This window comes from Staphylococcus piscifermentans (assembly GCF_900186985.1).
GTDB classification, from domain to species: domain Bacteria; phylum Bacillota; class Bacilli; order Staphylococcales; family Staphylococcaceae; genus Staphylococcus; species Staphylococcus piscifermentans.
This window is the reverse complement of sequence record NZ_LT906447.1, coordinates 173,014-288,356: the sequence shown is the minus strand read 5'-3', so window position 1 is coordinate 288,356 and position 115,343 is coordinate 173,014. Positions and strand designations below refer to the sequence as shown.

Here is a 115,343-nt window from a genome sequence, read left to right as displayed (position 1 = left end):
AAAAAAATACTCGGATAAATATCCTCAATATATGAAATATAGAGGTTGATTTTATCTTGATTTTCAACAAATTTTCCTATTTCATAAAAAAATCTCATCCAAACCTCTAAGTTCTCCCAAGTTATATTTTCAGAAAGTCTATATTTTTCTGTAACTCCGTCCATAAAAGCTTCCCCCTTTAATTAAAAAAACGTATAATTCATCGAATTAGCTACGATACAACTTTTATTTTCCTTTCCTTAATTTTATCAAATCAAAATGTTTATTACCTCAAAAATCAAAATTTATTTTTTGTTTAAATTTCCATAGCGCAATACTAAAACGCACTTAATAATTATTTAACACCTAACTTTAGTATATTTTTAAAATTAGCAATTTACCGACATTTATTGAAATTTTAGAAATGGTCATAGATAATAAATCTAAAACTATAATACTTTGCTGGGGGTAAATACTTATGTCAGAAAGTTACTTTGATAGTGATTTATTGGATGAAAAAGAAATCGGAAGATTTTTAGATGTATATTTATATAAACGATTACCTAAACATTTTAAAGCTATACATTCTTTGCAAAGAAATCATTGTGATAAGAATAATCAATTTAAAGGCGTCGATTTAACAGTTCAATATAAAAACGGTAATGCAGTAAATATAGATGAAAAAGCTGCCAATAAATATTTCGATAAAAACTTGCCGACATTTGTTTTAGAAGTATCATTTATTAACAACAGTAATGTCACTAAAGATGGTTGGTTATTTGGTAATCAATATTCAAAAACAGATACTTATTTATTTTGCTGGGGTAAAACCCATAAATCAAACAGCCAAATATATTTTAATAATATTAAGGAAATTGAAGCTTTTTCGATTAACAAACAAAATTTAAAATCTTTTCTTAATAAATACTATAAACTCAATAATACGAGCTATATTCAAAAGTCTGTTGAAGCTTTAGAAGCTTTAACTAATAATAAGTTTGGCGATAAAGTATATCTTAAAGGTAATAAAGGCCCTTATTGGAAGGTATCTTCTCAATTAAATGAGCGTCCTCTTAATATAGTTTGTCCTAAATATATATTAGAAGAAGTTACAGATTACAAATTTATCATTAAAGAAGACTGTTTAGATATTTATACTAAAGCTTTAAATAACAAGTGGGTGAAGTGTATATGAACAATAGCTATAATACAAAAGAAAAAGTTAACAAGCGTGCACATGAAATAGTTGGCAAAACTTTAAAAGATTTAAGTAAAGATGGAATAGTAACAAATACTAAAAGTTCATTTGGCGATGCTTTTGAAAATTGGTTTGGTAAGGAAAAAGATTCCTTAAGCCAGCCTGATATGGCTGAAGCAGGAGTGGAATTAAAGGCCACTCCTATTAAAAAAATGAAAAACGGACAATATAGTGCTGCAGAGCGTTTAGTTTTAAATATTATAAATTATGAAGATATTTTACGTGAAGATTTTAAAAATAGTAAGTTTTTGTTTAAAAATAAGAGAATCCAATTAGGTTTTTACGAGAAAGAACTAGAATTACCCAAAAGCGACTGGAGTTTTAAAGAAACCGCACTATTCGAACTTGAAAAAAATGAGAAAGATTTAGAAATTATTAAACAAGACTGGGAACTTGTTCACAAGTTTGTTGAAGAAGGTAGAGCACATGAACTTAGCGAAAGATATTTTCAGTATTTATCTCCATGTACAAAAGGTAAGAATAATAAATCTATGCGTACTCAACCTAATTCCGTTGAACTAGCAAAACAACGAGCTTTTTCTTTTAAAACTGGTTACATTACTTCTATTCTGAGAAAATATATCTTTGGTAATGAAGAAACAGAATCAATTATTCGTGAATCAGATATCTCAGAAAACAAATCAATAGAAGATGTTGTTATTGAAAAATTCAAGCCATATATCGGACAAACTGTCAGCAAATTAAGTGAGAAATTCGACATCAAGCCTGGCTCAAAAGGTCAAAATTATCAAATTGCCGCAAGCATATTAAATTTAAAAGGTAATGCTAAAGATAGTGATGCCTTTGATAAAGTGGATGAATTTGAAAAAGCTATGATTAAAGTAAAAACTATTCAATTTAACGAGAAGAATGTTAATAAAGAAAGTATGTCATTCCCTGCTTTCAAATTTAAAGCTTTAGCTCGAGAACAATGGGAAGATGAAGACGGGACTCCAACAGCTTCATGGAATAACTTCTTGAGAGAATCAAGATTTCTATTCATTGTTTTTAAAAAAGAAGGAAGTTCCAATATATTCAAGGGTGTAAAATTCTTTAGTATTCCTGAATCAGATATTGATGGACTTATTAAGGATGTGTGGGAAGATACAGTTAAAAAGCTTAACGAAGGCGTAAAATTGTTAGCACGAGAAGATAAAGGCACCAAAGATGGATGGGCGATAAAAAATAATTTTATTGCGAAAAGCGACAAAATGATTTGTCATGTACGTCCACACGCTTCTCAAAGAGACTACACTATAAATGGAAAATATGCAGATCAATTGCCCACTCCAGCCCAATGGAAAAATAAGCCGACGAATGGTAATTATTCCGACAGTTGGATGACTAAACAGTGCTTTTGGCTCAATAATGATTACATAGCTAAACAGTTAAAAGAATTGTTATAGAAGTGGATTAATTTATATAATTTCTATACTAGAACGATCGTTCGCTATGTGATATAATAATTTCATTAATCATTTAGAAGGAGCGCTTATAATGACACAAATTAAAGTTGCAGAATTATTTGCTGGTGTCGGTGGTTTTCGCATTGGATTAGAAAATACAAAAGAGAACATGTTTGATATTGTATGGGCAAACCAATGGGAACCTTCAAAAAAAGTTCAACATGCTTTTGATTGTTATGTGAGCCACTTTTCTTCAGGCACACATAGTAATGAAGATATTGCAGAGGTAACTGACAGAGAAATGGAAGAAACTGAAGTTGATATGATTGTTGGCGGTTTCCCCTGTCAAGATTATTCAGTTGCCCGCAGTTTGAACGGCGAGCTTGGTATACAAGGTAAAAAAGGTGTTTTATTTTGGCAAATTGTTCGTTTCATTCAAAATACAATGCCTAAGTATTTACTATTAGAAAATGTAGATCGCTTACTAAAATCTCCTTCTAAACAACGCGGGCGTGATTTTGGTGTCATGCTCTCTACATTAAATGAATTAGGTTATGATATTGAATGGCGTGTTATTAATGCAGCTGATTATGGTAATGCACAAAGACGTCGAAGAGTTTTTATTTTCGGCTATAAACGAGACTTAACTTACGGACAAAATATTTCTCGTTATTCTTTAGAAGACATTATTTATTATCAAGGATTATTTGCTAAAGCCTTCCCTGTTGAGAATGAACCTAACAAAAAACGTGTATCTGAGACTAATATTTCAAAAGATATAGTGGATGTTTCTGAACAGTTCAGCTTCCAATTTCATAATTCTGGTATTATGCGAAATGGTGAAGTTCTTACAATAGATACCATTCCTAAATATGAAAAATCAATTACACTAGGTGAAATTCTAGAAGAAAATGTAACTGACTATAGCATACCTGAAGAAAAAATCGAAAAATTCCAGTACCTTCGTGGTCCAAAAAAGATTCTTAGAACTTCAAAAACAGGTCATGAATATTACTTTAGCGAAGGTGGTATGTCTGAAACAGATGCACTTGATTTACCAGCTCGTACAATGCTCACAAGCGAAGGATCTGTTAACAGAAGTACTCATTTCTTAAAAGTTAATGATGCTTATAGAACTTTAACTCCTATTGAAGCTGAAAGATTAAATGGCTTTCCAGATAATTGGACGAACACAATGCCAGACAGAATGAGATTCTTCTGTATGGGAAATGCACTTGTCGTACCTCTTATCACGCGTATTGGTAACCAAATAGAACAAATCGAAAAAGAAAATGAAGATACGTTCTCACAATTGAAATTATTTTAATCATTAAAAAAGCACATAAGAATTACAAAAAGTTAGTTATTATGTGCTTTTCAAAACTTTTTATTTAATGAAGTGATTAATAAAGTCTGATCCAAGTTTAGAAATCTTAATAGTATTTTTCGTCTTACTATTAACCTTCTTATTGCCACTTACTTTTAATTTTTTACTCTTATTCTTTAAAAAATTACTGATTTCATTAATATCTTTTTGAGCATCTAATAAAGATTTTAAGATATTATCTATATCATGCTGTATATAGTTTTCTGTTCTGCTCTCTAATAAACCAACTTTTATCAAGTTATATTTAGCAGCTGTATAACCTTCTTCAGTTATATTGAATTTTTTAATTATTTCACTTTTGTAATTTTCTTTTCTTTCATAATAAGGGATTTTTAAATTGTTCAATATTTCGATTTCTAATATAGTTATTTTATCTAGAATTGAAAAATATAATATTGACATATCAAATGAATAATCATTATCTATTGAATTCAAAACACCATTTGCAATGTATTTTATTTTATCTTCTTGCATACACCTATTAGTTGCATCAGAACCAATTAAAAATATATTATCAATTTTTTGTTGATATTCTTCTCCACCTTCTTCTACAGCCTTCTCCAAAATATTCAGTCTTTTTTTTATTTCTTCCATGAAAATCTTCTGATTGGTGATTGCTTGTCTGGCTTTAAAATTCAAGATTTGTGGTCCAATGTAAGGAATTAATCCAGTAATAGAATCCACTGTGACATCAGTAATTAGCTGTGCCCCTTTTTCCATAGTCTCTGTTCCTAAATATTCTTTTGTTTCTTCAGAAGCTTTCGCACTGAATGCTTCTAGTATACTTTGAATTATTTTCACTATTCTACCCCCTACTATTTAAATTACTATATATTCGCCTTAAATAATAGAGTCACTAGAGACCCCCCTTCACTTCTCCTCTCTTCCATGCTATACTCGTTTCATTCATTAATTTTCAGTTTATTCTGAATTATAAGTTAAATATTATAAATAGGAGGAGATAGCTATGGAACAAGAACATCGTCTATGGAAAGATTGGCGTTTACATGGATTAGTATTAGCCATTGTTGTGATTTGTGAATTGATCGGCCCATTTAAAATTCCGCTTGGGGTGACGTCAATCTTATTATTACCTGTGGTTTATGGAGTTGTTCTAGGTTTAGCAGCTTATTTCACTCCTATGGTTAAACAGAAGCAAGCGAAGAATTCGGAGCCTATGGTCTTTATTTCAGTTGCGGTTTTAATTGCGAAGTTTGGTACGGAAGCAGGTCCTGCGTTGCCTAAAATTATCGCGGCCGGTCCTGCGTTGATTCTGCAAGAGTTTGGTAATCTCGGTACGATTCTATTGTCTCTACCACTTGCCATTATGTTGGGTTTGAAACGTGAATCGATTGGAATGACGCACTCTATTGGTCGTGAATCTAGTATGGCTTTAATAACTGAGAAATATGGTATTGAGTCGCCTGAATGGCGCGGTGTGATGTCTATGTATATTTTCGGTACAATTTTCGGAGCGATTTTCTTTAGTATTTTTTCCGGAATTATCGCATCTATCTTACCGCTTCACCCCCTCTCTTACGCTATGGCCACGGGTGTCGGCAGCGGTGTCATGTCTGCAGCAGCAGTTGGTCCGTTGATTGAGATGTTTCCGAACTACGCAAGTGACATTAAAGCTTTCTCAGGCGTCAGCAATCTCTTAACTTCCGTCACGGGTCTCTATATGAGCATGCTTATCGCCTTGCCACTCACAGTCCGCTATTACACCGGTATGATGCGTATGAAAGAAAAAGCCAGAATGAGAAAGGGTGAGCACAATGCAAGCGAAACTAACATCTAATATTGTGAATTGGTCACTAACATTGGTTATCGTCGGTATTATTGCACTTGTCAGTAATTGGATTGGTCAGGAAATTATGCCGCAGAAGGCAGTACCAGGCATCTTAGCTTTAATGGGTATCGCGCTTGTGGGCATGATTATACAAAAGCTCGTTCCCTTGAATATTCCGAGCATTGCTTACATTGGTATCTTGGGACTCATCCTTACCATTCCTGGCGTACCGGGTTCAGCACAACTGGTACATTGGACACATAATGTGGAATTGATGGCTTTATGTACGCCTGTTGTAGCGTATGCAGGTATTTCTATTGGTAATTCTTGGGCAGACTTTGCGAAGCTGGGTTGGAGAACAGTGGTAGTCGGCCTAGTTGTATTGATGGGTACTTATGTCGGTTCCGCTGTAGTCGCTCAAATCGTTTTGAAACTTCAAGGAATTATATAGAAATTATGAGGGAGTGGGACCCTATTTTGTCCCGCTCCCAAGTGTTATATATTGTGCATAGGTTTATTTATAATTTATTATAAAAGTAATACTTATCAATATGAGGGTGGCTAAGTTGTGAAATGGTTTAAGAACATCAATGTATATAATCAAACTTTAATTATCGGGCTCGCCGTAAGTCTTTTGACTTTATTAATCAATTCAACCATCAGTTTATGGTGCGCATCTATTACTTCAATCATCATCATTTATTTCTATTTTAAAAAGAAAGATTATCGTAAAGATTGGCACAGCTATCAATTATATAAGCAAGATAAAGCGGATTATCTGTATTGGTTGATTACAGATAAAGACAAAGCTTATTTCACAAAGTTGACGACATTGCGTAATAAAAAGATTTTAAAATTGATAAGCTACACCTTAATACTTTTTTCCGTTGCGACTGCACCCTTTGCTTGGCTCATTAATCCGGGTCTGCTGACATCAATCGTCGATATCTTATCAACCTTTATCTTTATTGTCCTGATTATCGCTTTCTTCATCTATATCTTGAATCGTTACCAGTTATTACTCGTAATAACGAATCAACTATTTACAGTGATTGCGATATTGATGATTCATAGCACTTTGTTTGCCTTTGCATGGAAGCCATATATTCTCGTCCCATCCTTTATTCTCGTCAGTATTACTTTTACTGTAATTTTAGCAGGCTTTGTTTTAAATCCTTATTCACTCAGAAAGAGCAATCAAGTTTCTGCGTTATTCGAATACTTGCCCAACCTCTTAGTGATTGTATTGATTTTAGCAATAGAACAGTTGATTGATAAATTTGATTTCTTTCAAATCGCTGGTTTTTCATCTGATAGTCTCTTTAAAGCACCGCAATGGCTGGAAGAACTTTTCACCAATGATCATGAATTGAATCAAACTAATAAAGCTATCAAGACTTTAGTGACTGATCATTATATTGGTCTCATTACGTTCTATGGACTGGTTTCTATTATCGCTGTGAACTTCTCTAATGCCATTATGAAGAAAAAATCTGATTCCAACGCGCATAAAGCTGAAACGCTTTATAGAAATGTTATCGCTCAAGTGCACCATCATCAAACAGTGCGTTATAAAGATTTATGTCGTATCAGCTATTATGGCGGCAATCAATATGACTTGTTGATGATTACCAATCCGACGCTCTATTCTATTATTGAAGAGAATGAAAAGCTTAAACGTCAAGAACTGCAACAGCACCTTTCTAACATCTAATTTCCTGAGACATTTCCTTTGTCTCAGGCTTTTTTATATCCTCTGTAATATTGCCCCCTACTTTTATTGCTTCTACTTTGACTATATCTGTAAGTAAAATAAGTGCGTTAATGGTTTTAATCCGATATTTATGTGTAATTTTTCAGAAACATAAGAGGCTTCAGCACTACTTTCCAAACATAGTTGATACCCTGTAATCTCTTGCGGCGCAAAGGATGTTACGAATGTTACAAATATTACAGACTAACGGTAGTTTGAAAAGATTCTATAAATTTTAAAATGAATGACACTTCATTCGACGGTTAGCTTAGATAACTTTTTTAAAAATGTAAATCCATTCAAAAAACTGTCAAAAAGGCATTTATTCCATTTATATATACTGTCAAGTAAAATTAATTACCTTTAATTTAACTTAGATAACAAATAATACAGAGTTTTACAATTAGGTAAAACTGAATTATTTTTATTTTCGCTGTGATAACATGTGCAAGTAAAAAATTTTGACGAGGTGAAAAACGTTGTTGTTGGTTGTGATATTTACTGCTTTGATCTTAATTCTTGGCATAAGAGAAATATATATTCATAAGAAACGCATCAATAAAATCCCCATACGGATTAACATTAATGGCATTCGCGGCAAGTCCACCATCACGCGTCTGATTTACGGCATACTGCGTGAAGATAACTACAAAGTCATCGGTAAAACCACCGGAACAGACGCAAGAATGTTGTATTGGTTTGACGAAGAAGAATATCCGGTTGTTCGGAAACCTCAAGGTCCGAATATCGGTGAACAAAAAGACATACTGCAAAATGTAAATGATAACGGCGGTGAAGCCATTGTTAATGAATGCATGGCTGTAAACCCCGATTACCAAATCATTTTCCAGAACCAATTATTGAAAGCCAATATTGGTGTCATCGTCAACGTCATGGAAGACCACATGGAAACTTTAGGTCCTACCTTGGATGAAGTGGCCGAAGCATTCACAGCCACGATTCCCTATAACGGCAAGTTGATTGTCATGAAAGATGATTACACAGATTTTTTCAAGAAAGAAGCCGACAAGAGAAACACCGAAACAATTGTCGTAGATAGAGATGAAGTTGAAGAATCCTTGTTACGTGAATTTGATTACATTGTCTTCCCTGATAATGTGGCCATCGCCATGGGTGTTGCGGAAGCTGTCGGAGCTAACACAGACACAGCACTCAAAGGGATGTTGAATGCGCCACCAGATAGCGGTGCCGTACATATACACTATTATCATAAGAATGATACGAAGAATATTTTCGTCAATGCCTTTGCGGCGAATGAACCGCAATCTACTAAAGCCATCTTGCAAAAAGTCATTGATTATAAATATCCGTTCGAGAAGAAAGTCATTATTTTAAACTGTCGTGGCGACAGATTAGATAGAACCAAACTCTTCGCTGAAAACTTTATTACTGAAGTCGATTACGACACTTTGATTTGTGTCGGTAAAAGTACGCAGCTGGTGACTGAAGTCATGAAATCACAACCAGACAAGAAGTACTTGAATTTCGAAGGTAAGCCTTTTGAAGAAGTTGAGAAAGCTATTTATGCAGAATCTGAAAATGCCTTAGTATTCTGCGTCGGAAATATACACGGAAACGGCAAGAAAGTCGTTAATTTATTGGAAGGGTTGGATTAAGTTGGTAGGTTCCGAGTTATATTTTTCATTATTTGTAGGTATTGTACTGAGTTTGATCTTTGCTGAGAAATTCGGTATTAACCCTGCAGGACTAGTGGTTCCTGGTTATTTAGCTTTAATCTTTGATCAGCCGATTATGTTGTTATCTGTGCTGGTTATCAGTTGTTTAACTTATTTTATCGTGGCACACGGTATCAGTCGTGTCGCCATTCTTTATGGACGCAGAAAGTTCGCAGCGATGATTCTGACGGGAATGATTCTGAAATTCCTGTTCGATTTAATTTATCCGTTGACCCCATTTGAAGTCGTCCAGATATCTGGTATCGGTATTGTCATCCCTGGTATCATTGCGAATACGATTCAGAAACAAGGTACCATCACGACATTAGCTTCATGTATGCTGCTGACATGTATCACGTACGTTATTTTATTTGCTTATAGCTTTATCAAATAATAAGGAGATTCATTATGTCGAATAAACAACCGTTTAACATAGAGAATTGGATTCTGAAGAAATCTAAGAACCAGAAGAAGCATAATTCTAAATTGATGTTAGTCGTGCTGGCTGTCGCTTTAATTCTTCTTATTATTCTGATGGCAACCTTTAAAACGAATAAGTTAGACGTCTTTGCGAAGAATAAAGATGACATTCATTTCTCTTATTTTGGAAATGTGACATTGAACAAGCAAATCAGACAGAATGACTTGAGCGATATGTTCAGTGCGATTCATCATACGATTCAACAAAGTGATTATGCCTCTGCAAGCTTGAACATCAACAAAGTTTCAGATGATCCTAAGAAGAACATTCAACGTAACTTGAAAAATATTGATTTCTTGAAAGACACCGGCTTTAACAGTCTCAACTTGACCAATAATTCAGTCGACCTTGAAGAAATCAAACAAATTGAGAAACAAGCCAATTCTAAATATGGCTACAACTTTATTACAGGTAATGGTTCCAACCCATTAAATAGTAAAGTCACACATAAGACAGTCAAAGGTAAGAAAGTTGCTACGGTTTCTTTCACTGACATTAGTTCTAAATATGCGAACCCTAAGAAATCGACAACCTCTATTGCTTTAGATCCTAAAATCTTTATTCCATTGGTGAAAAAGCTGAAACAAGACAATGACATGGTTATCGTCAATGTCGATTGGGGCATTCCAGATGAACCTAATGTGACAGATCGTCAGAAAGAATATGGCCATGCATTAGCTGATGCAGGCGCAGATGTGGTACTCGGCCATAATACTGTAGTACAGAAGATTGAGAAACATAAAGGCACTAATATTTTCTACAGTCTCGGTAATGTTACTTCTGATGATTTCTTATCAGAGAACAAGAAAAGCATTGCCGTGCAGCAATCCTGGAACGGTAAGAAGAGTGATTTCTTAATCACCCCTATCCGCACCTCTGGAGATAAGGTCACAAGAGATAAGATGAATCCAGTTGAAAAGAAAAAACTAGAAAATCGTATTGCTGATCCATCTATCAAAATGAAAGAAACTAAAGGAGGTTACACATATGAAAGTTAAGAATTACATTCTCTACGGTGTGATTGTTTTGGTCATGGTGGCAATTTTCCTGCTCATCGTCATGAGTAATGCGAACGAGCCTTTAGATAAATATGAAAAGCACGACCTTAAAACAGAGAAACACGTTTCCTTAACGGGAGGTCACTCTCATGAAAAGCATCTACAATAAGAAAGTGCTTGGGGTCATTCTCATTCTGACCCTGCTTGTCTCGATTGGTTTTTACTTTTTAAACAAAGAAGACCAAGTCGATAAAGATAAATTATATGAAAATAAACTGGCGCAACATAATAAGAAGAATGCGGACAAGAATTACGGCGTCTCTACCAATAATAAAATTGCCCGTGAAGTCGGCAATAAAATTATTCAAGACGGCGGTAATTCTGCCGATGCTGCTTACGGTGTCGCTTATACACTTGCTGTAACTGAGCCTTATGCGGCAGGACTCGGCGGTGAAGGTACGTCACTGACTTACGACGGGAAGAAGAATTCTCAACCGAAAGTTTATGATTATAGCGCTATGTCTTCTTACAACTATAAGAATGGACAAGAAATCGGTGTTCCAGGCTTTGTTAAAGGGATGCATGACATGCATCAAAAGGAAGGCAGTATGAGTGAGAAGAAAATCTTGAATTACGTCATTCCCCTTGCGGAAGACGGCTTCCAGGTCAACAATGATTTAGCCAAATTGCTATCTAAATACAGCGGCAACATTGATAAGAACTCTCCATTCTTTAAAGACGGACAGGTTCTGAAAACGGGAGATGTCGTGAAGCAAGAACATCTTGCCAACACTTTAAAAGACATTCGAGATAAAGGCGATGATTATTTTTACAAAGAGATGGGAGAGAACATCGCGAAACAATCTAAAGACAGCTTAACGGCCCGAGACTTTAAAGATTATAAAACGAAAGAGAAGAAACCGATTTCTACTAATTACCTGGGAAATACGGTTTATACATCACCTAATCCGACAAGCGGTATGCTGACATTGCAAGCCTTGAAAATTGATCAATCTATCAATGGTAATTTAGGTGAAGACAATCGTAAAGACTTTATCGAAAGTGTTGTGGAAGCACGTAACGTGAACTTCAAGAACCGCTATCTCGTCAATGGCAAAGAAGACAACAACGATAAACATATGGATGACAGTTATCTTACCAAGCGTGCTGAGCAATACAAGAAACTGAAGAATAAATTCGGACTGCAAGGTCAAGTTAATACAGCAGGTTCTCACTTCGTAGTAGTCGATAAGCAAGGTAAAATGACAAGCTCTACCAATACCTTGAATAACTTCTTCGGTTCAGGAGATTATACGAAGCAAGGCTTCTTTATGAATAATGCCTTGAAACGTTTCTCTAAAGCACCTGCTAGTGCTAACCACGGCGGGGCACATAAAGCACCACGTTCCTTTATCTCACCTACTATTACAGTCGGCGATAATTATTACGTAGGTGCAGGCACACCGGGCGGCAATAAAGTGCCGACGATGATGCACGAAGTCTTGTCTACTTACTTAAGAGGCAATGATTCTTTACAAGCAACTATTAATAAACCGCGTTTCTATAATGATGGGAAAAATCTTTACTATGAAGATGGTATGTCTGATAAAGACATCAAGACATTTAAAGACTTAGGATTCAAGCCGCAGAACAGCTTTGATAATCCTAACTTCGGCAGTGTCCAAGGTGCCACTTACTTCAAGAAAGATAAGAAAACAGAAACCGGTCATGACGTAGAAGTACGTTAGGGAGCGGGACAGAAATAATTTTTGAACAAAATTATTTCGTCTTCCCGCCCCGCAAAATTCTTACAAAGGGGTAGCGCCTCAGAAACAATCTGTTGTTTCTGGGGCGTAATTTTTATATGTTCTGAGGATGTGACGTCGACTCCGCAACTTATTAGTCGTTGTATAATTTTAAATATATAACATATTTACACATATTTTGTTGAATTGTAGCAACTATTATCTTATGATAATTAATATATAAAAGATTGTCTAAAACCCAAATAGAAAGGCCGATTATAAATATGGAGTTTGTTACATTAACAGCAAATGAGTTTGACGATTTTACTAAAAGCAATTTTTCGCATTATACGCAAAGTAAAACACATTACGATTATAGAAACGAGAATCAGCATGATGTTCACTTAGTGGGTGTTAAAGAGAATGGAGCAGTTGTTGCTGCTTGTTTACTCACTGAAGCCAGAAGTTTAAAGTTCTTTAAATATTTCTACACGCATAGAGGTCCAATTCTCGACTTTAACAATCTGAACTTGGTAGATTTTTTCTTTAAAAATTTAACTACTTATTTAAAGCAGCAGAATTGTTTATATGTACTCGCTGATCCGTATCTTCTTGAAAACATCAGAACCGCTACTGGAGAAATCATTGAATCTAAAGATAACCGTGCAGTCGTCCAATTATTAGAAGATTTAGGTTATCAGTATCAAGGATTAACTGTGGGTTATTCGCAAACCAGTCAAATCCGTTGGTTGTCAGTGCTCAACTTAAAAGGAAAATCAGAAGATACATTGTTAAAAGAAATGGATTATCAAACACGCAGAAATATTAAAAAGACTTACGAGATGAATGTCCAAGTCCGCACATTACCTATTGAAGACACAGATCAGTTTTTCGAATTGTTTAAAATGGCTGAAGAAAAACACGGCTTTACATTCAGAGACCAAGATTATTTCGAAAAAATGCAAAAAACCTATGGCGACCAAGCCTTCTTGAAACTTGCGTATATCGATTTGAATGAGCTCTTAACGATTCAACAGCGTAAAATTGATGAGCTGACACAGAACTTGAATGAGGTATTAGGCGATTTGGAAGAAAATCCTAATTCTAAAAAGTCTAAATCAAAACGACAGCAGCTGGAACAACAACTTAATAGCAAACAAAAGAAACAGAAAGAAACAGCTGCTTTAATTGAGTCAGACGGTCCGGTGTTGAATCTTGCTGCTGCACTCTATATTTATAATAATCATGAAGTCTATTATTTATCGAGCGGTTCCAACCCTAAATATAATGCCTATATGGGTGCTTACCGCTTACAATGGGAAATGATTAAATTTGCCAAAGAACATGGGATTGACCGTTATAATTTCTATGGAGTTACTGGAGATTTCAGCGAAGACGCGGAAGACTTCGGTGTTCAAAGATTCAAAGAGGGCTTTAATGCAAATATTGAAGAATATATTGGAGATTTCGTCAAACCGATTAAGCCTTTCTTTTATAAGATTTATCAATTTTTGAATAAGGATCGTTAAACGTTGCTATGTTATCAGGGGCTGTGACATTAATTTGTCATAGCCCCTCTACTTATACAGTTTGAGGCGAAAGTGTTGAGGCGCGTCTTCCTCGCCTATACAGTTTGAGGCGAAAGTGTTGAGGCGCGATTCTCCCGCCTATACAGTTTGAGGCAAAAGTGTTGAGGCGCGTCTTCCTCGCCTATACAGTTTGAGGCGAAAGTGTTGAGGCGCGACTCTCTTGCCTATACAGTTTGAGGCGAAAGTGTTGAGGCGCGACTCTCTCGCCTATACAGTTTGAGGCAAAAGTGTTGAGGCGCGTCTTCCTCGCCTATACAGTTTCACAATCTTCCTTATGTAAAAAAAGGGATGCGGCAAAGTAATGCCCCATCCCTACTTCTGCAGTGCCTATCTCAATAAAAAATGCACATATCCCAAATATTATTCTATCCTGCTCCCTTCAATTTTTCCTTTTCCGCAAATAACGTGTGAAGATGAATGCGCCAATGATACCGACGATTGTTACAACACTCAACAAGAGCATGTGTGGTTTCGCATACCAGAGTTCAATATGTTCTTGGCCTTTCTTGACTGGAATGACGGTTTGGATACCGTTGCCTTTCTGTACTGCTGTCTTATGACCATCTACGGTTGCTTGCATGCCGTCTACGTAAGGGACTGGCAAGACGAGGTAGCCATGGTCATCTTTATGTTTGGTAATGCGGTAACCGTGACGTGTTTCTTGCACTTTCACTTTGTCGACGTTCTTGGCTGCGGTTCTGAGTGCTTGATAATCTTCACCGTAGATACCTTTGAGTTTGTAGCTATACATTCCTTTCGATAAATTGAGATGGACATTGTCGTTGGATTTCATGCGCATGGTAATCGGCGAAACGGGTCGTCTATAAGAATACTCGAGTGAATTTCGATTTTGTTTATATTCGTTGAGTGCTACGTGATGCGGTTTGTTCGGCGCTTGCAACTCGAGGTCGAATTCAAAGTAGAGGTCTTTATATTTGTCCGCAATTTTATGCGGTACTTTGAAGTCGATGCCGCCGTTCTTGCCATTGACCTTTAAAGTATGTTTGGCTTTGTTCCAATGTGCATCGTCCGCTTCTGCCTCCACATCATCTTTATAGTTAATATTATGTTCCACGTCTTTGTTAGTCGTCGTTATATCATTCAGCACCACGCCTTTCAACATGGCATGTTCGCGTTCTATCGGTGTCTTCAAGGATTTATTATCATATACTTTCTGTGTGATGTGCGCACTTGGGTAGTGGATGGTATCTTCGGAGTGTTGGTACTCATTGTGCGTCCCCCTCACCAAGTCTTTCTTTTCAAACCCGTAAGGAATATTGTCATCGGGCGGATTCTTGAAGCGATCTTTCACATCCCACAGGGCCATTAAGTTCGCGCGGTTCCCGAGTAGACGGTAGGTGCTGTTCTTATCTATCGGCTGTGCAATCTGCATGGTGTGGTCGTAATATTTCAGGATGTCTCCGTTGAACAGGCTGGAGTAGAGCGAGATGCCGCGATAGCCGTAAATCAAGGGCGAGTTCAGGGCTGAGAATGACAGGTATTCGATACGGTTGAATGGGTCGTGTTGATCTTGGTGCTGTATGTGATTAAATTTCTTCTGCAAGGCGGCGCTATGGTAATTATCTTTATCCATTGAGGCAATGGGCCGTTCGTAGATGTACATGTGTGTGTCGTGATAGTTCTTAATCATGAGTGCCTGTTGGATGAAGATTAGGGCGATAAATATAGCGATGGTGTACCTGTGATTCAGCCATTCTTTGTGCCATAAAAGGATTCCTATGAAAATCATGATGACCAGTGTGGCCCCCATCCAAGACATGTGGCCGTCATAGGCGAGATACATGATGCCCATAATCGCTGCGCAGGGAATGGCTGTGATTAGATAGCGGCGCATCGATATTTCGGCAAGTCGCTGGATGAAGAGTGCAATCAGAACGCTGGAGGTCAGGTTCAGAATGTACACCCATCTTCTCGCGGGCAATGAGAAGCCGTTGAAGAAACTGTCGAAATATGGCGTTAATGAGCCGATGAGCAGTATCCAAGTCAGCACTGCGAACAAGCGGTAGAAATAATGTTTGTATAGATTGAACGCTAAGAGCGCCACGAAGGTCACAATGGAAATCGTAATATAGAATCCATTAGAGAAGATATGATATTTTTCTTGGAAATCGATGAGGAATGACAGTTTCAAATTCGGGTTGATTTGGCGGTCATTCTCCATCACGGCAGAGACACCATTATAGAAGCCGATACTGCCGATCATCAGGCTGAGCACTGCTGCTATAATGAGCAGGTAGATTTTCTGGGCGCGACTGACAATGTCTTTTTCATATGGAAAAAGAATGCGATAGACAAAGTAGATGCCGAGAATAATGAACTCGTAATAGCCGAAATAAAAGTTCGAAAAGAGCGTGATGGCTATGGCGATGATGAATAAGCCGATTTTACGTTCTCTGAAGAAGCGTTCCATGGCGTATAGCGAGAGCGGTAAGAGTATCACGACATCTCCGAAGAAGGAAAATGTGAAATTATAATAAATCGTGACGACAGAAATGGTGTACATTAAGGTCGCTAATATCACAAATTGGCGCTTCGGATTAAGATATTTGAATAAATAGTAGCTCGTGATAAAGGTGCATACTGCTCTTATGTAGGCGATAATTACTTGATTGGCTGCCCAGAATTTAATGCTGTCTGTCGGTAACTGGAACAATATTTCTCCGAGCTTGATGATGAAGAAATAAATGATTAACAAGGGCGAAGTCGCATAATAATAGGACAACCCTTTGGTATAATCGCCGCCTAAACCAAAGCCGATATCGTAGAAGCTCTTAAAATCGGTGTATTGGTGGTATAAATATTTTTGAAATGGAATCAGCTGGGTAAAGCCGTCCCCTTTTCCGCTAAAGGCAATGCCTTTGTGAAAGGTTTGAATGAAAAAAGGGATAAAAATAAGTGTGGTCACTCCGATACTGAGTAGGAGTATCCATAAAAATTGTTTGAATCCTGGCTTTAAATGTTTAATAACAGGGGTGCCTCCTTCGATTCGTTACTAATTTAGGGTAGGTTTTTCACCACCGCCACGATACTACAAATTCTAGTGCGATGCAGTAAAATTCATGATTCTTAATCGTCTTTTTATGTTTGTAATCGTGATATAACAAAAGACATATTTATGTGCGTAAAACGTTTAAAATCTTGAAATATTTTACATAGAAAAAACGCTGGAAATAGGCGGTATCCAGCGTTTTGGTGTGCTATTGAGTTGAGTTCTGTATATCGTTATTGGGTGTTAGGCGTTTGTGATGTTTAAGTGTGGCGTGGTTTAGATTTCGAGTGTTGCGGGTGAGTCGGCCGAGTTATTGTTGTTGTGTGGGTGTGGTTGCGATTGTTGTGATTGTTGCTGCAACCCATTACTTACGCCAGTCGTAAAGGCATGCATGCGCGATGTATAGTTATTGGTATTCTCACGTGCCGGTCTCGACACGTTGCCATCTTTATAAAAGCTTCTGACCGCCTTATTAGATACTTCGATTTGGACACCTGCACCATTTCGATTACGATTAACGATGTTTCGCGGATTCTGTCCGGCAATATTCCCCGTTGCTTCCCCTACATTAAAGCCTTCTTTAGTAAGTGATTGAGAAATGCTATTGCGCAATGCTTGGTCACGCCCGCCGATATAAGCATCTCGACCTTCGCGTGCTGTTTTATGAATTGATACGGTGCGGTCTGATTGGCCGACCATCTGCTCTGCTTTCGGTTCATTATAATTAGCAGATGTTACATGAAGGTGTTGATTATTGACTGGTCTGATTGCTGAAAAAGAATAATATCCTGATTTACTTTTATCTGCAATTTCTCGTGCAACTTCAGAAGTTCCAGGTTCAATACCGCCCCCATGCGGAGCCATCACTACTGTTTTATTCTTTTCATCACTGGTATGAATCTGCCAATCTTTACCTTCTGTAGTATGTTGTTGCAGATCCGTCATTGACTTGTATTTATCAACCGCGTGGCATTTGGGTGAAGTGGCGAAAAAAGTTAAAATTCCGATGGTAAACACCCCTAACGTTAAGACTAATGGATTTTTTATAATATTCATCATATCAAGTTCCCCGCTTTGTTTAAAGATTAATTGCTTATAGTAATTTGCACCCCTTCGTAATAAATTAGTAAGCTATACAACAAAGCTTATAAAACAGTAGTTTTTTTATATTAACGTTCTCTCTATTTATTATCTTTGTTAGTAATGCTATTCCTTATTTAAAATGAATTAATCATAATTCGCGGAAGTAATTCTACATTTTTATGTTTGTGTATATTTTCTATCAAGCTTGATAGAATTGCGGAGCAGTGGATTTAAAGATGAATTATATAAAAAGGCACTGCCTCTCCTATCAAAGGAGGTGCAGTGCCTTTTCTTCTATATGAAAGGAAAGTTGCTTTCCCAGTCTTTCTTTTATCCCCAGATTTCTAACAAGACTTTCGCGAAGCCTTCTGGTTTTTGGACGTAGCCTAGGTGGCCGCCTGGAATTTCCACAATTTTAATGCCGAGTTCTTTCGCAAGGTATTCGTTGACTTCTTGTGGGAAGGAATTGCGTGAATCGGTACCGTTCAAGAGTGTAATGCGGTCTGTGTAGGGTTTCAAGTCTTTGATAGCAATGTCTGATGATGTGTATTGGCGAATTTCGTACATGAACCAGTTCTGCATTTCTTGAACGCGTTGTGCTGAGACTTCTTCGTCATCGTTTGATGAATTGCCCATCATTTCGCGGTCGATCGGTGCCACATTTAAGTCATCGAAGAATACTTTCATTGCGGCTGGCATGCCGTCTTTTTCTTCGACTTCTACAAGTTCTGCATTTTTATCTTGCCAGTATTTTGCATCTGGTAAGAAAGTATTAATCGGCGGTTCGTGGAAAGCAATTTTCTTCACGACGTCTGGATGTTCTTTCAAAACGTGCATGGCCACAATTGAACCTGAACTTGAACCTAAGACGTAAACAGGTGTGTCGCCGCTTTCGTGTTTGGCAATTTCTGCGATGTCTTGTGCATCACGTTTCACACGGTATTGGCTGTCCGGGCTTGAAACTTCTGCTGGCAGCGGTGCTGTTAAAGTGCTTTGGCCGAAACCGCGACGGTCTACGGCAATAACTGTGAAATGGTCTGCAAGTTGTTGTGCAAGTGGCATGAAGATATCTCCTGTGCCATTTGCGCCAGGAATCAAAATTAAGACCGGTCCTTTGCCGACTTTATGATAACGGACGTCTGCGCCCGATAATTGTAATGTTTCCATGATTTTTGTGCCTCACTTTACTGGGTGTTTATTCGTTAATGCTTGCTTTACGGTTAGTAGTAAGATGTATTGTCTCATTTATCATACGCCTTTTCCTGTATATTGCTCATGCAAGTATGTTGTTTAATCTTGTTCTGTATCAATGTTGAACAGTTTTTCAGCATTCTTGTATGCAATTTTAGTTTTTTCTTCTTCTGTTAGACCTAATATGTCTAGGAACGTCGAAACATTGTCTGGCTTAATATAGGGATAGTCTACGGCATATAAAATCTTATCGATGCCGAAATAATGGCGGACCATATCAAATTGCGGTTTCGTATACATACCGCTTGGTGTGATGTAGAAGTGCTGTTTGAAATACTCGCTGATTGACTGTTCTAACTTATTAGTTAAGAGCGCTTGGTCTATACGTTCTAAGAAGAAGGGTACAAATTCGCCCCAATGTCCGATAATCATTTCTAAGTTCGGATAACGGTCGAAAAGTCCTGAGAGCACGAGTCTCACTGCATGGATACCTACATCTGTATGCCACCCGTAGCCGAAACAAGCAAAGGTTGCGGACGTCACATCGTCATAAGCAGGACTGTCATAATAAGCTTGATAAATTTCAGGTGTCACTGGCGCTGGATGCAAGTAAATCGGTGCGTTTAATTCTGAAGCCGCTTTAAAGATAGGTTCGTATTGCGGATGGTCGAGGAAAGTACCGTCTTGTCCGCGTCCTGCAATTAATGCGCCTTTCATGCCGAGTTCATTCACACAACGGCGGAATTCTTCTGCTGCCGCTTCTGGATCATTTATCGGCAACACCGCAAATCCTTGGAAACGTGTCGGACGTAATTCTACATATTCATGTAATACATCATTACACAAGCGACATAATTCAATGGCCTCCTCACCTTTTAAATTAGAAGGCGCATTGTTTCCATATGATAAAATTTGCATACGGATATCATTATCATCCATGAATTTCATGCGTTTTTTATGTTCATCTAAATCGTCTTCATGCGCAAATCCAGTTTTTTCTTCTAAGGCTGCCAACATGGTCTTCAACGGTACGCCGTCTGGATCTGGATGAGTAAGTTGCATCATTTTTTCTTGTACATCTTTCAGTATAAAGTGTTCTTCTGTAGTAATACTTTGCATTTCTACATCCTCCCTTCAATTAAATTATCAATAATGCTTTCCCTTTATTGAGTGTTTGAATCTTTTATTTTTCTACCCATTTAGGTTTAATTTTAGATGAAATTTCGAACCTATTTAGCTACTATTTAAAAATTTATATTGCAATATCTAATAGAATCTTATATCTTTAGTGTAAGCGTACTCTCGATAACTGAACACAGTTTAATATGATTAAGTTCGAAATATAGATGATATAGCAGTTGAATACAACCTGGAGGTAAACGGATGGAGACACAACACAGTCGTGCCCAGGCCCCCGCTTATTTAAGGATTGCATATATTTTAATTTGGGTCAGTTTGGGTCTATTAGTGAGTTTAACGCTCTTAAATCGTTTAGATTTATTTGAAGCAGCACAGCACATGCTATTATTCAAAGGTGTCCGCCTCTTATTAATCGGCAGTATTGTCGTAACAATCTGGAAGCGTCACAAAGCTTTATCGCTGATCGGTATATTAATGATGATAGTGGTCACAATTCAATAATAGTGTTTCACGTAGAACAGTTACAGGCTTGCTAGGGATTTCCTGGTGAGTCTTTTTTGTTTGGAGCAACTCTTTGCTTCTCCCTCTTTCCAAGTTTTTCTTTTCCTGAAAAATATTTCTGGGTAATTCGGGAATGTAGTAGAGAAATGACTTTGAAGGTGAGGATATCGGAATGGAAAATCATGTGTTGGTAACTGGCGGTTCGGGTTTCTTAGGATTGCGTATTGTGGCGGAGTTGTTGAAGCAGGGTTATGTGGTGCGTACGACGTTGCGTTCGTTGAAGAAGCAACCCCAAGTGTTGGATGCGTTGAATGATAACGGAGTCCCTACGGAAAATTTAAGTTTCGTGGTGGCTGATTTGTCGAGTGATGAGAATTGGGAGGCTGCGATGGAGGATATTGATGTGGTGATGAGTGTGGCTTCGCCGATGTTCTTCGGCAAGGTTAAGGATGAAAATGAGGTCATCCGCCCTGCTTTGGAAGGGATTCAGCGAGTGTTGAAGTTTGCGGATGATGCGGAGGTCAAACGTGTGGTGATGACGTCTAATTTCGGAGCAGTCGGTTTCAGTAATTTGGATCAGTCCAGTGTGACAACGGAAGCTGATTGGACGCAGGAGAATCAACCTGGTTTATCGGTATATGAAAAGTCTAAGTTGCTGGCGGAAAAAGCGGCTTGGCAATTTATGGAAAATTCTGAGACGGATATGGAGCTGGTGACGATTAATCCTGTGGCTATCTTCGGTCCGTCGCTGGATGAGCATATGTCCGGGAGTTTCGAAACGATTAAGTATATGACGAATGGTGCGGGCAGATTGCCGAATATTGCTTTAAATGTGGTGGATGTGCGTGATGTGGCGGCGATTCATATTTTGGCGATGAAGGTAGAGGAAGCTGCAGGCAAGCGTTTTATTGTGAGTGCAGATGGCAAGATTACGATGCCGGAAATTGCGCAGTTATTGAAAGCGCAACTTCCAGAGGTGTCTGAAAGTGTGAGTACACATGTGATGCCTGATTTCGTACTGAAAATGAGTGCGCTGTTCAGTAAACGTGCGAAGGAAGCCAAATTATTGTTGGAAATCAATCGTAATATTAGTAATCAACAAGCGAAAGAGGTACTGGGCTGGACGCCGATTGCTGATCAAGAAACTGCGATTTTAAATGCGACGGATAGTTTGAAAAAGTATAATCTTATCTAAGTTGATATGGGTATACTAATTTTCGAGCGGATATGTTACAGTAATATAGATATTTTAAGCAGAACAGAGAGGAGGCGTTTTAAATGATTAATGGTGATAGATTGCTTTTTTCTATCAATGGTCATGAAGTCCCTGTTGAAGAAGTCAATGAGTGGGAGTTCAAACGCTTGAAGAAGAACTTTAAATTTTTCCAAAAACATACGGATGCTGATGTGAGTCCGCAAGTCTCTAAATGGATTGCGAATAAAGATATTCAATCTTTAAATGCTGAGTTGGTCCGTATTAAGATGGATATGGGCTTTGACCGCTTGCGTCGTGTACTGGAGCGCAGATGCCAGATTGGTGATACGGTTTCGGGATTTGCGGCGAAATTTGCGCGTGGCAAGAGAAAGTTCAGTATTACGGAAATTTATGTACCTCATAGTAAATTGAGTCCTGAAGAAGTTATGGACAAAATTACGGAGGTAATGATGGTCCGCAGTGATGCACATGACGCAATTAATGTGGGCTCGAACCCGGATCATTATGTATTGCTTGGTTTAACGCCGACGATTCAAGAGGTCTTGGAAACGACTGGCGGTTCACCGCTTCCTACGCATTTCTATGCGCATTATGGCGACTTGACTGGTTTGCAATCCCGTAAATCTACGGATTATCCTGTGGAATTGGCTGGCGCCGCAAAAGATAAGAAAGGTCATGTGATTGGCGGTATGCGTCATCAGGCGAAGAAAGAAAATGACGGCTTTCGCTTCAAAGCTTTAGTTGAATTTCCAAGCATGGTACCAGATTCTATGATTAAAGCGCATCAATGGCATCTAGCTTGTGAGTTCGGTCACTGGATTACGGCTATTTTAGATGATGTGGAGTAGTTGGTGTGTGGTAGGTTCGGGATGGTCGAGTTGCTTTGTACTGCGAGGTTGATGGCATGATGGGTTGAGGGGCGCGGCGAGCGTGGAAGTGTATAGGCAACATGAGCTCGCCTAGACACTTTGGCCTGAAACTGTATAGGCAACATGAGCTCGCCTAGACACTTTGGCTTAAAACTGTATAGGCGGCATGAGCTCGCCTTAACACTTTGGACCGTAACTGTATAGGCAACATGAACGCGCCTAGACACTTTGACCTCTAACTGTATAGGCAACATGAACGCGCCTATACAGTTTTGCCCGAACCTATAAATATTTCCATAAAATAAACTCCAAAAGCGAGGTCCAGGACAAATTAATGTTCCGGTCCTCGCTTTTTCCCCTACTCATTCTCCAATTGTTCGATATATTTATCTAATTCTGCTTTTTCTTCTGCGGTAAATTCAGGAAATTGCGGATTAATTTTTTCTAGGGCTTCTATCATGACTTTGGTAATGACTGCGCGTGCATACCACGGATTATCTGCAGGCAAGACGTACCACGGCGCCCATGAGGTAGAAGTTTCGTTAATCATATCTTGAAAGATTTCTTGGTAATCGTCCCAATGTTGGCGTTCTTTGACATCATTAAATGAGAATTCCCAATTCTTCTTCGGATCTTTCATGCGTTCGAGCAATCTGTCTCTTTGTGCGTCTTTTGACATATTGAAGAAGAATTTAATAGTATGAAACCCGTTTTCTTCTAAATAGCGCTCATGGTCGTTAATTTGGCGATAGCGTAACTTCCACAAATCCGTGTCGTCTTTAATTTGATCTTTATGTTCTTCTCCTAATAAATCGTGTACACGTGTGACAATCACATCTTCATAATAAGAACGGTTGAGCAGAGAGATTTCTCCGCGTTCAGGTTTGCCACGATGCAACCGCCATAGGTAGTCGTGTTTCTCCTCTTCTTCGCTCGGCTGTCCGAATGAAGTTGTTTTCAGACCTTGTGCATTCAAATTTGAAAAAATATAGCTGATTGCCTCATCTTTGCCGGCTGCGTCCATAGCTTGCAATACCACCATGATGCCGTCTTTCTCTTCTGCAAATAATTTCAAATGTAAGTCTTGTAATAAATCGACCAGTTCCGGAATAACTTCATCGCGAAGTTCTGTCTCATTCTCTTGTGTGCTGACTTGGTGCGGGTAATCTTTAAATTTGAATTCTTTTTGTACGGGAACTTTATAATCATTGATATTAATATCCAAGATGTATCTTCCTCTCTTATCTCGTGCTAAGTATTTTATGATTAAGTTCCACTCCGGCGACTTTTTAAACATTCCAGTTTCTTCCTATTAGCGTACTAAAGCGTTTTGCACCTCATTCTGATAGCACGTTAAAGTGAAGGTGTGCGCAATCTCTTCTGAATTTTTCTTCTCTCAAAATTTTTTTAATTTTTTTTGGGAGTGAAAAAGGTGTCAAAATAGATTTAAAAATAATTTTTCAGAATAATCAAAAGACTTGATGCTATGGGGTTTGTAGCCTTTTCAGTGTTGACACTGTTCTTTCTGAAAATACATTTCCTAGTAATTAGATAGGCAATTTAGCTTGGGAAAAGTGTTGAAAGCGGTTTCTTTATTATGTATGATTACACTAAACAAACATAAGGGGTGTGGTTTATGTTATGCAAAATCAGGAAGAGAAGAATGCAAATGTAGAGAATAAGGAAGCTGTTGAAAAGCAGCACAAGCCATTAGGGGTTGGCGCATCGGTATTGACATTGGGGATTATGATCGCGGCAATGTTATTTACGGTGGCGGTCTTGAAGAAGGAACCGCATATTCCGTTGATGATTGGGACTGCTGTAGCGATTGGTGTCACGATGTTGCATGGTTATAAGTTCGATGAGGTTGAGGAGATGATGTATAAAGGGATCAGGCATGCTTTGCCGGCGATTGTGATTATCATCTTGGTCGGCTTGATTATTGGTTCTTGGATTGGCAGCGGCGTTGTTGCGACGATGATTTATTATGGTCTGCAATTGATTGATCCGCGTTATTTCTTGGCAGTAGTCGTAATTTTATGTGGTATCGTTGCTCTGGCAATCGGAAGTTCTTGGTCGACGATGGCTACTGTGGGGGTAGCTTCCATGGGTATCGGTATTAGTATGGGGATTTCTCCTGGTATGATTGCAGGTGCAGTAATCTGCGGTTCGTACTTCGGTGATAAAATGAGTCCTCTATCTGATACAACGAACTTGGCTTCTGGTTTAACGAATGTAGATTTGTTCGATCATATTAAACATATGATGTATACAACGATTCCAGCGCTTGTCATTACTGTTATTACGTTCTTCTTCTTAGGTCAGCGCTTTGGTAATAAGCACTTTGACCCTAAAAATATTGAGAAAATTTTGACAACTATACAAGACAACTTTGTCATCTCACCTTGGTTGTTATTGATTCCGTTGGCAGTTATTGTGTTAGTTATCTTTAAAGTTCCGGCGATTCCAGCGATTTGTGTCGGTATTGTATTAGGTTTCTTTGCGCAAATCTTTGTGCAAGGCGGTTCATTAACTGATGCAATGACTGCATTGCAAACTGGTTATACAATGGAATCTGGTAATAAAATGGTTGATGAATTATTCAACCGTGGTGGTTTGGAATCGATGTTCTACACGATTTCCTTGACCCTTGTCGCTATGACTTTCGGTGGTGTACTTGAATATTCAGGTATGTTATCAGCATTAATCAATGTAATCTTGAAGTTTGCGAGAAACACTGGTTCATTGATTGCTTCTGTTATCGTATCTTGTATCGGTACAAACTTCACTTGTTCTGAACAATACATTTCAATTATTGTACCAGGACGTATGTATGCAGATGCTTTCAAAGAGAAAGGCTTGCATGCGAAGAACTTATCTCGTGCTTTAGAAGATGGGGGCACACTGACGTCCGTCTTCGTTCCTTGGAACACATGTGGCGTATTCATTGCTTCAACGCTTGGTGTGACAGTCTTTGAATATGCACCGTTCGCTATCTTGAACTTCTTAGTACCGATTATCTCAATCATCTTTGCTTATACCGGCTTCAAGATTATTAAACTGCCAAAAGAAGATAAAAAAGGTGCGGATGTCGGAAAAAAGGCAGCCCTGCCTAAAGACGCAGATTTAGTGTAAGGTGCAAAAAAGGTGCGGAAAAGTGCGGTTAGGTTCTGAGCAATAAGAAGTAATGAGCGAAAATCGTTCTGTGATTTTCAGCGATTTACGCCTTATTGCCGAAGAACCTGCACTTTGAAGCCCGTATATTAAAAAAGGTGCTTGAGAAAGCGTTTAGGTTGCGAGCAATAAGGAGAAATGAACAGAAGACGTTCTTCAGTCTTCAGTGAATTTCGCACTTATTGCCGAGAAACCTGCTTTCGAAAGCCCGTCTATTACCAACCTGCTTTCGAAAGCCCGTCTATTAAATCCTCTTCAACATACCAGAGTCTCTTGCACGTCAGTGCAGAGGCTCTTCTTTATTTGGCCGTCGCTTTCTAGGCGCCTTCGAAGAGCGCCTCCACGTCTTGATGCACATCGGGATATGGATGAACGTTTTGTGAAGCTACAATGGCTCGGCCGAAGCTTTCTTCTGCACTTATCTGGCGCTGTTTGGCTACTTGTCATATAAATGTGTAGAAGAAAGCGTTTTCCCGCAAGGGGCAAAGAGTCTTTACTTATAATATGGTTTTAAGATTGCTAAAATGAAGGGGTATTCTTTTTTCGTGAATTGGAAATTTGTGTTTTTGATAGGAGGATTTGTAAGATGAACAAACCGGATTTGGTCGCACCTCGTAGTTTCAATATTGTTTCTGAGATTGAAAAGTATGCGCAGGATGAGTCGAAGGTTGCGATTATATTTGAAGATAATGCGGGTAATGAGACGAAGGTAACGTATGCGGATTTAATTCGCAAGTCTAACCGTATGGGGAATTTGTTTAAGCAGCATGGTTTGAAGAAGGGTGACACGTTGCTCATCAAGATGGAGCGCAGTATTGAGACGTATGAGGTCTATATTGCGGCGTTGAAGTTAGGTGTAGCGTTGATTCCGGCTTCTGAAATGTTGCGTACGAAGGATTTGCAGTATCGTATTACGCACGGCGAAGTGGATGCGGTGTTATCTATTGCTGCTGGTGCGGATGAGTTTGACGGTGTTGATGAGTATGATGATTTGATGAAATTTATTATCGGCGGTCAGAAGGATGGCTGGGTTGATGTAGATCAGGATGTCGAGTCGCAAAGTGATGTGCTTGAGATTGCTGATACGGATCGTGATGATGTCGCGTTCTTACCTTATACATCTGGGACAACTGGCAATCCTAAAGCTGTTGTGCATTCGCATGGCTGGGGATATGCGCATATGCAAATGGCGCCGAAACATTGGCTGAATATTCATGAGGATGATATTGTCTGGGCTACTGCTGCGCCTGGTTGGCAAAAATGGGTCTGGAGTCCTTTCTTGTCTACGATGACTTCTGGCGCTACTGCGTTTGTATATAACGGACGCTTTGACGGCACGAAATACCTTGAACTACTTCAAGATTATCAAATCAATGTGTTGTGCTGTACGCCGACTGAGTATCGTATTATGGCGAAATTGCAAGATTTAGGCCACTATGATTTATCGCATTTACATGATGCGGTGTCTGCTGGCGAACCGTTGAACCAAGAAGTGGTTGAGAAGTTCCAAGATACGTTTGATATTACGGTGCGCGATGGTTACGGCCAAACTGAAAGTACTTTATTGATTGGTTTGTTAAAAGACGTTCCTGGACGCCCTGGTTCAATGGGGAAAGCTATTCCTGGCAGCGGTGTGCTGATTGTCGATGATGAAGGTCAACCTGTTGAAAATGGTGTAGTCGGCAATATTGCAGTACCTGTCGATTTACCAGCGTTATTTAAAGGTTACTTTAAAGATCCTGAACGTACTCAAGAGCGTGTAGCCGGCGATTATTTCTTAACCGGCGACCGTGCTAAAGAGGACGAAGATGGTTACTTCTGGTTCGAAGGCCGTGCAGACGACATTATCATCAGTTCTGGTTATACGATTGGACCGTTCGAAGTTGAAGACTCATTAACGAAACATCCTGCTGTGAAGGAAACGGCAGTTGTCGCAAGTCCACATGAATTGCGCGGTAATATTGTAAAAGCGTTTGTCATCTTGCAAGATGGCTATGAAGCGAGCGACGAATTAGTACGCGAGCTTCAGCACTTCGTGAAATACGATGTTGCGCCGTATAAATATCCGCGTGCGATTGAGTTTGTCGAGGATTTGCCGAAGACAAACTCTGGCAAGATTCGTCGTGTTGAGTTGCGTGAAGCTGAAGTGGAAAAATATAATCGTGAGCATGAGTAATTGATAGACTGCTCGGATGTCATGAGATATAAATATTGGGAAGGTCCGGCATGTGTTGTCGAGCCTTCCCTTTTTGGTTTGGTCACTCGCTTTGTCCTATATATGTATAAAAATGCCCGGTTCATGGCTTTCCTTCAGGAACCTACCATGACCCGGGCTAACAATTATGAATGCATTTCCGTATTGATGGTTTCTTTTACCGTATCCATGTCTTTATCGACATCGATGTTTGGTTTCTTAGTCATCTTACTTACGATGATCGTCACGAGGACGCTCGCGATGATGCCTGGAATGATTTCGTATAGGTTGAAGAAGTCGTTGGTTTCGCCGAGTGGTTTGGCAAAGACGATCCACAGGATAACGACGATGGCACCAGCAAGCATACCGCTGATTGCGCCTGTTCGACTCAAACCTTTCCAGTATAATGACATAACGACTAACGGTCCGAATGCCGCACCGAAACCTGCCCATGCGTTGCCGACAAGATTCAAGATAGTGTCGTTCGGCGACCATGCAATAGCGATGGAAATACATGCAACGACTAGTACGGATAGACGTCCTACGAGCAAGAATTCTTTCTCGCGTTTCTTCGCAGCGTCTTCTCCGCGAATGAGTTTATAAAAATCTTCAGTTAGTGAGCTGGATGTCACGAGTAGTTGTGATGAAATGGTACTCATGATTGCAGCTAAGATAGCAGCTAGTAAGAAGCCACCGATGAGTGGATGGAATAGTATTTGCCCCATCAAGATGAAGAGTGTTTCTGGGTCTTTCAATTCTACGCCTTTATCTTTGACGAATGCGATACCGATTAAGCCTACGAATACTGCTCCGATCAAGCTGATAGCCATCCAGCCGATACCGAAGCGTCGTGCTGTACGTAGCTGTTTAACGGATTTGATACTCATAAAGCGCACGATAATATGTGGTTGGCCGAAGTAACCTAATCCCCATGCGAAGAAAGAGATGATCCCGATGACTGTTGTTCCTTTGAATAGGTCGAGGTTAGTCGGTTTCAAGTCTGTCACTTGGTCAAATGTGTCTAGTCCATTTAATTTCAGAAGTGCCACAATCGGTACCATAACCATTGCAATCAGCATAATGACACCTTGGAAGAAGTCTGTGAGTGAAACCGCAAGATAGCCTCCGAAGAAAGTATACGCGATAACGATCACTGAAATTAAGATTAAGCCCCAATGATAATCTAATCCGAAGGCACTATTGAAGAGTTTTCCGCCTGATACCATACCTGCATGTGTATACAGTGTGAAGAAGACGACGATTATTCCCCCGGAAATAATCTTGATAAGATTTGAATTGTCAGCTAAGCGGTTACGGAAAAAGTCTGGCAAAGTGATGGCATCGCCTGCTTGTTCTGTATACACGCGAAGCCTCGGTGCGACTACGATATAGTTGATGTAAGCACCGAGTGTCAGCCCTATCGCTAACCATGCTGCTGAAAGTCCAGTTGTATAAACTTCACCTGGCAAGCCCATAATCATCCAACCACTCATGTCAGATGCGCCTGCTGAGAGTGCTGTAACGTACGGCCCGATACTGCGGCCGCCGAGCATGTATTCACTCACGTTGCCTGTCGCCTTTTTATAGCCGTACCAGCCGATGACAAGCAAGATTAAGAAGTATGCCCCAATCATAATGTACGTTCGCCAGTCAGGATTCACCTGCTGGGATAGTGTTGCTCCTAAAGTAAACATGTCTAAAATAACATCCTTTCAAATTATTGTAATAAAATGTACGGATCGTTCTTAGGCATTACAAGGTGCTGAAGGAGTGCGCTAACGGCATGCATTACAGATAAACTGTCCCCACGGTTCATCGCATGTCTCAAGATAATATTTTGGATACTCACTGAAGCATTTAACTTGGGTGGTAGAAGTGTCGTGAGAGTATATTGCGAAAGCGGTTACTTCTTGTTAAATTCTAGACTCGAATCAATTATGTAATTTCAGTTCTCTCTTTTGTTGTGACAATACATAGTGAAATGTTTACCCCTATCATTCAATATGATTCAGAATCTTGTGACTAATCAAAATATTATTTTGAAATCCTTCATTTCCTTGCAACAAATAATTATTAACTTTTTAGCAAAGACGTTTATTAGCTTAACATAACCAATTTTTTTATCAAATTGCACATAACGAAATAAGCGTGATTTGCCCCATTTTTCTGAAAAATAAATATGCGCTCGTGACTAAAGCATCAGTGGTTACAGTGATTTCGAAAATTTTTTTGAAAAAATTTTATTAGACAAGAAAAATTGACAAATAAAATCAGATTTATTGGCTATTTATATTCAGTAACGGAGATAGAAGTTCAAGTCTTTTAATTTTTTAGAAAATTCTTTCTTTTTAAATTTTTTTGTATTATTCTGTTAAAAATTACACTAATACTGGAAAATTGAGAGGAGCACTTATGAAAGAAATTGGTTACAAAATTAAAGAATATCGAATTAATCAGCATCAAACTCTTAAACAATTAAGTGAAATAACAGGCTTATCAACAAGCTTTTTATCTCAAGTTGAACGCGGAGAATCTTCTATTGCTATAACTTCACTTAGTAAAATAGCTGATGCACTTAAAGTTGATATTACTTCATTTTTCTTACCAAATAAACAAAAAGATTTTCACATCATTCCATCAGACATCAAGCAATTCAAAATCAACCATTCTAATCAAGAATTTAAAAGAGTTTCAAGTGAATTTGAAAATCGAAAATTAGAAAATTTTATTATCACCATTCAGCCAAACGATCGTAGTGAATTATCCATGCATGAAGGAGAGGAATTATACTACGTAATTCAAGGAGAGCTAACATTTTTCATTGAAAATCAAAAATATGTAGTAAAAAAAGGAGAACTAATTCACTACCCTTCTAAACACAAACACTATTATGTTAATGAAACTGATTTTCCTGTCACAGTATTAAGTGTAGTTACACCTAAACTTTTTTAAAATGAAAGGGGTATGTTTATGCGTGTTGCAACAGATATAGGAGGAACATTTACTGATTTGGTAGCCTTGGATAACAATGGGGAATTAATCTTAGGTAAATCTGACACTACTCCAAAGAATTTTGAAGCTGGTATCTTTAATGTATTAGAGAAAGCTGATATTAATTTAAGAGATATAAGTATGTTTATTCATGGAACAACTATAGTAATAAATGCTTTAACAGAGAAAAAAGGTGTAAAAACTGGATTAATAACAACTAAAGGTTTTCGTGATGTCTTAGAAATAGGTCGCGGAAATCGCCCAGACCTTTTTAATGTTCGCTACAAGAAACCCGAACCTATAGTTGAGCGTCATTTACGCAAAGAGGTTTCAGAACGTTTGAATCATAAAGGGGATGAACTAAGCCCTGTAAATTTCGATGAAGTAGAAGAAATAATACAATATTTTAAGCAAGAAGGCGTAGAAGCTATAGCTATATCACTTTTGCATAGTTATCAAAATAATGAACATGAAGTAGCTATTGCTAATTATATTAATGACAATTATCCAGAGTTCTCAACTACCTATTCAACTGAATTAAACAATGAGTGGCGAGAATACGAAAGAACATATACTGCTGTACTGAATGCTTATGTTAAACCAATTGCAAATGAATATTTGACTAATCTCGAAAATAATATAACTGAGAAAAGTAGTAGTTCGAATAATTATGTAATGCAATCTAACGGAGGTACAAGTACATTTAAACATACTAAACAAGCTCCCATAAACATGGTAGAATCAGGCCCTGTTTCTGGAATTTTCGGTGCAGCAGTTCTAGGAGAAATACTTGGAGAAAATAATTTAATTGTATTAGATATTGGAGGTACTACTGCAAAATGCTCTTTAATAGAAAATAACAATGTAAAGGTATCTACAGATTACCACCTTGAAAGAACAAATAATTTTGCTGGTTATCCAATGAAAGTACCTGTAGTAGACATAGTAGAAATCGGTAATGGCGGAGGTTCTATTGCTTGGTTTGATGATAGTGGTTCTATAAAAGTCGGACCTAAATCTGCTGGAGCAGAACCCGGACCAATTGCTTATGGAAAAGGCGGTACTGAACCAACTACTACAGATGCAAATTTATTGTTAGGTCGTTTAAATATTGCAAATTTTGATACAAAAGTAACTATAAATGATTTAAAAAAGCAATTTGAAAAAACTTTTACTAAAAAGTTAAATGTTGATTTAGATGCTGCCGCAATGGGGATTATTAAAATTGCAAATTCCAATATGTTAAATGCTTTAAAACTAATTTCTGTACGTAAAGGCTACGATCCTAGAGATTTTACTATGGTTGCTATTGGAGGCGGAGGTCCCATGCATTCACAGGATTTAGCACGCGAATTAGGAGTTAAAAAAGTAATTGTCCCCTCTGCTTCTAGCGTTTTTGCTTCATGGGGTATGTTAATGTCTGATTTACGTCATGATTATTCACAAACTTTTTTAGCCAATACTAGTACGTTGAATTATAAGGATATCAACTTAAAATATAATCAGATGATTGAGGATGCAATTAATACTTTAAAACAAGAAGACGTTAATGAAGAAAAAATAGTTGTTACAAAAAAGATTGATTTACGTTATGAAGGCCAAGATCATCCTGTAGAAGTAACAGTTCCATATGAAGAAGTACAAGAAAATAATTTGAATGAAATAATAAAATCATTCCATAAAAAGCATGAACAGCTCTATACTTATACCTTACCTGAAAATGGTATTGAAATTGTAAATATTAAAATCAGTGTTTTAGGAAAAATCGATAAACCTATTATCAAAAAGATAACACCTCAAAAAGGTGATCCAGTCAAAGAAGAAAGAAATGTCTATTTTGAGAATCATGGTTGGGAAAAAGTAAAAATTTATAATCGTGATTTTCTGCCGATAGATGAAATTTTTGAAGGCCCGGCAGTAATTGAAGAAAAATCAACTACTATACCTATCAATCCGAAAGACAAAGTTAAAAAAGATGAATACGGAAACCTCATTATTTATATCGGAGGGGATAATTATGAATTATAAAACTGATCCATTTACTTACGAAGTGATAAAAGATTCTTTAATTTCCACAGGTGAAGAGATGTTTATTGCATTAGCAAAAACCTCTATGAGTCCAATCATTTATGAAGTACTTGATTATGCTTGCGGTCTCACTGATAAAAAAGGAGAGCTTGTAACATTAGGAAATGGTGTCACTGGGTTCATCGGGATGCTATCCTTTATGGTTAAAGAGACTTTAGAAACTTATGGCGATGACATTCATGAAGGAGATGTATTTTTAATAAATGATCCTTATAATGGCGGTGGTTCACATTTATGCGATGTAGGACTCGTACTTCCTATCTTTCAAGATCACGAGTTAGTAGCTTTTGTAGCTAATAAAGCCCATTGGACCGAAGTCGGTGGCAAAGATACTGGATCAATGTCTACGAATTCAACAGATGTTTATCAAGAAGGTTTACAATTCCCTTGCATCAAGCTCTTTGATAAAGGCATTGAAAATAAAGCTATTATCAAAATTATTGAATCTAATGTCCGATTCCCGAAACTTTCAATCGGCGATATGCGTGCACAAATAGCTTCTTTAAAAACAGGAGAAAAACGTATTCAAGGCCTATGCAAAAAATATTCAACTGAATCAATATTAGAAAGTATGGACCGTTTTTTAAATCAAGGAGAAGCATTAACTATTAAAGAAATAGAAAAGCTCCCAAACGGTACTTATAAGGTAGAATCACTTATCGACGATGATGGTATAACTGATAATCAAATACCTGTTCAATTAAAACTTACTATAACCGATAAAGAATTTATTTGTGATTTCCGAGGGTCTTCGCCTCAAGTTCAGGGACCGATAAATAGTTCATATACTGGTTTGGTATCTGCTGTAAGAACTATATTTTTAGCTATTACTAATCCATCTCAAGAAGTAAACGACGGATCATTCAGACCCTTAAAAATTATAACTGACGATGGATCTATTATTTCAGCAAAAAGACCCGCCCCTGTTTCCATGTATTGGGAATCTATGTTATATGGTACTGAATTAATCTGGCAAGCAATGGCTCCAGTTATTCCAGATCGATTAACCGCTGGTCATCTTTTATCCGTTTGTGTAGTTATTATGGGAGGAAAATTACCTGACAAAAATGAAAACTTTTTAATTGTAGAGCCATCTGTCGGAGGATGGGGAGCATCCAACAGCTTCGATGGAGATACTGGACAATTTTGTATATCTGATGGTGAGACTTTTAATGTTCCTATAGAAATAGCCGAAAATACTTACGGTGTACAAGTCGAGGAATATGCAATGCGAACAGACGGAAAAGGAGCCGGTCAATTCAGAGGAGGTTCTGGTGTAATAAGAACTTATAAAGCTATGACAGATGGTTAATTCTTTACAGGAAGCTTTGGTCATCATAAACATAATACCTGGGGGGCTAATGGAGGACATGAAGGCTCTAATAATGAATTCATATTCGAGAGAGCTGACGGTACTATAGACGGCCCATATGGTAAATACAACCAATATCCGTTAAATAAAGGTGATAAAGTTATTTTAAGAACAGCTACAGGCGGAGGCTATGGAAATCCAAAAAAACGTTTACGCAAAGCTATTGAGCGTGATATTAAAAATGGAATCATCACAAAAGAACAAGCAAAAGAAGATTATGGATATTAATATATAAAATATCTATTAGAAAGGGTTTTGCTTATGAAAGAAAATACTAGTAATGGTTTTTCAAAATCTGATAATCCCTTGGAAAGCGTACCTAATACAGAAAGACAACATTGGACCACTCCTGCCATTATATTTGGAGGATTAGAATTTACCATACCAGTCCTAATGGTTGGAGCTTCTTTAGCAGGATCATTTGGTTTAGTTCAAGTAGCATGGATTACAATTGTTGCTATGGTTGTATTCCAATGGCTAGGTAATACTATAAATGGATACATTGGATCCAAAACGGGACGCCCATCTTCAGTTATAGCTAAAAATAGCTTTGGAGACAGTCAAGCACGGTTTATAGCCGGCGGAACTATTTTTATAGTCTCTCTTGGCTGGTGGGCTCTTCAAACAGCAGTCGCTGGAAATGCTATATCAGCAATGTTTAAAGTAAATTATCATGAACATTGGATATTATGGGCTTTAATAACAACAATTGCTGGTTTATTATTTGCAATCCCTTCAATTATAGGCTATCAATCTATGAAATGGACAGATTATTTGGCTGTGCCTGCTGGTTTATTGCTAGTGATAGGTGGTATATATTTTGCTTTAAATAATACTGGTTTAGATAAATTGATGAGTTGGCATCCTAAACCTCAAATGTCTATACTTGCTGCAATCAGTTTAATTATCGGCGTTAATGTTTCACAATGGGTCATTGCAGCTGATTATACTCGTTATGCAAAACCAACTTGGAAAGACAACATTTTGATTCCTTTAGGTATTATTGCTGTTGGCATACCATTATTTATAGTAGGTGCAATAATGTCGGTAGGTGTTGGTGATGCAGATATAGTGGAAGTTATGATGGGACTTGGTTTTCCTGTATGGGGCTTTTTAATCTTGTGGTTTGCTACGTGGACTAGTCAACTAGTCAATAATTATAGTATGGGCCTAGCTTTTGCAAATTTACTGAATGTAAATTCACATAGAGGCAGACAATTTCTTACTTTAATAGGTACATTAATCGCTATTGGAATTGCTTTAGCAGGATTTCTAAAGTATTTCACAGATTTTTTAAATCTAACTGCCATCGTCTATCCAGCTATTGCTGGTATAATGTTTCTCGACTTTTTCCTTTTAAGAGATAGAAAATGGGAAAGTATCAAAGGATGGAATATCATTGCTACAGTTGCAATGATAATTGGTATGGCAGTGGGCTATTATACTCAATATACCAAGCCTATAGGTTTACCTGCTATCCAATCTTTATTTATTACAATGATTTCTTATTATATATTGATGAGGATCAAGGCTAAAGTTAAACCTGATGCTTTTACTCCAAACAAATGGCGAACTGATATTTTAAACAATGATGCTAATAAAATAGAATTGGAATGATAATTCTATTTCCAATCAATCCCCTGTAATATGGAATTTTACAAATTCCATATTACAGGGGGTTATAAGTTTTTAATACTTCTAGCATTACCTAATAACTTTCTATAAAATGAAATTATCTAACAGATACTTGATGGGTTTAAACTTTAACATTCAATTCACTCTCATGTCATCTTAAAAATAAAGCAAACTATATATTTTAGACCTCCTTCTCTCTTACTTCAGACAAACCGCAGTCTGACCTTTTTGAGTTTTGGTACCTCTTGGGAGTTCTGGATTAAGCATTCCCTTTACACTTCACTATACATAAACATAGCCCTCGAGCTAGTATACTAACTCAAGGACTTAATGTTAGTTTGCAACCTAATCACTTATTGTAGTTGTTTTCTTAAACTATTTTCTCACGTACTTTTCCTGAAATATAATCCACTATCGCTACCATTATTACTAGTCCGATTAAGATAATACCTACACGATCCCAAGAACGTGTTTGCAAGGCAAAGATTAATGGTGTTCCGATACCGCCTGCACCAATTAATCCCAAGATAGAAGCTGAACGTAAGTTAAGTTCGAAGCGATATAAGATTAACGATAGAAATGTCGGCAGTATTTGAGGAATGACCGCAAATGTTAAAGTTTTCATTTTATTCGCGCCACTGGCTTTTAATGATTCAGTTGCGCTTAAATCAACATTTTCAATATCTTCGGCAAATAATTTACCTAACATTCCGACTGAATGTATACCTAATGCAAGTACACCTGAGAATGAACCAGGTCCGACTGCTTTAATAAATATCAATGCCATAACGATTTCAGGAAATACACGGATGACACTGAGAATAAATTTGCTGAGGCCTGTCACCGGACGGAAACGTACAATATTTTTCGCACCGAGAAAAGCTAAGGGAATGCAGATAATAGCTGCAAGAATGGTTCCGACTACTGCTATCGCAAATGTTTCTAGCAATCCGCGTAACAAGTCTTCTCCTCCTGGTTGATAGACAAAGCCCCAATCTGGATGTGTGAGTCCATGTAAAATAGAACCGAGTATTTGTTGTGATTTCTGTTTCACTTCTAAAGCTGGCATTCCAGCAAATGCCCAAATTAATATTGCGACTACCGCTATAGCAATCGCTATATACTTTGCTTTACGTCGAGGATCTCCATATGCTTTCAATAATTCTTCTTTAGTATGTGTCATGTGAGTTGTTCCCTCACTTTCGAGCTGATGTAATCAATGATGACGACGATGACTAATGTAAACAGAATAATCATCGCTGTTCTGTCATATTGGAATAAACCGAGTGTCTGGTCGTAGAATAATCCGATACCACCCGCACCTACTAATCCTAAGACTGCAGCTGCCCGAATATTAATTTCAAAGGCAAACAGTACATAGGAGAAATAAGAAGCTAATGCTTGCGGCACTACTCCGAATACAATCCATTTTGTTTTATTAGCACCTACTGCAGTCATAGCTTCAAGCGGTCCCGGTTCAATCGCTTCTAACACTTCATACAATAACTTGGCGACGATACTGATTGTTAAAATGATAACTGCTAAGACCCCTGGTATTTGGCCAATACCAAAGACTGCCACAAAGATAGCGGCTAACAATAAATCTGGAATTGTTCGGACTATGTTTAATATAAAGCGTGCCGGCAATGCAATCCATTTAGAACGAGAAATATTTTTCGCACAAAGCAAGGCAATGGGCACTGCAATAATCGAGCCGATAAATGTACCTACGATAGCCATGCGAATCGTATCCAGCATAGGGTTCAGTATTTGCGAAATATAACTCCAGTCTGGTGGAAACATCTGACCAAAGAGTGAACCGATTTGTGGCAATCCATAGATTAAATCTCCAAAACTGAAGCCAGTATAGCTGATACTCCAGAACACTAAGAACAATAACAATACGATGGTCATTGTCGTTTTCAAAGACATCTTATGATTGAGCATCTCGGTATAATCTTTACGAGGTGTCACATTAATTCACCCCTAACTTCTCATCTTCGTTGATTGAGCGACCGTAAATTTGATTAAATGCATCATCGGTTGCTTCTTCTACTGGTCCATCAAAGACGAGTTTGCCGTCACGTAAACCGATAATACGCGTGCCATATTCACGTGCTAAATCTACAAAGTGCAAGTTGATGATAATGGTAATTCCTAACTCTTCGTTAATTCTTTTCAAGTCATCCATAACTTGTTTCGTAGTTAATGGATCTAAGGAAGCTACAGGTTCATCTGCCAAGATAATGGATGGTTCCTGACATAACGCACGTGCAATAGAAATACGTTGCTGCTGCCCTCCAGATAATTCATCAGAACGTGATTTATATTTGTCTAATATATTCACACGGTCTAAGGCTTCTAATGCTTTCAATTTATCCTCTTTCGGAAATAAACCGAGTACCATTTTCCATGTTGGATGATAACCGACACGCCCACTTAACACATTGCGCATCACTGAAGACCGCTTCACCAAATTAAAATTTTGAAAGATCATCCCGATATTACGTCGCATCTCCAACAACTTTTTCCCGCTCGCCTTTGCAATAGAAGCGCCATCAATTACAATATCTCCATCCGTAATATCATGCAGACGATTAATCGACCTTAACAGCGTCGACTTCCCAGCTCCAGAAAGCCCGACAATTACCGCAAAATCTCCCTTTTCAATATTTAAATTGATATGGTCTAATCCAACATGTCCGTTATCATACACTTTACTGACATCTCTAAATTCAATTTGACTCATTATTCTAATCCTTTCTTACTTAGACACTAAACGAAACATAAGCGCACTCACAGGGCGCATCACTGTCAACAATGGTCAACAGGAACGTTTGCCTATGAAATACGCTTTATGTCTATCATGTCTACTTAGCTTGAATTATTTCATTTCTTTAACTTTTTTATCGTATTCTCTTACAGTATCGAAGTTAGAGTCTTTACTGTCTGTGTAACCTTCATGTGAGTAAACATCACTGATAATTTTGTGTCCTTCTTTAGTTTTCGAAATATCTTTAAATGCTTTTTTCAATTTATCGCGCCATTTAGGATCCATATCACTGCGAACTGAAATAGTGTCATTCGGAATATCTTTTGTTAAAGCAAGTACTTTCGTATCTTTGTAAACATTCGGTTCATCTTTCTTCACGATTTTACGTGCATCTTGGAAGACTGCAGCTGCGTCCACATCACCGTTCATTAATGAAATAATCGCTTGGTCGTGACCTTTCATATTCACAACTTTCATGTCTTTTAATACATTGACGCCTTTTTTATCCATTTCAACTGCTGGGAATGTATAACCTGCTGTTGAAGTAACATCTTGCAAGGCAATTTTTTTACCTTTCAAATCTTTAATGTCTTTAATTCCTGAATCTTTCTTCACTAAAATTTCTGATTTATATTTGTCTGTTAACTTTTTAGAATCAGAACCGTCTTTATTCACACCAAAGCGTTGTGCTTGTAGTAATACATCTGCTGCATGTTGATCATGCGCTAACGTATAAGCAGTCGGAGGTAAGAATCCTACGTCTACTTTCTTAGATTTCATCGCTTCGACGATTGTATTGTAGTTTGTAGATACTGAAACTTTAACCGGAATACCAAGTTGTTTTGATAATAATTTTTCCAAAGGTTTCGCTTTGGCTTCTAACTTATCTGCATTTTGCGAAGGTACAAATTGAACTGTCAGCTCTTTAGGTTTATAGTCCCCACTACCCTTGCTGTCGCTGTCCTTCTTGTTATCTAATGAACTGCCCTTGCCACACGCTGAAACAAATACAATTACTGCCAACATCAAAATTAATAACGCCTTAAACGACGCACGTGCTTTCATAATTCTGTTAACCCCTTCCATATGTATAAAATGTCTTACAAACTCATTATATATACAACTTTAAATCCGATACAATATAATAATTGTGAAGATTTGGTAAAAGTTTTATCATTTATTTACGTACTTTGAAAACTTTTAATTCAAAGTTTAATTTTCGTAAAAAGCGAATTTATCTTATGTTATTCAACTCTCATAACCGATATACTGAAATCACTTTTAATATATGGAGGAAGTTTTAAAATGAAAAAATTACACAAAATTCTTGCGACCGTTGCTATCTCTGCTGTCGCACTTAATGCAGCACCTTTTCATACATATTCTTATGCAGCAACATCAACCCCCTCAATCGGAGAAAATCACAAAGGCGAAGTACTTTTCGATAATTCACATGGCCAAACAGCAGGCGCAGCTGATTGGACGATAGACGGCGGTTTTTCAGATTATGCAAACAGCATCGCTCAACAAGGTTACCGTGTTTCAGAATTACAAGACGAATCTCATATCACTCCCGAAACATTGAAGGGAAAGAAAATCTTAGTTATTCCGGAAGCTAATATTCCATTTAAAACTGCTGAACAGAAAGCTTTGGTGTCGTTCGCTAAACAAGGCGGCAGCATTCTCTTTATTTCTGACCACTATAACGCTGACCGCAACTTGAATCGTATCGACTCTTCTGAAGCAATGAACGGTTACCGCAGAGGTGCCTACAAAGATATGACTAAAGATATGGATGCAGGTGAGCGCAACTCTAAAGCCATGCAAGACGTTCAAAGTTCTGATTGGCTCGCACAAAACTTTGGTGTACGCTTTAGATATAATGCTTTAAATGATTTGAGCACTTCCAATATGTTGAAAGGTAAAGAAGGACTAGGCATTACAAATAAGGTCAATAAAGTGTCCATGCATGCAGGTTCGACGCTCGCAATTACTGATCCGAATAAAGCGAAAGGTATCATTTTCACTCCAGAAAATCTTTCAGCCAAACAAAAATGGAGTCACGCTGTTGATGAAGGGATTTATAATAGCGGTGGCAAAGCTGAAGGGCCTTATGTCGCTATCGCGAAAATAGGTAAAGGAAAAGCGGCATTTATTGGAGATTCCTCTTTAGTTGAAGATAGTTCGCCGAAATACAAACGTGAAGATAACGGGCAGACTAAGAAAACATATGACGGATTTAAAGAAGAAGATAATGCGCAATTCTTAACGAATCTGACACAATGGTTAGGTAAATCAGAAAGTGCAGATTCCATTACTGGTTTAGGCGTTTCTAAAGATAAGGTGACACAACTCAAGGATTTTGAGAAACCGGAAAGTTCTACTGAACCTGAAAAGGAACCCTGGAGCCAGCCGCCTAGCAATTATAAATGGTATGACCGTTCTACCTTCGCACCTGGAAGTTACGGTTCTGAAAAAGAAGGTAATTCTGATGCGCCTAGTAAGCCAGACAATCCCGCTCCGTCCGGGGATAATGTTAATGGAAATGGTGTAGATTTCTCTTTGCCTGAAACGATTAAAGCAGGGGAAACATTTACTATCAAAGTCAATTTAAAAGGACAATCTAAAAATCAAACGCTCTCTAACTTACGTGTAGGTATTTATGCAGATGGCGGTAAACAACTCGGCTTATTTGGCAACAGTACAACAGCCGGATATTCTGCACCTCAACAAGTTAAAACGAATGCATCAGGTAACGCAGTACTCACGATTAAAGCAAAAACGACATCTGACTACCAAGGTACTGCTCAAATCCGTCTCAAACAAAATGATAAAAATCTTAAAACACAGCCGCTTCACATCAATTAACATATATCAGGAGGATTTACAGTGACACAATTAGCTTTTTACGTCGTCAGTGACGTACATGGATATATTTTTCCTACCAATTATCAAGAAAGCCAGCAACAATTGCCGATGGGATTATTACATGCGAAACAATTAATTGAACAAGATCAAGTTCAATATCCACATCATATCTTGATTGATAACGGAGATTTCTTGCAAGGTTCCCCTCTTGGCCATTATTTAGCGAAAGAATTGGGTTCTGCACAGAAATTAGCCAATATTTACAATCATTTCGGATTTGATGTAGGAATCATCGGCAATCATGAATTCAATTTCGGATTATCTTATTTGTTAGAGACTTTAGATAAACTTCAATTCCCTATACTTTCTGCGAACATCTTAAAAGACGGCCGCCCTTTTACGGGTCACGGTGTAGATTATATCGAGCGCGCTGGTCTGAAAATCGGTATTATCGGTTTAACCACACAATATGTGCCGCATTGGGAACAAGCCGACCATATTGAAGGACTGACTTTTGAAAGTGCCGCTTCTACTTTGAAGAAATGGCTGCCAGAAATCAGAGCCAAAGCTGATATTGTGGCTGTTTGTTATCACGGAGGCTTTGAAAGAGCGCTTGGAAGCGGCGAACCGACAGAGGCACTGACAGGAGAAAATGAAGGTTACGCTTTGCTTGAACGTTTCCATTCAGACATCGACCTGTTGATTACGGGTCACCAACATCGCCAAATCGCTGAAACTGTACATGGCATTCCTGTTATACAACCCGGCACTAAAGGGGAAAAAGTCGGGAAAATCGTCTTGGATATTGAAGGGGACCAAATTCAGTGTACGGAAGTCAGTCTTCTTGCGAACGAAACTTTAACGCCGGTGCCTGATCCAAATCCAGAATTTCAACAAAAAATGGCGGCGTTTGATGCTGAAGTGGATGCGTGGCTCGATATCCCGATTGCACATCTGCAAGAGACTATGCAGATTGAAGACCCATTTCTTGCCCGTACTCAACCACATCCTTATATTAATTTCTTGAATTATATTTTGATGAAAGTCAGCGGTGCGCAAATCGCTGCTTCGGCCCTTTTCGACTTGTCACAAGGCTTCGGTCATGAGGTCACTATGCGGGACGTCTTAAATAACTATCCTTTTCCGAACACCTTCAACGTATTAGAAGTGTCAGGGCAAGATATTAAAAATGCGTTAGAACAAACGGCCGAATACTTTGCGGTAGAAAATGGAGAGGTTGTGGTCAATCCGCAATTTGTTGAGCCCAAACCTCAACACTATAATTACGATATTTACTCTGGCATCAGCTACACCATTAAAGTGAGCAATCCTGTCGGCCAGCGTATTATCCAATTGGAATTTCAAGGCGAGTCGCTGCAATTGTCTCAAACTTATACCCTCGCTTTAAACAATTACCGAGCAGTTGGCGGAGGCAATTATTCTATGTTTACAGCAGATAAAATTGTGAAAGATATTCAAATTGAAGGGGCACAATTAATTATCGACTATTTACAACAACATCCTGAACTGAAGATACCAAATATCACAAACTTTAAAGTGGAAGTTTAACGTAAAAAATCGACAATGCTGCAGATTCATACGCACATTGTCGATTTCTTTATATATATAAGTGTATTAGAAAAACGGAATCACTTTACTCGCTTCAATGATATCCTTCGTATAGAAGAATTGTTTCCCTTGTCCTGTATAGGCGGGTTCTAAAATCATATTTGTCTTCGCACTATACAACCAATCTGGGTGGAGGTTGCTACTTAAGATTTCTTGGAATTCTTGAAACTCCTTAGTCCAATCCAAATTGATTTCCACTTGGTTCACCTCAATTTGTTCAAATTCTACAATAAAATTTTGACTCAATTGTTTATTTTTTTCAAGTTTTAATTGTACGAATAAAAGGAAATTTTAATAGATGATTACTTTCAATTCATGTCATCCTCGCTTACAATGAGTCTAATCACTATTATTTCGCTTAACAAAGGGGGTTCTACATATGTTCTTAGCATGGAATGAAATGAAACGAAATAAATTGAAATTCGGTTTGATTATCGGTGTGTTAATTATGATCAGCTACTTGCTCTTTTTACTATCAGGCTTAGCGAACGGCTTGATTAATATGAACCGAGAAGGTATCGATAAGTGGCACGCTGATGCTATCGTCTTGAATAAAGATGCGAATCAGACCGTGGAACAATCTATTTTTGATAAAAAAGAAGCTGACCATACCTTTAAAAAGTCAACTTTATTAAAGCAGACGGGTGTGATTGTTTCGAATGGCAAGAAAGAAGAAAACGCCCTATTATTCGGTGTATCTAAGGATTCTTTTTTAATGCCGAAAATCATTCAAGGACATAAATTCACTAAAGATAATCAAGTGGTCGCTGATGAAACTTTAAAAGAAAAAGGATTTAAAGTTGGAGATCAATTATCTTTATCACAATCTGATGAGAAATTAAAAATTGTCGGTTTTAGTGAAAGCGCAAAATATAATGCTTCTCCTGTTTTATTTTCAAACTATCACACACTTCAAGAAATCAATCCTAAAATGACTGCGGATAAAACCAATGCAGTAGTAGTGCGCGATAAACATTGGAAAGATGAGAAATTAAATTCTGATTTAGAAGCAATCGGCATCGAAAATTTCGTGCAAAATTTGCCAGGCTATAAAGCACAGAATCTGACACTTAATTTCATGATTACATTCTTGTTTATCATCTCAGCAACGGTTATCGGCATTTTCCTCTATGTCATCACCTTGCAGAAAACAAACTTATTCGGTGTCTTGAAAGCCCAAGGATTTACGAACGGTTACCTGGCGAAAGTCGTATTGGCACAAACCTTCATTATCGCCTTAATCGGTACGTTGATTGGTTTAGGCTTAACCTTGTTGACTGGCTTATTCTTGCCAAGTGCAGTGCCTGTCGCATTCAACCCGGTTACCTTGGTCATTTACGGTATCGTCTTAATTGTCGTTTCCCTAGTCGGCAGCTTATTCTCAATTTTGACGATTCGCAAAGTAGATCCGCTGAAAGCAATAGGATAGAGAGGAGTGAACGCAATGTTAGAATTTAAAGATGTCACGAAATCATTTAAAGACGGTAATAGAACGATTGAAGCTGTTAAACCGACGACTTTGAAATTTGATAAGAGCGAACTTATTGGTATTATCGGTCCGTCAGGTTCAGGCAAGAGTACCTTTCTGACGATGGCCGGCGCCTTGCAAACACCGTCGTCCGGTGAAATTATTATTAACGATAAAGATATTACACACTTGTCGCAGAAACAATTGGCCCGCACACGTATGGAAGATATCGGCTTTATTCTGCAAGCCACAAACCTCGTTCCTTTTTTAACAGTCAAACAGCAATTCATTATGTTGAAAAAGCAAAAGAAAGATGTGCTCAGCGATGAAGAGTTGTCTCATCTGATGGAACAGCTGGGGCTGACGGAAGTTGAAAATAAGTTACCGAGTGAAATTTCCGGTGGGCAGAAACAGCGTGTCGCTATTGTTAAAGCGTTATATACCAAGCCTTCGATTATCTTGGCTGACGAACCAACCGCTTCTCTCGATACAGAGAATGCTATGGAAGTCATGAAGATTTTGAAAAAGGAAACCCAAAAAATGCATAAAACCTGCATAGTGGTCACACATGATGAGCGATTGATGAAATTCTGCGACAAAGTGTATCACATGCATGATGGCGTATTGCGCGAAACGGATGCGGAGCGGGATTGGACTTAAATATCCCGCTCCGGTTCACTATAATAGAGGGAGCAACTTGGAACAAGCGCGTTGTCTATTTAAACAGCGACTGCCAGTTCAAGAATATGGGCCAGGACATTGTGTTGTCCTGGCCCTTCCTTTGTTTATCGGTAGATACATCCATTTATATCGTGAAAGTGTCTAGATAACACCTTTTTCTAGACACTAGTTTTCGAGCAGTGTCTAGATAACACCTTTTTCTAGACACTAGTTTTTGAGAAGTGTCTAGATAACACACTTTTCTAGACACTACTTTTTGAGAAGTGTCTAAATAACACACTTTTCTAGACACTAATTTTTGAGAAGTGTCTAAATAACACACTTTTCTAGACACTAGTTTTCGAGCAGTGTCTAAATAACATCTTTTTCTAGACACTAGTTTTCGAGCAGTGTCTAGATAACACCTTTTTCTAGACACTAGTTTTTGAGAAGTGTCTAGATAAAACCCTTTTCTAGACACTACTTTTTGAGAAGTGTCTAAATAACACCTTTTTCTAGACACTACTTTTTGAGAAGTGTCTAAATAACACACTTTTCTAGACACTACTTTTTGAGTAGTGTCTAAATAACACACTTTTCTAAACACTAGTTTTCGAGCAGTGTCTAAATAACATCTTTTTCTAGACACTAGTTTTCGAGTAGTGTCTAGATAACACCTTTTTCTAGACACTAATTTTCGAGTAGTGTCTAAATAACACCCTTTTCTAGACACTACTTTTTGAGAAGTGTCTAAATAACACCTTTTTCTAGACACTAGTTTTCGAGTAGTGTCTAGATAACACCTTTTTCTAGACACTAATTTTCGAGTAGTGTCTAAATAACACCTTTCTCTAGACACTAGTTTTTAAGCAGTGTCTAAATAACACCTTTTTCTAGACACTTCTCCATCCAAAATGTCCAAAAACCTCAAACCTCCCCATCACTCTACTTGTAATGTTTCGCCACTTCTGTAAACATATCGAAAGCCATTTCAAATGACGCTTCGTTTAAAGCAAATCTTGGATGATGATGCGGTCTATCATATTCTCCTTCTGCTTGGCCCGCACCGATAAATGCATAAGTACTTGGCACAATATTTGAAAAGGCGCTGAAATCTTCTCCGCCCATCATCGGATCTCTAGTTACTACTTTTCCCGGGAAATAAGTTTCGGCCAACTGTTTTACCCAGCGCGTTTGTTCGGGGTCATTATAGACACTGTCGTACCCTACTTTGTAATCTAATACATATTCTGCGCCGACACTGTCGCAGGTACTCTTCAGCAAACGCTCCATTTGAGTCATCACGAGATGGCGGTTTGCTTGAGTAGTCGTGCGCACAGAACCGCCGAGTTCCGCTTTATCCGCAATGACATTTTCAGCACCGAATGTCCCTGCTTGAAAGATAGTATTCGACACTACTACTGGATCGAATGGATAGACTTGGCGCGATACGATGGTTTGCAAGGCATTCACAAACTGTGCACCTAATACCAATGGATCAATCGTCATTTCTGGCATACTGGAATGACCGCCACGACCTTGTATCGTGATGTGGTAAATATCAGAGTTCGCACTGGCCGGTCCTTCTTTAATGTCGATCAACCCTAATTCGAGCTGCGTCCACAAATGATGACCGTAAATAAAGTCGAAATCATCAAAGTAGCCTGTGGCCACCATTTCACGTGCACCGCCGGGAATTAATTCCTCGGCATGTTGAAAGATACAATGCACCTCATTAGGAATCGTTTCTAGATGATCATTGAAGTAATGCGCAGCACCGAGCAGTACGGCAGTATGCCCATCATGACCGCACGCATGCATGACACCTTCATTTTGAGATACAAAGTCAAATTCTTCGCGTTGTTCGGTTACTGGCAAGGCATCGATATCTGCACGCAAGCCGATTTTCTTGCCTTGCCCTTCATTAAATACCGCAACAGTGCTTGTTTCAGTCAGTTCGACGACTTTGCAAAGCTCCATTTCACGCAGTTTAGACCGGATAAATTGTGCGGTTTCATATTCTTTAAAAGAAACCTCTGGGTGAGCATGCAGATGTCTGCGATAGTCTATAATTTTGTCTTGATATTGTTCGTAATTCATAGTGTTGTCCCCCTTCTTGTTCTGATGAAATCTTTACTGGGTCTCCACTCTCCAAGGCTTTCTTTTCCCAAATGGGTTTATGGAAGGTGGATGGGACCGCCTGGACCGACTGGTATGCCAAGCAGGTACCATAGTATCAGCAGTAATGTCCAGAAGATGCCGAATGCGACTGAGTAGGGCATGAGTGCGGCGATGAGTGTGCCGATGCCGATGTCTTTCTGATAGCGTTGTGCGAAGGATAGGAGTAACGGCAGGTAAGGCATCATGGGTGTTATGGGGTTCGTGATGGAATCGCCGACTCGGTAGATGACTTGTGTAAAGGCGGGATGGTAGCCGAGCAGCATGAGCATGGGCACGAGTATGGGTGCGAGTATGGCCCATTTGGCTGAGGCGCTCCCCATCAGCATGTTGATGCCTGCTGAAAGTATTAGGACTCCGAGTATTAAGATGACGCCGTTTGCGCCTTTGAGTACTTCTGCACCTTTGATGGCCATAATGGTACCGAGGTTGCTCCAAGTGAAATAGGCCAGCATCTGTGCGGCGAAGAAGACGATAACGATGAAAGGTCCCATGGTGCTCATGGCGTCTCCTAGCATTTCAGCGAATTGGCGTGTGGTACGCATGGTTTTGGCTGCGAATCCGTAAATGAGTCCGGGTACTAGGAATAAAATGGTGATGATTGGTACGATTCCGTTCATCAGTGGCGAATCATTGATTAAGCTGCCTGTCTTCGCATTACGTAAGATGCCGTTTTCGGGAATGGCTAAAGCTGCGATAATGATGAGGACAAGGACTAAACCGATATTGGCAAATAGCATGGCGCGGCGTTCTTGTTTGGTAATGTCGTCTTCCTCTTCATGAACGGAACTATCATAGTTTCCGAAGCGCGGAATCACAATTTTGACGGTCACAAACCAGGCAACTATGAGCAAGAGTAAGGTGGAGGCGCATAAGAAGTAATAGTTCATTGCTGCGTTGACATGCACTGAATCACTTACTAGCTTTGCGGCTGGTTCGGTAAAAGAAACCACGAGTGCGTCGGTCATTCCGATAACGAGACTGGCTGAGAAACCGCCGAGTGCTGAAGCATAGGCCATTACGAGTCCAGCAATCGGGTGGTAACCTAGTTTAATAAAGATCATGGCTGCGATAGGTGGCAATACAATGGGCGCAGCGTCCCCTGCTGCGTTACCGAGAATTCCCACTAAAATAATGACGGGAACGATAATTTTCTTCGGTGCTTTTTCAATGGTGTATTTCATGACCGTTTCGAAGTAACCTGTCTTTTCCGCAATGCCTACCCCTAGCATTACGACCAGTACAAGTCCTAACGGTGGAAAGGTCGCAAAGTTATTGACCGCTTCGGAAATCATCTTCGCAATTCCGCTTGGTGTCAATAAGTTGACTGCTTCCACAACTTTTCCATCTGCCGGATTCTTGGCTTTGACGCCCAGTGAACCTGTAATGACTGAGGCGATCAAAATAATGACACAGAGTGAGATGAAAATCACGACTGGATCCGGCAATTTATTACCTGACTTTTCGATAATATCCAGCGACCTGTCTACAAACCCTTTTTTCTTCTTTGCTTCTGACATACGCATACCCCCTGAAAAAGATGTAAGTTGAAACTAGTATATCGGTAAAACATTATATTGTGCAAATAATTCTGAAAATTGTGATTATAGAGGTTAGAGAACAAGATTGAGGGAATAAGAAAAAGATTGGTTAGGAGATTGGCCTATTTTATGAGGAAATAAAAAAGGTAAAAACCTCGTAGCGGGTCTTCACCTTTCATGAAATCATCAATCTATTTATTTTTTATTCAAGTCTAAAGCTTCAGCTGAATCTTGACGGACTTTATGCAATAAGTCTGTATCTTTGATTAATGATTGACCGTAAGATGGCACCATTTCTTTAATTTTTGGTGTCCAAGCTTCTACGTATGATGGGAAGTTTTGTTCAATGATATCTAAAGCTACAGATACTGAAGTTGAAGCCCCTGGTGATTCACCAAGCATTGCGACAACTGTGTGGTCTTTAGAATGCACGACTTCTGTACCGAATTGGATGAAGCCTTTACCGAATTCTGGTGTGTCTTTAATTACTTGAACACGTTTACCAGCAATGTGTAATTCCCAATCTTCGTCTTTCGCGCTAGGAACGAAGCGACGCAATTCTTTCATGCGGTCTTCTTTCTTCATCAACAATTGTTGGATTGAGTATTTCACTAATGGCAAGTTTTTCAAACCGGCTGAAGTCATTGTTAAAATGTTGTCTTTATTCAATGAACGGAATAAGTCCAAGTTTGAACCATGTTTCAAGAATTTAGGACCGATTGCTGCGAATGGTCCGAATAATAAACTTTTCTCACCGCGAACATAACGACGGTCTAAGTGAGGCACTGTCATTGGCGGTGTGCCTGGTGGTTCTTTGCCGTATGCTTTGGCATCGTGTTCTTTAACCACTTCTGGGTTTTTACATACTAAGAAAGCACCGCTGATTGGGAAGCCGCCCAAGTTTTTGCTTTCTTCGATTTTAGTTTTTTGAAGTAATGGAATTGCTGCGCCGCCTGCACCGATGAAGATATAATCTGCAACGTGTGTAGAAATTGTATTGTCATCTAAGTTGCGCACTTCCACTTCCCATTTTTTGTCGCCGAGTTGTTGGAAGCCGATAACTTCATGACGATAATTCAATTCAGCGTTGTCATGTGATTCTAAGTTTTTCGCAAGTTTACGAGTTAATTCACCGAAGTTAACGTCTGTACCTTCGTTAATTTTACTTGCTGCAATCGCAATATTTTCTTTACGATCTTTCATCATTAATGGCATCCACTCTGCTAATTTTTCACGATCTTGAGTGAATTCAATGCCTTCGAACATTGGTAAATCTTTCAAGGCTTCATAACGTTTTTGCAAGAATTGAACGTTGCGGATACCTTGTACGAAACTGATGTGCGGAAGCGGTGTAATAAATTCACGAGGATTAGAAATCGCATTCGTTTTCACTAAATGCGCCCAGAATTGTTTTGAAATTTCGAATTCCTCATTAATTTCTTTCGCTTTTTCCACATCGACCGAACCATCCGGTTGTTCCACTGTATAGTTTAATTCACATAATGCGGCATGCCCAGTACCAGCATTACTTGTATCATATGAACTTTCTTGCGCAGGTCCATCCAAGCGCTCGAAAAGTTTAACATTCCAGTTTGGTTGAATTTCTTTTAAAAATGAACCAAATGTAGTGCTTAAAACACCAGCGCCAATTAAAATGACGTCTTTTTGTTCTGATTGACTCACTTTAAAACCACCTTCCTTAAATTTAAAAGTAATCTTGCTGAGATAACACTACTTCCCTTTTCAACCCTATTGTAGAGTACATTCGTCTATATATAAAATAAAGCGTTTGTATTTCTCAGATATTCAAAAAGAAAGCATCTTTGTACATTTACTATCATAAAACTTACTAATCTACACTGTCAATCACTTAGTCATCAGATGTTTAAAATTTATACACATTTTGGACACTTTATATGGAATTAACACAAATATGTTACACTATCCCTATCTTAACTATCATAAGGAGGCTTCACCTGATGTCAGAGTATCCATCTCATACAACAAGACGCCGTTACCAACTTATTCGTCGGCCGCGTCATGCACATGCCGGCGCAACTAAGAACAAGCCCCCTAAAGGTAATATCATCGTCAATATACTTATTTTCATCGGTTTCATGATTATTACACAGATTCCAACAGCTATAGCTGGTGCGATTGCTGCATATGTGGCTTTTAGTAAACAAGCCCACGCCGCTGTGTTTGTCGTTTTAATTCTTCTTTATATTATTGTCACGGGACTGATGGCTTGGTTAATTACATGGTATTACCGCAAACGTGGCTATGAAAAAATGAAAGCTATCCGTCTAAAAGATTTCGGAATTGATGTTTTGTACTTTATCGGCTTACATGTTTGGACCACTGTATGTGCGGTAGCTGCCACAGCTATTTTCCATACGGAGAATTCTGCTAATAATAAAGCACTGATGAGCCAAATTGATAATTTAACCAATTTCAGCAATCCGATGGTCGTGATTGCACTGACAATTTTCTTGATAGATATCACGTTTGTTGCACCTTATTTTGAAGAATTGACTTTCCGCGGCATTTTCAAAGAAACGATTTTCAAAAAGTTTTCTTTTTGGTGGCCGATGTTGATTTCTTCAGCCATCTTTTCGCTGAATCATATGCCGAATAATATTATCTTCTTCCTATTATATGGAGGAATGGGCGCCGCATTTTATATGGCATACAACCGTCGTAGTAATATTTGGGACAGCTACGTCGTCCATATGCTCAATAATGCTGCTGCGAGTGTAGCTATTGTCTTCGTACTTATTTATATGTAAAAGAAGATGGTAGAGAGTTCAGCCCTTCTGTTTCGCTTCTCTCTACCATTTATTTTTTAAAAAAATGAGACTGCGCGCAGTCTTAATCTTCTATTTTTACAACGACTTTTCCTTTCGCATGTCCTTCTTCAGAGTACTCTAAAGCTTTCTGCGTATCATGGAATGGAAAGACTTTGTCAATGACGGGTTTAATTTCTTGTTCCTCAATCAAGTTCGTTATCGTACGCAGCTGTTCGCCGCTTGGATGCATTAAGAAGAATTCATAGTGCACGCCATATTGTTTCATCAACTTGCGTACATTGCGGGACATAAACCACACGCCTAAACGTTGGATAGGATTCAGATGCATCTCATCAGCAAACTTATTAGTAGGCGGTCCTACTAATGAAGCGATGGAGCCGCCACGTTTTAAAATAGTGAAAGCTTTATCTAGATTCTCTCCTGGAATCAGATTAAATACACCATCATAACCAGACAGCACATCCCAGAAGTTTTGTTGTTTATAATTGATAATCTCATCAGCACCTAAAGACTTCACGAGCTCTTCGCCGCGATCACTTACAGTTGTGGCCACATGCAAGCCCATTACTTTGCCGAGCTGGATGGCAAACGTACCGACACCACCTGAGCCTGCTTGTACGAGCACTTTATCATCTTTTTTCAAATGCATAATTTCATGAAAGGCTTGATAAGAGGTCAAGCCGACTAAAGGGATACTTGCCGCTTCTACATAATTTAAGTTCTCTGGCATTGGCGCAATATCATTATGACTCAACGCAAAATATTGCGCGAACGTACCGATTTTATCCTTGCCTGGTCGACCATACACTTTATCGCCGACTTTATAATCCGTAACATCTTTACCTACCTTTTCAATCACGCCTGCAAAATCATTTCCTAAAATTAGCGGGAAACGGTATTTCATGACCATCTTTAAATCGCCGTCACGTATCTTGAAATCTACTGGATTGACACTTGCTGCTTTCACTCTTACCAAGACGTCTTCTGTCCCTACTTCTGGAATAGGTAATTCTTTCATTTGCACGGGTTGTTTACCATATTTATCTACAGCCATTGCTTTCATTGTTTCAGTCATTACCACCACTCCAATTTCTCGTCATATAGTTATTTAAGTTAGTTACAATAGTAATCTTTACCCGTGTGTTCAGTCTGATAATGATTTCATCTAAAAAAGTCGGAACACCCTCTTACAGGTATTCCGACTTTCTATCTATTAAATCCCCCACAGATTTAATCGTGTATATAGCGTTTTCGTTCTTTTAAAGCCTTTTCAATATCCTTTAATTTATCGACGAAGTCATTGATTTCTTCCGTCGAAAATATGCCATGTAAACTTTGTTCTACAACGCTGGAAAGTTTGCGCTTCACTTCATCTAAAAACCGTGCACCTTCCTCTGTCATCTGCATCAGTTTGATACGTTTATTTTCAGAGGGCGCCTGCTTTACCAGCCCTAACTTTTCCAGTTTATTAATTCGTTTAGAAGCAGCAGTCTTAAAAATGCCTTGCTTCTCAGCCAATTCATTGACCGTGACTTGGTTGCAGGTACGAATAATAATCAGTGCTTCCATTTGTTCGCGTGAAATGGTATATTCCAGTCCAGTTTCTTGCAGCATATCCGAAATTGTCTTGTTGATACTCATCAAAATGAGGTCGAAGCGTGTCAGCGCTTCTTGCATATCATAAGTCATGATGATGCCTCCATTCCATTTATCACTAAGCCTAGTATAACAGTTATTCGTCTTATGCTTGAGCTACTTTCGAAAAAATATTGTTTCATTCTTAATTAAAGCTCATTTGAATCAATGGTTTGCCGCGTTTGTTGAACCAGATTAATACGAGGTATTGGATCAACATAGAAACGACTGCGATGCTGCCAAGTGACAGCATGACGAAACCGAAGCTGAAATGACCGGCGTTCGTAAAGATAGCTTCACGGAATCCTTGGATAGCATATGACATTGGTGAGAATGGATGGATGAAGCGGAAGAATGCTGCTGACATTTCAATTGGGAACATTCCTTCACTTGAACTCAATTGCAATACAAGAACGAGCATTGCTAAGAAGAGTCCTACACGGTCTAAGAATAACACTAAGAGTGAAGTTAAGGACAGTGCTGCGATACTCCATAAGATGCCGACTAATAAGAAGTGTCCCATGTTTTCAATATCTAAACCGAGTCCGAAGATGACCCATAAGCTCATTAAGATAGCTGCAAAGGTACCTTGAATGACATAAAGGAATATTTTCCCTAGAATTTGTTTCCAAGGTCTTGTCTCTGGCGTCATTGTTTTAGTTAGCGGATAAATCGCTGCAAAGGATACGGCGCCTACGAATAAACCTACAGCAGCCATGTAAGGCAATACTGTTTCGCCATAGTGATCTGCTTTTGTAATATTATGTTGATCTACATCTTCAATATTATTTAATGCATTTTCATTGGCTTTATCAAAATGTACGTCAGTTTGTTTTTTAACTGCATCATCAATTTTAGATTTCAATTGATTATTATTTTGTTGCAATTCTTGTAAACCGCTTGTTACTTTTTCATTGCCCTGCAATAACTGTTGACCTTGTGCACCAGCCATTGGAGCCATTTGTTGCAAACCTTGAGTCACTTGGTTATTACCGTCGATTAATTGACCTTCTGCATTAGACATTTGGCCTAAAGCATCGGAGGTATCAGAATAACCTTCTTTAGATTGTTTATTTGCTTTGAATAATTCACCTAAATATTTTTCGCGCACATTATTTTGCATTGTTTTTGTAACTGTATCAATGGCTTTTTGTGCTGCTTGGCTTCCAGTGAAACTAGAGCCAGGATTCACTTGTGTTTCTAAGTGAATTTTCTTAGGGTGTTCGTCTAATATAGTAGTCGCATTTTTTGACGTATTCTTTGGAATAATAATTGTTCCTAAAGACTTACCATTCTTCAATTGTTTTCTGGCAGTTTTTTCAGAGACTTCTTGGAACGTAAATTTTTTCTTATCCTTTAATTTATCAACCAAGTCATCGCCGATACTTAATTTTTTTCCTTGAAAGGTTGTTGATTTGTCGTGATTGACAATCGAAATCTTCAAGTTATCCGTTTTATCATAAGGATCCCAAATTGACCCTACAAATAGTGCAACATAAATGAGCGGCAATAAACCGATGGCGATTAACGCCACAATCAACATTTTGTTGTTTTTCATCAATTTAAACTCATTAAACATTTTCTACTCTCTCCTTACTTTCTTAAAAGTACACCCCGTGTACCGTTGAACATTATGATACGCTATTGCGTGAAATTTTGACTTTAATATACGTCGCACGATACTTTATTTAAGTTCGTTTTTTAATAGTACACCCTGTGTACGATTTCTAATAATAAACTCCTCAAAGCCATTCGTCAACAGAAAAATTTCATCTTTTTAAAAGTATTTGAAGCGGAAAATTATCTTCAAATCTTTAAATACTTATGTGATAAGGAGTGAAACGTTTACATTTATTATTCCTAAAAAATTGAAACAGGTACCAAGACAAAATAATATCTCAGCACCTGTTTTTAGATCAGTAAACAGAAAATTTATTTTTTTCTTTGAATCCACTCGCCAATTGCTCTACCTTTTTCCACCATAGCACTAAATCCATTCTCCACAGCTTCTGAAATTTCCGTTTGAGAAGGCTTGTCGGCATGCTTAGCTTCATCATCTTTACCTACTAATGAAAACACATAGGAAATGCCATGGTCATGTACAATGTCATAATCTTCGCCCACTACGCCGCAGACTGCTATGACAGGCACGTTGCAACGTTGCGCCACTTCTGCCACGCCAATCGGTGTTTTGCCGTAAATTGTCTGTGCATCTATCTTGCCTTCTCCGGTAATACACAAATCTGCGTTCTTTAGGCGTGTTTCTAAATCGGTTTCTCTCAATACCACATCAATTCCACGTGTCAATTCAGCTGAAAGGAACGCATGCAACGCAATTCCTGTGCCACCAGCTGCGCCAGCCCCAGGAACTTCAGAGTAATCGTGATTGAAAGTGGTGATTAAGACGTCCCGATATTGAGTGAGTGCGTCTTCTAATACTTCTAAATCCGCTTCTGACGCTCCTTTTTGCGCGCCATAAGTTTTAGTTGCGCCACGTTCTCCAAGCAATGGATTATCCACATCACAAACAATTTCAAATTCTACATCTTTCAGACGGTCATCTATTGCACTCAAGTCAATGTGCTCTAATCGTTTTAATGAAGCACCGCCTTCAGGTAATATTTCTCCCTCTGCATCAAAGAATTTTGCACCTAGTGCACGCAACATTCCTGTACCGCCGTCGTTAGTTGCACTGCCGCCGATGCCTAGAATGATTTTCTGTGCACCCTTTTCTAAAGCATCCAAGATCAGTTGGCCTGTACCGAAAGTAGAAGTTAAGAGAGGATTGCGGTCCTCTGCTGAAATACGTTCCAAGCCTGATGCCTCAGCCAATTCTATAATCGCAGTGGCCTGGTTAAAGACATAAGAGTACTGCGCCTCTACAGGAGCACCTAGTGCATTTTGTACTTCGATTCTCTGATAAGCACCACCTAAAGCTGAATGGAGTGCTTGCATCGTTCCTTCACCACCATCTGCCATCGGGACAATATCATATTCAGTCGTTTCTGGAAGTGCAGCGCTCAAGCCCATTTGCAGTGCACGTCCCGCTTCTGCCGCTGTCATACTCTCCTTAAATGAATCTGGAGCAATGACTATCTTTTTAACATTCATTTCCTCACTCCTCATTTACAATTCCTTAATTCCATTATATTTGTTTTACATTTTACATCAAAATGAAATATCAATTTTACGTATTTTTATTTAATACAAATGAATTCGGGTAAATACTAAGAGAGGTGAAGCGAAATGGATAGAGAAGTTGTATTGAAAAAAATCAAAGAAATTATGAAAGAATCCCGTATCGGTGTCTTATCTACTTCACAAGACAATGTTCCAGATAGTCGTTATATGATTTTCTATGATCAAGAATTTGATCTTTATACAAAAACGAGCAGAGAATCAATGAAAATCGAGGAAATTGAAAAGAATCCTATCGCTCATATTTTACTTGGTTATGACGATACAAAAAATCACAGTTTCTTAGAAATCTACGCTGATTTAGAAGTAACTGAGAATCCAGATATTATTGATTGGATTTGGGATGAACAAGATAAATCATTCTTCCAATCTAAAGATGACCCTAAATTATGTGTCATCAGAGCCATTCCAAAATCTATCAAACTCATGAACAGCGATTCTGAAGATGGACCGCAATTAGTAGAATTTGATTAATATGTATTGAAAGCTGAGGCAAAGGTTGCCTCAGCTTTTTTATGTGGCAGCAATTATAATGCGAATGTTATTTCTGTCTCGCTCTCTGCCTTATTTATAATTCTTCATTACGCGGCGATAAATCCGACCTTTTTTCCAACGGCTGACATAGGCACGTTGATGTAAGGAGTATTTCTGTTTGCGCACTACCGGTAAGATTGCATGATACGCTTCAGCAGCTAACTCAATAATCGGACGTGCTTCAGGATGGAAGTAATGTAAGTTGTCTAAAGCGTGCGTATACATATCGTCTGCATCTTGCGCATAACTTTCCCATAAATCAATATAATTTTGGGTAATACCTTGATGATAGACCGCTTCTAAATCCACCTCATATTTCTGGAGACGTTCCGCACTAAGATAGATGCGACCATTTTCAAAATCTTCTCCGACATCTCGCAATATATTCGTAATTTGCAATGCTTTGCCTAATTCTATACCGATTGCATCAGCAGTTTCATAGTACGTTGGGTCTGCTAATACCGGTGTCAGCAATTCTCCAATCGTACCAGCTACCCCATAACAATACGCGTATAAATCTTGGTCTGTCTGCAAGGCCGTCATCGTCAAATCCGCTTCTACATAATCCATCAAAGTCAAGAATGCTTGTTGCGGAACAGAATATTCTTGCAAAGTATCGCTAAATGCACGCATGACTGGCGCATCGCTTTTAAATTGCTGCTCAGATTTCCCTTTATAAACCGCATCTAAATCTTCACGTATCGCCTGCAAACGTTCAGGATCTTCATACTCATCAATACTGTCATCTATCATGCGACAAATTGCATAAATAGCCCATACTGCTTTACGTTCGCTTTCTGGAAGATTGTTGAAGGCATAGAAGAAAGTTTTAGAGTATTCTTCCATGATACGTTTACAATATTCATAATCTTCATTGATTGTCTGTTCCACAAAAATCACACCTTGTTGTCATTATTCTTACTAGGAATTGTTCCCTCTATTTATAAAAATAAAATCAATTTAAGACTGTTACCTAAATTAATCGTACTTAATTGAAACTTGTGTTACATGTTAAGCGAAAAAGAGATAAATGTCATTTAATAACATACCTTTTTTCTGAAAAATTTAGATTATATTTACATTTTGTCATGCTTTTTTCAAAATCGACGAATCCAACAAATACTTGCCCTGATATTTTTCGGCAAGTGTACAAATAAACTGCAATAAGTCAGTTTGTGTTGCTTTGTCAGATTGGAAGTTTTCTTTTAATTTTTGATGCTGTTCTTTCTCTGTATCTGTTGCTTCTTTCTTAAAATATCCCCACATATGATCAAAGGTATTCAGCATAGAACCTTTTTGCGGTTCAATAGCTAAAGCTTCATCGATTAAAGATTTTAAACCGTCTTCAGTGAGTTGTGCTTTCATTTCTTCACGTATTTGATTGTAGTGCTTCTGACTGTGCCACATAACTTCGTATTTGTATTCGCTCCACAATTTCTCTTTCGTATGTTGGCTCACCTTCAGGCCTCCTCTTTCCTTGCACGGTTCTCTTCAAGGGTTTCTTTTCCCTAATATCCTGCAATTAATGCAATGGACATGGCTATCGCGCAGATTAGGGCCCAAATGGCGATGAGTTTCCAGGCGAATTTCAGCCACTGGACGTAGGAGATTTTGGCTACGGCGAGGGCTCCCATCAGGATGGCGGATGTCGGGAAGAGGACGTTGCTGATGGAGTCGCCGTATTGAAAGGCGAGCACGGTGAGCTGACGGTTGATGTGCAGCAGGTCTGAAATGGGCACCATCAATGGCATGGTTGTGAGTGCTTGGCCTGAACCGGATGGGATGAAGAAGTTCAGGAAGAATTGGAAGATGAACATGACGATGATGACGATGGATGATGGCACGTCGTTTAATAGTGTGGTCATGCCGTGAATGATGCTGTCGATGATCTTGCCTTGTTCTAAAATGACGACGATTCCTTTGGCGAAACCTACGATCATGGCGCCGAAGAGGATGTCTTTCATGCCGTCGATAAAGGCGTCGAAAGTTCCGTTGAGACCAAGTCCACTGATTAGGCCGGCGAGTAAGCCTGCCAGTACAAAGTTGGCGCTCATTTGGTTGAAGGTCCATTCGAAGCGGAAGATGCCGTATACATTGAAGATAATAGCGAGCACAATCATGCCGAGTGCTAAGGCTTGGCGTTTGGTAAAGCGTTCATAGTCAATGTCTTTATGGCTATCGCCTTCTTCTTGTTCAAGGGCATACACGATACTCTTCTGCGGATTGCGTTTTACCTTGCGTGCATAGAGCAGAACCGTAGAAATTGCGGCGGCTAGTATAAAGAGATAGATGATTGTTCTCAAGCCCCACCCTGAGAACATCGGCAGTTCTGCCACTGTTTGTGCAACACCGACTGTAAATGGATTAAGCATTCCGCCGATAAATCCGCTGGCAGCACCGAGTATGACCATGGCGGCTCCTGTCAGTGCATCATAACCAAGCGTGCGGGCAATAATGACACCAATCGGCACGAAGATAATAGTTTCTTCTGCTAAACCGATAGAGAATCCTAAGATGGAAAAGACGGTCATAGTGAGCGGAATCATCAGGATTTTCGAAGAACCTAATGATTTTATGGCCTGATTAATACCGTTTTCGAAAGCACCTGTACGATGAACAATACCAAAGGCGCCTCCGACTAAGAAGATGTAAAAGACAATTTCTCCTCCTGTTAATAATCCTTCTGGCACAGCTCGGAATAAGTCTAGAAAGGATACACCGTGTTGTGCAATTTCATGGTAAGATCCTGGAACTACAAGTGTCTGTCCGCCCTTTTCTTCTCGTTTGTATTCTCCTGCTGGAATAATATAAGTTAAAATGCAAGCTACAGCGATAATCATCATTAGTAAAGCGTAAGTATGCGGTGTTTTGAATTTGAATTTCCTAGGTTTCGATGGCTTCGTTTTGTCCTTTGCTTGTGTTGTCTCTGTCATAAACATTACCCCTTTGTTTTTAGATGTCTGAATTTTCTTACTTCGTTAATTATAGCCTAATCTTGAGAGATTAAGCGGAGAATGTTTATGTCGGTATATCTATAAAAAACAAGCTGTTGCCCTACAGCTTGTTTTTCTTCTCTTTCTTGCTGTTATAAATGATTGAAGCAACTCCCGATCCAATCAGCATGAATATAAGCAAGTAAATTGGAAGGGCGACGTTTTGAATATAAAAGTGGAATAGTAAGAACAAAAGTAGAGCTGCAATGAAATAAACAGGAATAAATCCCTTTTTCCAAAAGAGAGATTTTTCCATTTCTTCATTACGCGCCAATTTAGAATCCGGCATATTACTCTCCTCCTCAAATAAATCATTTTATATTTTCACCATATCATATTGAGGATACATTTAAAGGACAAGTAATATATTGCGTTTATTGATTAATCTAAAATAAAAAAATGTTTATTTTTCTGAATATTCATACATGTATTTGATAATTGTGCTATTCTTATTACACTAGCCTTCTACAAAGGAGATGTTCATCATGAATATAAGGTCCATTAACTTATTGCTTTTTGAAGTAATATCATCTATCGGTTCAAAAATATTTAGTTTTGCTTGTGCCTTTTACATATTACAACATACGGAAACCGCTTCTATTTATTCAATTTATTTAGCTTTAATTGTAATTTCTTCAATTATTAGCCAACCTTTATTTGGCATATGGACAGATAAATATAACAATAAAAAGATTATTATTATTTCACAGATCATCAATATAACAGCTTTAATATTATTTATCCCACTATTTAATACGTATTTCTATTACATTATCGTATTAGGTATTATTCTCAATTTAACAGATGGTGCAATTAGTTTGATTGTAAACGCTAATATTAAAAATATTTCTCAAGATGATATGGAACGATTTGTTTCTTTAAGACAAACTTATAGCAGTGGGATTAGTTTCCTTGCACCAATTATCGGTGGTGTTTTGATTGCATTTATTTCTATTCAATATCTCGCCTTGTTAAACGTACTTACTGAATCAATTTCTATACTATTTATTTTCTTTTTAACCATGGATAGAGTCATGGTAACGAGTGAAAAAAGTTTAACAGAAGATTTTAAAGAAGGATTCTCTTACTTGTTCAAAAATAAAATTCTATTAAAATTCATCAGTATTGCACTCATTATTAATTTTTTAATCAATTCTATAGTTGTAGGTATTCCGGTTATTTCTATACAAACTATGAAACTTTCTTCTCAACAATTCGGAATTGTAGAATCCTCATTCACTGTGGGTATGTTTGCTGTTTCATTGTTATTTTCTGTATTTCCAATTAAAAACAAACTTAAAGCGCCTACACAGGCTGCCATTGGTATTCAGTTTATCGGTGTTTTGACACTTGGACTTGCTTTGTTATTTAATCTTACCTCAACTACAGGATTTATAATTCTATTTGTAATTTATTTCGTAATCGGGGTATCTTTACCATTAGTGAATATCCCCTATTCAATTTATATGCAAAATTATATTGAAGAAAATTATAAAGGTCGGGTATTTTCACTGACGCAATCTATCGTTCAAACTCTAACACCATTATCGTTATTAGTATTTGGCTTACTGCTTAATTATTCTCAGTCTGCTGTATATTTATCTGTCGCGATTCTCATTTTGTTAACTCTAATTTACTTTTCACTTTCTATGAAGCAAAGTGAAATTGATAATTAGGAGTTTTGTACAGAATAAGTGTTCACTTTTATACACCATACTGTTTATTCAACAAACATCGCTTCTATTACAAACTTCAGCTTATTTTGCAGGTGTGGTCGCCATTATAATACTTACTGAAATTCGCCTTTATCATTTCAATCAAAATCAACAAGGCAGGTAACAGAACAGAAATAATATGAATTAAAATGATTTCGTTGTCCCACCTCCGCAAAGTACGAAAAAGCTGAGACAATTTAATATGTCCCAGCTTTCTTTAATGTTTAGCTTCTTCCTCAGCATTTGAATGATTTTCGGCAGAATTAGTGGCTGCTTCACCATTATTCTGTGCTTTTTCTGCTTCCCATTTCGCTTCTTTTTCCTTTTGTTTCGCTTTACGTTTCTTTTCTTCACGTACAGCCATCACAATGAAGCCGACTGCTAAAATTGGGAACGACATGCCTAACCAGAACATTCAAATCCCTCCATTCATTTAAAAATTATCCGCTAGAATTCCCCTTTATCATAACACTTTCATTCACTAAATTTCACGCATTGCATACAGAGCACTCCTCTTCTTGACACCTTCTCCAATTCAAGCTACATTGAAAGTAACAAAAAGATACGCACTAGGGGTGTTTTTTAAAACTGAGATGAGGTTTTCCTCAGACCCTTTGAACCTGATCTAGCTGAAACTAGCGTAGGAAAGTGTGAGATAACCGCAGAACGAGTAGGTTTAATACTGACCTCAGACTGCCCTCTTGCCTACGCAGATTTTAACAATCATGCGTATTTTTTTATGTCTATTATAGAAAAAAGGGAGCGGATTCACATGGCAAGAACAGTACTCGTAACAGGCGGTGCACGCGGATTAGGTGCAGCAATCACTAAGACACTCGCAGAACAAGGATACAACATTATTATCAATTATAATCAAAGCAAAGACGCAGCAGAACAACTCGTTCAAGAAATCGGAAACGAACGCGCTGTCGCAATACAAGCAGATGTCACAAATCGCGAAGCAGTAGACGCTTTGGTAAAAGAAGGCACTGAAAAGTTCGGTCAAATTGATGCAGTCGTGAATAACGCATTAGTCGGATTCAAATTTGACCCAACTGCCCAAAAAGCGTTTCCTGACATGAGCTGGGAAGACTACCAGCAACAAATTGACGGTACCTTAAAAGCAGCATTCAATGTAGTGCAAAGCGTAGCATCCCAATTCATCGAGCACCAAGCAGGAAGCATTGTAAGTATCGGAACTAATTTATACCAAAATCCTGTTGTACCTTACCATGAGTACACAACAGCGAAAGCAGCTTTAATCGGCTTCACACGTAATATCGCTTCAGAATTAGGACAATACGGCATTACTGCTAATGTCGTCTCTGGAGGATTACTTAAAACTACAGACGCTAGTGCGGTGACAACACCAGAAGTCTTCGATTTAATCGCTCAAACTACACCATTGAAAAAAGTGACAACACCTCAAGATGTAGCCAACATGGTAGTTTATTTAGTCTCCGAACAAGCTAAAGGCATTACAGGACAAAATATTACAGTAGACGGCGGATTGACAATGAATTAAACAAGGTGCTTGAGAAGGCGGTTAAGATTTGAGTAATAAGAAGCAAAGAGCACAAAATCGCTTTTTGATTTTTGCGACTTGCGTACTTATTACCGAGAAACCTGCACTTTGAAGCCCGTTTATTAACCCCGTCTATCAACCAAGAGGGCGCACTCTCAAGTTCTGCCCTCTTTCTCATGCTTTCTTTTTAAAAATAAAAACAGAGGTGAATGGAAATGTCTGAGCAGAAAGCGCAACTACATATTGGTGTCCTCATATTCGGTTGTGGTCATCATCAGGCTGCTTGGCTGATGCCTGATTCGAGTGTGGAACGTGTTGGAGATATTAGTTATTATCAAGATTTAGCGCAAATTGCTGAGCGTGGCTTATTTGATGCAGTATTTTTTGCTGATAATCAATCTTTTCCTGCAAAGGATGATACATCGATGCCGGCGTTCTGGTTTGATCCGATTGTGAATTTAACAGCAATTTCACAAGTAACGCAACATGTGGGACTGGTTTCTACTATTTCGAGCACGTTCTCGAATCCTTATACGGCTGCAAGACAATTGTTGAGTCTGGACCATATTTCAGGTGGTCGTGCGGGTTGGAACCTGGTTACTTCAATGACTGACCTGGAGGCTAAAAACCATGGCATGACAGAGTTGCCTAATCATGATGAGCGCTATGCAATTGCGGAAGAATTTGCAGAAGTCATGAATGCCGCGTTTGAATCTTGGCATCCTGAGGATTTCAAGCATAATCGTGAGAAAAATCAACTTGTAGATTCTGAGAATATCCAGCCTTTCAATCATAAAGGCGTTAATTTTGCAGTAAAAGGACCGCTTTCAACACCGAGCAGTCCACAGGGCAAACCGGTAGCTATGCAAGCAGGTGCATCTAAACAAGGAGTCGCTTTAGCTGTAAAATATGCGGATGCCGTCTACTCGGTTTCTTGGAATATTGAGCAAGCAAGAAATTTCAGAAAGCGCATGGATGCTGAGATTGCTAAGCAAGGTTACACTGACCGACGTCTTAAAATCTTCCCAGGTTTAGTTACTTATGTGGGTAAAACGCATGAAGAAGCTTTGGAAAAGAAAGCAGCTTTAGATGAAAAATTACCGATTGAAACAGCCTTAAAACAATTGAGCTTCTTTGTGCAACAAGACTGCTCTGAGTGGGAATTAGATGCAAAAGTACCGGAGTTACCTCCCGTAGAGGAATTTACCGGACCGGTCGGACGTTATGAAACGGTATTGGAAATTATTAATGATACTGACCCTACTGTCCGTGAATTATTAGGTTATTTGAATGCAGGTGGTGGTCACTTGACACTTATCGGTACGCCTGAAACTATCGTTGATGAAATGGAGTATTGGTTGAATGAAGGTGTGGCAGATGGATTCAATTTGATGCCTCCCACATTGCCGGACAGTCTTGAAGACTTTGTCGATTTAATTGTTCCAGAATTGCAGAAACGTGGTTTATATCGCACTGAATATATCGGTTCAACATTTAGAGAATATTTAGGAGTTTAAGAAATTGCAGAATCCATGTGATTCTGCTTTTTTGATAGTAAATGTAAAATAAGTTTGACACTTTTGAAAGAGTAATATAAGCTAAAGGTGTCAAATATATTTTACATATAGAGGTGCATCATTATGACTGAAACTATTATTTTAATTATTACAATCATTGCATTCTTTTTCATGTGGAGAGGTATTCATCGTTTCTTTCTGCCATCCGAAATTGTAGATGTTGAAAATGAAAGTAATTATGATGAACGACAAAGTAAAATTTTTATAGAAGTTTTTGCTAAAAGCTTTGTAGGTTTAGTATTTGTCCTATCAATTAGTTTTATTTTTAGAACAAGCGGATTAGTCGATGCAAATAGAAGTTTAATTGGCAAATATCCCGAAGGCATTTTTTTAGTAATCACTTTAGTTATGGTAGTCATAAGTTATTTTTCAATTAAGCAAAAATACACATCTTAAACTTAACTATTAGAAAAAGGGAGTTCCTAAGATGAAAGTCACATCTATAATTATTGTAGTTTTATTCAGCTTTATATGGAGTTGGTTAACAAGAAATCTATTACCTAGCAACATCTCTGATGTCAAAGGGCGCAAGTCAAAGCGATATGATGAACGCGAAAAAATAATGTTTGCTGAAGTATTTGCGAAGAGCTTTGTGGGAATTATTTACTTTGTGCTCTTCGCTTTATTACTTCGAATAATAGGCATATCAGAAGATTCCAGAAATTTATTCCTTAAATTCCCTGAAGCAACTATAATAGTAGTGGCCCTTTTATTATTAGTTGTTAATTATTTTCTTGTTAAACGCAAGTATACAGTTAGGGATTGATATCTTTGCAAAATAAAATAAAATACTATAGAAAACAAAATGGCATGTCTCAAGAGACATTGAGCAAAAGTGTCAATGTCTCGAGACAAACCATTAATGCAATTGAAAATAATAAATATGATCCTTCGTTAAGTTTAGCTTTTCGGATAGCTAAACAATTCAAAGTGACGGTAGATGAATTATTTTCATGAATTATTTTCTTCTTTAAAGACATGTTGGTATTGCACATAACCTGAAACATAGTGTTCGATATCATCGATTCTCACACGATAACCGTGGTGTTTAATGAAGAAAGTACCTAAGATTCTTGTTGGGTTCTTAAAGTACATTGCGACTTCTGGATAAAAATATCCAGTTCTTTGATAGTCAGCCCGTGTGTGAATAGTATCAATAAGTTCTTCAACATTAATCAACTTATCAACTACTTTTCCAAAGCCTTTTTCACGTGCTTTAGCAATAATATGGTAAGTCGCCATCAGCATTTCCATAAATGTCGGGAAAGTTGTAATTCTATTCTTGATATAATCAAGATAGCTAGATACGTTGCGAATGCCGAATTCGATGTATTTTTGTTCTGGTTTAATTTGAATCAACTCATTCGTACAGTAACCAAGCCAATGATCGTGATATTGCCAATATTTTAAGGAAATGAACCGTTCAAACATAGCTTGTACGGTTTCCAACCATTTAGGATTGCCGTCAATTTGATATAAACGCAATAAAGCTAATGCAGCTTCCCCGTCATAATAAATAACACGGAATTTGTCTTTGATTTCTAAAGTTGGATACTTTAATACGTGTACTGTTTGAGCTGTTTCTGAATCAATCATCGTTAAAATACCTTCAGCAACTTTCTGAGCTGCTTCTAAGTATTTCGGATGTTCAGGGTCAATCTGCAAGTATTCACATATCGCAAAAATAAACGCTGCATTCTGCCCTAATTTTATTTCATTAATATTTTTCGTATCATCATAAATATGACCTACACCATCTTTTTCGTAAAGATAGTTATTAATAAGATAATCAATTGCTTTGTCTGCGCTTGTTATATCTTTACCTAAATAATGAAGACCTTCAATCATGGCATAAGTAGAAGATGAATGTCTTAAATTATTGTAGAAACTGATTTTTTTATCAAAATGTGGGAAATAGCCATAGTTGAATTTACCATTAGGCTCCATCTCATCTTCTAAATGTTGTGTTGCAGTACCAATCATTTTATCGATCTCTTGTGAAAGATTCTCCACTTTTCTTAGGCCTTTTTCACGGCCTTCTGCTCCTAAATCAAACACTTTATTACCTTCAATAAAATAGCCTTTAGTATAGAACTTTGTAATATTTTTTCCTTTATAATCTTTATGTCTAAAAGCATTCATTTGTTTTGTATATTTTTTTAGATAGTTATTAATATTGTCTTCAGATAGGAAGAAAGATTTCTTATCTTTAGCTGGTCGTACAAATGCATTAATATTTATTTCTTCGGCCATAAAAGCACGATTCCAATTACTATCTAATGCAATTCCGAAATCAACGTAATTTCTTCTAGTATCTTCCAACTCTTTTCTCACTTCATCATAAGGTGCCTCTTCTGTGCGATATACAAAATCAACTTTTACCCACTGAGGAAATTTTCCTGCTTTCTTTTTAAATTGTTCATATTGTTTAATAATATCTCGTTTGATATTTGAAGGGTTCTTTAACAACTTGATAGTTGCTTTCATATTTGGATTTCCTAAACTAATAAAAATATAATCTTTGCCTAATAAATTCTTTTCTGCTTTTTGTAAAATTTGATCGACTTCGTTGGTTATATTCATGAGTTCAATCCCCTTCTTATTCTATATGTATGAAAAGGGCCGGAACAAAGTCCAGCCCTCTATTTAAATGATTTTATTGCTTTTTATCTTTCTTACGGCGTCCGAATAATAATGCTGAACCTAGGGCAGCAAACAATCCGCCGAATAAACCAGCTTGTTTATTATTATTATTACCCGTATCTGGCAATTCTTTATCACCTGAGCCATGATGGCCGTTATCTCCATCTGTATCATGGTGTGGTTCTCCTGGGTGATCTCCATCTGCGTCAGCGTCGGCATCTGCATCAGCGTCGGCATCCGCATCTGCGTCGGCATCGGCATCAGCATCAGCATCGGCGTCTGCGTCAGCGTCAGCGTCGGCATCAGCGTCTGCATCAGCGTCGGCGTCAGCGTCCGCATCGGCATCCGCGTCGGCGTCAGCGTCCGCATCTGAGTCTGCATCTGCGTCGGCATCTGCATCGGCGTCAGCGTCTGCGTCAGCGTCAGCATCCGCATCGGCGTCGGCATCCGCATCGGCGTCGGCATCTGCATCTGCGTCAGCGTCGGCATCGGCGTCCGCATCAGCATCCGCGTCGGCATCTGCATCGGCATCGGCGTCTGTGTCATCTCCGTCTGCTTCTCCGGATCCTTGTAGGTAAATATTTTCATTATCCCAAGTATAGACATTATGATTTTGACCATTTGGACCAGCATCAGATGTCATTTCAGCTCTAGTTTTAATTGATTCACGATTGCCATCTTGAGCCTTACTATCTAAGACTATAACGTATCGACTACCATTAGAAGGTAAATTATGGAAATCTAATGTTAAAACTTCTTTACCGCTAGCATCTGTTGTATATTTTGGATTAAAATTATATCGAGAATCATCGGTAACATTTGTTACATCTACCAAATTAGGATTATTTTCATCTAAATAATAACTTGGATACAATTCTTGATTATTTTGAACTTCGTAAATTTTATAGCTCGTAACATCAGGATTTAACTGAGCAGAACTATCATTAGGTGTGTTTTGATTTGGCCAATAATTATACAAATTCACTTTAGCATTGTAAGCATCTTTGCCTTGCGGGTTTACATAAATAACCTGTTGGTAGTCTCCTGTTGCTTGGTCAGTATGTGTAATGAATGAATCAATATTTGATGAAACTTGTGAATCATTAGTTCTGTAATTAATTCGAACATTATCATTGAATGATTCACCAGCAACAGTAGTTGTAACAGGGTAATTTCCAGAAGTTTTAGCTTCGTTTCTATCTGCCCATAAAGGTAAATTGAATTTTCCTGTTACATTGTCGTGTGTATCAACATAGTCTGTAAATGTATAAGTTAACGAGTTGTCATCCGGATTAAATGCTCCTGATGCTACTACTTGATCCCCATTCATCAAATCTGGAATTCTAGTACTTTGTGGTGTACTATTTCCAAAGTAATTTAAATATTTAGGGAACTTAACATTAAAATAATCGCCAGATTTAACTGAATCTGCCACAGTCAAATCTACACTCATATCTGTGCTGCCACTATCATTAGCATCTACTGTTTTATTAGATAATTTGTAATTCGAAGCAGTTACTTGATCATTTACATTTGTGCCAGTTGGTGCTGCTTGAGTTGTGGCATCAGATGTTGTTGCTGTTGTTGTAGCATTATTATCTAAGCCAGATGTTTCTGATTTATTATCATTATTTAAATCAAGTGGAGCTGCGTATGTGTTAGAACCCACGTTGCTAGAAGTTGAAGTTGGCTGATTCAACTTACTTAATCTTGCGAATGTTCGTGGTGGCGTAGCTAAAGGTTGGGTACTATCTTTTTTATTTGAATAATCTTTAGCTGCATCTGAAGTATCTGCAAAGTTTCCTCCACTTGTTTCAACATTTCCTAAAGTTGGATTATTAGCATCCGTAACCGTTGAGCCATTAGGATCAAACGAAGCCTCTTCATTCGGAACATCTGTTTTTGTTCCATTATTTACTGGAGCTTGAGTTTCATCAAATGTTCTTTGACCCTTTTGACCTTCTGGTTGTTCAACTGGATTTTGTTCTTCTGGCGCATTTGTGTTTTCGCCAACCGGTGTGCTAAATGGTTCAGGTTCAGTTGTGCCAACCGGATTAGAATTTTCTGTGTCCGGTGCTTCTACTTGAGACGTCCCAGTATTTTGGCCTTTCGAAACTGTCGTTGCAGTTTTGCTTCCTTCAATTTCTTGTTTTGGTGCTTCTGTTTGAGTTTGAGTATTTGATTCTGCTTGAGATTTTTGTGATGTAGTAGAAGTCTTTTGAGCAGAATTTGAATTTTCAGTTACTGCGATACCTTTATTATTTTGATTGGAATCGTTTGATTGACCATTCGACTGGTTAGTATCTTCAGTATTTGTTTGTTTTTCTTGCACTGATTTTGATTGATCAGTTTGAACAGATTGTTGTCCTTTAGGCGCTGTTTCTTGTTCTTTCGGTTGGTTGTTAGATTCTTCAGGTGAAGAAACCTCATTATTTAAATTTTCTGTCTTTTGTTGTGTTGTAGATGGTGCTTCTTGAGTTTCAGGTTGTTGTTTTTCACCTACAACACTTTCAGGTTTAGGTTGTTCATTAGTCGGTTGCTCTTGTTCTGAAGATGTTTTTGTATAATCTGATTGGCTTTGTGCTTTTACGTCGTTAGTTGAATTTTGCGTGCTTGCATTGGTGTTTTGTTGTTCTTGAGTTGTATTTTCAAAAGTTGTTGGTTCATTATTACCTACTGTCTGTTTAGTAGAATTATTAGTCGGTTGACCTGTTTGAGTTGTTTGTGTGGTCTGTGCTTTTGTGTCTCCATTATCTGTTTGCTCTGCTGCTTGTGCGTCATTTGCATTACCGAATAACGTAATCCCCACGATGATTGATGCTACTCCTGCTGTCATCTTACGGATCGAATAACGATTCTTCCTGTTTTTGAAAAAGTCATTGTTTTCCAAAAAATCCCTCCTAAAATATAAACTTACACTCAAACATTAACACAATTGCACAACTAATTTAAACAGTTTTCTTTATTTTTTACAATTTTTTAAAATCAAATACTTGTAAATCAATTAGTTAATACTTATATGTATTATCTGATATCCTATCCATTTGTACTTGTTTCAATGGTTTATGACATATTAATTAATATATTATAAATCCTTCTTCTTAAAAAAATGTCGATAAATTGACATAATAAACAAAATAAAAACCCAGACACAATCTGGGTTTTATTTAATTACGCTTAATTATTCAGTTATTCTATATCCTTAAATCCAGTAAATAAAACTAATTTATCTCTTGTTTTAAAAAAACCATGATGATTATAATTTCCTATCACAAATTTATCATTTTCAAGCAATATGCTTTTATACTCTTTCACTAGCTTTAACAAATCATCTACGTTAAATGTTTGCCGTTCTTTTGTCCGGTATCTACCAGTCAAATTAATCGCGCTTGAATCAGACAAACCTAAATTACTTATCACTTTTTCCACATAATTTTTACGTTGCCTATTGTTTGGATATAATTCATATGCAAGTTGGTAAACTAAAGAAGGATGAGGTATTGCTTTCATAGTTTCTATCAAGTCTGAAAAAGAAATTTTTCTTCCTGTAAAGAATTCTTTATTATTTGTAGGCCACTCCTTCATTGTGACTAGATAATTTTCTTTTTTTCTAGTTTTTGCATCAATGTAATACAATAAAGGAGATAAACCTTCAATTGTAGCTGAACCGGCTCTATTATTTTCTTCTTCAATTTCTTTTGTCTTAAGGTTATAAACCAGATAAGCTTTTCCTTTGTTCACAACTTCTTCATACAATTTCTCTGCTTCTCCGCTTCGTCTATAGTGCAATAAAGATGGAGATAATTTTTGTGCTATTTTCGGAAAATCAGTTTTTGTTACTGAAGATTTCATTAGCACAAGTGCATCTTGGTTTATTAAAAAACATAAATCATGTAATAATAATTGCGGGTTTCGATACCAAGTAATATGTTTTCCTTTAACTTTATTTACTACTTTACGTAACGGTTCATCCATACATAAAATATAATCTGCTTTTGATTTTTCTAATATCGGCACTAATTCCGCATGAACCTTGTCCGTCTTATCTCCTAAGTCACTTATTTGCCCTAATGCAATAATCTTATGACCCTGAAAAAATGGGCTTTGAGAATTAAAAGCTTGGATTGCATTAATCATAGCTGGTAGCGATGCATTATGCGTATCATCTAATAAAGTTGCATCTTCTGTAGCGGAATGAATATCTTTAAATTCCAACACTTTCTTAAATAATTGAGTATGTCTTAAATTTTCAAGATTCTCTTCAATATTTGTGTCTAAATATTTTAATGATAATAAAACTGCCAATGCATTTTCTACCATTCCGTTACTAACTGAAGGCAAAGTAAAATGTATACCATCATTTGTTTTTACTTCTGCTGCTTTTTTTATCGGAGTAATCGACTCAGCAAATAAATCAGCTTTTGGATTTTTAGTACTGTAACCATAAACATTCGATGTAAATTTTAATGCTGTCTTCCTTAAATAATCATGATGCAATGTATCGGCATTATAAATCGCAATTCCATCTTTATTTAAACCTGCAAATATTCTCGCCTTAAACTTTGCTATTTCTTCAGTAGAACCAATTGTTGATAAATGTGCTGATCCAATTCCTGTTACAATTGCTATGTTCGGCTTTAAAACTAAAGCCATATTTCCTCTGTTGTTTAATGCATTTAAGGAGGTTTCAAAAATCGCTATATCTGGATTAGATGCTAATTTGCACATATGTAAATAAATTGCGCTTCGTGTATTACTATTACCACGATTTTCTTGCACATTCAAAGGAGCTAAAGCTGCTGTAAGCATTAATCTTGTAGAACTTTTCCCCATTGATCCTGTTAGACATATGACAGGATTGCTAAAATGCTTACGAATATACAGTGCTAATATTTTCATAGCTTTAATGGAATTATTAACTATAATTTGCGGGATTTTATTTTCTAAACCTTCTACATAAGATTCAGTAATAATTAACCCTATATTTTTAATATTTTTAGGAATTTGGCTGTTTCCGTCATTCATTACCTTTGATTTATTTAAATATTTCTGCCATGATAATTTACTGATAGAAATAAATGCAGTATGTGATGATTTTACGTGTAACATTTGATATTCAAAATCACTAATAATATTATTTTCTTTTCCTTTCGCATCTAACAATTTGGCATCTAATATGTCGGCGATTAAACCTAATGTGTACATAGTTTTGTTCACTCCTACTTATTTTAAAATGATACAATTTAATTGAATTGGAGGTTGAGTCATATGTCTACTGACAAACATGAAAAAAGTCTTGAAGAAATTAATAAAGAAATTGAAGAAGAATTAAGAAACTATGACCCTGAAAAAGAAGAAAAGAAAAAACAAAGTATAATTTTTACAAAACCTCGTCTGTTAGTTATTATCATCGTGTTATGTTTAGGTCTTTATAGAATCTTACATTTCTTTTTCTAATTATTCCAAAATAATTAATGATAGTTTAACACAACATTTTATTTTTTGCTTTTTCAAAAAAGAAGTCCAGACTGATAACAGCTGAACTTCTTACTTTATGCATTATATTTTTGTAAAAGCTTTTTCGGAATATGGCAATAGTCATCAGGATGCTTGTCTAATCGATTTTGATGTTCTTCAGCGCTAGGAATGTAGTTAGTAAGCGGCAAGACTTCTACAGTGATACGGCGACTGTCAGGACGGTCTTGAATATACGCTTTCGCTTCCTCTAAATGACTTGCTTGTTCGCTATAGACACCAGTTCGGTATTTAGGGCCAATATCCTCGCCTTGCTGATTTCTGCTATACGGATCAATGATTTCGAAAAGATGACCTGTTAAATCTTCAGCACTGACCTGATCAGCATTGAATGTTGTTTTAACACACTCTACATATCCGTCATATTGCCCTTCTAAATTTCGAGTACTCCCATTGGCTCTGCCCGCTTCTGTCTCTACCACTCCTGGCAGTGTTTTGACGAAAGCTTGTACACCCCAAAGACATCCTCCTGCTAAATATATTACTTCGTTCACGCTGCATTACTCCTTTTGCCCATTATTTTATTATATTCCGGGAATATAATAAGCTACAATCAATTATTCCGATCAAGGTGGCGATGGATTCGTGAAATTTCTTTATCATATTATTGCTATTCTAGTGCTTTCCACTTTTTTATACTTATTTTTTGTTATCACAGATACTTTAGGAACACATCATTTAGCTGAACTTTTGATGAATATTGACTTCCTCCCCGGATTTCGGCATGCTGGATTCTTTTCATCACTGTTATTTCATCTCGGTACTACTACTGCTGTCTATATTGCTTTCCAATGTATCAAAAATTCTCATTTTTATCCAATAGGAATCATCATTTCAATTATCATGTTTGGAATGCTATATCCATTTTTAATCACCATGTCTGTGCGTTCGATGTTTGTTTTCTCTTGGGGAGATTATGCCATTTGGATGCTCGGTCATATTTTATTCTTAGTGTTAATTGATTTATCTTTACGTTTCGAAAAAAATTTCACTCACCATTAACTTTTTTATTTCCCAGGTAATACTAAAAAACTCCTCTTTCACCAAGAGGAGCTCTTTTTAAAGTAATTTCTTTTTCGTAAATTTATTCATGAACCAACGTACCAATAATGATAATGTAATAAATAAACCAATATAGCCAAAGACTTTGAAGACAAAGTTCACTAAGTCTACGAAACCTACGAAGCTTAAAATGTAAGCGAGTATAAGAGTTACACTAAGCATGATAATATATTTTTTGGAAGTCGGATCGGTAAACCGTGTAAGGAATGGATAAATCATTCCGATACAACTGTTAAAAATAACCCCGAACATGACAGCTGACATTAGGTAAGATAAGAATGGATGAATATCATTCGCTAAAAGCAATGTAGGTATATCCACAGTATTTGCTTTCTGTAAATTCGCTAATAAGCCGCCAATCATAATCAACAATAGAAGACTGAACGTTAAACCTCCGAAATAAGCGCCTCGACGTGCTACTTTATGATTGAGCGCATCATTACCTACGATAGTTAAGAAACTGAAACTGTTTCCGATAATCAAACCGCCATATACTATCGCATCCCACCACCAAAAGTGACTAGATGTTTTAGAAGGCTTCGTATAATGACTTACATCGGAAAAATGTACAGCTGGATGTAAGATGTTAGTCCCTGCGATAATCAAGACTGCAATGACTAAAAAAGGTGTAACTGCGCCTAAAACAGTTAAAATCTTATCAAATTTCAATTGCAGTACTATAAACAACAGTACAACAATTGCTAATGAGCCTATCCAACTTGGTACGTTAAATCCTTGTTCCAGCGCTGAACCTCCGCCAGCAACCATTACTACTGTTAAACCGAACAAGAAGAAAATGATTAAATAATCAATGATTCTTCCTAGTATATTCCCAAATAAATGATTGAGTGAAATATCATAGCTGTCCGCTTCTAAACGATATCCCATTTTGGCAATTTGACGCGTTCCGAACGTTACAATAACCCCTGTCAGAATTGCGCCTAGATAAGCATAGTTACCATGGTTGACGAAGAACTGCAAGAGTTCTTGTCCGGTAGTAAATCCCGCTCCGACTATGAAACTTAAATACGCCAGAGCTATTCCTATCGATGCCTTATTAACTTTGCTTAACATGAAATCCCTTTCTCCCTTCGAAAAATAAAATTAACAATACTTTAACATTATAGCATAATTTCATTTTGCGTTTTTTTCTTAACGGAAATAAATCATTTTAACCTAAAGAAAAAATGAGAATTTATCACATTTTAATATTTTGAGAAAAATTCACTTGCCCTCTAAAATGGACAATGAAAGATAACTTCTAATATAAAGGAGAGATAAAATGAAGGGCAAAACAGCAATTGTCACAGGCTCAAGTCATGGTATCGGCGCCGCTACAGCAAAGTTATTAGGACAACGCGGTGCAAATGTAATCGTAAATTATTTCTCAAGTGCAGATGCTGCTGAAAAAGTAGTAGAATTTATTGAAGAAAACGGTGGCAAAGCTATTGCCGTCAAAGGTGATGCAAGATGCAAAGAAGATATTGATAACATTGTTAAGGAAGCCATCAATACCTTTGGCAGTATTGATATTTTTGTGCATAATGCAGGAATGCAGTTCCCAATGAAATCATTTGCGGAAATGGAATGGGAAGAATTTATTCATAAAACAGATGATGAGTTACAAGCTGCTTTCTTTGGAACTAAAGCTGTGATTGAACATATGAAGGAACAGCAATACGGCAAGTTAGTCTATATTTCAAGCGGGTTGAGCAAGCGCGCCGCTCCTAACTTCTTAGCCCACGGGGTGTCTAAGAGCAGTCTCAACGCATTCGTTAAATACATTGCAGACGAATATGCCGATCAAGGTATCACCGCTAATACTGTAGCTCCGGGCATGGTTGACACTAATGCGACTTCTGGCATGCCTCAAGAGTATAAAGACAAACAAGCTTCTTTCGTACCAATGAAACGCATTGCTCAACCTGAAGACGTGGCTAAAGCAGTAGCATTTTTCGCAAGTGACGACAGCGCTTATATAACAGGAAGTTATATGCCAGTCAGCGGTGGCAGCGAAATGATATAAATAAGCAAATTTAATCAGGGGTTGGGACATGATGAGTCGTCTCAGCCCCTGTTCTGCGTTGTATTAAGTTTTTTGGTTGGGTAAAGATGGATAAAGTGAGGGAAGTGTATAGGCTCGCAATCATTGCCTATACAATTTCGGGCCAAAGTGTATAAGCTCGCAATCCTTGCCTATACAGTTCAGGGCAAAAGTGTATAGGCTCGCAATCCTTGCCTATACAGTTTCGAGCTAAAGTGTATAAGCTCGCAATTCCTGCCTATACAGTTTAAGACCAAAGTGTATAGGCTCCCCGCTCCTGCCTATACACTTCTCCAACCCCCACCATCAAATCCTACTAAATAGCAAAAAAAGTTGGAACAAATTAATGTCCCAACTCCCGTAACCCTTAATATTTATAAGGATCTTCATTATTTCGATCTTTAGCGACTTCATTCGCTTTATCATAATTATAATAACCATCTTCAGTTAAAGTATCTCTTTGAGGTTTCTTAACTAGAAGTAAAATACCTGCGATAATCCATAAAATCGCTACAACCCAGTTTCCTAATAGGGAAATAACGCCAGCGATTAAAATTAAAATACCTGCTGTTTTAGCGTTTTTATTGATAAACACGCCACCTATAATAGCTATTACCAAAGTAATCAGACCTAGAATTAAAACAAAGATTCCTACATTTTGGAATAATGAGGCTGTCATAGTAGCGTCTTCATAAGTGATGTTGCCATCACCTTCTTGCATACCTTGAATGAATGAATCTGCACTCATAAAGGGCAACACCAAGCCGATTAATAACAGGCCGATTGCTGATAGACCCACGCCAATCCATGTTAAAATGTGTTCTGCTGTTCTTTTAATCATGTTAATTCCTCCTCCCTTATAATTAAACAAATAATTTAGAATAATATGATTATCAACACTAGTATATCGAATTGTATACTTATATGTCTATACTTAAATTATAATTTTTTGTATTATTTAAAATTTAAATATATAACCTAGAATTAAAGTTATAAGAATGTCCCACCCACAGTCTTTAATACGAGTGGGACAGAAATCAATTATTGTATTAAGTTATTTTTGCGATCCATGTATTCTTGATAATCTCTCAAATATTCCTGTTCAGCATTTGAAGCTCTGTCTGCTGAATTCATCGCACGATGCCACAATGGATAAATTGGCTCAGGTATGGTTAATTCATTGATGGCACGCATTTCATCAGCAGTTAACTGTAATTGATAAGAAGCGATATTGTCGTGCAACTGTTCTTTATTACGTGCTGCTATGACGATAGAATCGACATTGGGTCTGTCACGCAGCCAAGCTAAGACAATTTGCGGTATCGTTGCACTATGGCGGTGCGCAATTTCTGCTACTGTGTCGATGAGTTGATAGAACAAATCGTGATTTTTCACATATGGCTCAGGCCAACCGTCACCTTGTCTAGTATTCGGTTCACCCTTTTTATCCCGGGTAATCTTACCTGTTAACAATCCTTCTCCCAATGGCGACCAAATACTATTGCCAACTCCTAATTCTGTACCAGCCGGAAGCAACTCATATTCCGCTTCACGCGATTCCGGCGTATAGTAAATTTGTTGCGCAATTGGCGGTATCATATTATTTTGCGTCGCATACGTATGCGTTTGTGCTAAATTCCAGCCGCTGTAATTCGATACGCCCCAATAACGAATCTTGCCTTTTCGAATCAAGTCATTCATCGTTTGTATTGTTTCTTCTACGGGAATTTGCCCGTCCCACGTATGTACGTAATACAAATCTACGTAATCTGTGCCTAGTCTCTTTAATGAATGATAAATAGAGCGCTCAATATTCAACCTTGAAGCACCTACGTTATTCGGATTATCATTATAAGGGAATCCCGTCTTCGTACTAATCACCATTTCATCGCGATGATTGCGAATGCCCTTACCTAACGCAATTTCAGAGTCGCCTTTCGAATATAAATTGGCTGTATCAAATTGGTTGATGCCTTGGTCTAACGCATAATCAATAAAGTACGCGACTTCTTCTTCACTCATTCCACCTGCATTTTCAAATCCATTACTTCCTGCAAAAGGAATCGTACCTAATGCATATCTTGAAACGTTCAATCCTGAATTACCTAAACGTGTATAATCCACACTTAACGCCTCCTCATTATCTCTATATAATATTAAAATTCCCTTTTCAGTTCTGATACAATCATCAAATGTGCTCTCGTTTTTGAAAAAATAAGAATTTTACGCTCCATAAAAGGTCATTCACACGTATCAACTATATTTTTTAAAAAATAAATTTGACTCTACAAACCTAGTGGTTGACAGGTTTTACAAAAAGATTTGAACTTTAGTAGAATTTTAAGTGTTTCATACCAAATACACGGGGTAACCCATAACTGTACTTAAATTTGAAGGAGGAATAAATTATGAACTTTGATGATATCAAGAAAAAAGGCGAAGATCATTTAAACGAACACAAAGATGAGTACATCGAGAAAGGTAAAGAGTACGCTAAAGATAAATTAGGCGGCGACAAAAAAGATAAAAAAGACGATAAATAAACATATTTTAGAAATATGATTGAGATATTATTTGAGATGAGATTAGGTACATTGTGTACTTAGTCTCATTTTTTATTTTAATAATGATAAGTTAAAGTTATTTTACAAGTTTATAAATCATCATTATCTAAAAATTACAAAAACACGTATAATAAAGGGCATATTATCCAAAGGAGGCGACATCATGAACCAACACGCACATCGACAATTATTGTTAGGTATGGCTTCTTTATTCATTGTCATGGCAATCGGGCGCTTTGCTTATACGCCGATTTTACCATTCATGCAACATGCGGAACATATGAGCGATCAGGCTGCCGGATTACTAGCCACAATTAATTATCTCGGCTATTTAATTGGTGCAATTATTCCCATGTTTTTCATTTTCAAAAGCAAAGTCGTGGATGTCAAAATCTATCTCATCCTGAACATCCTCTCTATTATCTTGATGGGATTCACGACAAATTACATACTCTGGTCCATTCTACGTCTGATTGCTGGCATTACTAGCGGGACCGTCTTTGTACTCGCTTCGAACGTCGTCTTAGAAGCTTTGCGCCAAGCACACAAAGAAGGAATCTCCGGATTATTATACAGTGCGGTAGGTCTAGGGTTATTCTTCAGCAGCATCTACGTTTTCTTCTTTACAGATGAATCGACTTGGCAAATGACCTGGGTTATTCTAGGCGCCATCTCCCTAGTACTGGGCTTATTAGTGATTTTCTTGATGAAAGAAAACCCGCCTAGAGAGTTGCCTGGAAATAGTGATACCACTAATGGAGATAAGACTGCCCACCGTCTTAACCCAAAATTTATGCGTTGGTTCTCAATTGCTTATTTCTGCGAAGGTGCCGGTTATATTATTACAGGAACCTTCTTAGTAGCTATTATCAAATCAATTCCCACCTTCTCAGAATACGCAGCTTTAAGTTGGATGTTTGTGGGTCTAGGAGCTATCCCTTCAACAGTGGTTTGGTCATTAATTGCTGAAAAACTAGACTACAGTAAAGCAACATACATGGCTTTCGGCCTCCAAATTATCAGCGTCTGTCTTCCTGTTCTTTCACATAACATCGCCAGCCTGATTATCAGTTCTCTCTTATTCGGGAGTACCTTCTTGGGCCTTACTACTTTGTTTATGTCTAAAGGTCAAATGTTAATGTTCCAAACGGGAAGTCAGTCTAACTTCATAGCAACCCTCACAGTGATTTACAGTGTAGGCCAAATGATTGCACCTTTTGTATCAGGATATTTGATTGGAGAGTCCGGTAATTATAATTCTGCATTATTGTTTGCCACAGCAATTTTAGTCCTCGGTTTGATCAGCAGCTGGCTCAGTTACCGCGCTTTGCAAAAAGAAGAAGGTACAGCTTAAAGTTTGCTTTTATGACAAGAGGGAATGTTTTTAACAACAAGGGAGGAATCCAATATGCCTTTTGTAGAAGACAGAATGATGAAAGATTTAGAAGAAAAACCTTCTCGCGTAGAAGAAGGAGACTTTAACACTGATCAAGAGATGCAACAGAATGCATTTGAACGTTTAGGTAAAGACGTAGTCATCATAGAGATTCTTTCAATAATGAATATTGTATTTGCTGTTACAACGTTCACATTACTTGGTTTATTTATTAGAGCAACTAAAGACAAATAATTTAACTTGCAACCCCAAGCAGCATGGCTGTTTGGGGCTTTAATTTACATTTCTTCCATAAATAATTTCTCTGCTCGGATAGTATCTAATACTTTCACACTCTTGTCTAAAGTAATTTGTCCTTGTGGCTCGGCCAGTAAGTAGAATGTAATCCCTAGCTTACGGCAAATATATAATACTGCATGTTTATTATTCTCACTGCTTTGCAGTAAAAAAACTTTTAAGTCTTGCAACTCATCCATTGATATAATGCTCTTAGTTAACACATCATTTAAGATAGTCCCTACATAGACTGCTTTTTCTTCTGGATATTTGTCCAACAAGCCTTCTCCAACTTCGCTCATAAAATAACGTGACCACTGACTTATCAATGTTTCATTACTTACCGCATTATTTTCCACAGCTCCACTCTCTTCAGCAAACTTCTTCGCTAATTCATCTAACGAATATTCATTTTTATATTTTTGTATATCTTTAATACGCTTTAACGCCTTATCCTTTGGTAAAAAAGATTCCTGGCCTGTATAAGTAGATTTGCGGATAAACCATTCATCAGGGATTAAGTTCTTGCGCTTCCAACGATAGAGCTGGCCATAAGTAATGTCGCACTTTAATAAAAGTTCTTTCTTACTAATAAGTTGTTCTTTCATGTCACGATACCTCCTAATAACAGCGTAACATAACATTGTTACATATAGTAGCTGAACTTGTTTAAAGGCATTAAAATAAGCTTGCATGCCATTTTCGCACACAAGCTTAATCTTTCACTCTTTATAACTTTGTTTATAACCTTTAATGATTTCAGATACTAATACTCCGGCGGCTACTACTGCAAAAAGACTAATTACGGCAATCAGAAATAAGTGCGGTGTAAGATAGCTGTTCATTACTATCTCTAAAACGATAAGTAAAAACACAATTGCAGACAGCACTGCGATTTTCATCGAATCCATTAGGTTAACCACCTTATACATATTTTATTCTCTAAGCGAATCTGAAACTATTTCTTGTTCTTCTTAACAACTTCCATTACGATTAGTACCACTAGAATTAACAAAATAACACTAATTACAATAACTACATATTTCGGTAATCCTACTGTAGCAACTAATATCATTTCTACGATAACTATGAAGCACATCAGCGCTACGTATATTAACATTTTTGGAACATTCATTTGGCAATCATCCAATCATCTATTTATCTTTTAGTTGATTATACCCGTCATTTCTTTTTATCATCATTCTTTTTCTTCTTCTTGTTCCTCGGATTACCTATTTCTGTAAATATCGCAAGCGCTAAGGCCAAACCTAAGACATAGAGATAATTTACATCATCAAATACAAAGTATTCAAAGAGGAACATGATATCAAAATAGAACATAAATCTGATAATCATTGCTATTAATCTCTTCATGTATATTCTCTCCTTATACCCTTTATATCATAGAAATTTCTATTTCTTAAAGAAATAGCTTTTATTCAGAGAGATGTAATACCTACCGCAGACTTCCTTCAAGACAAACGTGAAGAAATTGAGCGTCATTTAGATCCGCTTTAAGCACAAAACAAGCTGCCCCAGGACAATACTATGTCCTAGAGCAGCTTGGCTTTTTAGACTCCCTCAACACTTACCTTATGCTAAAACGTCTTGATATTCAGGTGTTTCATCAATCACTTTTTTCGCAAATGGGCAAGAAGGAATAATTTTTAAATTGTTTTCTTTTGCGTATTCTACTACTCTTTGTACTAATTGTGTGCCAATACCTTGTCCTTCTAAGCTGCTGCTGACGCCAGTATGATTGACATCGATTTTATCTTCGCCAGCTGATACGTACGTAATCTCTGCTTCTGGTTGTTCTTCAGAATCTCCAATGTAAAATTTATTATTACCTTGTTTAATTTCTGCCATGTTTATCAACCTCGCTTTTAGATTTGTGGCTATAAATTTTATACCACTTTAAGATTGGGATAAACATTTACACTTTAATTGTGCTTCGCTTCTATTTCTAGCTCGAGGGTATCTTTAGGGATTCGAACTCTTCAATGGGTTCTTTTTCAAAAAATGGTTGAAAGCAGTGGAAATGTTTATCTCTATTCTATAAAATGATTATGTATCTTGAAATTAGCACCACGATAAAACATGATTTAAGGAGTCACTATGCATGGGAAAAGCATTTAAAAGAATAGCAGCGGTTGTGGTTACAGCCTTGTTAGTTACAGGTATTGCCGTAAGCGGTGTGATTGCGTATCAAAAATATATGAAGAGTGATCAAGCAAGTGCTCTGAAATATTATGAAAAGAAAAACGCTAAGGACAAAGAAACCGACAAAGATAAATCAGATAAAAAGAAAAAAGTTGAAACAAAACAAGATAATGAGCCGGCTCAAGAAGGTACTTCTCAATATCAGCAAGATGCTGGCCAAAGCCAACAAACACAACAACGTTCTTATTATGTTGCGCCTAAACAAGAACCAGTTCAACGGGTGCAGACAACACGTGAAGCACCTAAAGAAACTGAAAAGCCAAAAGCAGCACCAGTGCAACCTACCCAAAATCAAGCACAACCTAAGCAATCTCAACAACCTGCACAACCACAGCAAAACCAAACACAAAATAATACACCTGCTCAAAAGGCACAACCTGCTCCGCAAAAGCCAGCCGAAAACTCTAACTCTGGCGGACATTAGTCTATCTGAAGAACCACTTTCAATTGCTGAAGTGGTTCTTTTTGTTGGTTCTATATCAATACCTGTTCACCATTTATTTCCCCGGAAATAGTGTAGGCAGTGGCTTGGAGTGAAATTATTTTTGCAGTGTTAATCGTAGTGTTTATCATCTTGCGCTATGCCAGTTATTTATTTGCTATTCATAAACTTCCTTAGCTTGCGAATTTGAGCATGGAGCATTGCATCTTTTGTGTTTTTTGTTAAGATATGATAGGAGAAAAATTTGCGAATTACATGGAAAAACGCTTGAATAACGAATGAAATCACATGGCAGAAGGCTCAAAATCAGTCTTCTGCATCATGAACGTCTGCCCTTTTTCCTTTACAATAAATTAAAAGAGAGAATATGAGGAGTATCAAATTATGGATTATAGAGTATTGTTATATTATAAATATGTCACAATTGACGACCCCGAAACTTTTGCAGCAGAGCACTTAGAATTCTGTAAAGCACATAATTTAAAAGGCCGTATTTTAGTATCCACTGAAGGTATTAACGGCACTTTATCCGGCACTAAAGAAGATACAGATCAATATATTGCACACATGCGTGCAGATGAACGTTTCCAAGATATCACTTTCAAAATCGACGAAGCAGAAGAACATGCTTTCAAAAAAATGCATGTGCGTCCAAGAAAAGAAATCGTTGCGCTCGATTTAGACAATGATATTGATCCACGCGAAACAACAGGCAAATATTTATCACCTTCTGAATTCCGCGACGCTTTAGAAGATGACGAAACGATTGTTATTGATGCACGTAACGATTACGAATTCGATCTAGGCCACTTCCGTGGTGCCGTGCGTCCAAACATTACACGCTTCAGAGACCTACCCGACTGGATTAAAGAGAATAAAGACATGTTCATGGATAAGAAAATCGTCACTTATTGCACAGGCGGTATTCGTTGTGAAAAATTCTCTGGTTTCCTTTTAAAAGAAGGATTTGAAGATGTGGCCCAACTTGAAGGCGGGATTGCTACTTATGGTAAAGACCCTGAGACGAAAGGTGAACTTTGGGACGGCAAAATGTACGTGTTTGATGAACGTATCAGTGTCGATGTGAACCAAGTTGAAAAAACAGTCATCGGTAAAGAATGGTTCGATGGTACGCCATGCGAACGCTATATCAACTGCAGCAATCCTGAATGTAATAAACAAATCTTGGTTTCTGAAGAAAACGAACACCGTTATCTAGGCGCTTGCTGTAAAGAATGTGCTGAGCACGAACGTAACCGCTATGTTGCTAAACACAATATCAGCGATGAGGAAAAAGAAAGACGTTTAGAAAACTTTAAAGAGACCGTTCAACAATAAGAGGAGAAGCGGATGCATTTATAGGATGTGTCCGCTTTTTGTCATTTTTGAAATAATATTACACTCCCCGAAATATTAGGCTATAATGAAATAGTATATAAAATAGAATAGTTAAAAGTGTTATGTAGTATTTGTGAGATAGCAGTTTAAACCATCTCAATCATATCAAAGTTGTGAGATGGTTCATTTTTTTATCTTTTTTTAACAACTTCAACTTTTAACAACTTCAACAATTATTAGTGATTAGGCTCAGTGTAAATTCACCAAATGCTATCATGACTATAATTACTTCAAATGTTGTCATTTGGCCTATCCTTTCTAGAATTCAGTGACTCCATAAGTGCTATATTGATCATTAACTCTCTATTTTGTACACTTTACAGTTGTTTAGATTATATTTTTGCAATTGTAAAAAAGCGCCGTGCGCGAACACGACGCTTTTAGAGACCGTTAAAAAGACGGTTATAGTTAAATTTCTTAATAATAAGCCATCTAACTCATCAAAGTTGGAAGATGGCTTATTTTTTCTAAACGCAGTATCCATTTTCTTCTAAAAAGATTTCTCTTTATGTATTTGTGTGTACTTTTACTTTCTCTTATGCGATAATAAAGACGTAAAGAAAAGCGCCGTGCTCCAACACGACGCTTTCAGAGACCGTTTAAAAGACGGTGACATGATTTTATAGTTAAATAAACCATCTCAACCATATCAAAGTTGTGAGATGGTTTATTTTTTATCTTTTTCAGCGATATAAGTAATGATAAATATTAAGATTGTTATTTGCAGTTCACAAAAAGCAATCATGATACTTATTGTTTCATATACGCTCATTTGGCCTATCCTTTCTAAATTCAGTGACGCCATAGGCACCACCTCCTTCAAAATAGATTTGCCACCATCTATTCAACTTTCTCTTAGAAATATTATATTATTTTCCTCTCGGCTTTTCATCATGACATAAAAAAATAAATCTTTTTAACTTAATATCGTTCGACATTTGCATGTAAATAGCGACTGTATTTTTAACTTATGCTTAACTGGAAGTGTAATAAACAAGAAAAGCCAAGCATTTATTTGCCTGACTTATCATGATTCTACACTGCTGGTTCTTGACTAGAAATTTGATAATCTAGTTCAAATTCCGTTTTAGAAGTCATTTTTCTATATTGGTAAATAAAATAACCAATCCATAATAAAGTTAATCCGAAAGCTAAATAATAACTAACCGTAAGATTTATCCCGAAACCAATTTTCTGACTCAAAATATAAACAAAGATATTCCACGTCATAAATGTTGCAGGTACCGCTGCTACCCAGTAATTCTTCTTAGCCAGAAGAAGATACATAGCTCCAACCCACAGGGCTACTACTGCAGTAGTTTGATTTGCCCATGAGAAATAACGCCACAAAATTGTGAAATCAATTTGAGTTAATGCAAAGCTTATTATAAAGAGCGGCGCTGCTACAAAAATACGCTTTGCTAATTTACGTTGATCGATGTGTAGGTAATCTGCAATAATCATACGTGCACTTCTGAATGAAGTATCTCCACTGGTAATAGGTAGAACAATCACACCGAGTACAGCAATTGTTCCTAAAATAGAACCAAGCAACAAGTGTGCTGCTTTGCTGACTACTAAAGCAGCCTCTCCTTCAGCCAACACACCTTGCAAGCCTTCGTATCCATGAAATAAGCTCATACCAGCTGCTGCCCAAATCATAGCGATAATTCCTTCAGCAATCATCATTCCATAGAAAATGAATCGCCCATTTTTTTCATTATTTGTTGTTCTAGAAATAATTGGCGTTTGTGTCGCATGAAACCCTGATAATGCTCCACATGTAATAGTGAAGAAAAGCAAAGGAAAAATCGGTGCACCGTCGGGATGCATATTTTGTAAACTGATTTCCGGAATGTGTGCGCCTGTTTGAATTAAACGGAACCCCATGCCTACTGCACTCACAACTAAAAGCACACCAAAAAACGGATAAATACGACCAATAATTTTGTCGATTGGCAAAATAGTAGATAAAATATAATACACAAAAATCACAAAGATAATAATACCTAATGCAACACGCCCGTCCATTAAATTATGCAGTAATAGCGCTGGACTTGTTACAAATACAGTACCAGTTAAAAGAAACAAGAGAATAGAGAAAATATTAACGAAATGTTTCATCACTTTACCTAAAAACTTACTTGCAAGTTCAGGTAAGTGAGCCCCTTTATTTCGTATAGAAATCATTCCTGTAAGATAGTCGTGGACAGCCCCGGCAAAAATACAACCTACCACTATCCAAATAAAAGCAACCGGACCATATAAAGCTCCCATAATCGGTCCAAAAATCGGCCCAACTCCTGCAATATTTAAAAGCTGAATTAATGAATTAGATGAAGTTTTCATCGGCAGATAATCAACATTATCACGTTGATTATAAGCAGGTGTGGGTCGTGCTTGTTTTGGACCGAACATCTTATCGATATACCTCCCATATGTAAAGTAACCTAAAATTAACAAAATGACAGAAACTGTAAATGTTATCATTTTTGCTCCCCCTTTATTCGACGTATCTAAATGGACTAGTGTAAACGCTTACTCAATTTAATCATAAACTTTAAATTTTCACAATATTGTGAATACTTTAACATGATTTCGTTAGCCTTCCGATAATAAAAATAAAGATAAAGATAAAATCGAAGTTTTAAATTCAATGAATCGAATTGAACTATTAGACTTTTTATTAACATTTTTAAAATTAACTAATCAAGAAGGCTCAACCAAAGAAGAATATACAAATCTTTTAAAGCAAAACGATTTGAAAAAAGAGACACTTTTATCAGAATTAAACCAAAACTATTCGGAAAGGAAAAATGAATTATATAATAATTTTATTCAGAACAAGATAGCACCGATCCTTAAGAAAATTAATTCGCCTATAGAAATATCAAAGCTATTATTACTATTAGGGATGGTATTGATAAGCACAATAATTACACTTTATTTGACCCTTGGAGCCTGTGATTTTTTTATAAATAGGACCTATACTGTTAAATATGGAGTCCCAATAATTGCAACATTAACTTTTGCAATTATTTCAGTCACTTTCTCTCCATGGTTTAAAAGTGTACTAAATATTGATAAAGATTTATTAAAGTTTATAGCTATGTCCATTCTGGTTTCAGTATTTATAATTGTTAATTTTATTTATGGTAAGCGGGCATTAGTAGAAAGAGGCTTTTGGACTAATATTATTTTTACCAGCATTTTTTGCGGTATTGGTGCATTAATAATAGGTTATCTTGTGAGACTCTTAGCAGCTCCTTTTAAAATATTTAATAAAGATTATTCATCATTATTAGAAATTACAAAACAAAAAGCAAATGAAGATTTTAATAAGCATTTTTCAGACGAAACACTAAAGAACGAAATAGGTATTTATGAACAACAAAATTTAATAATTAAAGAACATAAGAATGTAGAAAGTAGATTACATCATCTTTATAACAATCATAAAAAAGATGTAAATGTAGAATATACTATTATGAACAAGTATGTACCTGTAGCATTTCAAGATTCTTCTCATATTTTACTGTTAATTGATGCTTTACAAAATGGTTACGCAAAAAACTGGCAAGAAGCAATCAAATGGGCTCATGAAGAGATAAAACATCAAGAGACTCAATATAATCTCAACCAAATATCTAACTCAATTGTCAATATAGGAAATAAGATTATTAATTACCAAGAAAATATTGTAAAACAAAATGAAGTTCAATTACACTTATTAGACAGTATTGACGATAGCATCAAGCAAAATACCCAAGAAATAATAGAAATGCAATATACGATTGATCAAAACTTTCAAACCCTACAGAGTCAAAATAATCGTATAATCAGCAAACTAAATAATATCGAATTAACTCAAATTTTCTCTCTATTAAGTAAAAAATAAAAAAGAACTATCTAATTCTGTACTACATTACTAAAATTGAACTCAAAAGTACAACCCTATAAGAGTTTTATGTACTTTTAACCTTCTCTTATGCGATAATAAAAATGTAAAGAAAAGCGCCGCGCGGACACACGACGCTTTCAGAGACCGCTTAAAAGACGGTGACATAATTTGATGAATTAAACCATCTCAATCATATCAAAGTTGTGAGATGGTTTATTTTTTTATCTTTTTTTAACAATTTCAATAATTATAGTGATTAGGTTTAGTGTAAATTCACCAAACGCTATCATGACTATAATTACTTCAAATGTTGTCATTTGGCTCCCTGATCTCTTCTACTTTTCCTTGCTCTCCCGTTCTCTTTTTTCCAAAGGGATGGAATAGTCGGTTTCATCTTCAATATAGCTCATTTGGAAGTGCTCGGTGGGTTCTCGACGCAGGGCGCGCATGATGGAGAAGATCATGAGCACTAGAATGATGGAGAATGGCAGACCGGTCACGAGCGAAGCGGTTTGCAGGCTGGTAAGACCTCCCGCAATGGTCATAGTTACGGAGATTGCACCAATCAATAGTCCCCAAATGACTTTGTGGCGCACTTTCGGATTATCCACGCCACCTGTGGCCATACTAGCTACGATGTGTGTGGTAGAGTCGGCACTCGTTACGATGAAAATAAAGATAAGCGCAATAGCCAGGATGCTGGTGATATCTGAAATTGGAAATTGTTGCAGCAACTCGAATAGCGCAACGGAATAATCTTTATCGACAATTTTCTCGATGCCGGTATTCTGAGTCAAAGCTACTTTCAAAGCTGTACCTCCAAAGCCGGCAATCCACGTAAATGAAATAAGCGGTGGAATAATCAGCACTCCGATAACGAATTCACGGATAGTACGGCCACGAGAAACGCGTGCCACAAATCCGCCGATAAATGGCGACCAGGCAATGACCCAGGCCCAGTAGAAGACGGTCCACTTCTGAATCCAACTGTTATCGCCGGTATAAGGATTCACACGCAGACTGTATTCGATGAAATGACGCAGATAATCCCCGATAGCGAGCGTGTAAGATTCTAGAACAAATTTCAAGTCGCCGAAGATCAAAATAAAGATAAGTAAGACTGCCCCAAGACCGACGTTGATATTACTCAGCCATTTCACACCGCGATTCAGGCCTGTAAGCGCAGAACCGAGGAAGATACATACCATGATAATCGTAATAGCGACTTTAGTGACATTAGTATTCGGCAAGTTGAAGACGTGATGCAAGCCACCTCCGATTTGCATGATGCCGAGACCGATGGAAGTTGCGATACCCATAACCGTAGCGATAATAGCCAAGATATCGATGAGATTACGCAGCGGTCGCTTGTAAGCCTCCCCGAATACTGGCTCCATTGCAGTCGAAATCAAGCCGTTACGCTGCTTACGGAATTGGAAGTAGGCTACCGTCAGTCCAGACATCGCAAAGATCGACCATTGCGAAATCCCCCAATGAAAGAACGTATACCCCATAGCCACGCGTGCAGATTCCGCAGAGTGATCCGGCACTTTATCCGGGAACGGCGAATGCAAGTAATGCGTGAGCGGCTCAGCGACACCCCAGAAGACAATCCCGACACCCAGGCCAGCAGAGAACAACATACCGACCCACGAAACAAATGAGAATTCCGGCGCCTCATTGTCAGCGCCGAGCTTGAAGCGGCCATAACGCGAAACCGCCAACGCAATCAAGAACACATCCAACACAAAGATAATTACCAAGAACAACCAACCAAACGAACCCGCAATCACATCATATGTACGCTGTGCATATCGTCCGAATAACTTTGGAAAAATACCCGCAATCAACGTCACAAACAAAATAATTGCGACCGACGTATAATAAACAATATTTCTATGCTTCTCCCTTTTACTCTTCATAACAGAAAACATCATCCTATCTTTAATTTATTGGCATCATGCTAAGACACTTAGGTGAAAAAAGATCTGGGTGAGTTGGGTAATGACTGTGAGAAAGTCTAAATGTAGTTGGTGCAACGGTTGATATCGAATTGTGTGGTGAGGTTTGAGTGTTTGGATATAGTGTTGAATTGTGGAAGCGTTTTCTTAATTTAAACATAGATATGGAGATGGTGCAATTTGAGGTGGAGAAGCGGGGAAGCAAAAAAACATCGAGTCCGCGGGGAATCGATGTTTTTAATATTATTACTCGATAATTAAATCATCTTCAGTTATATTAAGAATTTTTAAGTCATTTTCATAATCTTCTTTAGAATAGTTATCTCTATCTTTTCGTAACTCATCTCTTAGTCTACGTGCCATAGGTTTCATAGAAGCATAATTCAAACCACCTGAAACAGCTCCGCCAACAAAAGGTATTGTTTTAGAAACGGCTTTGCTAAAACTGTCTTTAGTTAACTTAACTCCAAATACTTTAAGTACCTTTTTTAATATAGGATAATAGAAAGTTTTTGTTAGTGCTTTTCCTGGAATAGACTTTAAAGCTTGCTGAGATGCTTTTTGAGATGCTATACGAATTGAAGATCCTGCTGCAGTAACACCGAACATAATACCTAAATACAATATTAGAGTGTCGTGAGCTTCATCTGTTAACTCTTCGTTTTCATCGAATAGACTATCATATCCATAAATATATGAAATTTCTTGCGCTAATTTGAGTGTAAAACCATAAAACTGTATTAAATCTGCTGGTATAGTAGCAGCCATAGCAAATCCACCTGGTATTCCAGCAGCAAACGATGCACTAGAAGATTTTAATACATTAGAATTAATTACCTTATTCGCTTTTTTATCTAATTCACTTTTACTAAATAAATCTAAAGGACCTTTTTCTAAAATTTCTGATGCACTATGCTTACTTCCTTGAAAAGTTCTAATTAAAAATTCATCGCGATTCACTTTTACATACGGAAGATTCATTGATTTTTCGATTACATCTAAAGCCAACTTTTCTTGTTTACTCATCACTTTAACCCCCAAAAATTTATAAATCATCTTAATAACTTAAACATAAAAACATAACAATAACTATTTATATACGAAGTTTTAATCTTTTAAATTAATACTTTGTTGCTACCTATTATTTTACTATATATCTTACTAAATTTAAGATAGTCATTATTTGTCTATCTCAATAATTTTAAAAAATATTTTTTGAGCGTAGCCACGCTTTAAAAAAGGTATCAACAGAATAGCTCCCATCCTGCAGAAGCTATTCCTACTATATTCTAAACCCAAAAAAGCTGTCTAATTTTATTAAAAGCTTCTCTCAAATCATTTTCTATTTCGCGGTAGACTTCTTCTTCATCTTCACTCTCGTCATATTCTATTACAAATATCATGTCGATGAGTTTTCTCTTTTGTTCGTCTGTTAACTTGAACATGCATATCATCCTCTCGCCTTGGATTACTTGTATCATACACACGTCCCTAGACAAATTTTGTCTAACTCAATATTGATCTATCATCTTTTTTAACTCGTCTAAATATAATTCTTTTACTGATTGCGGCGATAATACTTTCACTTTACTGCCTTGAGAAAGCAGCCACATCACAATTCCATTGCCGATCACTTCAATTTCTACTTCAAAGCGGTTATTTTCGTAGTCTTTTTTTAGTAATTTCGCAGTTGGAAAGCGATCCATCACTGATTCGATAATCCCGTTGTTAAACTCGAATCTTACACGTTGCCATTCTCCTCCATACATGAAGTAAATGCGCTGCTTCAATTCTCCTTCTTTAAAATATGGAGAAACCGGTTTAGCAATTTGGCTTTTCGTACTCTCATATTCTAGAATTCGGTCCAAGCGATAAATAATGACCTTTTCTTCCTCATTCACACCCACTACGTAAAAGTAAAGTTCAGAAAAAGTGACGTACATCGGTTTAATGACGTGATGCCTTACCTTGTTCATGGCATTTGAATAATCAAATGAAAGCGACTTTCCATTTTGAATCATGAGGTTGATATCCCATATCTTATCTAATAGCGGCGCCTCGTGAATCATTGGATGATAGTGTGTCATTTCAGAAAGAATCGCTTGTTCAATAACTTTACGGTCTTCTGGCTTCAAACGTTCAGTTAAATGCGCCACTGTATTATCTATTTCTTCCTTAGTAAGCCCTCTTGTGGCCATCAGCATCTTAATAATAGCTAACACTTGTTTTTGATCAATATTTTGATTGCCGATATTCATCATTTTAAAAGCATTAATTTGGCGATCATATTCTATACTTAAATGTTCAGTTGCCTCGTAGCTACTAATAAACGCATTAAGTCCGGAGATATAGCGTTGAATAGTTCTGCTTGATTTATTATCAAAATATTGACTAATCGCTGCTTTAGATAAATGCTCTCCATTTAAAAAGCGCAAATAAAGTTCGAGTAATTGTGTAGATTTTGTCATTTCTAACACCACCAATATCTATCTTTCATCAAATTATAACATTCTATTTATTGAAATTATTTTTAAGTTTTTGTAAATACAAATAAACTACATAATATAGACAAAAATTGACTATCTATACATATACGATAAATGTATGAGAAAATTGTTTTGAGCATTTTGTAGAGTATTAAACTTACTATTGCTAATTACAATTTATAAAAAAGAAAGGGTGGGAAATATGGATTTCCAAAACGGTTCTGAAAATCCCCAAAGATTTCAAAATGTACCAAAAGATGATCGCACAATGGCAATGATATTATGGGTGTTAAGTTTTTTCACAAGTTTCATTGGTCCTTTAATTATTTGGTTGATGAAGAAAGATGAGTCTCCTTTTATTAATCAACAAGGAAAGAACTACTTTAACTATGCTATTAGTTATGCAATTTACGGCGTAGTTTCATATATTCTAACGCTTATTATTATTGGCATTATTCCTTTAATTGCTATTTGTATTGCAAGTATTGTCTATACTATTTTGGCTATCATTGCTGTTAATAAAGGCGAAGACTATGTGGTACCTTTATCAATTACAATCATCAAATAATATGTAATAAATAAAGCAAGCCTTGGGAGGGCTTGCTTTTCTTATTGTATTATTCTGTTCGCTTTTAATTATTTCTCATCTTTTCAAACAACGCATCCATATTATCATCTATTCTCTTAAGAAATGCCTCATTTTCTAATTCTACTTCTGTTTTTAAAAGATTTTCTTTCATTAACAAAGCATAATGACGAGTAATTAACTTATATGCTTCAGCAATTTCTGTTTGCAACTTATCGCATCCAAATATTATCTGATCTAATTGCTGCTTAACTGCTATCAAAGGATGGTCATCATTTAGCATGCTCATAAAAAATAGATTTTCAGTAGTTTTAAGTGAAAAATCCATTATAATAGCATCAATAGTTTCCTCTTCTTCTTCCGGGCGAATAAGATCTATTTTATTTACTATAAATAGTGTTTGGTCTTGATTTTGAACAAACTCTACTTCTGCTTTGTGCTCAACTTGTTCTGCACTACTTAAGAAAACGTGAGCAGTTGCTTCCTTGATTTTCGTATCAACAATTTCTTTTTGACTTCCACTGAGTGTTGCAATACTAGGTGTATCTACAACAACGACACCATCTTTCAAAAATTTTGAGTCTAGAAAGATTTCCAAGTATTCAACTTCGCTTAAATCTTTTTCACTCAATCTATTTAATTTTTCATTATTGATTGTATTTGTTTCTCCATTTTTCAAATGAAGTTTTGTACCTTCAACTCCATGCGTAAGATTAGAATGTTTGATATAAGTCATTACTTTTGTTGGCTTTTTCGGCAGGATATTTCGATTCACCAGCATATTAATGAATGTAGATTTCCCGACTCCACTTTCACCTGTTACCACAATTTCAAATTCTTTTCTTGAAAAATCTTCTTTAATTCTTTCAACTTCAGAGATATTTTCTAGCGATTTCAATTCTGATTTATTTTGTTGCACATACTCTAATAAAACCTCAATAGCATTTATAATTTCGTTTTTATCCTTAACGTACTCTGCTTTATAATCTTTCATGAATTTCCCCTCCATTTACAAACTGCAATCTACTAATCCAACTTAACATTCTACCTGGTCAAATAATGTCCACAGGACAATATAAAATTATTAATAACAAATAAAATTTTAGTGACCAACTTAACATTATTCATAAACTTACATAACACTAATTAAAACTATTAGTGAGACAATATCTATAACAACAAATATTGGATAGACTTAATGTGTTCTTAAGATGGTCGAATTCTAAAATGAAACGTTTCTCACATCTTTCTCGTGCATAAAATAAACCTAATATGATTAAGGAGATGGACAGAATGCTTGGACTCGACAAATTTGAAATCGTTTATAAAGGAAAACATTATGACAATCGACTCGCGCAAAGTATTGCGAAGAATTTATATTATTACGGGGTCAAACATAATCCTAAAATTTTCGACATCAAGGACTTAAAAATCAATAGAATTATTTATTAATGAGTTAAAGCACTTCCTCGTTTTATTTGAGGAAGTGCTTTTTTCATTGATTACTTAGCTTATACACCAAGAGGATTATTTTGTATAATATTTCACCATCTGATATACTTCGTTTAATTGTAAATTGCATGTTTCTATCCCAGAATCTGCAGAAAGGAGCGTATCAGTATGGACGAACAAATTAAGCATTTCATCCACTCGTTATTTAAAAATATCGAAAGCAGCTTCAATGATCCGTCGAATCTTTCTCATAAAGTTATCTTCACCGTCTTAATTATTTTAATTTCCATTTGGATACATCTCATTATCCAACGTTTTTTAAAGAAGTATGCCTCTGACCTTAAGATTTATCGGTTTTTACGTAAATCTATTAAGAACAGTATCATCGTCATTGCGATTATCTTACTATCCGCTACTTGGATTAATGCGATGAATTCATTAATGGTGATTGTCTTACTATTTGCGGCGCTCGTGGTTTTTTCTGTGAAGAAGTTAGCTGTAGAACTTGTGGCATGGGTGCTTCTATTAAATAAGCGGCTCTTTCGCTTGTACGACCGTGTAGAAATAGATGGGCACATTGGGGACGTGATTAAGATTTCACCGTTGCATTTTAAATTGGCAGAACGTGCAGCCGGGCTATCAACCGAGTCGCCTACTGGGAAAGTTATTAACATTCCGAATCATGTCTTGCTGGAAAAGTCACTAATCAATTATGCAAACTTGACTCAGATTAATTGGCACGAAGTCAATTATCATTTGACCGTGGATAGCGATTGGCAAAGTGCGAAACGCGTATGCGATAAAGTGTTGGCTGACTATGTTGAGGAATTTAAAGGAAACTATTCAGTGGAAAAATTGAGTGAGATAGAAGCGGAAATTTCTCTCTTCAAAGGCTCTCTCGAAGCCAAAACTAAGTTGCTCGTAGAGAACGATATGATTGTCATAAGTTGCTACTTCCCCGCTTACTACTCAGATGGAAGTACCGTTAAATCTGATTTGAATGAAAAAATACTACCGTATCTGACAAGAGATAATAATATTGAACTTATTGGAGAAAAAATACGATTGGATATTTTGGAGTGGCCGAAAGAGAAATAATTGTTTTATAATAATAGAAGGAACACCTTAGAAGCGTGAGCTTTTGAGGTGTTCCTTTCAACTCTATTCATTTAAATAACTATGCCCACCATACATCAACTGGTTTTTCACCAATATTCACTGAATTCAATGTTTGGGCTGCTTTTTGGAATCCTTCTTCAACAGACATAATTGGGTCTTCATGTTCAATACTTACAACATAGTCATAACCATTAATTCTTAATGTACTAATGATATCTCCCCATAAATGCGGGCTGTGTCCATAGCCTACTGTACGGAATGTCCATGCACGTGTCGCAACATCAGCATACGGTTGCATGTCTGTTAATCCATACATATTTACATTTTCTTGATTGATATAAGTGTCTTTAGCATGGAAATGATGAATTGCATTCTCACGTCCTAAAATTCTAATTGCGGCAACCGGATCAATACCTTGCCACCATAAATGACTCGGATCAAGGTTAGCACCAATGTATTCATTAGTTGCTTTACGCAGTTTTAATAATGTGTATGGTGTATGAACTAAGAAGCCTGCATGTAATTCGATAGCAATTTTAACATCTTTTTCTTTAGCAAATTCTGCTAAATCTTTCCAATATGGAATTAATTTTTCCTCCCATTGCCAATTGTAAGTATTAGAATAAGTAGTTGGCCAAGGTGTAACTGGCCAATTTGGATGTTTGGCCGTTTCATCTGAACCAGCAACTCCTGAGAATGTATTAACTACTGGAACATTTGTTAATGCTGCTAATTCTATTGTTTTACGCAAAGTTTCATCCGCTTCCTGCGCCTTCTCTGAATCAGGTGAAATAGGATTATTATGACAGCTATAACCACTGATTTCTAATCCTCTGCTATGAATCTTATCTAAAAATTCTTTACGCTTATCTTCACTTTCAAGCATTTCATCTAAGTTACAGAATTTATCCCCAGGATTGCCTCCTGTACCGATTTCTACCATTTTCAATCCTGCATCTGCAACATAATCTAACATTTCTTCAAAATTTCTATCATAAAACAATACTGTGAATACTCCGACTTTCATATAAAACCATCCTCTCTTTATAATTGAATACTACGTCGTTCTTGATCACTTTCATAAATTGCATCAATCAATACATTGATTTGTCTTGCTTGTTCTGGTTGTACAACTAGCTCTTCTTTTCCTAAACAGCTATTAACAAAGTTCATTGTTTGGCGCTGAGCTGCTTGTTCTTCATCATGAGCTACATTTGCTTGTTCATTAAAGAATGTCCCAAATCGTGGTTGGTATATTTCAAACGGATATAAGTTTAAACCGCCATCAACACCTGAAATACTTAAATGCATTCCATCTTCTTTAATATTTGCTGACCATGAACATTCAAATTGAAGCGATGCACCATCTTCAAATGTAATATAACTAGTTACATGGTCATCCACATCAAATGTTTCACTATCAATAGCTCCCCAATCATTGATTTGATTAGGCATTTTGCTGAGTCTATTATAAGTTCGTCCCGTTACTTCTACAGGTTTAGCATTATTTAATAACCACATTGACAAGTCCAATAAATGGCAGCCATAATCAATCAAACTGCCGCCACCTTGCAATTCTCTATTAGTGAAAACGCCCCATCCCGGAACTTTTCTTCGACGCATAGCTTGTACCCTTGTCACTAGTGGAACTCCAACTACCCCTTCTTCAATTGCTTTTTTGGCTGTAGTGGCCGCTTCTGTAAACCTATAATGATATCCAATAGCTAGCAGTTTATCCGATTCTTTCGCTGCTGCTATCATTTGGTCACATTCTTTTGCGTTCATGGCCATGGGCTTCTCACAAAAAACATGAACTCCTGCTTTTAATGCGGCAATACTCATTTCAGCATGAAATTTATTTGGAGTACAAATTACTACTGCATCTACTTTATCCCATAATTCATCCATATCATGAGCAACAAAATCGATTTCATATTCTGCAGCAACCTTATTGGCAAGTTCTTGATTTATATCGTACAAACCTGTAATTTCTGCACTTCCACTTAACTTTTTCAAATTAGGAATATGTCTGCCTTGTGCAATACCCCCGCAACCAATAATGCCTACTCTTAATTTTTGAGTCATTAATACACCTTCTGACTTCAATCTATTTATATTTTTATAAATAGACTGCTTTCCCTGTTTTAGCTGATTCATAAATCGCTTCTAATATTTCAGTAACCACTAATGCTTCTTTAGGTTTAACCACTACTTCTGTATCGTTAATGATACTATCAATCCAAGCACGCGCTTCTTCAACAGCTTCATCTACTTTGTCGCCTTCATAAAAGTCTACTCCCGGATTATCAAGTTCAATTTTAGAAGTATAAAGTTCTCCTAAATCTTCACCATTAATTCTTAAACCATCTTTCATATCAGCACCGCCTTCAGTTCCTGAAAGCGAACATTTAGCTTCATCTACATCCAGACTATTTAAAGCCCAGCTAGATTCTAAAACAATTGTTGCTCCGTTTTTCATTTTAATGAAACCGAATGCAGAATCTTCAACTTTAAATTTATTAGGATCCCAAGGCCCCCATGCATTAGCGGCATTTTCCTTTTTTCCTAATTTATGGAAAGTAGAGCCCATGACTGATTCTGGTTCATAGTTATTCATCATCCATAGGGTTAAGTCTAAAGCGTGTGTCCCAATATCAATTAATGGTCCGCCACCTTGCTTTTCTTCGTCCAAGAATACACCCCATGTAGGAACTGCTCTTCTACGGATTGCTTGAGCTTTACCATAATAGATATCACCTAAATCACCACGTTCCGTCATTTTGTGTAAGTGTTGACTATCTGCTCTGAACCGATTCTGATAACCAATTGTCAATTTTTTGTTATTTCTTTCAGCTGCATCAATCATTTGTTGTGCATCTTTAGCAGTTTTAGCCATCGGTTTTTCGCACATTACATGTTTGCCTGCATCTAACGCATCAACTGTAATATCTTTATGAGAATTATTAGGTGTGCATACATGAATCACATCAATCGAAGAATCTTTTAATAATTTTTTGTAGTCTTTATATACTTTCGCATTTTCTGTTCCATAACTTTCAGCTGCTAACTCAGCTTTTTCAACATCAATGTCGCAAAAAGCAACTATATCAACATCATCTAATTTAGATAAACTTGGCAAATGTTTGCCATTCGCAATACCTCCACAACCAATAATTCCTACATTTAAACTCATAGCAATTCTCCTTTTCTTTTTCTAAGCATTAGTTTCTGGTTTTTTATATTTTGAATCAATAAATCCAACACACGCTGCTGCAATAAACAACATCACGCCAGCAAATAACAACATATTTGGCATTGATTCTCCAAACAATGGGAATAATGCGAAACTCGCAAGTGATGCAATAATTTGTGGTAAACAGATTGCACAGTTAAACAAACCTAAATATGCTCCTGCATTATTTCCATCTATATTTTCAGTTAGTAAAGTAAATACTTGTGTATTCATTGTAAGGTTATTAATACCGATTAAGACGAATGATAAAATCAACAACCATTGTGAATGAATAAAGAAAATAGAAATAAAACCAATTGCACCCATAATCAAACCGAAACGAAGTAACATTTTTCTTTGATGTGGTTTAGCATAAGCTGCAACAATACCAAATAAGATAGAAGCAACAAACTGTACCCCTGTTAAGACACCGTACCAATTCCCTGCTTCTTGATAACCTGCTGAAGAAGGATCTGAAGTGCCCCACACATTGTGTGCAATTGCACCAGGCGTGTAAGTCCACAGATACATAATGGCGAACCAAATAAAGAATTCTACTAATGCAATTTGCCAGAATTGCTTAGGTGCTTTTTTAAGTAGTTGCCATAGATTCAATGAGTTTTTGCGGTCTCTTTTTTCGTCAATTCCATGATAATATGCATGTTGTTTAGGGTTGTATTCATTAACTGAACGTACTGTCCAAATTGTAGAAATTAAAAGTACAGCCGCTGCAATGTAATACGCAATTTTAACTGTTAACGGCACCTCACCTTTAGGTGCTACATTGGCTACACCCCAAAGAGTTAATAAGAATGGTAAAAGCGTTGCGATAATTCCTCCTAAATTAGAGAAAATTTGTTGCCATGACCAAGCCATGTCTCTTTGTTTTTCAGGAACCATATCCCCGATAACCATTTTATAAGGCTGCATGCAAGCGTTTGCAGTCAAGTCCATAAAAAGAGTCATGATAGCACCAAAAAGCAATGCTGCTAAAGAAGCGTATCCAAATCCGAATGATCCTGCATTAGGAAGCATTACAAGAGTAATTGCTCCTATTGGGCCTGCTACTAATAAATAAGGCATTCTCCGACCATATCTTGTCCACGTACGATCAGAATAATAACCAATTAATGGTTGTATTATTAATCCCGCTAAAGGTGGTAAAATAAAGAACCATCCTAACTTATTAGGATTAGCTCCTAGTGTTTGGAAAATTCTAGCCATCATAGCTGATTGCAGTGAAAAAGCCATATTAACGCCGAAGAAACCAAATGTCATAGCGAAAATTATACTTTTCTTAAGTATCGGCAAATTTAGTTTGTCAGCTAACGTTTCCTCTTCTGTTTTTTCTTCCGGCACATTCGTTAAATCTGTCACACTTTTCATAATATCCCTCCCAAAAATAAACAGCCTATGAAGTAAACGATTACTCCAAAGGCTGTTGATGTGAAATCATTTTCTATATGTAATGCTGTCTCTCATCAAATGTAATCGTTTACATTTTGATGTTAGCACATGCAATATCATTTGTAAACGATTACATTATTGTTTTGCCATGCTTGAATCTCTTTCAATCAGTTCTCCATCTAATACTATAGTATTAGAATTCAGCTCGGAATTTTCTAATATATTTAATAATAATTCCATTGCTTTTTCCCCTATTTGATAATTAGGTTGTGAATAAGTAGTTAATTCAGGATCAACAATTTCTGCTAATTTGATATTATCGAATCCTACGATAGAAATATCTTCCGGAACCTTTACATTATATCTTTTAAATGTCTTTATTATTCCTATAGCCATTTCATCATTTGCTGCAAATATAGCTGTAGGCTTATCTTTCATCTCTAAAATTTCTTTACCTATCTTGTATCCTGATTCTAAAGAGAAATCTCCTTCCTTGAAAGAATCTTCTCCGTTTATTAATTGGTGTTTCTTCATCATATTTTCAAAACCTTGTAAACGGTTCTTCCCCAGTATTCCATCCAACGGTCCTGTTACGTGCATAATATTCTTATGACCTAAATTAATAAGATATTCTGTTACAACTTCTGCTGCTTCAATATTATTAATTGAAACTGTTGGAATATCTAGTTCAGCTATTGTTTCACATGCTAAAACTACTGGGAAATTTTTATAAATATCTTTTAAATTTTCAATACTTAATTTTGAAGTGAGTAGGATAATACCATCTACTTGTTTTTCATATAAATATTTAAAATAATCATCTGCTTTTTTATTTTGTGCATCGCCTAATAAAACTTGGTAACCTTTTTCCCCTGCAGTATATTCAATACCTCTCAAGATATTAGAAAAGAAAGAGTTTGTAATATCAGGCACCACTACTAGAATTGTTTTAGTTTCCATTTTTCTTAATTGTCGACCGATACTGTTTGGATGATATTTTAATTTTTCTACAGCATCCAAAACTTTATTTCTATTTTTCTCCGATACATTTCCTGTATTCGTTAAAACTCTTGAGACAGTCGCTGTAGATACTTCCGCTAATCTCGCTACGTCTTTTACATTTGTCATTTTTTGATCCCCCTTGAATAACATAAATATTTATTTAGTAGTTATTTGAGAAAATTGTCATTCGTATCACTTTATCCTTATATCAATATTCTTATTTATTAATATGTCCCCTTATATTGCATGTCAAGTTTTATTATTGATACTTTTTCGAGGCAAAGTGAATTACTTACATTATATACTAAAACTAGTCTTTTATGTAATCGTTTACAAAACCGAAAAAACTTGCTATATTTTAAATGTAATCGATTACATTTGGTGGCAAAATTGTAAAGTATATCACCAAAAACTCTTATAGATATTTCTAATTGTTTAAAAATCATTTATTAACACAGCAAGAATAGTTAAATAAAAGGAGAGAATATCAATGACCGAAGTAAAAGACAAACAGTGGTGGAAAGAAGCTGTTGCATACCAAGTTTATCCTCGTAGTTTTAATGATTCAAATAATGATGGTATCGGAGATTTACGTGGATTAATCGAAAAATTAGACTACTTAAAAGATTTAGGAATAGATGTAATTTGGTTAAGTCCCATGTATGCATCTCCAAATGATGATAACGGCTATGATATCAGTGACTATCATGCCATTATGAAAGAATTCGGAACTATGGAAGATTTTGATGAGTTGCTTGAAAAAGTTCATGATAAAGGTATGAAATTAATTTTAGATCTTGTAGTTAATCATACTTCAGATGAACACCCATGGTTTATTGAATCCCGCTCTAGTTTAGATAATCCTAAACGTGACTGGTATTTCTGGGCTGATCCTAAAGAGGATGGTTCAGAACCTAATAACTGGGAAAGTATTTTTAATGGGTCAACTTGGGAATTTGATGAAAAAACAGGTCAATACTACTTCCATTTATTCAGTAAAAAACAACCAGATTTAAATTGGGAAAATCCAGAGGTACGTCAAGCTGTTATTGACATGATGAATTGGTGGTTTGACAAAGGAATTGATGGGTTCCGAGTAGACGCAATTACTCACGTAAAGAAAACATTTGAAATGGGTGATTTATCAATTCCAGAAGATAAAAAATATGCGCCAGTATATGATGCGGCTACTAACCAACCAGGTCTTCAAGATTGGCTTCAACAAGTAAAAGATGAATCGTTGAGTAAATATGATATTATGACTGTCGGTGAAGCAAATGGTGTAAACCCATACAATGCTGATGAATGGGTGGGAAGAAAAAATGGTAAATTTAATATGATATTCCAATTCGAACATTTAGGTTTGTGGAATACAGGAGAATCTCAATTCGATGTCCAGTCTTATAAAAATGTATTGAACCGTTGGCAAAAGGAATTGGAAAATACTGGATGGAATGCTTTGTTTATTGAAAACCATGACCAACCACGCCGTGTATCTACTTGGGGAAATGACGACAAGTATTGGTATGAATCAGCTACTAGTCATGCAGCTGTATACTTTTTACAACAAGGCACACCATTTATTTATCAAGGACAAGAAATTGGAATGACTAATTTTCCTTTCACAAGTATCGAACAATTTAACGATGTCTCTGTTAAAAATGAATACCGTATAGTTAAAGAAGACGGCGGCGATACAGAAGCATTGTTAGAGAAACATAGAATGGAAAATAGAGATAATTCACGTACTCCAATGCAATGGAATAATAGTGCTTATGCAGGATTTTCTGAAGTCGACCCATGGTTCCCAGTAAATCCAAATTACACAGAAATTAATGTTGAACAACAAGAAGCAGATCCTAACTCTATTCTTCAATTCTACAAAGATTTAATTCAATTAAAAAAATCAGATGATATTTATACTTATGGCGAATTCAATCTTGTTGATGCAGAAAACTCAAAAGTTTTTGCATATACTCGTACTCTAGGAGATAAAAAAGTCTTAATTGTTGGTAATCTAACTGATGAAACAGCTAAATTGAATACATCTTTAGATGTTCAATTTGATAACATTAAATTACACAATTATGATACAGAAATTAACCTATCAGAAATAAAACCATTTGAAACATTCGTTATATCACTTTGATATTAAAAGAATTTAAGCCGATTACATTCTCAAAAAGAGATGTAATCGGCTATTTTTTATTATTCCATTTATCCTTTTGTAGCTCCTGCTGTTAAGCCAGAAACTAGATATTTTTGTAGGAACAAGAATACGATAGCAATCGGAACTGCAATCATCATTGCCCCTGCCGCAAATACAGTGAAATTATTCGCATACTTATCATTAATGAAATTGAATAACCCCACAGCCAATGTGAATTTCTCAGGACTTCTCAGCAAAATTTTTGGCAAAATAAAGTCCATGAAAGGACCCATAAAATTGAAAAGTGCAACTACTGCAAGAATTGGTTTTGCTAATGGAAGCATAATTTGTAAAAATATACGCATATGTCCCGCACCATCAATCTTAGCTGATTCATCCAACTCTTTAGGGATTGTATCAAAGTACCCTTTAACCAAAAAAGCATTCATAGGAATTGACCCACCAATATAAACCAAAGTTAAACCAAATAATGAATCTAATAACCCAACTGTATTTAATAAGATGTAAATCGCTACCATAGCCATTAATACAGGAAACATTTGTAGGATTAAAAATGTAATCAAACCATACTTACGTCCTACGAAACGATATCTAGAAAACGCATAGGAAGTTAATGTTACAAATACAACACTGAATAAAGCATTAGCTGAAGCTACTATCAATGTATTTTTATACCAAGTTAAATATTGACTGCTCGGATCTGTTAGTAAATAAATATAATTTTTAAATGTCGCGTTATCAGGTATCATTTTTGCCCCATATAAATTTGTGCCTGGGTTCAATGATATACCAAACGTCCATAGTAATGGATATAGAATAATAACAAACATCAATGCAATAAATCCATAGATTCCTATTGCTTTTAAAACTGTTTTTTTCTTATTCATGTTAAATTCCTCCCTCATCTTTAAATGTACTCGTGCGTCTAAATTGTAAGAAAGCAACAATTGCTACGATAAAACCAATAATGAGGGAAACCACAGCACCCATGTTAAAGTTATTGAATTCAAATGTTAAGTTATAAACCCATGAAATCAAAATGTCTGTGCTACCAGCATTTTGTCCAGGTACAGGCGGTCCACCTTTATTAAATAAGTAAATAAGGTTAAAGTTGTTAAAGTTTCCAGCATATTGCATTATCAACAACGGTGCCGTTGCAAAAATGACATGTGGGAACGTAATATTTTTGAATTTTTGCCAACTTGACGCACCATCCATATCAGCCGCTTCATACCAGTCAGGAGATATACTTTGCAATACTCCTGTAAACAATGCAAATACAAATGGAAAGCCTAGCCATACTTGAATAGCAATCAACGCTATTTTAGTCCAGAACGGGTCATTAAGCCATGCTGGTGCTATTCCAAATAATGGTTGCAAAATATCAGTGTTAATTGCACCAAATTCATCATTAAATATTGCCGCAAAGATTAAGATTGTTACAAAAGCTGGAACTGCCCACGGTAAAATTAAAACAGTTCGGATTAACTTTTTAAATTTTACTACAGGATGATTAACGATAATTGCTAAAAATAATCCCAAAGCAATTTGTAAGGTTGTAGCAACCAATGTCCAAACAATTGTCCATGTAATTACACTGAAGAAAGTTTTTCTCCAAATGCCAATTGTAAATAATGTTTTGAAGTTATCTAATCCAACCCATTCCAATGTATGTCTAGGTGGAGAATTGTATAAATTATAGTTTGTAAAAGCTACAAACCCCATAAATATCAAAGGAAATACAACTACAAATACTAGTAAGAATGTTCCAGGTGAGATGAGTAGATATGGGAAAGTTTTATCCCAAGTTGCGATACGTCTTGCTTTAGGATCCTTTATTTCTTCATTTCGGTTGTAGCGTATCGCATTTTTATATGCATCTACGATATTTACAATATAAAGCAATATTGCAAAAGCGATTAACAGCATAGATATGATACCCTGAGCTAATAATACACGTGAGTCATCAAGTTTAGGTACTGTCCCTAATGTAAACAGCCCCCAAAACCCGACGTTAAAGAATTGATAAAAAACTGAAATAAAACTAATGAAAAATACTAAGAATATTGCTCCTTTGATTGGACGTTTATTATAAAACTGTCCTAAGCCAGGAATAACAGAAAGTAATGCAGCAAGTTTAGGGTTACGTTTTTTCATGTTAGTGCTCCTTTCATTATTACTTGTCTTCTGGATGTAGAATTTCTATATTTTGTCTTATATCTTCTGTTGCTTCGTCTAATGATTCTTTAGGATTTTTACCATTAGAAATAAAGATGCTTGCATTACCCATTGGTTCCCAAACTTGTTGCATCTCTGGAATGTTTGGCATTGGTTCAGCATTTTTGGCTTGTTCTTCAAATACTTTCAAATTCGGGTTTGATGATTTCACATCTGTACGACCTGTAATTTCGCTCATTTCATTAGTATATTTCTGTAATGTATCTTTGCTTGTGATATATAACATTAAATCTTTAGCCCAATATTTAGATTTACTATATTCAGATAAATACCATCCTCTTACACCAAGAAATGGTTTCATTTTTTCACCATGATCTGTAGGTAAAGTAGTTACACCTAAATCTTTTCCTAAAACTTCTTGGTATTCATTCAAATTCCAAGGTCCAGTTACAAATTGACCAACTTTTCCATCTTTGAATAATCCAATCATCACATCATGTGTAGCAGCTTTTGGTAAATAACCTTTTTTATACCATTGCTGTAACCTTTCACCATTTTTAACTACGTCTTTACTATTCAATCCTAGTTTATTTACATCATACTTATCGCCATTTTTTTTAAAAATATAATCATCGTTATTAAATAAGAATGGATAGTTGAAATAAAAGTTTTTAGCATCAAATAAAAACCCATATTGCTTTTTTTCATGATTTGTATATTTTTCAGCATTTGCTTCTACTTCTTTTAATGTTTGCGGAGCTTCTTTTAGATATTTTTTATTATAGAAAAGTGCAGTTGTTTCTACTATAGATGGTAATGCGAGTTGTTTATTATCGTAATTCAAAGCGCGCAACGCATCTTTATTGAAGCCTTGCAATTCTTTATCCGAAAACTTTAATTCCGCTGCAAGACCTTGTAAGTATGCACTTCCAGTATTATCGTGTGCTAAGAAAAATAAATCTGGACCTTTCCCAGCAGGAGCGTCCAAAGAGATGTTTTCTAACTGATCATTTTGTCCCACATTCACCAACTTAACTTTAATCCCAGTTTTTTTAGTATAAGCAGCTGTAATTTTTTTATAAAAAGCAATTTGTTTGTCACCATCTACCCACATAGTTAATTGATCAGGTTTTGTCTTACTTTCATCACTTTTAAGTGCTTGATCAATATCTTTTTGTGTACGATTTGGACCACATGCGCTTAGCAAGACAACCGTTATTATTAAAAATGCTATAGCTTTAATAATTTTATTCATAGTTGTGTCCTCCTTTACACAATACGATTTCCAGTTTCTTTATCGAAAAAGTGACTTTTATTTAAATCAAAAGCAAGCTCTATTTTTTCATTAGCTGCTACCTTTGTTCTAGAATCTAACTTCGCAATAATTTCAAATCCTTCAAACATACTATGCACCATTATTTCAGACCCTAATAGTTCTGAAACGATTACTTCCGCTTTAAATACAGTTCCTGGTGAAGACTGAATAAATATAGGTTCTTCATGGATATCTTCTGCACGAATACCTAGCACAACTGTTTTATTTTCATAACCATAATTTTTTAAATTTTCGAATTTCTTGTTATCTAAATTGAATATTTTCTCACCGATTTTAATACCATCCGAAGTTACCTCAGCATCTAACACATTCATTGCTGGTGAACCAATAAACTGTGCTACAAATATATTGTCTGGTGTGTCATAAATTTCTCTTGGTGAGCCTACTTGCATAATATCTCCATCTTTAAGTACTACAATACGTGTAGCCATTGTCAAAGCTTCTGTCTGATCATGAGTTACGTAAATTGTTGTAGTATTTAATCTTTTATGAAGCTTCAAAATCTCTGTACGCATTTGTACACGCAATTTTGCATCCAAGTTAGATAAAGGTTCATCCATTAAAAATACTTTAGCATCTCTGACAATAGCTCTTCCTAAAGCAACACGCTGACGTTGACCACCAGATAAAGCTTTAGGTTTTCTATTTAAATATTCAGTAAGACCTAATATTTCTGCTGCATCATCAACCCGTTTTTTGATTTCTTGTTTGTTTACCTTACGTAATTTCAATCCAAAAGCCATATTTTCAAATACTGTCATATGCGGATAAAGTGCATAGTTTTGAAAGACCATCGCTATATCTCTATTTTTAGGTTCAACATCATTCATTCGTGCATCATCAATGTAGAAGTCTCCTCCAGTAATAGATTCTAAGCCAGCAATCATACGTAGGGTTGTAGATTTCCCACACCCTGAAGGTCCAACAAAAACTATAAATTCTTTATCTTTGATGTGTAGATTAAAGTCATTAACTACTGTGTTGTGGTTGTCGTAAACTTTTTTGATATGTTCTAGTTTCAATTCGGCCATAATCATTTTCCTTTCATCTTGTAAAATGTAATCGATTACTTTAAATCTTATATTTAGAAATAAAGCCTGTCAATATAAATTTGTAAACGTTTACATATTTGTTTGATTTACGTACTCTCTACATCTACTAATTGATGAATTCATTTGGGAAGTCAGCTTATTAAGAAAATAAACTAGATTCTTAATCTCTATTGAATCTTGAAGAATTACCTAGAATCTTATTTATGTATAACTTCAATATTTAAAGACACAAAAGAGAACCCATAACATATTTATATGTACAGGTTCTCTTTTTCTTATCCCTTATATCTGCTCTATATTCTCTATCGCCTTCACGTCACTGCCGTCTGTATAGACTTTAATGGTATAACTGTTATCTTTATTTTTATCGTAATACCAAGTGTCACCGCGTTTTTCATTTGGTGTGTTATGGAAATCGGTGAATGCATCTGTAGTCATGTCGCTTGGGACTACATAGACGTGATCGACTTGGTCATTATTATCGTAGCTTACGGCCATATTGCCATAAAGATGTGCTTCGTTGCCGTTGATATCCATCGTGCCTTCTGGCTTGCCGTGGCTCTTTTCGATGCTGTCTTTACTGTCTCCGATATAAAAGCCTTCATAGCCGTTGCTATTATCTGAGTTCATATAATTTTCGCTGAAACTGTCTGAGTTCACGTCTACGCTCACAGGTTGTGTTTCAGGTAATTCGCTTTCTTTGTTGGTGTTGCTTTGATTTTGTTCTGAGGAGGCGGGTTGGTCGTTATGATGATGTTCAGCGTTTTTATTTTGATAGGCATTGTATGCTGCGTAACCAATGCCTGCAATTAATAAAGCTATTACGAAGCCTATCAGTGCAAACAACCAGGCTGGTTTCTGCTTCTGTGGCGCTGGTCGTTGTGATCTGTTAGGTTCTCTTCTTCTATTATTGTTGGACGAGGTGTAATGTACTCGATCTTCTTCTGGCACTTTTGCCCCGCATTTGGAACAGAATTTCTCGTCCGGCTCTAATGGCTTTCCGCAATGCGTACAGTATTTCAAGACTAAATCCCCTTTCTGAAAATAGTTGCATTACAGTCATTATAAGTAAAAATTTAAGAAGATTCTAGATTAAATAGATTCTTTTAATCTTCTTTACAAAATTAAATTCAATTAAATGTTTGATACCAACTTAAAACTGAATGAGTAATCAAAAAATCTACTACTAAAATTTAAAAAATAAATTTTATTGTAATATAGATATTCAAATATGAGTGTGCTACTATGTTATTGATTGACATACAAAATTGTATGCAAAATAAATTAATTTTTAAAAGTAAACAAGGGGGAACTTAACATGTACTGTCCAAATTGCGGTACACCTGTAGGACCAGATGACCGCTTCTGTGGCGAATGCGGTACTGACCTGACAAAATCTAAACCAGTCACAGACACTGCTCAAAAAACTGAAGACCAACCTGACACTTCCCGCACTCACGCATCTGCAGCAACACATGCTGAAACACCATCTGAAACACAACCTGAACGTCACTCCAAGAATGAACACGCACAACAAGAACCACACACTCAACCTACTAATTCTAACCAGCAACCAGCGTTTGACACAGACAAATTCAATCAACAGGCAAATGAAATTAAGCATGAAGGCTCTAGCTTCTTCAGCAAACTCTTTAAATCACACGATAGTGTCGTAGCTGAAGACCAACCATTCAGTCTTAAATTTATCGGTATTCTAGCTGCCGTATTCTTAATTATTTCATTATTGGTTATCACTATTTTAGTGCCACAAGAAGTATCAATCTTCGGTATCTCTAAAGCGAACGCTGTTTCTAACTTATTCTTTAGTCTTGTACTCTTTATCGCACTGGGTTACGGCATTTTAGCGCTGACAGCACGTTTGACAATTAAAGACGCTATCAGCTTTGTAAAGTTACTGTCTGACTTCGTTTTTGTTAATACATTCTCGTTTATCCTATTTATTCTCGGGATTTTACTATTAAGATTAGAAATTATTTCCATCGGTTCCTTTTTAACGTTACTAGGAATTATCAGTTTCTATTCAGCAGCCATTTACATCATTACAAAGTATTCCAGCTTCCACGCTATCCGTATTCCAGTCTTTTTCGGAATTCTGATTTACATCGCACTACAACTGATTGTCTTGATGGTTTACGGCGAAATGGTCCGCAACTCCTTAATGGAAACTTTCAAGAATATTATGGATGACTTCCCATCATTCGGAGGTGGATATTAATGCGCTACTGTAAGAATTGCGGGCATGAGATTAAAAGTGGCCAGAAGGTCTGTACGCAATGCGGTACGCCAGTTGACCAGAATCAACCACCACGTCGTTCATCACAGTCTCAACAAAGACCACCGAAGAAGCCGATGTCGACTGCAGCATGGGTAATTATCGCACTTATCATCGCAGTAGCAGTGATTGCACTCATCCTATTCTTTATCGGCAAGACTCAAATGAGCGTCACAAAGAAAGCTGATTCAGTTGCTTCAGCAATTAAGAATAATAATGCAGATCAGTTGAAGAAGAATGTCACTTCTGATGGTAAACCTTTAACGAAAGAAGAAGCGCACGCCTTCTTAGAACTGATTAACGAATCTAAATTGAAAGACAAAATGGCAGATCAAGTGAAAGACAAAGCTAAAGGGATGCATGACCAGCACCTTGACAGCGGCTTAGTCGAGTATAACGGCGAGAAAGTGATGGATATCAAACAAGAAGGTCGCAAATGGCTATTCTTCAAAGATTATAAATTCGATCTTCCACGCTACGAAATCTATGTGGATAATACGTCCGATATTGACAAGCTGAAATTCACACGCGACGGCAAAACACATACGTTAGGACACAACGGTAAAGTGGGCGACTTCCCTCTTGGTTATTACGAGTTGAAAGCAACAAAAACCGAGGACGGCAAAGACTATAAAGGCCAACTCCAAGTCTTCTCATCACAACATATGAAACAAGCGAATCCGAACTTCAAACAAATTAAATTCCACGTGAACATCGACAATTCAAACATTTACGATTCCGATACCACGTTATACATCAATAACGAGAAACACGAAATGGATTCCAGCGAAGAATACGGCCCATATCCTCCAGACGAGAAAGTTGAAGTCTACGCCGTAGCAGACGTCGAAGGCAAGAACTTCACTTCAGACAAAGAAATTGTGAAAATTTCAGGAGATGGAGATTCAACCGAAAACGTAGACCTGTCATTCGATGACAACGCCATTTCCAAACACATTGAAGCTAAGGAAAAAGAAAGCTCTAAAGATGACGACGATGATGACAGCAGCTCTAGCGACGATGAAGTGACACGCGATAACGTCATCGATAAAGTTGAATCATTCGAAGGTCATTTATTAGATACAGACGAATATACATTCAAAGAACCTGAAAAAACAGGCGGTGGATGGGGCTTCTCATACACTGATAAAGATGGCGATTTAGCCGGTTCATATAAAATCGATAGCGATGGTTACGTCAGAAAATATGACGAACACGGCGATGAAATCGATTCAGGTTACGGGAATTAAGAAAAACTGGTTTGGGACATTAATTTGTTCCAAACCAGTTTTTTAATTTAATAAACTTTAGAAATTAGTCAAAAAAGTTCCACCAATGTTTCTTTTTTAATCTGTAAAACACTTCACTGTCAGTTCCTTCGTGGCTCAAATGGCCGCTAGAAAGTTTAACATATTCTCTTCTAATTGTATTTTTATCTATCTTTTTAAATGTCGATTCCATCACCATATTCGGTGCTTCTTCTTTAACTATAAATTTATCTTTTCCATTAGAACGCTCAATAGTGTATTTATTTTCTTTTTTATATTTATAACTAAAGTCCTTATCTGAGAATTGCTTCATAATTCCATTATCTTTAAAAACTAGATAATTATTATCTCCAGTTCTTAATGATGTATTCTTCCATGACCCTTTTAAAAATTTGTATTCCTCGTTTTTTCCGCACCCCACCAATAAAACGACTAAAAGCATACTTAATAACCAAATTTTTCTCATTTATGTAACTCCTATAATTTTGTAATATAATATAAAATTATATATTGAATACAAGTTTAAGGCTAAATAATTATTGAGGACAAAGACTCTATTAGTAACTTTAAACATTTTAATTCACAATAAGATGCTAAAATTAACTTTAATAATAGCTTTAATTTTCCTTAAATCACAAGTAAGTTCAATCCTTTTAAAATTTAAACGTATACGTTGGCTCTCTCAATAGGTATAGAACGTCTAATCGTGTTATAGTTCAGTTGATGAGATGAATATTATGAGTTATGCGATAAAGGAGGATTTTAACATGGCAAAGTTATTAGGAACAAAGTTATTAGGAACAAAGTTAGAACAACCTAATTTCACAGCGAAGAATCGCTTTTTTAAATCAGCGATGAGTGAGACATTGGCGGATCGTAATAATAGTCCAACAGTTGGGCTGGTGAATTTATATCGTCGCTGGTCTCGTGGCGGTGCTGGTATTTTAATGTCAGGTAATGTCATGGTGGATCGCAATGCGATTGGCGAACCCGGCAACGTGGCGATAGAAGATGAGCGTGATCTACCTATGCTGAAACGTTGGGCGCAAGCTGGAACGCAAATGAATACGGAGTTTTGGATGCAGATTAATCATCCTGGCAAACAATCTCCGAAATCCTTATCTAAAGAACCAGTGGCTCCAAGTGCTATTCCCTTATCTGGCGAAGTCGCTGTTGCGTTTAATCCGCCTCGTGCGTTAACTGAGGAAGAAATTCTGGATTTGATTAAACGTTTTGGCAACACTGCGCGTATTGCGAAGAAAGCTGGCTTTACAGGTGTACAAATTCATAGTGCTCATGGTTATTTAGTCAATCAATTCTTGTCTCCGCATCATAACCAGCGTGAAGATCAATGGGGTGGCAATGCGGAAAATCGTATGCGCTTCTTGATGGAAGTGTATCGCGAAATGCGTCGTCAAGTCGGCGATGACTTCCCTATTGGTATTAAACTAAATTCTGCAGACTTCCAACGTGGTGGTTTCACTGAAGAAGAATCTATGCAAGTGTTGAAAACAATTGATGAAGCCGGCATTGATTTGATTGAAATTTCAGGTGGAAATTATGAAAATCCCGTTATATTTAAAGGCGGCGATGTACGCGAAAGTTCTAAAAAACGTGAAGCATATTTTTTAGATTATGCTGATAAAGCACGTCAAATAGTGAAAGCTCCGATTGTCGTTACTGGCGGTTTCCGTACTGCTAAAGGTATGGAAGACGCTCTTGAGAGTGGTTCTGTTGATATGGTTGGAATTGCGAAACCGTTCGCAATATATCCTGATTTGCCAAATCAAATTCTGAACGGCACTTATGAAAAACTTGAATCACCTCATATCACTACTGGAGTTAAAGCTCTAGATAAGAAATTATCTTCTATACTTGTATTGAGTTGGTATGAAAAACAATTTGAATTAATGGCGAACGGCAAACAACCTGAGATGCAGTTGAGTGCTTGGAAAGGTTTATGGAATAGTGTTAAGAAAAATGGAGCATCAGCCTTTATGCAAAGACGTGCTTAATTGCCGGAATTTAACTAGAGGTAAGACTGACGTTTGTCTGAAGTTAGAGTGACGGACGTGTTAAAAAGCATGCGCGGCCTAGTTTTCAGGACATGCATGCTTTTTGTTTTTGTATGAGATTGAGTTGTACTCCCCTACTCCATTTCTCTCGCAAAATCTGTATCATTATCTGAAAAACGTTGCGCAAAGTCGATAAGAATATCTTTATAGGTTTCTACAGATTTGATATCGGCATATTCATTATCGCCGTGCCAATTGTCACCTGATGGTCCGAATTCTATAGCTGGCACACCATGTTGCATGAAATATCCAGTATCGGCATATCCATGTTGGCCAAATACTTTTGGTGACGGTTGTCCGGTAGTTTGTTCGATACTGCTGAGCAACAGTTGGATATGCGGATTATTTACATCATTGTCCACGGGAATTGCGGCGTGGTGTATCTCTATATCGGCATCTGTCACACCTTGGATTTCTTTTAAAACAGCTTCTTTAGACTGTTTGGGAAGGTAACGAATATCGATGGACATCTCGCACGCATCGGGCACGACGTTATAAGCCTCTCCGCCTTTGATTTGTGACAAGTTGATGGATGGCCCGTCGTAAATGTCGTCTGATTCTTTGGCGAATGGTAGTTGTGTAATGGCCTCGA

The 115,343-nt window shown here is 37.0% G+C and carries 106 protein-coding genes, 1 pseudogene and 1 riboswitch (2 of these 108 only partly in view); of the genes and pseudogenes, 49 read left to right on the top strand and 58 right to left on the bottom strand.

All coding sequences use genetic code 11. The features are described from left to right. Positions 1 to 164, bottom strand: the 5' portion of a protein-coding gene (locus CKV71_RS01225; protein ID WP_095103002.1) for a hypothetical protein. It extends 799 nt beyond the left edge of the window; 164 of the gene's 963 nt are visible here — the first part of the coding sequence; it begins with the start codon at positions 162 to 164; the stop codon falls past the left edge of the window. Positions 165 to 457: 293 nt separating this feature from the next. Between CKV71_RS01225 and CKV71_RS01220 the strand changes: the two genes are divergently transcribed. From CKV71_RS01220 to dcm, 3 genes are all read left to right on the top strand, one after another. Beyond that, positions 458 to 1,174, top strand: a complete 717-nt coding sequence (locus CKV71_RS01220) for a hypothetical protein (protein ID WP_095102998.1) — start codon at positions 458 to 460, stop codon at positions 1,172 to 1,174. After that, complete coding sequence (locus tag CKV71_RS01215; protein WP_095102994.1) at positions 1,171 to 2,643, top strand: Sau3AI family type II restriction endonuclease; 1,473 nt, start codon at positions 1,171 to 1,173, stop codon at positions 2,641 to 2,643. The genes CKV71_RS01220 and CKV71_RS01215 overlap by 4 nt, the downstream gene beginning before the upstream one ends. A gap of 91 nt (positions 2,644 to 2,734) precedes the next feature. Next, positions 2,735 to 3,970 carry a DNA (cytosine-5-)-methyltransferase gene (gene dcm, locus CKV71_RS01210; protein WP_095102990.1) on the top strand — a complete coding sequence of 412 codons (1,236 nt, stop codon included), beginning with the start codon at positions 2,735 to 2,737 and terminating at the stop codon, positions 3,968 to 3,970. Positions 3,971 to 4,030: 60 nt separating this feature from the next. Here dcm and CKV71_RS01205 read toward each other — a convergent pair whose 3' ends face one another. Then, entirely contained in the window at positions 4,031 to 4,831 is an 801-nt protein-coding gene (locus CKV71_RS01205; RefSeq protein ID WP_095102986.1) for a hypothetical protein, read from the bottom strand. Positions 4,832 to 4,997: 166 nt separating this feature from the next. On the opposite strand from CKV71_RS01205, the gene CKV71_RS01200 reads away from it, so the two are divergent. The 9 genes from CKV71_RS01200 to CKV71_RS01160 all read left to right on the top strand — a co-directional run bounded on the left by CKV71_RS01200 (position 4,998) and on the right by CKV71_RS01160 (position 14,022). Further along, positions 4,998 to 5,828, top strand: a complete 831-nt coding sequence (locus CKV71_RS01200) for a DUF3100 domain-containing protein (RefSeq protein WP_095102981.1) — start codon at positions 4,998 to 5,000, stop codon at positions 5,826 to 5,828. Further along, positions 5,806 to 6,270, top strand: a complete 465-nt coding sequence (locus CKV71_RS01195; RefSeq protein WP_095102979.1) for a hypothetical protein — start codon at positions 5,806 to 5,808, stop codon at positions 6,268 to 6,270. The genes CKV71_RS01200 and CKV71_RS01195 overlap by 23 nt, the downstream gene beginning before the upstream one ends. A 117-nt stretch (positions 6,271 to 6,387) precedes the next feature. Continuing rightward, positions 6,388 to 7,533: a hypothetical protein gene (locus CKV71_RS01190; RefSeq protein ID WP_095102977.1), complete on the top strand. Its 1,146-nt coding sequence runs from the start codon at positions 6,388 to 6,390 to the stop codon at positions 7,531 to 7,533. 518 nt (positions 7,534 to 8,051) lie between these two features. Continuing rightward, complete coding sequence (pgsB, locus tag CKV71_RS01185; RefSeq protein ID WP_095102975.1) at positions 8,052 to 9,209, top strand: poly-gamma-glutamate synthase PgsB; 1,158 nt, start codon at positions 8,052 to 8,054, stop codon at positions 9,207 to 9,209. A 1-nt stretch (position 9,210) separates the two neighbouring features. Continuing rightward, positions 9,211 to 9,663, top strand: coding sequence for a poly-gamma-glutamate biosynthesis protein PgsC (gene pgsC / locus CKV71_RS01180; RefSeq protein ID WP_070704283.1), 453 nt, complete (start codon positions 9,211 to 9,213; stop codon positions 9,661 to 9,663). A 14-nt stretch (positions 9,664 to 9,677) separates the two neighbouring features. Continuing rightward, on the top strand, positions 9,678 to 10,748 hold the full coding sequence (locus tag CKV71_RS01175; RefSeq protein WP_095102973.1) for a CapA family protein: 1,071 nt from the start codon (positions 9,678 to 9,680) through the stop codon (positions 10,746 to 10,748). Beyond that, positions 10,738 to 10,917 (top strand): hypothetical protein, encoded by a 180-nt coding sequence (locus tag CKV71_RS01170; RefSeq protein ID WP_095102971.1) that lies wholly within the window; start codon positions 10,738 to 10,740, stop codon positions 10,915 to 10,917. The genes CKV71_RS01175 and CKV71_RS01170 overlap by 11 nt, the downstream gene beginning before the upstream one ends. After that, positions 10,898 to 12,496 (top strand): gamma-glutamyltransferase, encoded by a 1,599-nt coding sequence (locus CKV71_RS01165; RefSeq protein WP_095102969.1) that lies wholly within the window; start codon positions 10,898 to 10,900, stop codon positions 12,494 to 12,496. The genes CKV71_RS01170 and CKV71_RS01165 overlap by 20 nt, the downstream gene beginning before the upstream one ends. Before the next feature lie 281 nt (positions 12,497 to 12,777). Then, positions 12,778 to 14,022, top strand: a complete 1,245-nt coding sequence (locus tag CKV71_RS01160; RefSeq protein WP_095102967.1) for an aminoacyltransferase — start codon at positions 12,778 to 12,780, stop codon at positions 14,020 to 14,022. 439 nt (positions 14,023 to 14,461) lie between these two features. Here the strand turns inward: CKV71_RS01160 and CKV71_RS01155 are convergent, their stop codons facing one another. From CKV71_RS01155 to CKV71_RS01140, 4 genes are all read right to left on the bottom strand, one after another. Further along, positions 14,462 to 17,008, bottom strand: coding sequence for a YfhO family protein (locus CKV71_RS01155; protein ID WP_231917534.1), 2,547 nt, complete (start codon positions 17,006 to 17,008; stop codon positions 14,462 to 14,464). A 360-nt stretch (positions 17,009 to 17,368) separates the two neighbouring features. Then, positions 17,369 to 18,151, bottom strand: coding sequence for a poly-gamma-glutamate hydrolase family protein (locus CKV71_RS01150; protein ID WP_095102963.1), 783 nt, complete (start codon positions 18,149 to 18,151; stop codon positions 17,369 to 17,371). Between the two features lie 354 nt (positions 18,152 to 18,505). Continuing rightward, positions 18,506 to 19,342, bottom strand: a complete 837-nt coding sequence (locus tag CKV71_RS01145) for an alpha/beta fold hydrolase (RefSeq protein ID WP_095102961.1) — start codon at positions 19,340 to 19,342, stop codon at positions 18,506 to 18,508. Between the two features lie 123 nt (positions 19,343 to 19,465). Then, on the bottom strand, positions 19,466 to 20,485 hold the full coding sequence (locus CKV71_RS01140) for an amidohydrolase family protein (protein ID WP_095102960.1): 1,020 nt from the start codon (positions 20,483 to 20,485) through the stop codon (positions 19,466 to 19,468). 264 nt (positions 20,486 to 20,749) lie between these two features. On the opposite strand from CKV71_RS01140, the gene CKV71_RS01135 reads away from it, so the two are divergent. From CKV71_RS01135 to CKV71_RS01125, 3 genes are all read left to right on the top strand, one after another. Next, on the top strand, positions 20,750 to 21,007 hold the full coding sequence (locus CKV71_RS01135) for a hypothetical protein (protein WP_095102958.1): 258 nt from the start codon (positions 20,750 to 20,752) through the stop codon (positions 21,005 to 21,007). Between the two features lie 172 nt (positions 21,008 to 21,179). After that, positions 21,180 to 22,202: an SDR family NAD(P)-dependent oxidoreductase gene (locus tag CKV71_RS01130; protein WP_095102956.1), complete on the top strand. Its 1,023-nt coding sequence runs from the start codon at positions 21,180 to 21,182 to the stop codon at positions 22,200 to 22,202. Positions 22,203 to 22,285: 83 nt separating this feature from the next. Next, on the top strand, positions 22,286 to 23,071 hold the full coding sequence (locus CKV71_RS01125) for a hypothetical protein (protein WP_095102954.1): 786 nt from the start codon (positions 22,286 to 22,288) through the stop codon (positions 23,069 to 23,071). A gap of 379 nt (positions 23,072 to 23,450) precedes the next feature. Here CKV71_RS01125 and CKV71_RS01120 read toward each other — a convergent pair whose 3' ends face one another. Next, complete coding sequence (locus CKV71_RS01120) at positions 23,451 to 24,389, bottom strand: PPK2 family polyphosphate kinase (protein ID WP_095102952.1); 939 nt, start codon at positions 24,387 to 24,389, stop codon at positions 23,451 to 23,453. 344 nt (positions 24,390 to 24,733) lie between these two features. Here CKV71_RS01120 and nhaC point away from each other — a divergent pair, with 344 nt between their 5' ends. Then, positions 24,734 to 26,227 carry a Na+/H+ antiporter NhaC gene (gene nhaC, locus CKV71_RS01115; protein WP_095102950.1) on the top strand — a complete coding sequence of 498 codons (1,494 nt, stop codon included), beginning with the start codon at positions 24,734 to 24,736 and terminating at the stop codon, positions 26,225 to 26,227. A 625-nt stretch (positions 26,228 to 26,852) separates the two neighbouring features. Further along, positions 26,853 to 28,442 (top strand): acyl-CoA synthetase MbcS, encoded by a 1,590-nt coding sequence (gene mbcS / locus CKV71_RS01110; protein ID WP_095102948.1) that lies wholly within the window; start codon positions 26,853 to 26,855, stop codon positions 28,440 to 28,442. Between the two features lie 164 nt (positions 28,443 to 28,606). On the opposite strand, the gene putP is transcribed toward mbcS, so the two are convergent. Continuing rightward, the gene (gene putP / locus CKV71_RS01105) at positions 28,607 to 30,154 is read right to left on the bottom strand and encodes a sodium/proline symporter PutP (protein WP_095102946.1); all 1,548 of its coding nucleotides are present in this window, start codon (positions 30,152 to 30,154) and stop codon (positions 28,607 to 28,609) included. 718 nt (positions 30,155 to 30,872) lie between these two features. Between putP and CKV71_RS01100 the strand changes: the two genes are divergently transcribed. From CKV71_RS01100 to CKV71_RS01085, 4 genes and pseudogenes are all read left to right on the top strand, one after another. Then, positions 30,873 to 31,412, top strand: a complete 540-nt coding sequence (locus tag CKV71_RS01100; protein ID WP_095102944.1) for a helix-turn-helix domain-containing protein — start codon at positions 30,873 to 30,875, stop codon at positions 31,410 to 31,412. Between the two features lie 18 nt (positions 31,413 to 31,430). Next, complete coding sequence (locus CKV71_RS01095; protein WP_095102942.1) at positions 31,431 to 33,479, top strand: hydantoinase/oxoprolinase family protein; 2,049 nt, start codon at positions 31,431 to 31,433, stop codon at positions 33,477 to 33,479. Then, positions 33,469 to 35,139 (top strand): annotated as a pseudogene (locus CKV71_RS01090) (hydantoinase B/oxoprolinase family protein). The gene CKV71_RS01095 and the pseudogene CKV71_RS01090 overlap by 11 nt, the downstream one beginning before the upstream one ends. Before the next feature lie 33 nt (positions 35,140 to 35,172). Then, positions 35,173 to 36,528 carry a purine-cytosine permease family protein gene (locus tag CKV71_RS01085; RefSeq protein WP_095102940.1) on the top strand — a complete coding sequence of 452 codons (1,356 nt, stop codon included), beginning with the start codon at positions 35,173 to 35,175 and terminating at the stop codon, positions 36,526 to 36,528. A gap of 388 nt (positions 36,529 to 36,916) precedes the next feature. Here the strand turns inward: CKV71_RS01085 and phnE (CKV71_RS01080) are convergent, their stop codons facing one another. The 4 genes from phnE (CKV71_RS01080) to CKV71_RS01065 form a co-directional block, all read right to left on the bottom strand. Continuing rightward, positions 36,917 to 37,729 carry a phosphonate ABC transporter, permease protein PhnE gene (gene phnE / locus CKV71_RS01080; RefSeq protein ID WP_095102938.1) on the bottom strand — a complete coding sequence of 271 codons (813 nt, stop codon included), beginning with the start codon at positions 37,727 to 37,729 and terminating at the stop codon, positions 36,917 to 36,919. Next, on the bottom strand, positions 37,726 to 38,493 hold the full coding sequence (phnE, locus tag CKV71_RS01075) for a phosphonate ABC transporter, permease protein PhnE (RefSeq protein WP_095107181.1): 768 nt from the start codon (positions 38,491 to 38,493) through the stop codon (positions 37,726 to 37,728). Before phnE (CKV71_RS01075) ends, phnE (CKV71_RS01080) begins: the two co-directional genes overlap by 4 nt. 28 nt (positions 38,494 to 38,521) lie before the next feature. Next, positions 38,522 to 39,295 carry a phosphonate ABC transporter ATP-binding protein gene (gene phnC, locus CKV71_RS01070; RefSeq protein ID WP_095102936.1) on the bottom strand — a complete coding sequence of 258 codons (774 nt, stop codon included), beginning with the start codon at positions 39,293 to 39,295 and terminating at the stop codon, positions 38,522 to 38,524. A gap of 135 nt (positions 39,296 to 39,430) precedes the next feature. Further along, positions 39,431 to 40,384 (bottom strand): phosphate/phosphite/phosphonate ABC transporter substrate-binding protein, encoded by a 954-nt coding sequence (locus CKV71_RS01065; RefSeq protein WP_095102934.1) that lies wholly within the window; start codon positions 40,382 to 40,384, stop codon positions 39,431 to 39,433. Positions 40,385 to 40,624: 240 nt separating this feature from the next. Between CKV71_RS01065 and CKV71_RS01060 the strand changes: the two genes are divergently transcribed. After that, positions 40,625 to 42,187, top strand: a complete 1,563-nt coding sequence (locus tag CKV71_RS01060) for a DNA-binding protein (protein ID WP_095102932.1) — start codon at positions 40,625 to 40,627, stop codon at positions 42,185 to 42,187. Positions 42,188 to 42,208: 21 nt separating this feature from the next. Beyond that, complete coding sequence (locus CKV71_RS01055) at positions 42,209 to 43,756, top strand: bifunctional metallophosphatase/5'-nucleotidase (protein WP_095102930.1); 1,548 nt, start codon at positions 42,209 to 42,211, stop codon at positions 43,754 to 43,756. Positions 43,757 to 43,822: 66 nt separating this feature from the next. Here CKV71_RS01055 and CKV71_RS01050 read toward each other — a convergent pair whose 3' ends face one another. After that, positions 43,823 to 44,014, bottom strand: coding sequence for a hypothetical protein (locus CKV71_RS01050; RefSeq protein WP_095102928.1), 192 nt, complete (start codon positions 44,012 to 44,014; stop codon positions 43,823 to 43,825). Positions 44,015 to 44,195: 181 nt separating this feature from the next. Between CKV71_RS01050 and CKV71_RS01045 the strand changes: the two genes are divergently transcribed. Both CKV71_RS01045 and CKV71_RS01040 read left to right on the top strand, forming a co-directional pair. Further along, positions 44,196 to 45,245, top strand: coding sequence for an ABC transporter permease (locus tag CKV71_RS01045; protein WP_095102926.1), 1,050 nt, complete (start codon positions 44,196 to 44,198; stop codon positions 45,243 to 45,245). A gap of 15 nt (positions 45,246 to 45,260) precedes the next feature. Then, positions 45,261 to 45,944 carry an ABC transporter ATP-binding protein gene (locus tag CKV71_RS01040; protein WP_095102924.1) on the top strand — a complete coding sequence of 228 codons (684 nt, stop codon included), beginning with the start codon at positions 45,261 to 45,263 and terminating at the stop codon, positions 45,942 to 45,944. A gap of 945 nt (positions 45,945 to 46,889) precedes the next feature. Here CKV71_RS01040 and CKV71_RS01035 read toward each other — a convergent pair. From CKV71_RS01035 to mqo, 3 genes are all read right to left on the bottom strand, one after another. Beyond that, positions 46,890 to 48,044 carry a M20 metallopeptidase family protein gene (locus tag CKV71_RS01035; RefSeq protein WP_095102923.1) on the bottom strand — a complete coding sequence of 385 codons (1,155 nt, stop codon included), beginning with the start codon at positions 48,042 to 48,044 and terminating at the stop codon, positions 46,890 to 46,892. A gap of 77 nt (positions 48,045 to 48,121) precedes the next feature. Continuing rightward, positions 48,122 to 49,642 (bottom strand): AbgT family transporter, encoded by a 1,521-nt coding sequence (locus CKV71_RS01030; protein ID WP_095102921.1) that lies wholly within the window; start codon positions 49,640 to 49,642, stop codon positions 48,122 to 48,124. Between the two features lie 216 nt (positions 49,643 to 49,858). Beyond that, positions 49,859 to 51,346, bottom strand: coding sequence for a malate dehydrogenase (quinone) (gene mqo, locus CKV71_RS01025; RefSeq protein ID WP_095102919.1), 1,488 nt, complete (start codon positions 51,344 to 51,346; stop codon positions 49,859 to 49,861). 296 nt (positions 51,347 to 51,642) lie between these two features. Between mqo and CKV71_RS01020 the strand changes: the two genes are divergently transcribed. Continuing rightward, entirely contained in the window at positions 51,643 to 52,452 is an 810-nt protein-coding gene (locus CKV71_RS01020; protein ID WP_157738564.1) for a CPBP family intramembrane glutamic endopeptidase, read from the top strand. Positions 52,453 to 52,534: 82 nt separating this feature from the next. Here the strand turns inward: CKV71_RS01020 and CKV71_RS01015 are convergent, their stop codons facing one another. The 4 genes from CKV71_RS01015 to CKV71_RS01000 all read right to left on the bottom strand — a co-directional run bounded on the left by CKV71_RS01015 (position 52,535) and on the right by CKV71_RS01000 (position 57,219). Beyond that, entirely contained in the window at positions 52,535 to 53,536 is a 1,002-nt protein-coding gene (locus CKV71_RS01015; protein WP_167376379.1) for an NADP-dependent oxidoreductase, read from the bottom strand. A 167-nt stretch (positions 53,537 to 53,703) separates the two neighbouring features. Further along, positions 53,704 to 54,162, bottom strand: coding sequence for a MarR family winged helix-turn-helix transcriptional regulator (locus CKV71_RS01010; RefSeq protein ID WP_095102913.1), 459 nt, complete (start codon positions 54,160 to 54,162; stop codon positions 53,704 to 53,706). A 91-nt stretch (positions 54,163 to 54,253) separates the two neighbouring features. Next, positions 54,254 to 55,687 carry a YhgE/Pip family protein gene (locus CKV71_RS01005; protein ID WP_095102911.1) on the bottom strand — a complete coding sequence of 478 codons (1,434 nt, stop codon included), beginning with the start codon at positions 55,685 to 55,687 and terminating at the stop codon, positions 54,254 to 54,256. Between the two features lie 353 nt (positions 55,688 to 56,040). Then, complete coding sequence (locus CKV71_RS01000; protein WP_095102909.1) at positions 56,041 to 57,219, bottom strand: glycerate kinase; 1,179 nt, start codon at positions 57,217 to 57,219, stop codon at positions 56,041 to 56,043. Positions 57,220 to 57,354: 135 nt separating this feature from the next. Between CKV71_RS01000 and CKV71_RS00995 the strand changes: the two genes are divergently transcribed. Further along, the gene (locus CKV71_RS00995) at positions 57,355 to 57,780 is read left to right on the top strand and encodes a pyridoxamine 5'-phosphate oxidase family protein (protein WP_095102907.1); all 426 of its coding nucleotides are present in this window, start codon (positions 57,355 to 57,357) and stop codon (positions 57,778 to 57,780) included. A gap of 90 nt (positions 57,781 to 57,870) precedes the next feature. Here the strand turns inward: CKV71_RS00995 and CKV71_RS00990 are convergent, their stop codons facing one another. The 4 genes from CKV71_RS00990 to CKV71_RS00975 all read right to left on the bottom strand — a co-directional run bounded on the left by CKV71_RS00990 (position 57,871) and on the right by CKV71_RS00975 (position 61,089). Next, positions 57,871 to 58,731, bottom strand: a complete 861-nt coding sequence (locus CKV71_RS00990) for a phytoene/squalene synthase family protein (RefSeq protein WP_231917533.1) — start codon at positions 58,729 to 58,731, stop codon at positions 57,871 to 57,873. Positions 58,732 to 58,926: 195 nt separating this feature from the next. Further along, on the bottom strand, positions 58,927 to 59,298 hold the full coding sequence (locus CKV71_RS00985) for a DUF1722 domain-containing protein (protein ID WP_231917532.1): 372 nt from the start codon (positions 59,296 to 59,298) through the stop codon (positions 58,927 to 58,929). Positions 59,299 to 59,348: 50 nt separating this feature from the next. Beyond that, entirely contained in the window at positions 59,349 to 60,773 is a 1,425-nt protein-coding gene (locus CKV71_RS00980; RefSeq protein WP_095102905.1) for a YfcC family protein, read from the bottom strand. 121 nt (positions 60,774 to 60,894) lie between these two features. After that, entirely contained in the window at positions 60,895 to 61,089 is a 195-nt protein-coding gene (locus CKV71_RS00975; RefSeq protein ID WP_095107175.1) for a hypothetical protein, read from the bottom strand. 229 nt (positions 61,090 to 61,318) lie between these two features. Between CKV71_RS00975 and CKV71_RS00970 the strand changes: the two genes are divergently transcribed. After that, entirely contained in the window at positions 61,319 to 62,509 is a 1,191-nt protein-coding gene (locus tag CKV71_RS00970) for an MFS transporter (protein ID WP_157738563.1), read from the top strand. A gap of 256 nt (positions 62,510 to 62,765) precedes the next feature. Here CKV71_RS00970 and CKV71_RS00965 read toward each other — a convergent pair whose 3' ends face one another. Further along, complete coding sequence (locus CKV71_RS00965) at positions 62,766 to 62,963, bottom strand: hypothetical protein (protein ID WP_095102899.1); 198 nt, start codon at positions 62,961 to 62,963, stop codon at positions 62,766 to 62,768. Between the two features lie 146 nt (positions 62,964 to 63,109). After that, positions 63,110 to 63,212: riboswitch (TPP riboswitch) on the top strand. Between the two features lie 108 nt (positions 63,213 to 63,320). Between CKV71_RS00965 and CKV71_RS00960 the strand changes: the two genes are divergently transcribed. From CKV71_RS00960 to CKV71_RS00940, 5 genes are all read left to right on the top strand, one after another. Then, positions 63,321 to 64,073: a 3-oxoacyl-ACP reductase gene (locus tag CKV71_RS00960; RefSeq protein WP_095102896.1), complete on the top strand. Its 753-nt coding sequence runs from the start codon at positions 63,321 to 63,323 to the stop codon at positions 64,071 to 64,073. Positions 64,074 to 64,288: 215 nt separating this feature from the next. Then, the gene (locus tag CKV71_RS00955) at positions 64,289 to 65,590 is read left to right on the top strand and encodes an LLM class flavin-dependent oxidoreductase (protein WP_095102889.1); all 1,302 of its coding nucleotides are present in this window, start codon (positions 64,289 to 64,291) and stop codon (positions 65,588 to 65,590) included. A 123-nt stretch (positions 65,591 to 65,713) separates the two neighbouring features. After that, positions 65,714 to 66,046 carry a hypothetical protein gene (locus CKV71_RS00950; RefSeq protein WP_095102886.1) on the top strand — a complete coding sequence of 111 codons (333 nt, stop codon included), beginning with the start codon at positions 65,714 to 65,716 and terminating at the stop codon, positions 66,044 to 66,046. 31 nt (positions 66,047 to 66,077) lie between these two features. After that, positions 66,078 to 66,416: a hypothetical protein gene (locus CKV71_RS00945; protein ID WP_095102881.1), complete on the top strand. Its 339-nt coding sequence runs from the start codon at positions 66,078 to 66,080 to the stop codon at positions 66,414 to 66,416. 5 nt (positions 66,417 to 66,421) lie between these two features. Then, complete coding sequence (locus CKV71_RS00940; RefSeq protein ID WP_095102874.1) at positions 66,422 to 66,607, top strand: helix-turn-helix transcriptional regulator; 186 nt, start codon at positions 66,422 to 66,424, stop codon at positions 66,605 to 66,607. Here the strand turns inward: CKV71_RS00940 and CKV71_RS00935 are convergent. From CKV71_RS00935 to CKV71_RS00925, 3 genes are all read right to left on the bottom strand, one after another. Next, the gene (locus CKV71_RS00935) at positions 66,602 to 68,233 is read right to left on the bottom strand and encodes a poly(glycerol-phosphate) alpha-glucosyltransferase (RefSeq protein WP_095102867.1); all 1,632 of its coding nucleotides are present in this window, start codon (positions 68,231 to 68,233) and stop codon (positions 66,602 to 66,604) included. The two genes, CKV71_RS00940 and CKV71_RS00935, sit on opposite strands and share 6 nt — an antisense overlap. Before the next feature lie 73 nt (positions 68,234 to 68,306). Continuing rightward, the gene (locus tag CKV71_RS00930) at positions 68,307 to 71,183 is read right to left on the bottom strand and encodes a fibrinogen-binding adhesin SdrG C-terminal domain-containing protein (protein ID WP_095102865.1); all 2,877 of its coding nucleotides are present in this window, start codon (positions 71,181 to 71,183) and stop codon (positions 68,307 to 68,309) included. Between the two features lie 299 nt (positions 71,184 to 71,482). After that, positions 71,483 to 73,498, bottom strand: a complete 2,016-nt coding sequence (locus CKV71_RS00925; protein WP_095102862.1) for a Mur ligase family protein — start codon at positions 73,496 to 73,498, stop codon at positions 71,483 to 71,485. Between the two features lie 63 nt (positions 73,499 to 73,561). Between CKV71_RS00925 and CKV71_RS00920 the strand changes: the two genes are divergently transcribed. After that, positions 73,562 to 73,750, top strand: a complete 189-nt coding sequence (locus CKV71_RS00920; protein WP_095102860.1) for a hypothetical protein — start codon at positions 73,562 to 73,564, stop codon at positions 73,748 to 73,750. 95 nt (positions 73,751 to 73,845) lie between these two features. Here the strand turns inward: CKV71_RS00920 and CKV71_RS00915 are convergent, their stop codons facing one another. Then, complete coding sequence (locus CKV71_RS00915; protein ID WP_095102858.1) at positions 73,846 to 74,322, bottom strand: peptide-methionine (S)-S-oxide reductase; 477 nt, start codon at positions 74,320 to 74,322, stop codon at positions 73,846 to 73,848. 91 nt (positions 74,323 to 74,413) lie between these two features. Here CKV71_RS00915 and CKV71_RS00910 point away from each other — a divergent pair, with 91 nt between their 5' ends. Continuing rightward, positions 74,414 to 74,830, top strand: coding sequence for a hypothetical protein (locus CKV71_RS00910; RefSeq protein ID WP_095102856.1), 417 nt, complete (start codon positions 74,414 to 74,416; stop codon positions 74,828 to 74,830). A 57-nt stretch (positions 74,831 to 74,887) separates the two neighbouring features. Here CKV71_RS00910 and CKV71_RS00905 read toward each other — a convergent pair whose 3' ends face one another. After that, the gene (locus CKV71_RS00905; protein WP_095102854.1) at positions 74,888 to 75,964 is read right to left on the bottom strand and encodes a YkvI family membrane protein; all 1,077 of its coding nucleotides are present in this window, start codon (positions 75,962 to 75,964) and stop codon (positions 74,888 to 74,890) included. Between the two features lie 208 nt (positions 75,965 to 76,172). Here CKV71_RS00905 and CKV71_RS00900 point away from each other — a divergent pair, with 208 nt between their 5' ends. Continuing rightward, positions 76,173 to 76,916 carry an SDR family NAD(P)-dependent oxidoreductase gene (locus tag CKV71_RS00900; RefSeq protein ID WP_095102852.1) on the top strand — a complete coding sequence of 248 codons (744 nt, stop codon included), beginning with the start codon at positions 76,173 to 76,175 and terminating at the stop codon, positions 76,914 to 76,916. A 385-nt stretch (positions 76,917 to 77,301) separates the two neighbouring features. On the opposite strand, the gene CKV71_RS00895 is transcribed toward CKV71_RS00900, so the two are convergent. Together CKV71_RS00895 and CKV71_RS00890 are read right to left on the bottom strand one after the other, a co-directional pair. Further along, positions 77,302 to 77,775: a DUF4064 domain-containing protein gene (locus CKV71_RS00895; protein ID WP_095102850.1), complete on the bottom strand. Its 474-nt coding sequence runs from the start codon at positions 77,773 to 77,775 to the stop codon at positions 77,302 to 77,304. A gap of 200 nt (positions 77,776 to 77,975) precedes the next feature. Continuing rightward, positions 77,976 to 79,058: an aldo/keto reductase gene (locus tag CKV71_RS00890; RefSeq protein ID WP_095102848.1), complete on the bottom strand. Its 1,083-nt coding sequence runs from the start codon at positions 79,056 to 79,058 to the stop codon at positions 77,976 to 77,978. Between the two features lie 284 nt (positions 79,059 to 79,342). Between CKV71_RS00890 and CKV71_RS12730 the strand changes: the two genes are divergently transcribed. The 3 genes from CKV71_RS12730 (at position 79,343) to CKV71_RS00880 (ending at position 81,128) form a co-directional block, all read left to right on the top strand. Then, a complete protein-coding gene (locus CKV71_RS12730) occupies positions 79,343 to 79,477 on the top strand; it encodes a hypothetical protein (protein WP_257213610.1) in 135 nt (44 codons plus the stop codon). A gap of 184 nt (positions 79,478 to 79,661) precedes the next feature. Further along, positions 79,662 to 80,852 carry a YbfB/YjiJ family MFS transporter gene (locus tag CKV71_RS00885; RefSeq protein WP_095102846.1) on the top strand — a complete coding sequence of 397 codons (1,191 nt, stop codon included), beginning with the start codon at positions 79,662 to 79,664 and terminating at the stop codon, positions 80,850 to 80,852. 54 nt (positions 80,853 to 80,906) lie between these two features. Further along, on the top strand, positions 80,907 to 81,128 hold the full coding sequence (locus CKV71_RS00880) for a hypothetical protein (RefSeq protein ID WP_095102844.1): 222 nt from the start codon (positions 80,907 to 80,909) through the stop codon (positions 81,126 to 81,128). Positions 81,129 to 81,172: 44 nt separating this feature from the next. Here the strand turns inward: CKV71_RS00880 and CKV71_RS00875 are convergent, their stop codons facing one another. The 5 genes from CKV71_RS00875 to CKV71_RS00860 all read right to left on the bottom strand — a co-directional run bounded on the left by CKV71_RS00875 (position 81,173) and on the right by CKV71_RS00860 (position 83,039). Next, positions 81,173 to 81,778 (bottom strand): DUF4004 family protein, encoded by a 606-nt coding sequence (locus tag CKV71_RS00875; RefSeq protein ID WP_095102842.1) that lies wholly within the window; start codon positions 81,776 to 81,778, stop codon positions 81,173 to 81,175. Between the two features lie 114 nt (positions 81,779 to 81,892). After that, positions 81,893 to 82,081 (bottom strand): hypothetical protein, encoded by a 189-nt coding sequence (locus CKV71_RS00870; RefSeq protein ID WP_095102840.1) that lies wholly within the window; start codon positions 82,079 to 82,081, stop codon positions 81,893 to 81,895. A gap of 47 nt (positions 82,082 to 82,128) precedes the next feature. Continuing rightward, positions 82,129 to 82,305: a hypothetical protein gene (locus CKV71_RS12315; RefSeq protein WP_157738562.1), complete on the bottom strand. Its 177-nt coding sequence runs from the start codon at positions 82,303 to 82,305 to the stop codon at positions 82,129 to 82,131. Positions 82,306 to 82,352: 47 nt separating this feature from the next. Continuing rightward, positions 82,353 to 82,544, bottom strand: coding sequence for a hypothetical protein (locus CKV71_RS00865; RefSeq protein WP_095102838.1), 192 nt, complete (start codon positions 82,542 to 82,544; stop codon positions 82,353 to 82,355). A 219-nt stretch (positions 82,545 to 82,763) separates the two neighbouring features. Then, a complete protein-coding gene (locus tag CKV71_RS00860; RefSeq protein WP_095102836.1) occupies positions 82,764 to 83,039 on the bottom strand; it encodes a GNAT family N-acetyltransferase in 276 nt (91 codons plus the stop codon). A gap of 253 nt (positions 83,040 to 83,292) precedes the next feature. On the opposite strand from CKV71_RS00860, the gene CKV71_RS00855 reads away from it, so the two are divergent. Continuing rightward, entirely contained in the window at positions 83,293 to 83,817 is a 525-nt protein-coding gene (locus tag CKV71_RS00855; RefSeq protein ID WP_095102834.1) for a hypothetical protein, read from the top strand. 402 nt (positions 83,818 to 84,219) lie between these two features. Further along, a complete protein-coding gene (gene trhO, locus CKV71_RS00850; RefSeq protein ID WP_095102833.1) occupies positions 84,220 to 85,173 on the top strand; it encodes an oxygen-dependent tRNA uridine(34) hydroxylase TrhO in 954 nt (317 codons plus the stop codon). Between the two features lie 226 nt (positions 85,174 to 85,399). Here the strand turns inward: trhO and CKV71_RS12770 are convergent, their stop codons facing one another. The 3 genes from CKV71_RS12770 to CKV71_RS00845 form a co-directional block, all read right to left on the bottom strand. After that, the gene (locus CKV71_RS12770) at positions 85,400 to 85,477 is read right to left on the bottom strand and encodes a putative holin-like toxin (protein ID WP_222610230.1); all 78 of its coding nucleotides are present in this window, start codon (positions 85,475 to 85,477) and stop codon (positions 85,400 to 85,402) included. A 423-nt stretch (positions 85,478 to 85,900) separates the two neighbouring features. Then, positions 85,901 to 86,038 carry a putative holin-like toxin gene (locus tag CKV71_RS12310; RefSeq protein ID WP_126557828.1) on the bottom strand — a complete coding sequence of 46 codons (138 nt, stop codon included), beginning with the start codon at positions 86,036 to 86,038 and terminating at the stop codon, positions 85,901 to 85,903. A gap of 230 nt (positions 86,039 to 86,268) precedes the next feature. Beyond that, the gene (locus CKV71_RS00845) at positions 86,269 to 87,723 is read right to left on the bottom strand and encodes a carbon starvation CstA family protein (protein WP_095102831.1); all 1,455 of its coding nucleotides are present in this window, start codon (positions 87,721 to 87,723) and stop codon (positions 86,269 to 86,271) included. A 166-nt stretch (positions 87,724 to 87,889) separates the two neighbouring features. On the opposite strand from CKV71_RS00845, the gene CKV71_RS00840 reads away from it, so the two are divergent. Next, positions 87,890 to 89,131 (top strand): hypothetical protein, encoded by a 1,242-nt coding sequence (locus tag CKV71_RS00840; RefSeq protein WP_095102829.1) that lies wholly within the window; start codon positions 87,890 to 87,892, stop codon positions 89,129 to 89,131. A gap of 224 nt (positions 89,132 to 89,355) precedes the next feature. Here CKV71_RS00840 and CKV71_RS12765 read toward each other — a convergent pair whose 3' ends face one another. The 5 genes from CKV71_RS12765 to CKV71_RS00820 all read right to left on the bottom strand — a co-directional run bounded on the left by CKV71_RS12765 (position 89,356) and on the right by CKV71_RS00820 (position 93,563). After that, a complete protein-coding gene (locus CKV71_RS12765; RefSeq protein WP_095102827.1) occupies positions 89,356 to 89,451 on the bottom strand; it encodes a putative holin-like toxin in 96 nt (31 codons plus the stop codon). A gap of 18 nt (positions 89,452 to 89,469) precedes the next feature. Further along, entirely contained in the window at positions 89,470 to 91,056 is a 1,587-nt protein-coding gene (locus tag CKV71_RS00830) for a BCCT family transporter (RefSeq protein ID WP_095102825.1), read from the bottom strand. 285 nt (positions 91,057 to 91,341) lie between these two features. After that, positions 91,342 to 92,121 carry an EcsC family protein gene (locus CKV71_RS00825; protein WP_095102823.1) on the bottom strand — a complete coding sequence of 260 codons (780 nt, stop codon included), beginning with the start codon at positions 92,119 to 92,121 and terminating at the stop codon, positions 91,342 to 91,344. A gap of 263 nt (positions 92,122 to 92,384) precedes the next feature. Further along, entirely contained in the window at positions 92,385 to 92,540 is a 156-nt protein-coding gene (locus CKV71_RS12305) for a hypothetical protein (protein WP_157738561.1), read from the bottom strand. Between the two features lie 66 nt (positions 92,541 to 92,606). Continuing rightward, the gene (locus CKV71_RS00820) at positions 92,607 to 93,563 is read right to left on the bottom strand and encodes a helix-turn-helix transcriptional regulator (protein ID WP_095102821.1); all 957 of its coding nucleotides are present in this window, start codon (positions 93,561 to 93,563) and stop codon (positions 92,607 to 92,609) included. Between the two features lie 220 nt (positions 93,564 to 93,783). On the opposite strand from CKV71_RS00820, the gene CKV71_RS00815 reads away from it, so the two are divergent. Continuing rightward, entirely contained in the window at positions 93,784 to 94,149 is a 366-nt protein-coding gene (locus CKV71_RS00815) for a DUF4870 domain-containing protein (protein ID WP_095102819.1), read from the top strand. A 64-nt stretch (positions 94,150 to 94,213) separates the two neighbouring features. On the opposite strand, the gene CKV71_RS00810 is transcribed toward CKV71_RS00815, so the two are convergent. Next, positions 94,214 to 95,161 (bottom strand): dynamin family protein, encoded by a 948-nt coding sequence (locus CKV71_RS00810; RefSeq protein WP_157738560.1) that lies wholly within the window; start codon positions 95,159 to 95,161, stop codon positions 94,214 to 94,216. Positions 95,162 to 95,460: 299 nt separating this feature from the next. Between CKV71_RS00810 and CKV71_RS12300 the strand changes: the two genes are divergently transcribed. Both CKV71_RS12300 and CKV71_RS00805 read left to right on the top strand, forming a co-directional pair. Then, complete coding sequence (locus CKV71_RS12300) at positions 95,461 to 95,619, top strand: hypothetical protein (protein WP_157738559.1); 159 nt, start codon at positions 95,461 to 95,463, stop codon at positions 95,617 to 95,619. 168 nt (positions 95,620 to 95,787) lie between these two features. After that, entirely contained in the window at positions 95,788 to 96,717 is a 930-nt protein-coding gene (locus tag CKV71_RS00805; protein WP_095102815.1) for a mechanosensitive ion channel family protein, read from the top strand. 79 nt (positions 96,718 to 96,796) lie between these two features. On the opposite strand, the gene CKV71_RS00800 is transcribed toward CKV71_RS00805, so the two are convergent. The 5 genes from CKV71_RS00800 to CKV71_RS00780 all read right to left on the bottom strand — a co-directional run bounded on the left by CKV71_RS00800 (position 96,797) and on the right by CKV71_RS00780 (position 102,505). Continuing rightward, positions 96,797 to 97,765, bottom strand: a complete 969-nt coding sequence (locus tag CKV71_RS00800) for a sugar phosphate isomerase/epimerase family protein (RefSeq protein ID WP_095102813.1) — start codon at positions 97,763 to 97,765, stop codon at positions 96,797 to 96,799. A 17-nt stretch (positions 97,766 to 97,782) separates the two neighbouring features. Continuing rightward, positions 97,783 to 98,823, bottom strand: coding sequence for a Gfo/Idh/MocA family protein (locus CKV71_RS00795; protein ID WP_095102811.1), 1,041 nt, complete (start codon positions 98,821 to 98,823; stop codon positions 97,783 to 97,785). Between the two features lie 34 nt (positions 98,824 to 98,857). Beyond that, complete coding sequence (locus tag CKV71_RS00790) at positions 98,858 to 99,931, bottom strand: Gfo/Idh/MocA family protein (RefSeq protein WP_095102809.1); 1,074 nt, start codon at positions 99,929 to 99,931, stop codon at positions 98,858 to 98,860. 21 nt (positions 99,932 to 99,952) lie between these two features. Further along, positions 99,953 to 101,248 carry an SLC45 family MFS transporter gene (locus CKV71_RS00785; protein ID WP_231917655.1) on the bottom strand — a complete coding sequence of 432 codons (1,296 nt, stop codon included), beginning with the start codon at positions 101,246 to 101,248 and terminating at the stop codon, positions 99,953 to 99,955. A gap of 264 nt (positions 101,249 to 101,512) precedes the next feature. Then, positions 101,513 to 102,505: a LacI family DNA-binding transcriptional regulator gene (locus CKV71_RS00780; protein ID WP_095102805.1), complete on the bottom strand. Its 993-nt coding sequence runs from the start codon at positions 102,503 to 102,505 to the stop codon at positions 101,513 to 101,515. A gap of 364 nt (positions 102,506 to 102,869) precedes the next feature. On the opposite strand from CKV71_RS00780, the gene CKV71_RS00775 reads away from it, so the two are divergent. Then, on the top strand, positions 102,870 to 104,528 hold the full coding sequence (locus CKV71_RS00775) for a glycoside hydrolase family 13 protein (RefSeq protein ID WP_095102803.1): 1,659 nt from the start codon (positions 102,870 to 102,872) through the stop codon (positions 104,526 to 104,528). A gap of 68 nt (positions 104,529 to 104,596) precedes the next feature. Here CKV71_RS00775 and CKV71_RS00770 read toward each other — a convergent pair whose 3' ends face one another. The 5 genes from CKV71_RS00770 to CKV71_RS00750 form a co-directional block, all read right to left on the bottom strand. After that, the gene (locus tag CKV71_RS00770; protein WP_095102801.1) at positions 104,597 to 105,436 is read right to left on the bottom strand and encodes a sugar ABC transporter permease; all 840 of its coding nucleotides are present in this window, start codon (positions 105,434 to 105,436) and stop codon (positions 104,597 to 104,599) included. A gap of 1 nt (position 105,437) precedes the next feature. Next, positions 105,438 to 106,706 (bottom strand): sugar ABC transporter permease, encoded by a 1,269-nt coding sequence (locus CKV71_RS00765; protein WP_095102799.1) that lies wholly within the window; start codon positions 106,704 to 106,706, stop codon positions 105,438 to 105,440. A gap of 19 nt (positions 106,707 to 106,725) precedes the next feature. Next, a complete protein-coding gene (locus CKV71_RS00760; RefSeq protein ID WP_095102797.1) occupies positions 106,726 to 107,982 on the bottom strand; it encodes an extracellular solute-binding protein in 1,257 nt (418 codons plus the stop codon). A 14-nt stretch (positions 107,983 to 107,996) separates the two neighbouring features. After that, complete coding sequence (locus tag CKV71_RS00755; protein WP_095102795.1) at positions 107,997 to 109,094, bottom strand: ABC transporter ATP-binding protein; 1,098 nt, start codon at positions 109,092 to 109,094, stop codon at positions 107,997 to 107,999. A gap of 303 nt (positions 109,095 to 109,397) precedes the next feature. Beyond that, positions 109,398 to 110,138 (bottom strand): zinc-ribbon domain-containing protein, encoded by a 741-nt coding sequence (locus CKV71_RS00750; protein WP_095102793.1) that lies wholly within the window; start codon positions 110,136 to 110,138, stop codon positions 109,398 to 109,400. A 295-nt stretch (positions 110,139 to 110,433) separates the two neighbouring features. Here CKV71_RS00750 and CKV71_RS00745 point away from each other — a divergent pair, with 295 nt between their 5' ends. Continuing rightward, positions 110,434 to 111,351, top strand: coding sequence for a zinc-ribbon domain-containing protein (locus CKV71_RS00745; protein WP_095102791.1), 918 nt, complete (start codon positions 110,434 to 110,436; stop codon positions 111,349 to 111,351). Beyond that, on the top strand, positions 111,351 to 112,658 hold the full coding sequence (locus CKV71_RS00740) for a TcaA second domain-containing protein (protein ID WP_095102789.1): 1,308 nt from the start codon (positions 111,351 to 111,353) through the stop codon (positions 112,656 to 112,658). Before CKV71_RS00745 ends, CKV71_RS00740 begins: the two co-directional genes overlap by 1 nt. Before the next feature lie 64 nt (positions 112,659 to 112,722). Here CKV71_RS00740 and CKV71_RS00735 read toward each other — a convergent pair whose 3' ends face one another. Then, positions 112,723 to 113,142 (bottom strand): DUF5004 domain-containing protein, encoded by a 420-nt coding sequence (locus tag CKV71_RS00735; protein ID WP_095102786.1) that lies wholly within the window; start codon positions 113,140 to 113,142, stop codon positions 112,723 to 112,725. Between the two features lie 301 nt (positions 113,143 to 113,443). Here CKV71_RS00735 and CKV71_RS00730 point away from each other — a divergent pair, with 301 nt between their 5' ends. Continuing rightward, entirely contained in the window at positions 113,444 to 114,691 is a 1,248-nt protein-coding gene (locus CKV71_RS00730) for an NADH:flavin oxidoreductase/NADH oxidase family protein (RefSeq protein WP_186824434.1), read from the top strand. A 134-nt stretch (positions 114,692 to 114,825) separates the two neighbouring features. Here the strand turns inward: CKV71_RS00730 and CKV71_RS00725 are convergent, their stop codons facing one another. Then, positions 114,826 to 115,343, bottom strand: partial view of a M20 family metallopeptidase gene (locus CKV71_RS00725; RefSeq protein WP_095102781.1) — the end only. Its footprint extends 586 nt past the window's final position; 518 of the gene's 1,104 nt are visible here — the last part of the coding sequence; its start codon lies beyond the right edge, outside the window; it ends in the stop codon at positions 114,826 to 114,828.

Bases quoted from the DNA above. Each gene is read 5' to 3' on its own strand.
- CKV71_RS01220 (WP_095102998.1), top strand. From the start codon at position 458: ATGTCAGAAAGTTACTTTGATAGTGATTTATTGGATGAAAAAGAAATC.
- CKV71_RS01215 (WP_095102994.1), top strand. From the start codon at position 1,171: ATGAACAATAGCTATAATACAAAAGAAAAAGTTAACAAGCGTGCACAT.
- dcm (WP_095102990.1), top strand. From the start codon at position 2,735: ATGACACAAATTAAAGTTGCAGAATTATTTGCTGGTGTCGGTGGTTTT.
- CKV71_RS01200 (WP_095102981.1), top strand. From the start codon at position 4,998: ATGGAACAAGAACATCGTCTATGGAAAGATTGGCGTTTACATGGATTA.
- CKV71_RS01195 (WP_095102979.1), top strand. From the start codon at position 5,806: ATGCAAGCGAAACTAACATCTAATATTGTGAATTGGTCACTAACATTG.
- CKV71_RS01175 (WP_095102973.1), top strand. From the start codon at position 9,678: ATGTCGAATAAACAACCGTTTAACATAGAGAATTGGATTCTGAAGAAA.
- CKV71_RS01170 (WP_095102971.1), top strand. From the start codon at position 10,738: ATGAAAGTTAAGAATTACATTCTCTACGGTGTGATTGTTTTGGTCATG.
- CKV71_RS01165 (WP_095102969.1), top strand. From the start codon at position 10,898: ATGAAAAGCATCTACAATAAGAAAGTGCTTGGGGTCATTCTCATTCTG.
- CKV71_RS01160 (WP_095102967.1), top strand. From the start codon at position 12,778: ATGGAGTTTGTTACATTAACAGCAAATGAGTTTGACGATTTTACTAAA.
- CKV71_RS01150 (WP_095102963.1), bottom strand. From the start codon at position 18,151: ATGATGAATATTATAAAAAATCCATTAGTCTTAACGTTAGGGGTGTTT.
- CKV71_RS01145 (WP_095102961.1), bottom strand. From the start codon at position 19,342: ATGGAAACATTACAATTATCGGGCGCAGACGTCCGTTATCATAAAGTC.
- CKV71_RS01140 (WP_095102960.1), bottom strand. From the start codon at position 20,485: ATGCAAAGTATTACTACAGAAGAACACTTTATACTGAAAGATGTACAA.
- CKV71_RS01135 (WP_095102958.1), top strand. From the start codon at position 20,750: ATGGAGACACAACACAGTCGTGCCCAGGCCCCCGCTTATTTAAGGATT.
- CKV71_RS01130 (WP_095102956.1), top strand. From the start codon at position 21,180: ATGGAAAATCATGTGTTGGTAACTGGCGGTTCGGGTTTCTTAGGATTG.
- CKV71_RS01125 (WP_095102954.1), top strand. From the start codon at position 22,286: ATGATTAATGGTGATAGATTGCTTTTTTCTATCAATGGTCATGAAGTC.
- CKV71_RS01120 (WP_095102952.1), bottom strand. From the start codon at position 24,389: ATGTTTAAAAAGTCGCCGGAGTGGAACTTAATCATAAAATACTTAGCA.
- nhaC (WP_095102950.1), top strand. From the start codon at position 24,734: ATGCAAAATCAGGAAGAGAAGAATGCAAATGTAGAGAATAAGGAAGCT.
- mbcS (WP_095102948.1), top strand. From the start codon at position 26,853: ATGAACAAACCGGATTTGGTCGCACCTCGTAGTTTCAATATTGTTTCT.
- putP (WP_095102946.1), bottom strand. From the start codon at position 30,154: ATGTTTACTTTAGGAGCAACACTATCCCAGCAGGTGAATCCTGACTGG.
- CKV71_RS01100 (WP_095102944.1), top strand. From the start codon at position 30,873: ATGAAAGAAATTGGTTACAAAATTAAAGAATATCGAATTAATCAGCAT.
- CKV71_RS01095 (WP_095102942.1), top strand. From the start codon at position 31,431: ATGCGTGTTGCAACAGATATAGGAGGAACATTTACTGATTTGGTAGCC.
- CKV71_RS01085 (WP_095102940.1), top strand. From the start codon at position 35,173: ATGAAAGAAAATACTAGTAATGGTTTTTCAAAATCTGATAATCCCTTG.
- phnE (WP_095102938.1), bottom strand. From the start codon at position 37,729: ATGACACATACTAAAGAAGAATTATTGAAAGCATATGGAGATCCTCGA.
- phnE (WP_095107181.1), bottom strand. From the start codon at position 38,493: ATGCTCAATCATAAGATGTCTTTGAAAACGACAATGACCATCGTATTG.
- phnC (WP_095102936.1), bottom strand. From the start codon at position 39,295: ATGAGTCAAATTGAATTTAGAGATGTCAGTAAAGTGTATGATAACGGA.
- CKV71_RS01065 (WP_095102934.1), bottom strand. From the start codon at position 40,384: ATGAAAGCACGTGCGTCGTTTAAGGCGTTATTAATTTTGATGTTGGCA.
- CKV71_RS01060 (WP_095102932.1), top strand. From the start codon at position 40,625: ATGAAAAAATTACACAAAATTCTTGCGACCGTTGCTATCTCTGCTGTC.
- CKV71_RS01045 (WP_095102926.1), top strand. From the start codon at position 44,196: ATGTTCTTAGCATGGAATGAAATGAAACGAAATAAATTGAAATTCGGT.
- CKV71_RS01040 (WP_095102924.1), top strand. From the start codon at position 45,261: ATGTTAGAATTTAAAGATGTCACGAAATCATTTAAAGACGGTAATAGA.
- CKV71_RS01035 (WP_095102923.1), bottom strand. From the start codon at position 48,044: ATGAATTACGAACAATATCAAGACAAAATTATAGACTATCGCAGACAT.
- CKV71_RS01030 (WP_095102921.1), bottom strand. From the start codon at position 49,642: ATGTCAGAAGCAAAGAAGAAAAAAGGGTTTGTAGACAGGTCGCTGGAT.
- CKV71_RS01020 (WP_157738564.1), top strand. From the start codon at position 51,643: ATGTCAGAGTATCCATCTCATACAACAAGACGCCGTTACCAACTTATT.
- CKV71_RS01015 (WP_167376379.1), bottom strand. From the start codon at position 53,536: ATGAAAGCAATGGCTGTAGATAAATATGGTAAACAACCCGTGCAAATG.
- CKV71_RS01010 (WP_095102913.1), bottom strand. From the start codon at position 54,162: ATGACTTATGATATGCAAGAAGCGCTGACACGCTTCGACCTCATTTTG.
- CKV71_RS01005 (WP_095102911.1), bottom strand. From the start codon at position 55,687: ATGTTTAATGAGTTTAAATTGATGAAAAACAACAAAATGTTGATTGTG.
- CKV71_RS01000 (WP_095102909.1), bottom strand. From the start codon at position 57,219: ATGAATGTTAAAAAGATAGTCATTGCTCCAGATTCATTTAAGGAGAGT.
- CKV71_RS00995 (WP_095102907.1), top strand. From the start codon at position 57,355: ATGGATAGAGAAGTTGTATTGAAAAAAATCAAAGAAATTATGAAAGAA.
- CKV71_RS00980 (WP_095102905.1), bottom strand. From the start codon at position 60,773: ATGACAGAGACAACACAAGCAAAGGACAAAACGAAGCCATCGAAACCT.
- CKV71_RS00975 (WP_095107175.1), bottom strand. From the start codon at position 61,089: ATGGAAAAATCTCTCTTTTGGAAAAAGGGATTTATTCCTGTTTATTTC.
- CKV71_RS00970 (WP_157738563.1), top strand. From the start codon at position 61,319: ATGAATATAAGGTCCATTAACTTATTGCTTTTTGAAGTAATATCATCT.
- CKV71_RS00965 (WP_095102899.1), bottom strand. From the start codon at position 62,963: ATGTTCTGGTTAGGCATGTCGTTCCCAATTTTAGCAGTCGGCTTCATT.
- CKV71_RS00960 (WP_095102896.1), top strand. From the start codon at position 63,321: ATGGCAAGAACAGTACTCGTAACAGGCGGTGCACGCGGATTAGGTGCA.
- CKV71_RS00955 (WP_095102889.1), top strand. From the start codon at position 64,289: ATGTCTGAGCAGAAAGCGCAACTACATATTGGTGTCCTCATATTCGGT.
- CKV71_RS00950 (WP_095102886.1), top strand. From the start codon at position 65,714: ATGACTGAAACTATTATTTTAATTATTACAATCATTGCATTCTTTTTC.
- CKV71_RS00945 (WP_095102881.1), top strand. From the start codon at position 66,078: ATGAAAGTCACATCTATAATTATTGTAGTTTTATTCAGCTTTATATGG.
- CKV71_RS00935 (WP_095102867.1), bottom strand. From the start codon at position 68,233: ATGAATATAACCAACGAAGTCGATCAAATTTTACAAAAAGCAGAAAAG.
- CKV71_RS00925 (WP_095102862.1), bottom strand. From the start codon at position 73,498: ATGTACACATTAGGTTTAATCGCCGACATATTAGATGCCAAATTGTTA.
- CKV71_RS00920 (WP_095102860.1), top strand. From the start codon at position 73,562: ATGTCTACTGACAAACATGAAAAAAGTCTTGAAGAAATTAATAAAGAA.
- CKV71_RS00905 (WP_095102854.1), bottom strand. From the start codon at position 75,964: ATGTTAAGCAAAGTTAATAAGGCATCGATAGGAATAGCTCTGGCGTAT.
- CKV71_RS00900 (WP_095102852.1), top strand. From the start codon at position 76,173: ATGAAGGGCAAAACAGCAATTGTCACAGGCTCAAGTCATGGTATCGGC.
- CKV71_RS00895 (WP_095102850.1), bottom strand. From the start codon at position 77,775: ATGATTAAAAGAACAGCAGAACACATTTTAACATGGATTGGCGTGGGT.
- CKV71_RS12730 (WP_257213610.1), top strand. From the start codon at position 79,343: ATGAACTTTGATGATATCAAGAAAAAAGGCGAAGATCATTTAAACGAA.
- CKV71_RS00885 (WP_095102846.1), top strand. From the start codon at position 79,662: ATGAACCAACACGCACATCGACAATTATTGTTAGGTATGGCTTCTTTA.
- CKV71_RS00880 (WP_095102844.1), top strand. From the start codon at position 80,907: ATGCCTTTTGTAGAAGACAGAATGATGAAAGATTTAGAAGAAAAACCT.
- CKV71_RS00875 (WP_095102842.1), bottom strand. From the start codon at position 81,778: ATGAAAGAACAACTTATTAGTAAGAAAGAACTTTTATTAAAGTGCGAC.
- CKV71_RS00870 (WP_095102840.1), bottom strand. From the start codon at position 82,081: ATGGATTCGATGAAAATCGCAGTGCTGTCTGCAATTGTGTTTTTACTT.
- CKV71_RS12315 (WP_157738562.1), bottom strand. From the start codon at position 82,305: ATGAATGTTCCAAAAATGTTAATATACGTAGCGCTGATGTGCTTCATA.
- CKV71_RS00865 (WP_095102838.1), bottom strand. From the start codon at position 82,544: ATGAAGAGATTAATAGCAATGATTATCAGATTTATGTTCTATTTTGAT.
- CKV71_RS00860 (WP_095102836.1), bottom strand. From the start codon at position 83,039: ATGGCAGAAATTAAACAAGGTAATAATAAATTTTACATTGGAGATTCT.
- CKV71_RS00855 (WP_095102834.1), top strand. From the start codon at position 83,293: ATGGGAAAAGCATTTAAAAGAATAGCAGCGGTTGTGGTTACAGCCTTG.
- trhO (WP_095102833.1), top strand. From the start codon at position 84,220: ATGGATTATAGAGTATTGTTATATTATAAATATGTCACAATTGACGAC.
- CKV71_RS12770 (WP_222610230.1), bottom strand. From the start codon at position 85,477: ATGACAACATTTGAAGTAATTATAGTCATGATAGCATTTGGTGAATTT.
- CKV71_RS12310 (WP_126557828.1), bottom strand. From the start codon at position 86,038: ATGGCGTCACTGAATTTAGAAAGGATAGGCCAAATGAGCGTATATGAA.
- CKV71_RS00845 (WP_095102831.1), bottom strand. From the start codon at position 87,723: ATGATAACATTTACAGTTTCTGTCATTTTGTTAATTTTAGGTTACTTT.
- CKV71_RS00840 (WP_095102829.1), top strand. From the start codon at position 87,890: ATGAATCGAATTGAACTATTAGACTTTTTATTAACATTTTTAAAATTA.
- CKV71_RS12765 (WP_095102827.1), bottom strand. From the start codon at position 89,451: ATGACAACATTTGAAGTAATTATAGTCATGATAGCGTTTGGTGAATTT.
- CKV71_RS00830 (WP_095102825.1), bottom strand. From the start codon at position 91,056: ATGAAGAGTAAAAGGGAGAAGCATAGAAATATTGTTTATTATACGTCG.
- CKV71_RS00825 (WP_095102823.1), bottom strand. From the start codon at position 92,121: ATGAGTAAACAAGAAAAGTTGGCTTTAGATGTAATCGAAAAATCAATG.
- CKV71_RS12305 (WP_157738561.1), bottom strand. From the start codon at position 92,540: ATGTTCAAGTTAACAGACGAACAAAAGAGAAAACTCATCGACATGATA.
- CKV71_RS00820 (WP_095102821.1), bottom strand. From the start codon at position 93,563: ATGACAAAATCTACACAATTACTCGAACTTTATTTGCGCTTTTTAAAT.
- CKV71_RS00815 (WP_095102819.1), top strand. From the start codon at position 93,784: ATGGATTTCCAAAACGGTTCTGAAAATCCCCAAAGATTTCAAAATGTA.
- CKV71_RS00810 (WP_157738560.1), bottom strand. From the start codon at position 95,161: ATGAAAGATTATAAAGCAGAGTACGTTAAGGATAAAAACGAAATTATA.
- CKV71_RS12300 (WP_157738559.1), top strand. From the start codon at position 95,461: ATGCTTGGACTCGACAAATTTGAAATCGTTTATAAAGGAAAACATTAT.
- CKV71_RS00805 (WP_095102815.1), top strand. From the start codon at position 95,788: ATGGACGAACAAATTAAGCATTTCATCCACTCGTTATTTAAAAATATC.
- CKV71_RS00800 (WP_095102813.1), bottom strand. From the start codon at position 97,765: ATGAAAGTCGGAGTATTCACAGTATTGTTTTATGATAGAAATTTTGAA.
- CKV71_RS00795 (WP_095102811.1), bottom strand. From the start codon at position 98,823: ATGACTCAAAAATTAAGAGTAGGCATTATTGGTTGCGGGGGTATTGCA.
- CKV71_RS00790 (WP_095102809.1), bottom strand. From the start codon at position 99,931: ATGAGTTTAAATGTAGGAATTATTGGTTGTGGAGGTATTGCGAATGGC.
- CKV71_RS00785 (WP_231917655.1), bottom strand. From the start codon at position 101,248: ATGACATTTGGTTTCTTCGGCGTTAATATGGCTTTTTCACTGCAATCA.
- CKV71_RS00780 (WP_095102805.1), bottom strand. From the start codon at position 102,505: ATGACAAATGTAAAAGACGTAGCGAGATTAGCGGAAGTATCTACAGCG.
- CKV71_RS00775 (WP_095102803.1), top strand. From the start codon at position 102,870: ATGACCGAAGTAAAAGACAAACAGTGGTGGAAAGAAGCTGTTGCATAC.
- CKV71_RS00770 (WP_095102801.1), bottom strand. From the start codon at position 105,436: ATGAATAAGAAAAAAACAGTTTTAAAAGCAATAGGAATCTATGGATTT.
- CKV71_RS00765 (WP_095102799.1), bottom strand. From the start codon at position 106,706: ATGAAAAAACGTAACCCTAAACTTGCTGCATTACTTTCTGTTATTCCT.
- CKV71_RS00760 (WP_095102797.1), bottom strand. From the start codon at position 107,982: ATGAATAAAATTATTAAAGCTATAGCATTTTTAATAATAACGGTTGTC.
- CKV71_RS00755 (WP_095102795.1), bottom strand. From the start codon at position 109,094: ATGGCCGAATTGAAACTAGAACATATCAAAAAAGTTTACGACAACCAC.
- CKV71_RS00745 (WP_095102791.1), top strand. From the start codon at position 110,434: ATGTACTGTCCAAATTGCGGTACACCTGTAGGACCAGATGACCGCTTC.
- CKV71_RS00740 (WP_095102789.1), top strand. From the start codon at position 111,351: ATGCGCTACTGTAAGAATTGCGGGCATGAGATTAAAAGTGGCCAGAAG.
- CKV71_RS00735 (WP_095102786.1), bottom strand. From the start codon at position 113,142: ATGAGAAAAATTTGGTTATTAAGTATGCTTTTAGTCGTTTTATTGGTG.
- CKV71_RS00730 (WP_186824434.1), top strand. From the start codon at position 113,444: ATGGCAAAGTTATTAGGAACAAAGTTATTAGGAACAAAGTTAGAACAA.